Here is a 114,892-nt window from a genome sequence, read left to right on the forward strand (position 1 = left end):
CGCGAACGCCGCCGACACCCCGTTGATCTTCCTGCAGAACACCACCGGCTACATGGTCGGCACCGAGTACGAGCAACGCGGCATCATCAAACACGGCGCACTGATGATCAACGCGGTGTCCAACTCGACGGTGCCGCACCTGACGGTGAACCTGGGTGCCTCGTACGGGGCCGGCAACTACGGCATGTGTGGTCGGGCGTACGAGCCGAGGTTCCTGTTCACCTGGCCGAACGCGAAGTCGGCGGTGATGGGCCCGGCACAGCTCGCCGGAGTGCTCTCCATCGTCGCCCGGCAGGCCGCTGCCGCTCGGGGGCGCGACTACGACGAGGAGTCCGATGCGGCGATGCGAATGATGGTCGAGCAGCAGATCGAGTCGCAGTCGGGCGCGCTCTTCCTGTCCGGCCGGCTCTACGACGACGGGGTGATCGACCCCCGGGACACGCGTACGGTCCTCGGGCTCTGCCTCTCGGCGATCCACAACGGACCCGTGAAGGGCGCCGATGGTTTCGGCGTCTTCCGGATGTAGGGGGCTGGTCTCTTGATTACTCGACTTCTCGTCGCCAACCGGGGGGAGATCGCCCGCCGGGTCTTCGCCACCTGCCGCGCGATGGGTGTGGAGACCGTCGCCGTGCACTCGGACGAGGACGCCGACGCGCCGTTCGTCGCCGAGGCCGACCAGGCGGTCCGGCTGCCGGGGGCCACGCCGGCCGAGACGTACCTGCGGGTCGATCTGATCCTGGACGCGGCCCGGCGCAGCGGCGCGGACGCCGTCCACCCGGGGTACGGGTTCCTCGCCGAGAACGCCGAGTTCGCGGCGGCGGTGACCGACGCCGGGCTGACCTGGGTCGGGCCACCGGCCAAGGTGATCGCCGCGATGGGCGACAAGCTCGCCGCGAAGGCGCTGCTCGCCGAGGCGGGTGTGCCGATGCTGCCGAGCTGGTCCGACACCGACGAGATCACCGACTTTCCGGTGCTGGTGAAGGCGTCCGCCGGGGGCGGCGGGCGCGGCATCCGCATCGTCCGGGACGCCTCCGCGCTGGCCGAGGCCGTCGCCTCCGCGCGCCGCGAGGCGGCCGCCGCGTTCGGCGACGGCACGGTCTTCATCGAGCGGTACGTCGAGCGCGGCCGGCACGTCGAGGTGCAGATCTTCGGCGACGCCCACGGCCGGGTGGTGGCCCTCGGTGACCGGGAGTGTTCGATCCAGCGCCGGCACCAGAAGATCGTCGAGGAGGCGCCGGCGGTCGTGCCGGAGCGGGTGCGGACGGCGTTGCACGAGGCGGCGGTGGCCGCCGGGCGCGCGGTCGACTACCTGGGCGCGGGCACTGTGGAGTTCCTGCTCGCCCCGACCGGCGAGTTCTTCTTCCTGGAGATGAACACCCGGCTCCAGGTGGAGCACCCGGTCACCGAGCTGTGCACCGGGCTGGACCTGGTGGGGTTGCAACTGCTCGTCGCCGAGGGTGAGCCACTGCCGGCGACCCTCCCGGTCAGCTCCGGGCATGCGATCGAGGTACGCCTCTGCGCCGAGGACGCCGGGGCGGGTTGGCGGCCGGACACCGGCACCCTGCACCGGTTCACGGTCTCCGGAGTGGCGGCCGAGTTCGCCGGGCTGGCCGGGCCGGGCCTGCGGCTCGACTCGGGCGTGGTGGCCGGCTCGGTGGTCGGGGTGCACTACGACTCGATGCTGGCGAAGCTGGTCGCCTGGGGTCGCACCCGTGCGGAGGCGACCCGGCTGCTGTCCACCGCGCTGGCCCGGGCCGAGCTGCACGGGGTGACCACCAACCGGGACCTGCTGGTCCGGGTGCTGCGCAGCCCCGCGTTCGCCGCCGTGGAGATCGACACCGGTTTCCTGGACCGGCATGCGGAGGTCTTCGCCCCGCTGCTTCCCGCCGACCGGCTCCCGCTGGCCGCTCTCGCGGCGGCACTCGCCTCGGCCGCCGGCCGCCGCGCCGACGCGCGGGTGCTGGCCGGGCTGCCGTCCGGCTGGCGCAACGTGTCGGCCGTCCCGCAGGTCACCCGATTCAGCGGGCCGGACGGCGAGATCGAGGTCCGCTACCGGCTGGACCGCACGGGCGGGCTCGCCGAGTGGTCCGCCGACCTCACCGCCGCCGACCTCACCGCCGCCGATCTCACCGTGGCGCTGGTCGAGGCCTCCCCGGATCGGGTGGTGCTCGACGTCGACGGGGTGCGGCGCGCGTACCGCGTACACCGGGTGGGGTCTGCGGTCTTCGTGGACGGGCTGGACGGGGCGGCGAGCCTGGCCGAGCTGCCACGTCTCCCGCTGCCCACCGCGGAGGTGGCCGCCGGGTCGCTGCTCGCGCCACTGCCCGGCGCGGTGACCCGGGTGCATGTCCAGGTCGGCCAACGGGTCGCGGCCGGCGACCTGCTGCTCACCCTGGAAGCGATGAAGCTGGAACATCCCGTGCTCGCCCCGACCGACGGCGTGGTCGCCGAGCTGCCGGTGCCGGCCGGCGGTCAGGTGCGCACCGGCGCCGTGCTGGCCGTCATCGACAACTGAAGAGGAGAACACCGATGACCTTCGACCTCACCCCCGAGCAGGACCAGCTACGCGACGCCGTACGGGCGTTGGGACGTCGCTACGGCCACGGCTACTTCGTCGAGAAGGCGAAGGCCGGCGAACACACCACCGAACTCTGGGCCGAGGCCGGACGGCTCGGCTACCTGGGGGTCAACATCCCCACCGAGTACGGCGGCGGAGGCGGCGGCATCACCGATCTGGCCATCGTCTGTGAGGAGTTGGCGGCGGCCGGTTGCCCCCTGCTGCTCCTGGTGGTCTCCCCCGCGATCGCGGCCACCGTGCTGAGCCGGCACGGCACCGAGGAGCAGCGCAAGCGACACCTGCCCGGTCTCGCCGACGGCTCCCAGAAGATCGTGTTCGCGATCACCGAGCCGGAGGCCGGCTCCAACTTCCATCGGCTCGGCACGGTGGCCAGCCGTGACGGCGACGGCTGGCTGCTCAACGGCCGTAAGTGCTACATCTCCGGGGTCGACGAGGCCGATCACGTCCTGGTGGTGGCCCGAACCGAGGACTCCTCCACCGGAAAGCTCAAGCCCGCGCTGTTCCTCGTGCCGACCGACGCGGCGGGGCTGACCCGGTCCAAGCTGGACATGGAGATCGTGTCCCCGGAGAACCAGTTCCTGCTCTACCTGGACGACGTGCGGGTGCCCGCCGACGCGCTGGTCGGTGAGTCGCTGGACGCCGGGCTGCCGGCGCTCTTCGCCGGGCTCAACCCGGAGCGGATAACGGTGGCCGCGATGGGGGCCGGCACCGGCCGGTACGCCATCGAACGGGCCAGCGAGTACACCGCCACCCGCAAGGTCTGGGGCGGCCGGAGCATCGGCTCCCACCAGGGCGTGTCACACCCACTGGCACACGCGGCGGTGCAGGTGGAACTGGCCCGCCTCATGATTCAGAAGGCGGCGACCCTGTACGACGCCGGCCGCGACCTGGAGGCCGGAGTGGCCGGCAACATGGCCAAGTACGCGGCCGGGGAGGCAGCCGCGCTCGCCGTCGACACCGCCGTTCAGGTGCTCGGCGGGGCCGGCATGACCACCGAGTACGGGGTCGCGACCCTCCTCGGCGCGGTCCGGGCCGGGCGGATCGCCCCGGTCAGTCGAGAAATGATCCTCAACTTCGTGGCCCAACACCTCCTCGGCCAGGAGAAGTCGTACTGAGCCGCGTGATCGACTCGGTTTCCTTGATTCCGGGGTGTCCGAGCGTCAGCGATACCCCGACTGTCAGGAAACCGAGTCGATCGTGACGAACAGCGCGTAGCGACGGTCAGGCTGGGGTGCGGCAGGTGGCGTCGATGCGATGAACCGGGCGGACGCGCCGACCCATGCCCTCCAGCAGTGAGTCCTCGACGTGAAAGTCGTGGATGCGCAGTTGGTGGCGGGGCAACTCTTCCTCGCTCGGGCAGAGCACCTGTGCGCGGACCAGGTCGACCGGCACATACCGCACGCCGCCCTGCTCCTGCAGGATCACCATGTTGACGTCGTCCGTGGTCACCACGTGCCCGCGTACGTCCTCGGTGGGGCCGTTCTCCGCGCCCACCGTGGTGACGGTCAGCGGCAACACCGGTGTGCTGATCACCGGCACCGCCGCCCAGACCAGCGTGGCTAGCACCGCCACCTCGGTCACCGACGCCAGCGGCCGGATCACCACCCCCGGCAGCGGCCCCGCGATGAACAGGGCCAGCACCGGAGGCACCACGATGAGTGCCAGCACCAACAACTCGCCCTGCTTCTCGGCGTGGCGCAGCGTCGGCAGCATCAGCCAGCCGTACCCGGCGACCAGCACGACGATCATCAGCAGCCGGGGCACCACCCGCTCGTGCAGCCGCCCAGGGCGGAGCTGGAACGCGGCCACGAACGCCGGCAACAGCAGCGGAAGGTAGAGCAGCGGCCAGGTGATCAGGGCGAGGAGGAAGCTGGCGAGCACCACCCAGGCCGGGGTGATGTCGGCCCAGCGGGCGAAGAGCGGACGGCGACGGGTGCCCGGCGGGAGTCGGTCCGCGCTGACGGCCAGCACCGCGCCGAGCGCGAAGACGGCGACCATGCCGGTCGAGAGCAGCCGGGCCGCCGTGGTCAGGAAGCCGGCGAGCAGGTTGACCGGCCCGACGTTCGCCACCAGCAGCAACGTGGTCTGGAGTTCGCCGCCCGCCTCCACCCCGAGGCGGAGCACCGAGAAGATCGCTGGTACGCCCACCACGGCCGTCCAGAACGACTGGCTGGCGCGGGCGCGCCGCTCCGCCGGGTCCCATCGAACCCGCCCGGGCTCGACGTCGGCGACGACCGGCGCGGCGGGCTCGGCGACCGGCACGCCGGCCGGCCAATCGACGCCGTCCACCGCACCAGCGGCCGGCGGCGCGGCAGTCTGCGACGCTGCCCCCGTACCGTCGATTGTCGACGATTCGGCGATGTCACCCGGCACGGATGTGCGGGGCGGCGGGACCGGACCGTCGCCGCCCGTGGAGGTCGGCGCCGCGCTCACTTCGTGGGCACCTTGTCGTCGAAGTCGACCAGCTTCGGCACCTCCAGCGGTTGCGGCTGGCGTTTCTCGGCCTTCAGCCACGGGCCCAGGGTCCGGTTGTACGCGGTCTGCCACGGACTTCCCTGCTCGTCCCGCCCCTGCTGGTAGCTCTTCTGCAGGAAGAACGCGACCAGGTCGCGCAGTGCCGGGTCGCCGATCGGCACGCCGATGCCCAGCAACTCGCTGGTGCCGAACGGCAGGTCGACGATCTCGAACTCCTTGGGGTGCCGGGCCAGGAAGCCCGCGAGGATCGTCTCGTCCGAGCTGACCGCGTCGTAGCGGCCCGCCCGGATGCCGGCGACGCAGTCACCGACGGTCTTCACGACCAGAGCCTTGACCTGGTGACTTTCCAGCTCGGCCTCGCTGGTGGAGCCGCCGCTGGTGCAGATCTTGTAGTTCGGGTTACGGAGGTCCTCAATGGTGCTGATCTTGCCCCGCAGCCGGGTCGGCACCATCACCTCCTGGGTGGTGACGAAGTACGGCCCGGCGAAGCTCACCACCTCCTTGCGCTTCTCGGTGATGGAGAAGCTGGACACCACGAGGTCCACCGTGCCGCCCTGCAGCGCGGGGATCCGTTCCTCGGTGGCGACCGGAACGAACTCCAGCCGCTGGTCCCCCTCGTAGCCGAGGGAGGCGGCGACGTACCGGGCGATCTCGACGTCGAACCCGACGTGCTGGCCGTTCCGCAGCTCACCCATGAGCGGCTCGTTCGTGGCGACACCGATGCGCAGCTTCGACTGCCCGTAGATGTGCGTCTCGCGCATCTTCTCCTGCACCGACTGCAGGTCCGGTTCCTTCCTACTGTCGCAACCGGCGGCGGCGGCCAGCGCGAGAGTGAGGGCGACCGCCAGCGTCGATGCGACCGAGCGGAGTTTGGACTGCGAACTGCCTGAGTTCATGCGCACCTCGCTGCCGGAAGAGCCTGCGGGACACCGAGAGTAGCGGTTCGTGTCTATTTCGTGTGGACGCCGCCGAGCATGTCGAGCGACCGGGCAGCCTGGCGGGTTGACCAGCCGGTGGTAGGGGTTTCCCCACCACGAGATCATGGGCCGCCGTGTGTTCCGGAAACGCCGCCTCGACCAGGCTTTCCGCTATGCGAAACAGCGATATGACCCCCGCTCGAGGGCCGGTCGTCGAGGTGCTCGACGTGACAAAGACCTATGCCAGCGGGGGTGGCGTCCGGGCGTTGGATGGCGTGTCGGTCGCCTTCGAGGCCGGTTCGTTCTGCGCCGTGATGGGCCCGTCGGGCTCGGGCAAATCCACGCTTCTGCACTGCGCGGCGGGCCTGGATCGGCCGGACAGCGGACGGGTGCTCCTCGCCGGTCAGGACATCGGCGGGCTGCGTGAACCGCAGCTCACCCAGGCACGGCGGCAGCGGGTCGGCTTCGTCTTCCAGTCGTACAACCTGATGGATTCGCTGTCGGTCTGGCACAACATCCTGCTGCCGCAGCGGCTGGCCGGGGTACGACCGGACCGGAAGTGGGCGCAGGAGGTGATTCGCCGCGTCGGGCTCACCGGACGGGAGAACGCTCGACCCAGCCAACTGTCCGGCGGTCAGCGGCAGCGGGTCGCCCTCGCCCGCGCCCTGGCCAGCCGACCGGAGGTCATCTTCGCCGACGAGCCGACCGGGGCGCTGGACCTGTCGACCGGCCGCGAGGTGCTCCAGCTGCTGCGCGAAGCGGTGGATGGCGTCGGCACGACGATCGTCATGGTCACGCACGACCCGGCTGCGGCGGCGTGGGCCGACCGCGCGGTGTTCCTCGCCGACGGTCGGATCGTCACGGAGCTTGCCGACCCGACCGCCGAGAAGATCGCGGCACAGATGATGGCGGTGACCGTCCGATGATCCGGCTCGCTCTCAGCACCCTGCGCCAGCACCGCGGCGCCTACGCCGGCACGTTCTTCGCCGCGCTGCTCGCCGTGGCCCTGCTCGCCGGCGGCGGTCTGCTGCTCGCCTCCGTGCTCACCGCGAAGCCGCCAGCCGACCGGTTCGCGGCAGCGCCGATCGTCGTGTCGGGCGACCGCGACGTGACGCTCGAGAAGGTCACCACCAAACAGAAGAAGGACAAGGTCAAGCGCAAGGTCAAGGTCAAGTCCGAGCAGCTCACCGGCGCCGGCTCGCTTCCGGCGGACCTCGTCGGTCGGCTGGGCAACCTTCCGGGCGTCGCGTCCGCGATCGCGGACGTCGCCTTCCCGGTCCAGGCAGGCGCGCCGGACGGACTTCTCCTGCACGGCGCCGATGACGCTCCCGTCATCGGACACGGGTGGGGCTCCGCACGGCTGACCCCGTACTCGCTGCGCACCGGCGAGGCGCCCGGCCCAGGCCAGGTCGTCATCGACGCCGACCTTGCCAACCGCTCGGGCACCGCTGTTGGTGGACGTCTCGTCGTCACCACGAAGACCGGCGTCCGCACCATGGTCGTGTCCGGTGTCGCCGCACCGGCCGGGCTGGACGGATTGCCCGCCCAGGGCGCGCTGTTCGTCGCCGATTCCGAGGTGGCGTCGGTGTCCGGGCTGCCCGGGCCGACCGCGGTGGCCGTCCTGGCCAGGCCCGACACCGACTCGGTCGCGCTCCGCAAAGCCGTCGAAGGGGTCGCCGGGGATGCGCCCGTGCTCACCGGCGCCGATCGGGTCCGGGCCGACCTGCCCGGCGCCCTGCCCGACTACATCGGTCCCATCTCGATCTTCGGATTCGTCATCGGCATCACGGCGTTCGCGGCCGTCTTCGTCCTCACGGGCACGGTCACGCTCGGGGTACGTCAGCGCCTGCGCGAGCTGGCCCTGCTGCGCACCGTCGGCGCGACCCCCGGCCAGCTGCGCCGCCTCCTCGGTGTGGAAAGCCTCCTGCTCGCCGGGGTCGCCGCACTGCCGGGCATACCGTTGGGTGTGGTGTTCGCCCACGTGGTGGCTGCCCGGTTCCGGGAACTGGGCGCGGTGCCGGCCCAGTTCGTCGTACAGACCAACGTGATCGTGCTCATCGCCGCCACGGCGGCCGGGATGCTGGTGACCTTCATCGGCGCCCGGGTCGCCGGACGCCGGGCGGTGCGGATCGCACCGACGCAGGCACTCGCCGAGACCGCGAACGCGCCCACCGGTGGTCTCGTCCTGCGAACCGCCCTCGCGGCGGTGACCGCCGCCGGCGCAATCGCCCTGCTCATCTTCGTTCCGCTCGACGGACCGCTCGGAATGGGCATGAGCTTCGTGTCGTCCGCCCTGTTGCTGTGCACGGTCGCGGCGCTGGGCCCGCTGCTGGTCCGGGTGCTGACGACGCCGGTGTCCCGTCTCATCGGCATCGGCGGCGCGATCGGCTGGCTGGCCGGCCTGGTCACCCGGGCCGAGCGGCGAAGGGTCGCGGCGGTCGCGGTCCCGCTCGTGCTCATGTTCGCGATCAATGCCACCATGCTGCTCAACAGCGCCCTGCTGGACGAACTGACCGGGCGGGAGCAGGCGGCCCGGACGGCAGCCGCGACGGCGCAGGTGACCGCACCGGGCGGGCTGCCGCTCAGTACCGTCAGAGAGCTCCTTGCACTCAACGGGGTGACCGGGGCGGCAGCGACGTTGCCGACGCGGGCGATCGTCGAGCAGGGTGGCAAGCCCGAGGACTACGCGACGCAGGGTCTGCTGGTCGCCGGCACCGAGGCGGCGCTCGACCTCGATCTACGCACCGGGACGCTGCCGGGCGATGGCACGTTCGCCGCCAGCGAGTACGTGACCGAACAGTACGGCTGGCGGGTGGGCGACGACGTGCCTATCTGGCTCGCCGACGGCTACCAGGTCCAACTGCGCCTCGCCGGGGTGTACGCCCGAGCCCGGGGGTTCGGCGACCTGGCACTCCCCGCAGACCTGGTGGCGGCGCACGATCCACGCGGGCTGGTCAGCACGGTCGGGCTGCGTTACCGCGGCGACGTACCGGAGCGGATCGCTGCCTCGTGGCCCGGCCTGCGGCTGACCCCCACGCTCGGTGCGGCACCCGCCGGTGACGCGCAGAACCAGCAGGGCGCCTGGGAGCTCATGGTGGTCATCTCCCTCGGCTTCACGGCGATCGCGGTCGTCAACACCTTCGCCATCGCCACCGCCGCGCGCCGCCGCGAATTCGCCGACCTCCGACTGGCCGGGGCGACGACCACGCAGCTCCACCGGCTCGTCGGACGCGAGGCGATGATCACGGTCACCGTCGGACTGGCGCTGGGTGTCCTGGTCACCGGGATCGTGGTCGGCGCGTTCAGCACCGCCCAGGACGGCACGTTGCGGGTGTTCGTCGACGCTGCCACGTACGCGGGGATGCTCGGTGGTGTCGCGGCACTGGGACTGGTCGCGGGTGCCGTACCGGCCCGGGTCCTGCTGCGACGGCGCAGTCTACCGGCCCTGAGCGACGGACGCTGACGGTGCTCACGGCCGGAACGCCGTTCGGACCCGTCCTCCGGATCGTCGGGGGCCGGGTCCGGCCGGCGGCTGCGCTCCGGTATCGGCTCGCCGTCGGTAGGATCGCCGCGATGATACGCACAACGGCGTCGGCGCTGGCGTACCTGGTCAGCAGCATCGTCGCCGGCTTTATCGGCCTCGCCTGGAGTTTGGCGATCATCATCGGCGTCGGTCTACTGTCGATCACGCTGGTCGGTGGCCCGGCGTTCCTCGGTGCCGCCTGGGTGACCCGGCGCCTCGCGGCCCTGGAGCGGCATCGGGCCGGTTGGGTGCTCGGCACCGCGATCGCCGCGCCGTACCTGCCGATCGAGGGCGCAACCGTCCGGCAGCGGGTCAGCGCGGTCGCCACGCAACCAGCCACCTGGCGGGACCTGGCCTGGCTGGTCGCGCTGTTTCCGCTGGGCCTGGCGGGCGGGATCGCCGCCATCGTGGTCACCGTCGTCGATCTCGCCGCCGTCGTGGCGCCAGCCTGGGCGTGGGCGGTACCGAACCCGCGCGCACCGTTCCCGATGGATCCCCTCATGACGACGGTGCCGGGCCGGTTCGGCCTGACCATCCTCGGCGTGCTGCTGCTTCCGGTCGCCGCGTGGTTCCTGCGGACCGCCGGGCTGGCCCAGGCCCGGACGGCCCGGGTCCTCCTGGCACCCGGCGCGCACCGGTACCTGGTCGAGGAAACCACCCGTCTCGCACAGACCCGCCGTCGGGTCGTCGATGCCCAGGCGGCAGAGCTGCGTCGAATCGAGCGGGACCTGCACGACGGTGCCCAGGCCCGGATCGTGGCCGCCGGCATGACCCTGGCACTGGCTGCTCGCAAGCTGCGGACCGGTGCGGCCGCCGCAGCCGACGTCGACCTCGCCCGTCGGCAACTCGACGACGCCCTCACCGAGCTGCGCCGGCTGGTACGTGGCATCCATCCGCCGATCCTCACCGACCGGGGGCTGCACGCCGCTGTCGCCGCCCTCGCCGGCGACAGCCCACTGACCGTCGAGGTTCGGGGGGACCCGGACGACCGTTACCCGCCGGCGGTGGAGTCGGCGGCCTACTTCGTCATCGCCGAGGGTCTCGCCAATGCGGGCAAACACGCCGACGCCCGGGCCTGCGTCGTCACCCTCGCCCGCACCGCCGGCACCGTCACCGTCACGCTCGTCGACGACGGACAGGGCGGCGCCGACCCGTCCGGCTCCGGGCTCGACGGTCTGCGCCGCCGCGTCGAGGCACTCGACGGCCAACTCACCATCACCAGTCCACCCGGCGGTCCCACCGTCCTGTCCGCGGAGCTGCCCCACTGATGCGCATCGTGATCGCCGAGGACCTGCTGCTGCTCCGGGACGGCATGGTGCGGCTGCTGACCGACACCGGCCACACCGTCGTCGCCGCCGTCGACACCGCACCCGCCCTGCTGGCGGCCGTCACCGAACACCGACCTGACCTGTCCATCGTCGATGTTCGACTGCCACCCGGCTTCCGCGACGAGGGACTCCGCGCCGCGCTGACGCTGCGTGCCACGGACCCGGACACCAAGGTGCTCATCGTCTCCCAGTACGTCGAACGGGCCTACGCCGCGGAACTGCTCGCCGACGGCCGGGGCGGTGTCGGCTACCTCCTCAAGGACCGCGTGACGGCCCTCGACGATTTCCTCGACGCGGTGGAGCGGGTCGCCAACGGCGGCACCGCCCTGGACCCGGAAGTGGTACGGCAACTGTTCACCCGCAACAGCCACAACCACGGGGTCGACGGGCTCACCCCACGGGAACGGGAGGTGCTCGGCCTCATGGCCCAGGGCCTGTCCAACGCGGCCATCTGCGCCGCGCTCGTCCTGGCACCGGTGTCGGTGGAGAAGCACATCACCAACATCTTCGCCAAGCTCGACCTGCCGCCGGCCGACGACGCCAACCGGCGTGTTCGCGCAGTCCTCACCTACCTCAACCACTGAGATGGCCAACTGGCGGGGCGGGCCCCGCCGATCGCCGTCGATCGGCGCGGCGGTCGGCTCTGCGGTTGACAGCCGGCCTTGTCACGACATGCTGGACGGGTGAGTCGATTGTCCAGACCGGATGCGCGGACAGTGGCGGTGCTCGCGGCGCTGGGAGCCCTTGCGCTGCTGGTCATGCTGGTCGTCTGGCGCCGCCAGGACCTCCTCGGCGTGGCCCTCGCGCTACTGTGCGTGCTGCTGACCATGGTCGCCGGAGTCGCCGTCTCCGCCGCCCGTCAGGTCGACGACCCGGAGCCGGTGGACCGGTCGGCGATCGTCGGGCCGCCCGAGCTGATGCCGTACGGGATCGACGCGGACACCCTCGACGCCCTGGACAGCCGGGACGCCTTGCGTGCGGTGCGTGACCGACGGCGCGGGTCGAACGGGCTCAGCGGCCGGTGAGGGTGGGCGCGGTGAGCGCGTCCACGCCCCGCCCGGCCAGGCACCGGTACGCCCGGTCGATGCTGCCGTCGACCGGCGGTAGGACCTCCAGGTGCCAGCCGGTCGGCTCGGCGATCCCGGTGGTCAACCGGAACGTCGTGGCGCTGCACACCTGCCGCACCTGCTGGGCGGCGACCACGTCGTCGTAGTCGGCGCCGACCAGCGACACCGGCAGAATGCCCTCGGCGTACGTCTCCCAGGTATGCCGACCAGCGCAGGACAGCCGAGCCGCCTCGGCGCGGCTGCCGCGGATCCGCATCGGGCCGAAGCATTCCAGCTCGGGCAGGCACCGGGCACCCTCGGGCATGGCGGTGGGCGCGCCGGTGCCGGTTGCGCAACCGGGCAGCGGTCCGGTCGCCGGTGCGGCGACCTGGGTGACCGACGGGTTCGGGGCGGGCGGTGGCGCCCTGTCGGCGACCCAGGCCCCGGCGGTGGCGGAGGCGGCGAGCGCGAGCACCGCCGCACCGCCGAGGAACCAGCGCCGCCAACGCCGGACACCGGAGACCGTTGGCTGGGTGTCCTCGATGGGCGGGCGGGGCGCCGGCTGGCTGGGCGCGTACGGGCCGGAGAGGCCAGCGCCACCGCTGACCGGGGCACCGCTGACCGGCGTCGACGGCGAGCCGAATGGCAGGTTGGAGAGCAGGTCGTGCAGTTCGAGGGCGGAGGGACGCTCGGCCGGGTCGTTGGCCATGCCGGCGCGCAGCACGTCGATCATCTCGTCCGGTACGCCGGGCAGGGCGGGGAGCGGCTGGTTGAACATCTCCAGCACCGTGACCAGGCTGGGGTTGCGCTCGGACTGCCAGCGGGGCGGCCGGCCGTGCATCACCGCATAGAGGGTGGCGCAGAGCGCGTACACGTCGACGGCCGGCGACGGCGGGCTGTGGCTGAACATCTCCGGCGGCGCGTACGCCGGGGTGAGCACCTCCAGGGTGACCGAGGCGTCCCGGTGCTCCGCGAGCACGGCCAGGCCGAAGTCGGCGAGCACCGCCGAGTTGAAGGGCGAGTGGAGGATGTTGGCTGGCTTCACGTCCCGGTGCAGCACCCCGGCCGCGTGCGAGTGGGCCAGCGCGTCAGCGATCTTGATGCCGAGGTCGCGGGCCTCCACGGGGCCCAGCGGTGAGGTGCGCATCCGCTCGGCGTACGAGCCGTCGCAGAGCTCCATGATCAGGTAGGGGTGCTGGTCGACGGTGACCCCGACGTCGAAGAGGTCCACCACGTGCGGATGCGACGACATCCGGCCGGCCGCCCGCGCCTCGCGCAGGAAACGGGCCTGATCCCGCTCGCTGTCCAGCGTCCGGTTCTCTACCTTGACGGCGACCTCACGACCCACGGAGATCTGGGTGGCCTGGTAGACAGTCGCGTAGCCGCCTCGGGCAAAGACCCGCAAATCAGTCAGACCGGGCACGATCGGCACTGGCAGGCCGCCGGACGGGGTGTCGGTCACCGCTCGAAAATACCCAACCCGGCCGGCGGCTCAGCGCACCGCGTCCGCCGGAGCGGCACCGGGCGGACCGGTACCCTCCTCAGCGACCGCCGCCGTCCCGGCACCTTCGGACGTCGCCACTTCGCCGGCCGTCGCGCCCCTGCGGGCGTCCAGGCGCAGGCCGACTGCGGTGGCCACGGCCCCCAGCCCTTCCCAGGCCGCCACCCCGAAGAACCGGTCGGGCGCGATGTCGGCCAGCACCGCGATGGTGAACACGCTGAACGTGACCAGCCGGAAGACCACTGTGAACCGGTAGAACGCCCGCCACTCGGTGACCGTGGCGAGCAGGTAGTAGACGCCCATGTTGAACGCCGCCATCGAGGACGCCAGCAGGAACGTGCCGGTGTGATCACCGACGGCACGGGTCGCCGGCACCTCGAACCCGAGCATGCGCAGCTGCGCCTCCGGCCAGAGCAGCCCGACCGCGCCCATCACCAGCGCCAACACGCCGAAGACCGCGATGGTCCAGCCCGCGATGGATCGCGGCAGCTTCATGAAGGGCCTCCCCAGGCACGGCGTGGGTCACCACTGTGGCCAGCACGCGGTGGTGACACGCTAGCCGCTCACCCCGACCACCACATCCCCAGAACCGACAAAACCTGCGCACCCCACCGCACCCCACCCCCTGGGCCACGTTGATCAAGAGGTTTCGGTCACCCCAGGCCCGTTTTTTGACGCAAACCTCTTGATCAACCGCGGGGAGGGGGGTGGGGGTGGGGGTGGGGGTTAGGGGGTTAGGCGGGCGCGTAGGGCGTCGGCTGCGGCGCGTTCGCTGCGCTGCTCGGTCGCGTACGCCAGGCGGACCGCCTCATCCGCGCTGGACAGGGCCTCCTCCGGGCGACCGCAGGCGGCCAGTGCCTCGGCCAGCACGCTGGCCGCGATCACCTGGCTGCGCACGTCCTCGGCCGGCGCGGTGACGGCCCTCCGGGCCCAGTCCAACGCCTGCTCCCGCTGGCCGTGGGCGAGCAGAGCCGACGCGTACTGCGCCATCGTCTGGCGGCGGGAGAAGAGCAGCGAGGGTGCGTTCGCGGCGGCCGTGGCCACCGGGGCGAGCAGACCGACCGCGGTCGCCGAGTCGCCGGCGGCGAGGCGGGCCGTCGCCAGCAGCACCCGGGGCGCCACCTGCGCCGGGGCCTGCGGGTTGTGCGGCTCCACGGCGGTCAGCACCGCGCGGGCGACCCGCTCGGCCGTCTCGCAGTCGCCCATGTCCAACGCGACGAAGCCGCGCAGGGTGCCGGCCATCCCGGTGAGCAGCGGGTGCGAGGTGCGCTCGGCGTACGCCAGGGCGTCGGTGAGCAGGTCCGCCGCGTGCTCCGGCTCGCCCAGTCCCCGTGCCACCACGGCCCGGACCACGAGCGCGAACCCGCGCCCCCAGTCGTCGGAGGCGGCGGCGAACTCCCGGTACGCCCGCCGGGCCTCCCGGTCCGCCTCGGCCAGGTCACCCAGCTCGGCGGTCGCGAACGCCGCCACCGCACGCAGCGTGCCCACCGCCCACGCCTCACCGACCCGCTCGCCGAACGGCAGGAACACCTGCGCCATCCGACACGCCTCACGCAGTCGGCCGGCGAGCAGCCGGGCGAACGCCGTGGTGCCGCGCAGCCAGGCCCGCCCGTACGGGTCCTTCAGCTCGGCGAAGAGCCGGGCGGCCCGTCCGAGCACCGCGTCGGTGCCGGCGAAGTCACCCCGGGTGGTGGTCACCCAGGCCAGGTTCTGCAGGGACCAGGCCTGCCCGCGCCGGTCCTGCGCGCCGAGGCTGACCTGGTACGCGGCAGCCAACCGACTGCTCGCCTGACTCAGCCGCCCGGCCACGAAGTCGGCCATGCCGAGCCGGCGCATCGCGGTGGCGCGCTGCGTGGGCAACTGGCCCGCCGTGGCCACCTGCAACGCCTCCTGCCAGGCGATCATTGCCCGGCCCTGGTCGCCGAGGGTCTCCTGGGCCTGGCCCGCGAGCAGCAGGGCGCTGACCCGGGTGGCCTCGTCCCCCGCGTTCGCGGCGATCTTCTCGGCGTACGCCAGCGCGTCGCCGACGCGGCCGACCTGGAGCAGCGCCCGTGCGTGCACCACCCGATCGGCCGCCGGCACCCCGTCGCGGGCCAACTCGGTGGCACGCTCGGCGTACTCGACGGCCAGCACCGGCTCACCGGCGGACAGTGACCGGCGGGCGGCCCGACCCAGCGCGGCGACGCCGAGCGGGACCACGGCCCGGGCGGGCGCGTCCGGGCGCAGCTTCACCGCGTCGGCGAGCGTGGCAGCCCGCTCGACATGCGTCGCCACGAAGTCGTCCCGGGCTTCGTCGGTGAACCCGCCCGGCAACTTGGTCACGGCCTCGTCCACCGGCGCGGCCCAGCGGGCCAGCGCGGCGTGCCGCTCGGCCAACTCCGCCTTGCTCACCCCGGCGTACGCGGCCTCCCGCATGAGCGGGGTCGCGAACGAGTAGCCGGCGCGGGAGCGGTGCAGCATTCGACGTTGCAGCAGCTCCTCGACAGCCCGGTCGAGCTCCACGGCGACCACGGCCGACGGCCGGCCATCGCGGCCAGCGCGCTGCTCACGCATCGCCTCCAGCGCACCGGTCGGCACGGCGTCACCGATCACCGCGGCGTCGCGCAGCACCGAACGGGCATCCGGCGGCAGCGCGTCGATCCGGGCGGCGAGTACGGCGGCGAGGTCCCGGGAGAGCAGCCGGCTGCCCAGCGAACCGGGCACCAGCCGCCAGCCGGCCGACGTGCCGTGGTCCCGCTCGCCGGAGCCGGGCCGTTCCACTGTTGCGCGGACACCGCGTGCTGACTCCGTGGTGAGCGCTCCGCGCTCGATCAGCAGGGTGACCAGCTCGGCCAGGTAGAAGGGGTTGCCCTGAGCGGTGGCGAGTAGCCGGTCCGCGTCGGCCTGCGGCAACTTGCCGCCGCCGAGATAGCTCGTGAGCAGCCGCGCCGCGTCGGCGCCGCGCAGCGGCGGCAGGGAGTGCACTTCGGCGTCCGAGAGCCGGGTCAGCGCGCCGGCGGTACGCACCAACTCGGGGCGGCCGAGCAGCAGCACCAGCACCGGGCCGGTGAGCCTGGACAAGGTCAACCCGAGGGCGCTGATCGTCTCGGCGGTGGCGTCGTGCAGGTCGTCCACCACGATCACCAGCGGCGCCTCCGAGGCGAGCCCGCTGAGCAGGTCGGCGACCGCGTTCGGCACCGCCTCGGCGTCCGCGGTCGGGGTGCCCGACCCGCCCCACTCGCCGGTGTCGGTGCCACCGTGCACCGGGAGTTCGGCGTAGCCGAGTAGGGCGAGCAGTTGCTCGGTGGCGATCGGCGCGGTCTCACCGGCGGAGCGGGCGAGCCGCTGCTCGAGTCGCCGCAGCCGCTCCTCCACCGCCGGTCGGGTCAGCGCGGTGGCGGCGTCACTGGGAAGGCCGACGGCGGCACGCACCAGGTCGGCCAGGGGCGCGAGCCGGCGCCGCTCACCGAACGCGGCGCAGCGCACCGAGAGCACACGGGCGCCCGTGTGCGCCGCGTACCGGCCGGCGCCCACGTCGTACCCGGCGGCGAGGCGCTCCACCTCGGCGGCGTACCGGGACTTGCCGATCCCGGCCTCGGCGGTCATCAGCAGCACCCGTGGGTCACCCTGGTCGATCACCTCGGCGAGCCGGCCGGCGACCCGGCCGATCTCCGTCTCCCGGCCCACGTACGGCGCCTCGTCGCCGAGCCCCGAGCGGGTTCCCGGCGCGTCCAGCAGACCCAGCAGCTCGTACGCCTCGACCGGCTCACGCTTGCCCTTGAGCCGCAGTGGGCGCAGTGCCCGCCAGGAGGACACGTGCCGAGTGGCGGCGGCGGTGCGCCCGCCGGCGTAGACCGCGCCGACTGCGGCGGCGTCGGCCAGCCGGGCGGCGGTGTTCACCGTGTCGCCGATGACCGTGTATTCGATAGCGGCCTGGATGCCCGCGATGACGTCGCCGGTGTTCAGGCCGACCCGCAGCCCGAGTGGTGCCCCGCCGCCCCGCTCGTCGTCGAGCACCCGGCGGACGGCCCGCTGCATGGACAGAGCGGCCCGGACGGCGCGTTCGGCGTCGTCCTCGTGCGCCACCGGCGCACCGAAGACCGCCATGATCCCGTCACCGGTCAGCTTGTCGACGTGCCCGCCGAAGGTCTTCACCGCGCCGGCGAGCGCGGCGAGCACCCGGTCGGTGACCGCACCGACCCGTTCCGGGTCGAGATCCTCGGACCAGGAGGTGAACTCGGAGAGGTCACCGAAGAGCACGGTGACCACGCGGCGCTCGGCCGCCGGCAACGTGGCGGCGGCCGGCAGCGCGGCACCGCAGTTGTGACAGAACCGCGCGCCGGGAACGGCGACGGTTCCACACACTGGGCAGGTCACATGTGCTCCAACCCACTGACCCCGGGCGCGGATTCCCCGGTGCCGACACCCAGATACTCCAACTGGGCACGGACCGACCATTCGGCTGCCCACCAGAGCGACCGGTCCACGTCCGCGTAGACCGCCGCCACCACGTCGGCGGGCGTCCGGGCGCCGGCCGCGACCGCCGCCCGGACCTGGTCGAGCCGGGCCCGGCGGTGGGCGAGGTAGAAGTCGGCGGCGGCAGCGCAGTCGGCCAGCGCCGGGCCGTGTCCGGGCAACGCTGGGATTCCCCGGTACGCGGACAGCAACTCCAGGCTGGTCAGGTAGTCACCGAGGTGCCCGTCCGGGTGGGCGACCACGGTGGTGCCCCGGCCGAGGATGGTGTCACCGGTGAGCACCACCCGCTCGTCGCCGTGCTCGACCAGGAAGCAGACCGAGTCGGCGGTGTGCCCGGGCGTGTCCAGCAGACGGATCTCCAGGCCGAAGCCGCCGAGTGCCTCGCCCGGCTCGGTCAACGGCTCACCGCCGATGGTGTGCGCCGGGTCGACGGCGAGGACGTGCACGCCGCCGAGCAGCTCACTCAGCCGGGCGGAGCCCTCGGTGTGGTCGGGGTGGCCGTGGGTGATCAGGATCAGCCCGATGGGGCCGTGCTCGGCGATCCGAGTCAGGTGCCCCTCGTCCGCCGGCCCGGGGTCCACCACGACGGCGTACTCGGCTGCCGGGGCGCGCAGCACCCAGGTGTTGGTGCCGTCGAGGGTCATCGGCCCCGGATTCGGCGCGCGCAGCAGTGAAACCCAGCGAGGCAACTCGTCGGCAAGCGCCGCCACCGCCCCCGTCACGTGCCCGCTCATGGCTGCGATCGTACGACCCCGCACGCCACCCCCCGCGATCTTGCACCTTCGGTCCCTGATTCGTCCCTGTTCAGGGCTTTTCTCCGGGCCGGAAGTGCAAGATCGCGGGGCGGTGGCGACGTGTCAGGCGACCTCGACGATCAGTTCGATCTCCACCGGGGCGTCGAGGGGCAGCTCGGCCACCCCAACGGCGCTACGGGCGTGGCGGCCGGCCTCACCGAAGACGGTGCCGAAAAGGTCGGAGGCGCCGTTGATCACTGCGGGCTGACCGGTGAAGCCGGGCGCGGAGGCCACGAAACCGGTCACCTTGACCACCTTGACCACGTTCTCCAAGCCGACCAGCGAGTCGACCGCGGCCAGCGCGTTGAGCGCGCACCGCTGGGCCAGATCCTTCGCCTGATCGGCGGAGATCCCTGCGCCGACCTTGCCGGTCGCGAGCAACTTGCCCTCGGCGATCGGCAGCTGGCCGGAGACGTACACGTGCTGCCCGGACTGCACGGCCGGCACGTAGCTGGCCACCGGCGGCACGACCTCGGGCAGTTCGAGGCCCAGCTCGGCGAGCTTCGCGTGCGGACCGTTGCTCACGCCTTCGGCCGCTTCAGGTAGGCGACCAGCTGGTCCGGGTTCGGTCCGGGGACCACGGCGACGAGCTCCCACCCGTCCTCGCCCCAGTTGTCGAGGATCTGCTTGGTCGCGTGGACCAGCAGCGGGACCGTGGAGTATTCCCACTTCTGCATCGCTGAAGGGCTCCCTCTCGGTGCGGAATTGTTCGAGGGACAGCCTACGGTCCGCTGGCTGGGCGAGGCGCGGGACGCTGCTCCGGCGCGGCCGGCAGCTCCCCGCAGAGCCCGTCGTGCTCGTACCCCTGGGGGCAGCGGGACCGGTCGGGCAGCAGCAGGTCGCAGAAGACCCGGTGCCGGTTGTTCTGATCGTCGGCGTTGGACACGGTGGTCTCGCCCGCATCCAGCTCGGGCAGGAAGCCCAGGGACACCGCGACCCGGCCGGCCAGCACGGTCGCCGCCGCCAGATTCGGCACCCGGATCGGCAGGTGGATCACGAAGCCGGCTTCGTCGTCGTCGCGGGTCCGCTCGGCGGGGCGGCCCGGCCCCCGAGCCACCTCCGTCTGCTCCGGCATCCGGCGGTACGACCGTTCGTTGATCGACTGACCGCCGACCTGCCCGCCGGCCTCGACCAGCGACCCGGGCCGGCGCGGCCGGTCGTTGGTCGGGAACTGGGTGCGGGGGATGTTGTCCGCGTCGCGCATGCACTGCCTCCGGTCGTACCTCTCGGATCATGCTTCCGGTCCGAACCCATTCGTCCGTTCCGGCCCCCGCACGGGGACGAAGGTAGGTGCGTGGTCGCCGTCCCGCCAACAGGACGCGCACAACCGGTCATCAACAGTCACATATGCGACACATCGCAGGTAGGAGATCCGACATCGGGTCGAACGGAGGTACCGCTGACCGAACCGACGGACCGCGCGGCACGGCAGGGGCGACACCGAACCAGTCATTCACCGCTACCCTTCCGGTCGGACGGTCGCTCCGCGCCCGGCCGCCCGCTCGATCACGCTCGGCGCCAGGGGTGGCGGCGGGCGCCGCACCCCCGGGGGAAAGACGATGACCCAACCGCCCAGCGGCGACCAGGCCGGCAGATCCGCCCACCCGCCGGCTCACCCGGATTCCGCCGGTCAGCCCGGCGCTCAGGCCATCCCCGGCCAGACCGCCCCCGCCGCGCCGACCGGGCAGCTCGCTCTCCCCGCATCCCCCGCCCAACTGGCGCTCCCCGCTCAGCCGGAGGGTCCCGCTCAACCAGCCGGTCCCACCCAGCAGGCCTTCCCCGGACAGCAGCCCTTCCCCGGACAGCCCGCCGGTCTCGGACAGCAGGCCTTCCCCGGACAGCCTGGCGGCGGCGCTGGCGGTGCCGGGCAGCCGGAAGGGCCGGGCGGCTCCTTGTCCGCCGGGGCACCGGCGCAGCCGGGCACCCCGGACCCTGCGGCGATCCCGCCAGCCCCACCCGGATACCCGCCCTACCAGGGCACGGCCGAGCCGAAGAAGAAGCGCGGCCTGCTGATCGCGGCCATCGCCCTGGTCGTGATCATGGTGCTCTGCGTGGGGGGCGGTGTGGTGGCGTTCCTGACCCTGCGCAATGCCGAGACCGGTGAGGGCGCCAAGGAGCCTGCGGTCGCCGTCGACGAGTTCCTCACCGCGGTCTACAAGGATCGCGACGTCACCAAGGCGGCCAGTCGCGTCTGCGCCGCCTCCCGCGACGACGAGAAGATTGCCGCAAAGGTGGCCGAGGTGCAGAAGTACGCCTCCACGTACCAGAACCCGCGCTTCCGGTGGACCACCCCGAAGGTGGACAACCAGACCGGGGACCGGGCCACCGTCTCCACCCGGCTCACCATGACCACCTCGGACGAGAAGGTGGCCGACCAGGACCTGCGCTTCACGGTGGTGCAGAAGACGGGTTGGTGGGTCTGCGAGGTCGCGTGACCGCCGGGCCTGGATAGGCTCGACGGGTGTGTGCAGCTGAGCGGCCGATCGAGCCGGCCGGTACCGGATGGTCCGCCCGCCTTCACGTGGTGACCGGCAAGGGCGGCACCGGCAAGACGAGCGTGGCGGCGGCCCTGGCCCTCGCGCTCGCCGCCGGTGGTCGGCGCACCCTGCTGGTCGAGGTCGAGGGGCGGCAGGGCATCGCCCAGCTCTTCGGCATCGACCCGCTGCCCTACGAGGAGCGACACCTCGCCGACGCACCGGACGGCGGTGAGGTGCGCGCCCTCGCGGTGGACGCCGAGGAAGCGCTGCTCGAATACCTCGACATGTTCTACAAGCTGGGCGCGGCGGGCCGGGCACTACGCAAGCTCGGTGCCATCGACTTCGCCACCACCATCGCGCCAGGTCTGCGGGACGTGCTGCTCACCGGCAAGGTGAAGGAGGCCACCACCCGCACCTCCGGGCAGCGGCGCGCGTACGACGCGGTGGTGTTGGACGCCCCACCGACAGGGCGGATCGGTCGGTTCCTCAACGTGACGGCGGAGACGGCCCGGCTGGCCAAGGTCGGCCCGATCAAGACCCAGAGCGATGGGGTCGCCGCGCTGTTGCGCTCCCCGATGACCGCGGTGCACGTGGTCACGCTGCTGGAGGAGATGCCGGTACAGGAGACGGTGGACGCGATCGCCGACCTGACCTCGCTCGGCTTCGGCATCGGAAAGGTAATCGTCAACGGCACCCGCCCTCCGCTGCCGGCTGGCCGGGCGGTCACCGCCGCGGAGCTGAAGCGTGGGCTGGTCGCCGCCGGGCTGCCGGCCGATCGGGACACCGTGGCCGGCTTGCACAACGAGGCGCGTGACCAGCTCATCCGGCGCGAACTGGAGGATTCGCTCCGCGCCGACCTGGTGGAGTTGGGGCTGCCGATGATCGAGCTTCCGTTGCTGCCCGACGGGGTGGACCGGGCGGGGCTCGCGACACTGGCCCAGGCCCTCCTCCGCGCCGATTGACTCACACCTGAGCTCAGCACGGGCGCATGGACCCACGCGGCCCGATACGCTCGATTGGTGCCTTCCGAAGACGCGGCGCCGCAGCTGGACGTCGACCAGATCATCGCCGACCCGGGCGTGCGGATCGTCGTGTGCTGCGGAGCCGGCGGGGTGGGAAAGACGACCACGGCCGCGGCGCTGGCGCTGCGGGCCGCCGAGCACCACGGCCGGCGCACGGTGGTGCTCACCATCGACCCGGCCCGCCGGCTGGCCCAGTCGCTGGGCCTGAACGAGCTGGACAACACCCCTCGCCAGGTCAAGGGGATCGACGTCGAGAACAGCGGCGGCGAGCTGCACGCCATGATGCTGGACATGAAGCGCACCTTCGACGACGTGGTGTTGCAGCACACCGATCCGACGAAGGCCGCAGAGATCTTTGCGAACCCGTTCTACCAGGCGATGAGCTCGACCTTCGCCGGCACGCAGGAATACATGGCGATGGAGAAGCTGGGTCAGCTGCACGCCCGGGGCGAATGGGACCTGATCGTGGTGGACACGCCACCGTCCCGCTCGGCACTGGATTTCCTGGACGCGCCCGCCCGGCTCTCCCGTTTCCTCGACGGCCGGATGCTGCGACTGCTGCTGGCCCCGGCGCGCAGCGGCGGTCGGAGCATGTTCAGCCTGGTCACGGCCTCGTTCGGGATGTTCTCGAAGGTGGTGCAGAAGGTGCTCGGCGCACAGCTGCTCACCGACCTGTCGGGCTTCGTGGCCGCACTGGATTCGATGTTCGGCGGTTTCCGGCAGCGGGCCGAGCAGACGTACCGGATCCTCCAGGCGCGGGAGACGGCCTTCCTGCTGGTCGCGGCACCGGAGCCGGACGCGGTCCGGGAGGCCGCCTACTTCGCTGGCCGTTTGCGGGACGAGCGGATGCCGCTGGCCGGCCTGGTGCTCAACCGGGTGCACCGACTGACGGTGCCGGAGTTGGACGCCGAGCAGAGCCGGGTCGCCGCCGAGCGGCTGACCGAGCTGGGTGGGCATGAGGCCACCGCCGATGTGCTGCGGGCGCACGCGGCGCTGGCACGTCAGGCGGTACGCGAGCAGCAGGTCGCCGCCCGGTTCACCGAGGCGTTCCCGACGGTGCCGGCGGTGTCGGTCGCGGCGCAGCCCGCCGACGTGCACGACGTCGACGGGCTACGAACGATCGGCGCGGCGATCAGCCGGGCATGACCGGCGTCAGTTGACCGCACTGACGAGGATCTTGTCCTTGCCGGCCTTGTCCTTGCTGTTCTTCTTCATCGCGGCCTCGAACATCTTGCGCCAGCTCGTCACCTGCGGGTGACGACGCAGCAGCGCCCGCCGTTCGCGTTCGGTCATGCCACCCCACACACCGAACTCGATCCGGTTGTCCAATGCGTCGGCCAGGCACTCGTACCGAACTGGGCAGCTCCGGCAGATCCGCTTCGCCACGTTCTGTTCGGCACCCTGTACGAACAACGCGTCCGGGTCCCCGTTCTGACATGCCGCCAGCGACGGCCAGTCAGTGATCATGCCCATGTGTCCACGTCCCCCCTTGCAGTACCTACCGACCTCGTCGATGCACGTCAGCCGGCAATTCCCCCCGATCGCCCGGCCCGCCTTCCCCAAGGCAGCGCGGACGACATGTGGCGCTGTCGCCGCCCCCATCATGCTCTGTAGTCGACTGATTACGCAACGTTGTCGGCGAAATCCATCATTCCGGACTTTCCCGGCTTCCCGGGCCTTCGGCCGCCGGTTACCCCGCCGAGGTCAGCGATAACGCTGCGCCGCCTCCTTGAATCGGAGGAGACTCACGCCAGGTCACACGCAACCAAGCACCGGGGGTCGTGCGTTTAGCACAACGAGGGCAGCGCACGCAGGAAATGGGGAAAGAACGCCCCAGCGCTCCTCGTTCCCTACTCGCGTACCCTGCTGAGGTGACCTGGATGCGGAAACGTGACCACAATGTGCTGACCAACGCCGCATCGCTGCTCGTATGTGGCCTGTTGGCCGGCGTGGTGGTCGCTGCGGCGGCCTTCCCCGCAGTGGCGATGTCCGGCTTGGCCGCAAAGGCCGGCGCCAAGACATTCGGCGCCCTACCCACGGAGCTGACGGTGGCCCGCGCGCCGCAGATCAGCTACCTGCTGGCCTCGGACGGCAAGACACCGCTGGCGACGATGTACGACGAGAACCGGCGCGACGCGAAGTTCGCCGACATCTCACCGTTCATGCAGAAGGCCATCATCGCGGCCGAGGACCATGACTTCTACAAGCACAACGGCGTCGACATCAACGGTGTCGCCCGCGCGTTCGTCAACAACCAGAACGATAGCGCCGGCCGGCAGGGCGCCTCGACGCTGACCATGCAGTACGTCCGGCTGGCCATCGCCTACTCGGCAACCCACCCGGCCGACGTGGTCGCGGCGACCGAGGACACCAGCGCCCGCAAGCTCCGCGAGATGCGGCTGGCCCTTCAGGTCGACAAGGAATTCTCCAAGGACGAGATCCTGACCCGCTACCTCAACCTCGCCTCGTTCGGCAACGGCGCGTACGGCATCTACGCCGCCAGCCAGGTCTACTTCGGTAAGCCGCCGAGCAAGCTCAAGATCGAGGAAGCGGCGCTGCTGGCCGGCATGGTCAAGGCACCGACGACGAACGACCCGACCACCAAGGCGGGCTACCCACTCGCTCTGGAACGGCGCGACTACGTCATCGACAACATGGTCGAGACCAAGGCCATCACCCAACAGGAGGCCGACGCGGCCAAGGCCGTCAAGCTGGTGGTGAAGGACAAGCGCACCCCGAACGGCTGCGTCGCCGCGAACGTCAACAGCTGGGGCTTCTTCTGCGACTACTTCTACCGCTGGTGGATGCAGCAGGAGACGTTCGGCTCGACCACGTACGACCGGGAGCGGCGGCTGAAGAGCGGCGGCTACACCGTCGTGACGTCGATCGACGTCCAGGCGCAGAGAGGCGCGGACGCGGCGGTCCGCAGGGCCAAGAAAGAAACCAGCAAGGAAGCCGCCATGGTCGCGGTGGTCGAGCCCGGCACCGGCCGGGTGCGGGCGCTCGCCGTCAACCGACAGTTCAAGCTCGACGACCCGAAGAGCCCGAGCAACAAGATCTCCAGTGATCCGGCGAAGAGCAGGAAGGGCATCCGGGGCAACTACCCGGCGACCGTCAACCCGCTGCTCACCGGCGGCGACGGCATCACCGGCTACCAGGCCGGCTCGACCTTCAAGATCTTCAGCATCGTGGCGGCGCTGGAGAAGGGCATTCCGCTCAGCTATCCGTTCAACGCGCCGCAGCAGTTCAAGTCGGAATACATCATCGACAGCAGCAGCCCGGCGGCCTGCAAGGGGACGCACTTCTACTGCCCGACCAACTCCGGCCTGAAGGCCGGCGGCGTGCAGAACATGTGGAGCGCGTTCGCCCAGTCGGTCAACACCTACTTCGTCCCGCTCCAGCAGCAGGTCGGGGCGGAGAACGTGGTCGATGCCGCCAGGCGGGCCGGCATCCAGTTCCGGGCCAGCAACGACGCCAAGTTCGCCGGCACCAAGGAGGCCGCCCACCAGTGGGGCGCCTTCACCCTGGGCGTCTCCTCGACCACGCCGCTGGACCTGGCCAACGCTTACGCCACCTTCGCGGCGGACGGCAAGTACTGCGAGCCGATCCCGGTGCAGGAGATCCGGGACCCGGAGGGCAAGAAGCTGGACATCGCCAACCCGCGCTGCGAGAAGCGGTTCAGCACCGACGTGGCGCGGGCCGCCGTGGACGCAGCCCGCTGCCCGGTCGGCGACAACTCCAGGACCAGCAAGTGCGGCGGCAGCCGCACGGCCGCCGTGGTGAAGGGCATCGTCGACGCGCCGGTGGCCGGCAAGTCCGGCACCACCGACTCGGAGAAGACCGCCGCCCTGGTCGCGATGACCAAGCAGTACGCGGTGGCCGGCATCATGGCCGACCCGGACTGGCCGCAGACCAACGTCAAGATGAAGCACAAGGAGAAGGACGGCATCAACCCGCCGGTGTACGAGACGCTGCGGGACGCGATGAAGGGCAAGCCCCGCGTCAACTTCGAACCGCCGGGCCAAAAGATCTCCGAAGGTGACCAGCGGAGCATCCCCGATGTGAAGTGCCAGCCGGTGGACACTGCGAAGTCCCGACTCAAGGGCGCGGGCTTCGAGCCGGTCGTCTCCGACACGAAGGTGGCGTCCACCTGCCCGGCTGGCACCGCCGCCGGCACCAGCCCGGACGGGCGCACCATCAAGGGCGGCCTGGTCACCATCGAGGTCAGCAACGGTCCGGCCGGCAACACGCCGAGCACCCCCAACGGGCCGGGCCAGCCTGGCAACACGCCCGGCCGTCCCGGCCGCCCCGGCGGCTGAACCGACCAGTAGGACACAACGGGCGGGCACCCTCTCCGGGTGCCCGCCCGTTCGTTCATCCGGACTAACAGCTGACCACGGCTGGCGCCGCTGATCGAGGTGCCGATGGGTCAGAGGCCGAGCTGTCGGCGTACCTCGGCGGCCACCCGGCCACCCTCGGCCTGGCCCGCCACCGCGGCCTGGGCCGCCTTCATCGCCGGGCCCATCTGGGTCTTGCCGGTGAAGCCGCCCGCGGCGAGCGCCCCCGACACCAGCTCGGTCAGGTCGGCGTCCGAGAGCTGCTTGGGCAGGTAGCGGTCCAACACCTCACCCTCAGCGGTCTCCTTCGCGGCCTGCTCGGCGCGGCCCGCGTCGCCGAAGGCGGTGGCCGCCTCCCGGCGCTTCTTGGCCTCCTTGGTCAGCACCGCGAGCACCTCGTCATCGGTGAGCTCGCGCTTGGCCTTGCCAGCGACCTCGGCGGTGCCGACGGCGGCCAGGGCCATCCGCAGCGTGGAGGTGGTCAGCTCGTCGCGCGCCTTGAGCGCGGAACGCATGTCGGCAGTGAGGCGGTCCTTCAGCGTGCTCATGGACGGTCAAACTACCCTGAACGCCATGCGAAAGCGCACACTATTCCGGCTCGCCGCCGGAACCGCCACGATCGGCGCGGCCACCCTCGCGTACGCGTCGCTCATCGAGCGCAACATGTTCACCCTGCGGCGGTACGACGTGCCGGTGCTCCCGGCCGACGCGGAGCCGCTGCGCGTGCTGCACCTGTCGGACCTGCACATGATGCCCGACCAGGCGCGCAAGCAGCGCTGGGTGGCGTCGCTGGCCGCCCTCGACCCCGACCTGGTGGTGGTGACCGGCGACAACATGGCGCACCCGGGCGCGGTGCCCGGAGTGCTGCGGGCCCTGGAGCCGCTGCTGGACTACCCGGGAGCGTTCGTGTTCGGCTCCAACGACTACACGGGGCCGGTCCTCAAGAACCCGTTCACCTACTTCCTGCCCGACCGGGAGTACACCGAGGGCGTCGAGTTGCCCTACGAGGAGCTGCGCCAGGTCTTCACCGGCGCCGGCTGGGCGGATCTCAACAACGCCCGGACCACGCTGAAGGCCGGCGGGCGGCAGCTCGACCTGGTCGGCGTGGACGACCCCCACATCGACCGGGACGACTACCCCTCCGTGGCTGGTGCGGTCTCGTCCTCGGCCGACCTGTCCATCGCGCTGACGCACTCCCCTGAGCCACGGGTGCTCGACCAGATGGCCGCGGACGGCTTCGGGCTGCTGCTGGCCGGGCACACCCACGGCGGTCAGGTCTGCGTACCGGGCTTCGGGGCGCTGGTCACCAACTGTGGCCTGCCCCGCTCGATGGCGCGCGGTCTGCACCGGTGGCCGGGCTCGGACTCCTGGCTGCACGTCTCCGCGGGCCTCGGCACCCACCCGACCGCCCCGGTCCGCTTCGCCTGCCCCCCGGAGGCCAGCATCCTCACGCTCATCCCCCGCTGACCAAGGCGCCGAGCCCCCCGGCGCGCCTGCCGCCCAAGATCTGCGCAACATCAGGGATGTTGCTGCCTCGGCGTGTCGTGAGGCAGCAACATCCCGGAAGCTGTGCGGATCTTGGCCCCTCCGGGCGGGGTCAGGCCGGGGCCGGGCGGCGGGGGTACCGAGTTTGACCATCGGGGCGGGTGGGCTACTATTTGTCGGCACGCCTCGGGGTGTGGCGCAGCTTGGTAGCGCGCTTCGTTCGGGACGAAGAGGTCGTCGGTTCGAATCCGGCCACCCCGACCAGAGGTAACAGCAGGTCAAGGCCCCTCATCCGAGGGGCCTTGATTCGTTTCGGCGATGGCTGCTCACCCGGAGGCAACCGAAATGGCCCTTGACCAGCTTTCTGCTGATCAAGGGCCATTGCTGCACCTGGTGACGGACACAGGATCCGAAACCTCTGAAGCTTCCGCGACGGATCTACAGACCGCCCAGTGGCGGCGCACAGGCGACCACCCGACAGGGCCTCGAGATCAACCGGCCCGCTCCGATGGCTGCCGGGATGATCAGCGGATTCCGATGGCGAGCTGCGTGTTGACCTGACGGACCTGACTCGGCAGCGTGAACAGGTCGATCACGACGCCCACGCCCACGATGCCGCCGGTGAACAGGTAGAGCAGACCCCGTCCGGTCTTGCCGAGGTAGAACTGATGGCCGCCGAAGATGCCGAGCAGCAACCAGAACAGGTAGGCGATACCGGTCTGCTTCTGCCGAACGTGCACGAGCATCGGCTGAGACATTGATGTACTCCAGATCTATCAGGGTGGGTGTAAGCGGGCCGACGCATGGTTGCCATTTTTGCCGGCGGTTCTGCGCGCTTCTGGGAACAGTTTTCGCTGGCCAGATGGCCCACAGCGCAGCAGAGCCTAATTGGCAAGATCATCGCCGTGATATCGGCCGTAGGGGCTGTGGGACTTCGGAATCCGGTGAGCAAGATCAACTAGCGGGCGAAACTTGTGGACAGCCGGTCCGCCCGCGTTGACCGATCCGGCGACCAGCACAGGCGCACGTGGGACCTACGGAATGCTGCCGCCAGCCACGGCGTCGCAGGGCGGGCAGCCGGGAGCGACGCCAGTGGGGGAACCGCGGTGCTTGAGCCTTCCGCTGCGTCAGTCTTTACGGTCGACCGCATGGACGACATCGCACCCGAGGTAACGCGCGATATCTACGGCATGCCGGCGTTCGTCACGTTGACGGTTGCGGATATTGACCGCACCGTCGACTGGTACGTGAATGGGCTTGATTTCATCTCGCTGTTCACCATGCCCGGCCCCGACGGTGTCCCGGCGCTGGTTCATCTTCGCCGCTGGCGATACCAGGACATCCTGGTACGCAGAGGAGTCGCGCCGGTTGGCGGTGAATGGACCGTGAGCTTCATGGCAAACGCCGAGCAGTTGGATGCGGTTGGCGAGCGCGCCCGGATGCATGGCGGCGGCGTCGTTGACGGACCAACCGCAACGCCGTGGAACACCCGCGACCTGCGGCTGACTGACCCGGACGGGTACACGGTCGTCTACACCGCCCGCCGTCCCGAAGGAGAGCGTGATGAGCGCTTCAACGCGATGATGGAGCGGGAGTCCCGCCGGCAGCTCAGTAGCTAGAAGGCAGTTGGGGCCGTCGGCGTGCGAAGAGGAACGCCCCTCGCCTGCTGTCATCCGGGCTGTGCAGCATCCGGGCCTCGACAGCGAACCCGGCGTCGCTGAGCCAGGCTGCGACCCGGTCGGGCGGACGGCGGTGCACGTACACGTTCATCGGGTGACCGCCATAGCCCTCCGTCTTCAGCCGGTGCTCGTCGCCGACGTGGAAGGCGAGCAGCAGCGCGCCATCGGGACGCAGCACCCGGTGGAAATGCGCCAGGACGGCGGGCACCTCGTCGTCGGGGACGTGGATGAGTGAGAACCAGGCCAGAATGCCGGCGACCGACGAGTCGCTGAGGTCGAGGTCCGTCATGGAGCCCACCTCGAACCGCAGTTCGGGATGGTCGCGCCGGGCGATATCGATCATCGCGGGCGAGAGGTCGATGCCGAAGGCGTCGACACCGAGACCCTTGAGGTACGCGGTGATCCGTCCCGGTCCGCAACCGATGTCGGCGACTGGGCCCTCGCCGCTGGTCCGGGCCAGTTCGGCGAACAACGCCAGGACTGCCCGCTCGTATGGCGCGTCGGAGAGTGCGTCCCGCAGCAGGTCGGCGTAGCTTCCCGCCACCGTGTCGTAGGACGCCCGGGTGTCGGCGAGCCAACCGTCGGCACTCATCCCCGGCACAGTAATCCAGTGATCAGCAATGCGCTGCCCTCGACGGAGTCGTGCTGGGTACAGAGTGCACAGCGGACACCCGAGACCGACACCTGGAACCTGATCGCGAGGTGAACTGCCGGCACGGGTGACGTTGACGGGATGTCCCGCTGACTAGCATCGACTGCGATGGAGCTGCTGGAGCGCACGGATGCGCTCGCCACCCTGGATGGGCTGCTGGCCTCCCCCGGCGGCGCGATCGCCCTCGTCGCGGGCGAGGCCGGTGCCGGCAAGTCCGCCCTGGTCGGGGCGTTCGCCGCGACGACCAGGGCCAGGGTGCTCTGGGGCAGCTGCGACCCGTTGCTGACGCCGCGAGCGCTCGGCCCACTGCACGATGTCGCCCGCCAGGTGGGCGGGATGCTCGCGGACCGGCTGGCCGCGCTGCACGCGGTGGCGGAGGCGGAACGCCGGGGTGCCGTGTTCGACGCGCTCCTCGACGAGCTGACGGATCCCCGGCCCGGCCGCCGGACGGTGATGGTGGTGGAGGACGCGCACTGGGCGGACGGGGCCACCCTGGACCTGATCGCGTACCTGGGGAGGCGGCTGACCCGACACCCGGCGCTGCTCGTGCTGACCCTGCGCGACGACGAGGTCGGGGCGGAGCATCCACTGCACGCGGTGCTCGCGGGCCTGCCCCGTCCGCAGGTTCGACGGGTGCCGCTGCCGGCGCTGTCGACCGACGCCGTCGCGGCGTTGGCCCGCGCCGCCGGCCGCGCCCCGGCCGGGTTGTACCAGGCCACCGGCGGCAACCCGCTGCTGGTCACCGAGGTGCTGGCCGCAGCCGGCCCGGGGGTGCCGCCGACCGTACGCGATCTGGTGTTGGCCCGGCTGGCCGTGCTGCCGGCACCGGCCCGGGAGGTCGCTGCCCTGGTTTCGGTGGTCCCGTCCCGGGCCGAGCCGTACCTGCTCGACGATCACCCGCCGGACGCCGTGCAGGAATGCCTGGACCGGGGGGTGCTGGTGTCGGTGGGCAACGCGGTGGCGTTCCGGCACGAGCTGCTGGGTCGGGCGGTACGCGAGTCGCTGTCCCCGGTCCGGCGGGTGGCGCTGCACGCCGCCGTGCTGGCCCGCCTCACCGCACGCGCCGACGTGGACGTCGCCCGGCTGGTGCACCACGCGCACCACGCCGACGATCCGGCGGCCGTGCTGCGCTGGGCGCCCGTGGCGGCCGAGCGGGCCAGCCGGGCGGGCGCCCACCGGCAGGCGGCGGACCACTACGCCGTCGCGCTTCCGCACGCCGCGGGCCTGCCCCCACCGCGCCGGGCGGAGCTGCTGGAGGCGTACGCGACGGCGGCGTACCTGGCCGGGTTTGCCGCCCGGGCGCTGGACGCCTGCCGGGACGCGCTGGCCCTGCGGGAGGCCGACGGCGACCCGCTGCGGATCGGCGAGAACCTGCGCTGGGTGTCCCGCCTGTGTTGGTGGACCGGGGACAGCCCGGCGGCCCGTGCGGCGGGCACCCGTGCGGTCCAGGTGCTGGAATCGGCTCCTGCCGGTAGGCAGCTGGCGATGGCCTACAGCAACATGTCGCAGCTGCTCATGCTCGCCGACGACAATCGCCGAGCCATCGACTGGGGTGACCGGGCCCGGGAGTTGGCCCGCCGGCTCGGCGACGTCGAGACCGAGGCGCACGCCCTGGTCAACGTCGGCTCGGCGAGTCTTCAGGGCGGGGACGTCGCCGGCCTCGTCGAGCTGGAACGTGGGTACGCCCTGGCCGTCGCACACCACCTCGATGACCACGCGGCACGCGCGTTGGTCAACATGGCCACCATGGCCGTGGAGTGGCACCGGCTCACCCCGGCCGCCGAGGCCCTGGACCGGGCGTTGCGGTTCACCACCAGCCGGGACCTCGACGGGTACGCCCGGCACCTGCTGGGCTACCGGGCCCGGTTGCGATTGACGACCGGTGACTGGGCCGGCGCGCGCTCCGACGCCGAGCGGGCGCTGGCCGGTGACACGCAGCCCGGCGGGAGCCTCGTCCCGGCCCTGGTCGCGCTGGGCCGGCTCGGTGCCCGCCGCGACGAGCCGACCACGCACCTGGACACGGCGGCACGTTGGGCGGTGCAGAGCCAGGAACTCCAGTTCGTGGTGCCGGTCGCGGCGGCGCTGGCGGAACAGCAGTGGCTGGCCGGTGAGCCGGGGCTGGCGGTCGCCGAGCTACGGCGTGCGTACCAGCTCGCGATCGAGGCGGGCCAACCCTGGTTCGCCGGGGAGTTGGCGTACTGGCTGTGGCGGGTCGGCGAGCCGGTCGAGGACACCGGGGCGCTGGCGTCGCCGTACCAGCGGCTGATCGAGGGCGACTGGGCAGGTGCCGCCGAGGAGTGGCGGCAACTCGGCTGCGCGTACTCCCGGGTCGAGGCGCTGGCCTGCGGCGACGGCCCGGCGGCCGGCGAAGCGCTGCGGATCCTGGACGGTCTGGGTGCGGTGGCCGTGGCCCGACGGGTCCGGGCCGACCTGCGCGGACGTGGCATGGCCCGGGTGCCGAGGGGGCCGCGACCGGCCACGGCCGCGCACCCGACAGGTCTGACCGCGCGGCAACGGGAGGTGCTCGCGCTGCTCGCCGACGGGCTCAGCAACGCGGAGATCGCCGCCCGACTGTCGCTCTCCACCCGGACCGTCGACCACCACGTGTCGGCGGTGCTGGTCAAGCTCGCGGTGCCCAGCCGGGGCCAGGCGGCCGCGACGGCCCGCCGGCAGGGCCTGGTGCCGCCAACATAGGTGTTTCTGCCGATCCCCGAGGGTGCCACGACACCTAGCGTCGATGGCACAACGAACCATCCAAGGGGGACCACCGATGACCACCGCACTCGATCTCAACGCCGTGAAGGCACGCCAGCAGGTGACCTGGGCCAGCGGCGACTACGGCGCGGTCGCCGCGCTCATCCACCCGATCTCCGAGTTGCTGGTGACCGCGGCCGACCTGTCGGCCGGCGCCCGGGTGCTGGACGTGGCGACCGGCTCCGGCAACGCCGCCATCGCCGCCGCCCGCTGCGGCTGCGTCGTGACCGGCGTCGACTACGTACCCGAACTGTTGGAACGGGGCCACGCGCGGGCCGCGGCGGAACGGCTCCCGGTCACGTTCGTGACCGGGGACGCGGAGCGCCTGGCGTACGCCGATGGCTCCTTCGACGCGGTGCTCTCCGTCGTCGGCGTGATGTTCGCGCCGGACCAGGAGCGGGCGGCGGCCGAGCTGGTCCGGGTCTGCCGTCCCGGCGGCACGGTGGCCCTGGCGTCGTGGACGCCGCAGGGGTTCATCGGCGACCTGTTCCGCACGGTGGGGCGGCATGTGCCGCCGCCGGCAGGGCTGCGCCCGCCGGTGCAGTGGGGCGACGAGGGCCGGGTCCGCGAGCTGCTCGGCGGGGCCGTGGGCGACCTGCGGACGGTACGCCGGGAGTTCGTCTTCCGCTTCGGCACACCGGAGGAGTTCGCGGACTTCTTCCAGGCCAACTACGGGCCGACGTTGAAGGCGTTCGAGGCGCTACCGGAGGAACGCCGGCCGGAGCTGCACGCCGACCTGGTGGAGCTGGCGCGAAGCCACAACCGGGCCACCGACGCCACGGTGCGGATCCCGGCGGAATACCTGGAGGTCGTGGCGCAGCGGACCGCCGACCCGGCCTGACGCGCGTCAGTCCTGTCGTTCGGTGCGTTCGATCTCGGTGAACGCGGCGGCCAGGTAGTCGTCCAGCGGGACGCTGGTCGCCGCCAACAGATCGGCCACGAGCAGCGGGGCGTGCCGGGCCAGGGCCGACGCGTCCGGACGCGACTCGTCGCCCTCGGGGTCGTACACCCCCAGCGCGCCGGCCAGCAGGACGAGCACCACGTGCGGGTCCACGTCCGAACGCCACCGCGTCGCGGCCTGCACGCAGCGGGTCAACACCTGGCGAATGTCGTCGCCGGTCAGCCCCTCGGGATGGCCCTCCTCCAGCAGCAACCGGACCACCGCTCCGAGCACCAGGCCGGACCGCTCGTCCGCGGCGAGCCCGCCGACCGCCTCGTCGTACGCCTGACCGTCACGTGCCTGGGCGGCGGCGACGGCCGCGGTGGCGGTCACCGCGATGGCGCGGGCGGTAGCGGGCAGGTGTCGCCAGGTGCCGGTCATCGGGAGAGCATCGCAGACCCGGCGGACACCGACTGATCCCGATCGAGTCGAGTGGATCATCGTGGGATTGGTCACCCCACGGCCCCCGGCAACGGCGGGGCGCGGTCAAAACGGTTCGCGCGACGTCACACCCGACGAACAGAATGCGGGACATGCTGCGTCGTGCCCTGCCCCGCCGTTCGGAAGCTCGCCGGATCCTCCTCGGCACCCTGCTGTCGGCCATCGGGCGCGGCCTGACCCTGCCGTTCCTGTTCATCTACCTCACCGACGTACGCGGGCTCACCGACACCCGTGCCGGGCTCGTGATCGGCTGGTACGGCGCGGTCACCCTGGCTCTGTCGCCGCTGGGCGGGACGCTGATCGACCGGATCGGCGCCCGCCGGGTGGTGGTGCCCTGCCTGCTGATCGAGGCGGTCGGCACCGGCTCTCTCGCGCTGGTCAACTCGACCGGGTCGGCTCTGCTCGTGATGACGGTCATCGCCATCGGCAGCTCGGCGATCTGGTCCGGGCAGAACACGATCCTCGCGTCCCTGACCGACGACGATGAGCGGCAACGCGTCTTCGGGCTGAACTTCGCCCTGCTCAACCTTGGTATCGGCATCGGTGGCATGACCTCCGGCGCGATCGTCGACACCGCCCGGCCCGGCACGTTCCAGACGATCTACCTGCTGGACGCGGTGACCTATCTGCTGCCGGCGCTGATCCTGCTCACCCTGCCCACCGTGGGCCACCGACTCGGCAACCGCCGAGGCGTCGACGAGCCGTCGCACGGCGGCTACCTGACCGTGCTCCGGGACCGCCCGTTCCGGCGACTGGTGATCTTCGGACTGGTCCTCACCACCTGCGGGTACGCGCAGATCGAGGTGGGCTTCGCCGCGTACGCGGTGCGGGTGGTCGAGGTGAACCCCCGAGTGGTGGCCTGGGCGCTTGCGGCCAACACCGTGATGATCGTGCTCGCGCAACTGCTGGTGATCGGTCGGATCGAGGGGCGCAGCCGTACCCGGGCGTTGGCCGTGGTGGGTGCGGTGTTCGCCGCCGCCTGGTTGGTCCTCGGCGCGGCCGGCCTGGTCAGCGGTGAAAGCGCCCTGATGGCCGCCCTGTGCGTGGTGGCCTGCTCGGCGATCTTCGGCTTCGGCGAGACGATGCTGTCGCCGGTGATGCCCGCGCTGACCAACGCGCTGGCCACGGACGAGCTACGCGGCCGGTACAACGCGATGAGTTCGATGATCTTCGGGATCAGCGGTGTGATCGGCCCGGTGACCGCCGGCCCGCTCATCGGCGCCGCCGACGGCAAGGTCTGGGTGGCGACGGTGGTCGGCGGCTGCCTGGTCGCCTCGCTGGTCGCGCTCTCCCTGCGCCGACTGCTCAGCGCGGAACAGGACGGCCGCGCAACGCCCGCCCTGGCGTCCCCCGCCCCGGCCCCCACCCCCGCCTGACCCCGGCCACAGCACCGCGCGCCCCGCACCACCCCGCACCGCGCCGTCCCGCTGCACAGCGCAAGATCGCGCTCGATCCTGGATCTAGTGGCCTCGGCCGAGCTGGATACCACTACTTCCGGGTTCGAGCGCGATCTTGCCCGCAGCCGCCCAGGCCAGCCGGAGGCGGCGCGGCGGGAGGCGGGGCGGCGGGAGGCGGGGCGGCGGCGCGGGCGGAGGCGGTTCGCGGGCGGAGGGCGCGGAGCGGTGGCGGAATCGCAGGGGCCGTGGGACGGGTCGGGCCCCGGAGCAGGTGCTCCGGGGCCCGACGTCGCGGGGTCGGCCGTCAGGCGGCGGGGACCTCGGCGGTGGTGCGGATCCGGTCCAGCGTCGGCGCGGAGACCGGCGACTGGGCGGTCAGGTAGTCCACGAAGGCGTCCAGGTCGATCTGAGCGGTGACCAGGTTCGTCCCGCCGGTGAGGGCGCTGAAGCCGTCACCACCGCCGGCCAGGAAGTTGTTCACCGTCACCCGGTAGGTGGCGGCGGTGTCGACCGCGGTGCCGCCGAAGGTGAGGCTGCCCCGGACCACACGGGTGCCGGCGCACGGGTCGGCCACCGTGCCGGTGGTGCCGTTCGGGTCGACCACGTAGCCCACCGTGGCCGACGGGTACAGCGTCCGGTTGGTGACGAACTGCTGCTCGAGGACGCAGTAGAGCTGCGCCCCGGTCAGGTCCAGCGTCACCAGGTTGTTGGCGAACGGCTGCACCGTGAACGCCTCCTCGTAGGTGACCGGGCCTGCGTCGAGGTCGGCCCGTACACCGCCCGGGTTCATGAAGGCGGCGACCGCGCCCTGCTCGTCGTCGGTGGCGGCGAGCTGCGCGTCGGCGATCAGGTTGCCCAGTGGCGACTCACCCAGACTCGTACCGAAGAGGGTTTCCTGGCTCCGGGTGATCGCTTGGCTGGTCACACCGACCTGGCGGCCGGCGACCGGGCCGAGCACGGTCTTGTACCGGCTGATCAGCGCGGTCTGCTTCGGGTCCTTGGCCACGTCCCGGGTAACCACGACGTTCTCCGCCGCTGCGGAGATGACGTCGCCGGACCGACGGTCGATCTTGAGGTCGATGTTGGTGATCAGGCGACCGAACGAGCTGGCACTGGTGACCAGTTTGCCGTTGATATCGCAGTTGTACGCCTGGTGGGTGTGCCCGCTGACCACCACGTCGATCGACGGGTCCATCCGGTTGGTGATGTCCACGATGGGCCCGGTCATGCCGACGCAGTCGTTGATCCCGCCGGTCGCCGCCTGGGTGCCACCCTCGTGCAGCAGAACGACGATCGCCTGCACGCCCTTGCGGCGCAGCTCGCGAGCGTACCGGTTGGCGGTGTCCGCCTCGTCGGCGAAGGTGAGGCCGGCGACGCCCTGCTGGCTGACGATCTGCGGGGTGCCCTCCAGGGTCATCCCGATGAAACCGACCTTGACGCCCTGCACCTTGTGGATCGCGTACGGCGCCATCAGCGGCTTGCCGGTCGCGGTCTTGAAGGCGTTCGCGGACAGGTACTGGAAGCCGGCGCCCCGGTACGGGGTGCCGTCGGCACAGCCGTCGACCGGGTGGCAGCCGCCGTTCTGGATTCGCAGCAGCTCGGCGGCACCCTCGTCGAACTCGTGGTTGCCGACGCTGGCGTAGTCCAGCCCGGCCATGCTCAGCGCCTCGATGGTCGGCTCGTCGTGGAACGCCGCGGAGAGCAGCGGGGACGCGCCGATCAGGTCACCGGCGGCGACCGTGATGGTGTTCTTCTTCTTGGCGGCGGCGCGCAGCTCGGCCAGGTGGGTGGCCAGGAACTCGACGCCGCCCGCGGTCTGCCCGGCGATGGTGCCGCTGGATCCGCTCGGCGGTTCGAGGTTGCCATGGAAGTCGTTGAGGGCCAGCAGGCTGACGTCGACCGGCTTCGGTCGCGCGTCGGCTTGCTCAGGGCTGGTGGCGACAGCACCGAACGCGGTCACCGCGAGCGCGGTCAGACCGACAGCGGCCCGCCGCATCCCGGATATGGACATAGATCTCCTCGTGAGATTCGGCGTGTGCGGTGCCCGGCCTGTGGGTCGACCGGGCCGCCGACCGACGCCGTCGGAAGGGTCACGGTTGGCGGCGGTTGGGGACGGCCGCCTGCACCAGACAGCCTCTCATCTGGATGCCGGCCGGGCGACTCAGGCAGCACATCAGAGCTGCGGGTACGCATGGACCGAAATCGACCACCGTTTGGTGTGATCTACCGGACATGGTCGGACCCAGGGGTCTAGAAAGGACGAGACAGTCGGCGCGGACGGAGGCGGCATCGTGAGCGAAACGACACCGACGATGGAGCAGGTGCGATCGACGGACGGCACACCCATCGCGTTCGAGCGATCCGGCACCGGGCCAGCGATCATCCGGGCCGCCGCTCGTGGCCGCCCGCCGGCGGGCCGCCGCTCGCGGCCGACGCGACGCGACGCAGACGGTCAGTTGTCGAGCAGCACCTCGGTGACGAGGGCCGCGACGGCGTCCGGCGACCAGGCCCCCGCCACGCCGGGCCGTGCCGCCAGATAGCTGACGATCCGCTCGGCCGGCCAGCCGTGCGACTCACGCAGACCGCGGGCGATCATGCTGAGGTAGATGGGAGCGGGTGGCCGGCACCGCTCGGCTGACGCCCCCTCGGGAGCGGTGAAGGTGAGCATCGGGACACCGCTGCGGCTGCCCGGGCAGACCAGCGTCTCGTACCGCCCCGGGCCGAGCGTGGCCCGTCCGTTGGCGACGGCCGCGTCGATGGCCGCGCCGGTCGCCAAAATCAGGTCGGCGGCGTCACCCGCTGGGCGGTACATCTCCTGGGCCGCGATGTCGGCGAACTGCTCCATGGTGACCAGGTAGGCGCGGGCCGCGGCCTCGCCCGGCAGGTGCGGGTCGTAGAAAGCCATCCCCCCGGTCCAGGCGCCGGATTCGCCCGCGAAGTAGATGCCACCGGGCAGCGACACCGGCACCGACCGGCTCGGCGGACGCCGATCCCGGCAGCCCGGGTACGTCCGCCTACCGCCGGGCGGGCAGCCGCCACCGATGTACCACCCCAGCCGGGCGGCGTGCATGTTCGAGCCGTACGCGACATACCAGACCACCACGACGGGTGCCCTCAGAAGCCGCAGGTCTGGCCAGCGGAATGGCTCACCTGCACGGTGTGTGTCACGCAGCCGCCCGCCTCGACGGCGTGCAGCAGGAAGGCGGTCGGCTCGTCGACCCAACCGACCTGCTCGTCGGCGCTCATGGTGAGCGTGCTCTGCTTCCACGTGCTGGGGGCCACGGTGAGCACCGTGCCCGCGTACGCCGTGGTGACCGGGCGGTGCAGGTGGCCGGCGGCGACCCGTACGACGTGCCGGTGTCGGCCGATCACCTCGGCGAGCGCGTCACCGTCGGCGAGCCGGAGGGAGTCGGCCGCGGGGATGCCGACCGCGACCGGCGGATGGTGCAGGCAGACCACGGCCGGCACTTCGGGCCGCCCGGCCAGCACCCCGTCGAGCCAGCCGAGTTGCTCTTCGCCGACCTGACCGCTGCTGCTGCCGGGGACGAGCGAGTCGAGCACCACGACGGTCGCCGTCTCATGGTCGACGTGGTAGTAGGCGGAGAAGCCGCCCCCGAGCCACGGCGTGCCTCCGAACGCGTCGAGCAGCGACTCCCGGTCGTCATGGTTGCCGGGGACCAGGTGCACCGGTAGCGGGAACCGGCCGATCAGCTCGCGCAGCGCAGCGTACTCATCGGGCCGCCCGTGGTCGACCAGGTCGCCGGTGATCACCACGCAGTCCGGTCGGGGTCGCAACGCCAGCACCCGGCCGAGCGCACGGTGCAGCCCGGCGGCCGGCGCGGCGGCGAGTAGGCCGGTGGTCAGGTGCGGGTCACTGAGCTGGGCGATGAGCATGGGCTCGCCTCCTCGGCGCCGGGAGCTCCACGCTATCGCCGGGCGCCGCGCCCCGGGGGGCACGCGCCCACAGGCTGTGTCCACAGGCTGTGGATAGTACGTGTGTACGAAGCCCGGCCGACCCGCGCCGCCGTGAGTACGCTTGATCGCGCGGCTCGGCGCCGGCCGGCCCCTCCCCTACCTGGAACGACGTGCGAGTGGATCATCAGCGAGTCATCCGTGACGTCACCGTCCGCCTGCCGATGGCGTCGAGCGCACCAGAGGCCTGTCGGTCGATGGTCACTGCGCTGTCCCGCCACACCTCCGCGACCATCTCCGTCCTGCTCGCGGTCCACGACCGCCTGCGCTGCGTCGCGGCGACCGGGGCCTGGCAGGTCTTCGCCACCGTGCCGGCCCGGACCGGCATCGTCGGCCGGGTGTACGCCACCGGCGCCCCCGCCGCCGTACCGGACGTCACCGTCGACCCGGACTACCTGCCGATACGCCCGGACGTGACCGCCGAACTGTGCGTGCCGGTGCTGGACCCGGCGGGCCGGCCGATCGGCGTGCTCGACCTGCAGTGGAGTGAGCCGACCGACCTGGAGCCGTGGCGGGAGACCGCGCAGCGGCTGGCCAACCGGCTCGGCGAGCGGATCGCCGCCCTCGGTGGCCCACCGGCGGAGAGCCGCAGCGAGAAGCTGCTCCGGCACGCCGCCGCGCTCTCCTCCGCACCGACCGAGGGGGACGTGTTGAGCGCGGCGGCCTGCGCCGCCCGGGAGGTCTCCACCCTCTCCACCGCAGTGCTCCTGATCGCCGGCCAGCTCAGCCCCGCCCCGGTGGCGCCAAGCGAGCTGGAGACCCGGATCCGCACCGAGCTGACCGAGGCTGGTCCGGCCGCCCTGGACCGGATGGTCGACCGGGCACACCGGTACGGCGCCGGGTACACGCTGGGCGAGGCGGGGCACCCACCGACCGAGGACTATCGACCGCTGACCCGGGCGGGGGTGCGCACCCTCGTCGCCGTTCCGGTCGGGCCGCCGGACGCCGGCGGGGTGCTGCTGGTCGCCGACGAACACGCACTGCGACCGGACCCGACCACGGTCAGCCTGATGGAACTGCTCGCCGGGCAGGCCTGGACGTGCCTGGACCGGCTGCGCACACTGACCCGGCTGCGCGAGCAGGCCAGCTCCGACCCGCTGACCGGGTTGCGGCACACCGGCCCGTTCGGGCAGCGGATCGCTGCGGCCACCCCGGGGCGTACGGCCCTGCTGGCGATCGACGTGGACGGCTTCAAGACCGTCAACGACACGTACGGCCACCAGGCCGGCGACCGGGTGCTGGTCGGGTTGGCCCGGGCGTTGGAGGGGGCGCTACGGCACGGCGACGAGCTGTACCGGATCGGCGGCGACGAGTTCGTCGCGGTGATCGAGGTGAGCCGCCCCGAGGAGGCGGTCCGGATCGCCGAACGGCTGACCGAGGCGGCCCGACGCATCGGCCGCACGATCAGCGTGGGCGTCGCGCTGCCCCGCCCCGGCGAGTCCCCCGATCGCACCCTCCGAAGGGCCGACCAGGCCCTCTACGCGGTAAAACGCCAAGGCCGAGACGGCGTACACCTCTCCGCCGCCTAACCCCCGCCCCCTCCCGACCCCCAGCCCTCGCCGATCTAGGGCATACCGTCGCGAGTTGATCTCCCTGGACAGCGATATGCCCTAGATCGACGAGGTCCGAGGGGCGGGGGCGGGGGGGGGGCGGGGGCGGGGGCGGGGGCGGGGTGGGGGTTAGGGGTTCTTTAGCTCTTTGGCTAGGAGTTCGGCTATCTGGGCGGTGTTGAGGGCTGCGCCCTTGCGGAGGTTGTCGCCGGTGACGAAGAAGTCGAGGGCGCGGGGGTCGTCCAGGGCGCGGCGGATCCGGCCGACCCAGGACGGGTCGGTGCCGACCGCGTCGATCGGCATCGGGAACTCCCCGGCCGCAGGATCGTCGACCAGGATCACCCCGGGGGCGTTGCGGAGCGCCTCGCGGGCGCCCTCGGCGTCGACCTCGGTGGCGAAGACCGCATGTACGGCCACCGAGTGGGCGGTGACCACCGGCACTCGGACGCAGGTGGCGGACACCTTGAGGTCGGGCAGGCCGAGGATCTTCCGCGACTCGTTGCGGATCTTCATCTCCTCCGATGACCAGCCCGCATCCGCCAGGGTGCCGGCCCAGGGCACCACGTTGAGCGCCAGCGGAGCCGGGAACGGGCCCAGGTCGTCGCCGACCGCCTGCCGTACGTCGCCGGTCCGCGAGCCGAGCGCCCGATCGCCGGCGACCTTGGCGAGTTGGTCGTGCAGGATGTCGACGCCGGACTTGCCCGCGCCGGAAACCGCCTGGTAGGAGGCGAGCACCAACTCCCGCAGGCCGTACTCACGGTGCAGCGGCGCGACCGCGACGATCATCGCGAGGGTGGTGCAGTTGGCGTTGGCGATGATGCCCCGGGGCCGGTTGCGGACCTGCTCGGGGTTGATCTCCGGAACGACCAGCGGGACGTCCCGGTCCATCCGGAACGCGCCGGAGTTGTCGACCGCGATCGCGCCCCGCGCGACGGCGATCGGGGCCCACTCGGCGGAGACCTCGTCGGGCACGTCGAACATCGCCACGTCGACCCCGTCGAACGCCTCGGGAGTCAACGCCTGGACGACGAGTTCCTCGCCCCGGCAGCGCACCCGGCGCCCTACCGAGCGCTCGGAGGCGATCAGCCGGATCTCACCCCAGACGTTGCGGCGCCCGGTGAGCAGCTCACACATCACGGTGCCGACGGCACCGGTTGCTCCGACCACAGCGAGGGTGGGCAGCGCCGTCATCGGCGCTACCTACCCGTCCCCGCGTAGACCACGGCTTCGGTGTCGCCACCCAGCTCGAACGCGTCATGGATGGCGCGGACGGCGGCGTCGAGGTCGGTGTCCCGGCAGACCACGGAGACCCGGATCTCGGAGGTGGAGATCATCTCGATGTTGACCCCGGCCGCTCCGAGCGCGGCGAAGAAGCTGGCGGCCACACCGGGGTGCGAGCGCATGCCGGCACCGATCAACGAGACCTTGCCGACGTGGTCGTCGTAGAGCAGGCCCTTGAACTTGACCGGCTCCTGGATCTTGCTGAGCGCGGTCATGGCGGTCGGGCCGTCGGCCTTGGGCAGCGTGAACGAGATGTCCGTGCGGCCGGTGCCCTCGGTGGAGACGTTCTGCACGATCATGTCGAGGTTGATCTCGGCGCCGGCGACCGTGTCGAAGATCCGCGCGGCGGCACCCGGCTCGTCGGGCACCCCGACGATCGTGATCTTGGCCTCGCTGCGGTCGTGCGCGACTCCGGTGATCAGTGCCTGCTCCACGGAAAGGTCCTCCATCGATCCGGTGACCATCGTGCCGGTGTTGGTCGAGTATGACGAACGGACGTGGATCGGCAACCCCGCCCGCCGGGCGTACTCCACGCTACGCAGGTGCAGCACCTTCGCGCCGCACGCGGCCAGCTCCAGCATCTCCTCGTAGGTGATGTACTTGATGTGCCGGGCGTTGGGCACGATCCGCGGGTCGGCGGTGAAGACGCCGTCCACGTCGGTGTAGATCTCACAGACGTCGGCGTGCAGGGCGGCGGCGAGCGCCACGGCGGTGGTGTCCGAACCGCCCCGGCCCAGCGTGGTGACGTCCTTGGTGTCCTGCGAGACGCCCTGGAAGCCGGCCACGATGACCACCGCCCCCTCGTCGAGCGCGCCCTTGAGCCGCCCGGGGGTGACGTCGATGATCCGTGCGCGGCCGTGCACGGAGGTGGTGATCACGCCGGCCTGCGAGCCGGTGAACGAGCGGGCTTCGTACCCCAGGTTGTGGATGGCCATGGCGAGCAACGCCATGGAGATCCGCTCCCCGGCGGTGAGCAGCATGTCCAGCTCGCGGCCCGGCGGCAGCGGGCTGACCTGGTTGGCCAGGTCGAGCAGCTCGTCGGTGGTGTCCCCCATCGCGGAGACCACCACCACCACGTCGTCGCCGGCCTTGCGGGCGGCGACGATGCGATCGGCCACCCGCTTGATCCGCTCGGCGTTGGCGACGGAGGACCCGCCGTACTTCTGCACCACGAGTGCCACGACGGTGCACTCCCTCCCAGCGACCCTGAGCGTGCCGACGCCGCCGGAACCGGGGCCGGCGGCGCGTGTCAGACCCCATGAGGGTATCCGGCAGGTAACGACGCCGGGTCAGGTGATCCCACCATCCGGCCCGAGCGGGGCCGGCAGGGTCGGTCCCACCAGGTCGGGCGGTACGCGGGGACAGCCCCGTCCGACACGCCGGACGAGCCTGGCACGGGTCGGCCCCCACCAACCGCCCGCACCCACCAGAATGGGCCGGTGCCCGTCCTCATCCGCTCTGCCGGCCGCGTGCTCGGGCCGCTCGTGTTCGCCCTGCCGGCGCTCCTGGTCGCCTGCACGAGCGAGCAGCCACCGGCCCCGCCGCCCGCCGATCCGGGGTCGGTCGAGGTGGACGCCGCGCGCGACGAGCTGGCGGCCCTGGCCGCGGCTGCCCAGGACCGCCACGTGGTGGCGCAGTACGTGTACAGCCGGTCGGGTCAACCGGACCGCACCATCGTGTTCACCAGCGCGAACGACGGCAGTTGGCGGGTCGACGTGCCGGGGGGCGCGTTGGGTGGCGCGGCCGATGTCTCGCTGGCTGCCACGACCGACGGGCTGTTCCAGTGCGCCCTGCCATCGGCTGGCCGTCCGGAGTCGTCGAGTTGCGTACGCCTCGGTGAGCGCGACGACGCGATCCCGCGCCGGTCGGACCCGAGGGTCCAGCATCCGCTCACCGACTGGTTGGACGTGCTCACCGACCGGCGCGCACCGTTGGCGGTGGCCCCGGCCAGCACACCCGAGGGCCTGACCGGCACCTGCTACTCGGTGGACTCCACCTCGGCGTCGCTCAACGCCCCGCTGGATGTGGGCATCTACTGCTACGACCGGGACGGCACGCCGACCGGCGTCCGGACCGGGATCGGGACTCTGCGGCTGGCCGCACCACCCGGCCCGGCACCGGCCACCGTGCAGCTGGCCGGGCCGGTGGTGGTCGACCGGGACCCGCTCGACACGGCGGCGCCACCGACCCCTGACCCGTCGGACAGCCCGAGCGCGGGAACGCCCTGATCTTCGTCCCGTTACGGGTGCGTTTGACCACATTTTGCCAGGCCGCCCTGAGTGGCGAATCACCCATACAGGACGATTCATGCCATGGCTGACCTGACCCCGCTGCTCGCCTTCCGCTGGAGCCCCCGGGCCTTCGATCCGAGCGCCGAGCTGACCCCGGACGAGGCAGCCTCGCTGCTGGAGGCCGCACGCTGGGCACCGTCGGCAGACAACGGGCAGCCCTGGCGGTTCGCCCTCGGCCACCGGGACGACGACAACTGGAAGCGGATCCTGATCAACCTCCCGGACAGCGACCAGTGCTGGGCCCGGCGGGCCGCGACCCTGGTGGTCGGCGCACACACCGGCGGCGACGCCGAGCGGGCCGCGTACGACCTCGGTCAGGCGATGGCCCACCTGACCATGCAGGCCACCGCGCTCGGCCTGCACGTGCGCCAGCTCACCCGCTTCGACCAGGCCGGCCTCGCCACCGAACTCGACCTGCCCGGCGGCGTCCGCCCACTGGTGGTCGCCGCCGTGGGCCGGCTCGGGGACCCGTTCGCGCTCCCGCCCGACCTGCGCGCCCGGGAGATCGGCCTGCGCCGCCGTCGCCCGGTCGCCGACCTGCTGCTCGCCTGATCACCCCGGCGGGTCACCCTCCCCGGCTGGCCCGGAGCAGGACCCTCGCGGCGTCGGTGTTGCGGTAGAGGACGTGCCGACCCTGTCGAGACCGGTGGACCAGCCCGGCGGCGTGCAGCGCCCCCAGGTGCTGGGAGACGTTTCCGGCGGACATCCCGGCGAGTCGGGCCAGGTCGGTGGTGGTAGCCGCAGTGTCGAGCAGGTGCAGCAGCACGGCCCGGCCAGGGCCGACCACCCGTGCCAGCGGGTCGCCGGGCGGCGTGCCGGTCGCCTCCCAGAGCGTCCCGACCCCCCGGACCGGGTACGCGCCGGCCGGCAGCGAGTCCTCCAGCAGGTTCCAACACACCCCCCGGTTGGAAAACACGCTCGGATTCAGCGCCAGCCCGCGACCGCGGAGGTCGAAGTCCCGCTCGAACGGGTCGTCGGTGACCACCCGGTCGCCGAGCCAGCGCAGGCTCGGGTGGAGCTGCTCGAACATCCGACCGGCTCCGCCCTCGGCGAGCTGAGCGGCGCGGTACGCCACATCGGCGTCGAGAAGCGCGCGCATCCGCGGCCAGTCCGGGGCGATCGCCTCGTCGTACCAGACCCGTACCGCGTCGACGAGCTGAGGCAGCAGCTCGCGGGGCTCGGCGAGCAGCGCCCGCCCGTACGCGCTCAACGGCCGACGCGGGGTGGTCGCCAGCAGATCCTGGACCACCACGTCCGGTGGCGTTGCCGCGATCTGGTCGAGCTGCTGGGCCAACTCCACGTTCGGACGGGCCGCCGGGGTGAGGAAGTCGGGCAGCCAGCAACGTGGCCGGGCCAGCTCCACCAGCGGTCGGACCCGGTCGGCCACCTCCGGACGACGCAGAGTCGCCCGGGCGCGGTCGATCCAGGGCAGATGCACCGCGTAGTGAACCGGGCTGGCCAGGGCCCACATGCTCATGACCGTCTCGTTGGCTGGCGACACGGCGAGCCGCACCCCCGCCACGTCGGCCAGGCTGAACCGCAACTCGGACACACGCACCCCCGCACGATTCGGTCCAGCCTAAAAGGTTCGACCGGGGCCATGGGGGCACGGTTCACTCAGCGGCCATGGGGGCCAGAGAAATCATCCGCACCGCCGTCCGAAACGTCGTACCACCCGCCGGGTTGACCCGCGCGCTGGCCGTGCAGGCCATGGTCTACGCCGTCGGCAGCGGCCTGTTCCACGCCGGCAGCGCCGTCTTCTTCACCCGGGCGCTCGGGCTCAGCGCCGCACAGGTCGGGCTGGGGCTGTCCATCGCGGCGGGGGTGTCGCTGCTGGGTACGGTGCCGCTCGGCGGCCTCACCGACCGGTACGGACCGCAGCGGGTCTGGGTGGTCGGGCTGGTGCTGAACGCCGCGCTCTTCGCGACCTACCCGTTCGTGGGCAGCTTCGCCGGTTTCCTCGCCGTGGTGGTGGCGCTGGCCGCCGTCGACGCCGCGAGCGGCGTGGCCGTGCAGGTCTACTCGATCAACGCACTCCCGCCGGCCGAACGGGTCACGGCGATGGCGTACCAGCGCTCGTCGCTGAACGTCGGCTTCGGGCTGGGTGCGGTGATCAGCGGCCTGGTGCTGGCGGTGGACACGATCGAGGCGTACCGGGGAATGGTCTGGTTCATCTCGACGGTCTTCCTGGTGACGGCTCTCTTCGTGCGGCGACTGCCCCGGCTGCCCCACGTGGCCCGGCCGGTGGAGCCGATGAGCCGGCTCGCCGTGCTCCGGGACCGCCCGTTCATGGCGGTGTCCCTGCTCTCCGGGCTGCTCACCGCGCACCAGACGCTCTACCTGACGGTGATGCCGCTCTGGATCCTCACCCACACCGACGCCCCGAAGACGGTGATCGCCGCCCTGGTGCTGCTCAACACGATCCTGATCGTGCTGCTCCAGGTACGCGCCAGCCGGGGCGCCGACACCGCTGCGGGCGCGGCCCGAGCCTCTCGCCGGGGTGCCCTGCTGATCGCCCTGTTCTGTCTGGTCCTGCCGATCTCCGGGTCCACCCGGGGCACGCTCACCCTGGTGGTGCTGGTTGCCGCCGCGACGCTACTGATCGTGGCCGAGCTGATCGAGTCGGCGGGCGCCTGGGGGCTCACCGCCACCCTGCCGCCGGCCGCCCAGCGCGGGGCGTACGTGGGGGCGTTCCGGCTCGGCACGCAGGTGCAGTACCTGATCGCCCCGGCGGGGCTGACCGCGCTGGGGGTGACCACCGGCGGCTGGGGCTGGTACCCGACGGCAGCGATCTTCGTCCTGGTCGGGCTGGCGATCGTACCCGTGGTGGCCTGGGCCGGACGGTCGCCGCGGCTGGGTGCCGAGGCCGCAGAGCAGTCCATGACGCCGGTCCCATAGTCCGGACCTGCCTTCCCACCCTCCGTTCCATCACGTAGGGTTACCTGGTCATGTGGCGGGCGCTTCTTCTCCTTAGCTGCCGCGACGAGGCCTGACCGGCCGGCACCTCGTCGCGGAGTTGCATCGCGCCGTCCAGCACATCCGAACTTCTTCTCGGCACCGCCGCGCACCGTCGCCCGGCATCTCGCCGACACCTTCCGATCTGCTGACGCCACATGTTCCAGGGAGCACTCTGAGATGGCTCAACCTGTCACCGACGCTGAGACCGATCCGATCGCCCGGCAGCGCCCCAGCCGGATGCCTTACCACCGCTACGAGCCGTACCGGGAGCAGTTCCGAGTCGAGCTGCCGGAGCGCACCTGGCCCACCCGGCACGTCGAGGCCGCCCCACGCTGGTGCGCGGTGGATCTCCGCGACGGCAACCAGGCGCTGATCGACCCGATGTCGCCCGAGCGCAAACGCCGGATGTTCCAGCTGCTGGTCCAGATGGGCTACAAGGAGATCGAGGTCGGCTTCCCGTCGGCCAGCCAGACCGACTTCGACTTCGTCCGGCAGCTCATCGAGCAGGACATGATCCCGGACGACGTCACCATCCAGGTGCTCACGCAGTGCCGGGAGCACCTGATCGACCGGACGTTCGAGTCGCTGCGCGGCGCCAAGCGGGCCATCGTGCACTTCTACAACTCGACCTCCACCCTCCAGCGCCGGGTGGTCTTCGGCCTGGACAAGGACGGCATCGCCGACATCGCCACCACCGGGGCGCGGCTCTGCCAGAAGTACGCCGAGATCCACACCCCGGACACGGACATCTTCTACGAGTACTCGCCGGAGTCGTACACGGGCACCGAGCTGGAGTACGCGCTGGAGGTCTGCTCCCGGGTGATCGACGTGATCGACCCGACGCCCGACCGGCCGCTGATCATCAACCTGCCGGCCACCGTCGAGATGGCCACGCCCAACGTGTACGCCGACTCGATCGAGTGGATGCACCGGCACCTGCCGCGCCGGGACAGCGTGATCCTGAGCCTGCACCCGCACAACGACCGGGGCACCGGCGTGGCCGCCGCCGAGCTGGGCCTGCTCGCCGGCGCGGACCGCATCGAGGGCTGCCTGTTCGGCAACGGCGAGCGCACCGGCAACGTGGACCTGGTGACGCTGGGGCTCAACATCTTCTCCCAGGGCATCGACCCGATGATCGACTTCTCGAACATCGACGAGGTGCGGCGGGCCGTCGAATACTGCAACCAACTGCCGGTGCACGAGCGCCACCCGTACGCGGGCGACCTGGTCTACACCGCTTTCTCCGGCTCCCACCAGGACGCCATCAAGAAGGGCTTCGACGCCCTCACCGCCGACGCGAAGGCGGCCGGCGTACCCGTGGACGAGCACACCTGGGCCGTGCCCTACCTGCCGATCGACCCGAAGGACCTGGGCCGCACCTACGAGGCGGTCATCCGGGTCAACTCGCAGTCCGGCAAGGGCGGCGTCGCGTACATCATGAAGAGCGAGCACCAACTCGACCTGCCCCGCCGCCTCCAGATCGAGTTCTCCGGGGTCGTGCAGCAGGTCACCGATCACGACGGCGGCGAGGTCGACCCGGGCGCCATGTGGGAGATCTTCGCGACGCACTACCTGCTCGACCACCAGCCCGACCCGGCGGTCCGGTTCGCCGGCTACACGATCGGCACCACCGACGGCAAGGTCGAGATCGAGGCCCAGGTCGTCGTGGGCGCCGAGCAGCGCTCACTCACCGCGGTCGGCAACGGCCCGATCGACGCGTACGTCAACGCGCTCCAGTCGGTGGGGGTGGGCGTGCGGGTGCTCGACTACCACGAGCACGCGCTCTCCTCGGGCGGGGACGCGCAGGCCGCCGCGTACGTGGAGTGCGAGGTCGACGGTCGGACGGTCTGGGGTGTCGGCACCGACGCCAACATCGTCACCGCCTCGATCAAGGCGGTCACCAGCGCCGTCAACCGCGCCCGCCGCTGACCTACGCGCGACACCCCCGGGGCAGCTACTTCGGGGGTGTCGCGGCGGGCATCGAGTGGCAGGGCTGTGACGGCGGGGCCTCCCGGGGCGGACGGTGGACCAGCACGAGGGCCAGCACCGCGCCGGCCACGAGCAGCCCGGCACACCACTCCATCGCGCCCCGGAACGCGTTGGTCAGCTCGGCCTTCTGCTCGTACCCGCCGCCGGAGAGGCCGACCAGCAGCGGCAGCGCCGCCACCGCGAGCAGACCACCGGCCCGGGACGCGGCGTTGTTGAAGCCACTGGCCACTCCGGAGAATCGGTCCTGCACGGCGGCCAGCACCGACGCGGTCAGCGGTGCCACGACCAGGGTCAGCCCGATGCCGAAGAGCAGCACCCCGGGCAGCACGTCCGTCCAGTACGACGCGCCCGGTCCGACGCCGCGCAGCAGCAACAGACCAACCGCGGCGATCACCGGCCCGATGGTCAACGGCAGCCGCGGGCCGATCCGCGCCGACAACGCTCCCGCTCGGGCCGATCCGACCAACAGCAGCAGCGTCATCGGCAGCAACGCGATGCCGGTGCGGAAGGCCGACCACTCGACCACGTTCTGCAGGTAGACGGCGAAGAAGAAGGTGAAGCCGCTGAGCGCCGCGTAGACGACCACGGTGAAGATGTTCAGGACCGAGAAGAGCCGGCTGGTGAACAGCCCCGTGGGCAGCATCGCCGCGTCGCCACGCCGCCGTTCCAGCAGGACAAAGGACACTGCGGAGAGCACCCCGACCAGCACCGCGATCAGCACCGGAGCGGAGTCGTAGCCGCGTGTCGAGGCATCGATCAGGGCGTACGTGACGCCGGCGAGCGCCAGCGCGCCGAGCAGGGCTCCTCCGACGTCGAACCGCCGTCGGGTCCGTCCCGGCCCTTCGGTCCGAGAGGCGCTCTCGTCCCGGCTCTCCGGCACCCAGCGCATCGTGGCCAACACCACCAGCACGGCGATCGGCAGGTTGAGGAAGAAGATCCAGCGCCAGGACAGCGCGTCGATCAGCCAGCCCCCGATGAACGGGCCCAGCGCGGTGGACACCCCGGACAGCCCGGCCCAGGCGCCGATCGCCCGACCCCGGTCGTCCGGGTGGAAGCTGGCCTGGAGCACCGACAGCGACCCGGGCGTGAGCAGCGCGCCACCGGCGCCCTGGAGGAACCGGGCCGCGATCAGCCAACCGGTGCCCTGGGCCAGCCCGCACAACACGGAGGCGGCGGTGAACCAGACCACACCGATGAGGAAGATGCGTCGCCGACCGAAGCGGTCCCCGAGTGCGCCGCCGAGCAGCACGAACGCCGCCAGCATCAGCAGGTAGCCGTTGATGGTCCACTGAAGATCGGCCACGTTCGCGCCGAGGTCCTGCCCGAGTTTCGGCAGCGCCACGTTGACGACCGTGCTGTCGAGGAAGACCATGCCAGAGGCGAGTACGGCGGCGAGCAGCGTTCCCCGGCCTGCGGCGGTGCCCATCCGGAGGGCGGGCGCCGGTACGGGAGCGGTCATCCCACCAATCTGCCCTGCATCATGTGGGAGACGCCACGAATTGCCAAAACCATCCCCGGGTACTGTGCGCAATCGCCGGGAGACCGCAAGCTGGAGAGGTGTCGTCTGTGCGTACCGAATCAGGACCGCGAGTGGCGGTAGCCGCGCTCGCCGCGGCGCTGACGCTCGGCGTTGCCGGTTGCGTCCCGCAGGATGAGCCGGAGGCGTCGCCGCCGAGTGGCGGCGGCAACGCCGCAGAGCAGCTCGGTCAGCTCACCGTCGCCACCGCCGGCTCGATGAAGGGCTACAGCCGGAACCACTTCCCGCACTGGAGGGACACCGGCAAGAACTGCGACGTGCGGGACAGCATCCTCCAGCGCGACGGCAAGGACGTGAAGCTCTCCGGCTGCAACGTGGTCGGCGGGCGCTGGGAGAGCGTGTACGACGGCCGCAGCGCCGCCGATCCCTCCGAGGTGGACATCGACCACATGGTGCCGTTGGCCAACGCGTGGCGCTCGGGTGCCGACGAGTGGGACGACGCGAAGCGCGGCGACTTCGCCAACGACACCACCCGTCCGCAGCTCCTCGCGGTTTCGGCGTCCTCCAACCGGTCAAAGGGTGACCAGGACCCGTCGCAGTGGAAGCCGGCGAACCGGTCGTACTGGTGCAAGTACGCTGAAAGCTGGGTGACGGTCAAGCACTACTGGCGGCTGACGGTGACCACCGCCGAGAAGGCCGCCCTGACCGACATGTTGGATGGCTGCAGAGTGGGGAGCGAATCGTGACGGCTGCCGAGGAGAGCGCTGACACCGGCCCGGCCGCCGCCGGCATGACCGCGGACGGCACCGCCGAGGCACCCGCCGCTGTGCCGGGTGCCGGCATGGTCGCGGACTCGGGCGGGGCGGCTGGCCCGCAGAGCCGCACCGCCGACATCGTGCCCGGCCCCGGCGGGGTGATGACCGACGAGGTCGGCGTCGTCACCGGAGACCTGACCCTGCGCACCGAGTACGCGGACGGCAAGGTCACCCTCCGGGTGCAGTACAAGGACGCGGACGAGTGGTACGCGGTGACCGGTGGGTCGGTCGCGCTGGCCGACCCGGCAGGGCTGGACGCGGTGCACGGCGTCGCGGTGGGCCTGCTGCACCGCCCCGAGGGCTGACGACCTCCGACGCCGCCGGCACCGCGTCCAGTCTCAGACGTACGAACCGGGCTCGGTGGGTGCGGAGACCACGGCCGGCGCGTCCCCCTCGTCCTCGGGGCGGACGATCTGCGCGCTGACCTGGTGCGGTCGCAGCTCGCCGCTGGCGATCCGCTCGGCGAAGTGGCAGGCCACCCGACTGGCACCGATCTCGCGCAGCACCGGCCGCTCGTCGGCGCAGCGGGTGGGCTGCGCCCACGGGCAGCGCGTGTGGAAACGGCAGCCGGACGGCGGGTTGGCCGGCGACGGCAGGTCACCGGCGAGCAGGATCCGCTCCCGGCGGTCCTCCACGTCCGGGTCCGGCACCGGCACGGCGGACATCAACGCCCGGGTGTACGGGTGCATCGGCTCGGTGTAGAGCCGGTCGCTCGGCGCCTCCTCGACCAGCGCGCCCAGATACATGACGCCGACCACGTCGGAGATGTGCCGGACCACCGCGAGGTCGTGCGCGATCACCAGGTAGGTCAGCCCCAGACTGTCCTGGAGCTCGTCCAGCAGGTTGACAACCTGGGCCTGGATCGAGACGTCGAGCGCCGAGACCGGCTCGTCGGCGACGATCAGCTCCGGTCCGAGCACCAGCGCGCGGGCGATGCCGATGCGCTGCCGCTGCCCACCGGAGAACTCGTGCGGGTAGCGGGACAGCGCCCAGCGGGGCAACCCCACCGCGTCCAGGGTCTCGCCGATGATCCGCCGACGATCGGTGCGGTCGGTGCCGATCCCGTGGGTGTGCAGGCCCTCGGTCAGGATCGACTCGACGTTCTGCCGGGGGTCGAGACTGGACATCGGGTCCTGGAAAATCATCTGCATCCGGCGACGCATGCCGCGCAGCTTCTCCGACTGCAGCGTCGTCAGCTCGACGCCGTCGAAGCTGACCTCACCGGAGGTCGGCGGGGTGAGCTGGAGCAACGCCCGACCGAGCGTGGACTTGCCGCAGCCGGACTCGCCGACCAGGCCGTACGTCTTGCCACGCGGGATGCTCAGGTCGACTCCGTCGACGGCCTTCACGTGGCCGACCACCCGGTCGAAGAGCACTCCCCTCTTGATCGGGAAGTGCACCTTCAGGTCGCGCACCTCGACGAGGATGTCGTTCTCGCTCACGCTGATTCCTCCTCGCGCGGGGCGGGTACGGTGCCGGGCACCGGCTCCGGGTTGACGCACCGGTAGCTACGTCCGTCGTACGCGTGCACCAACTCTGGCGGCTCACCCACGCACTCGTCGGTCCGTCGGGCGCAGCGCGGGGCGAAGGCGCAGCCGTCCGTCCAGGGCAGCAGATCGCGGACCGAGCCGGGAATCGGGTTGAGCTTCTCGCCCCGCCCGGCGTCCAGGCGCGGCACCGAGCCGAGCAGACCCACGGTGTACGGGTGACGCGGCTGGCGGAACAGCGGACGACGGCGGGCCGTCTCCACCACCCGGCCGCCGTAGAGCACGTTGACCGTGTCGACCATGCCAGCAACCACACCGAGATCGTGCGTGATCATCAGGAGCGCGGTGCCGGAGTCCCGGACCAGTTCCTTGAGCAGCTCCAGGATCTGGGCCTGGATGGTGACGTCCAGCGCGGTGGTCGGCTCGTCGGCGATCAGCAGCCGAGGCTGGCAGGCCACCGCCATCGCGATGAGCGCGCGCTGGCGCATTCCACCGGAGAGCTGGTGCGGGTACTCCTTCAGCCGCCGCTTCGGGTCGGGGATGCCGACCCGGTCCAGCAGCGCCGCCGCCTCCTTCGCCGCGGCCGCACCCTTCATCCCCCGGTGCCGGGTGAGCACCTCGGTCACCTGCAAGCCGATCGGGATCACCGGGTTCAGCGAGGAGAGCGGGTCCTGGAAGATCATCGCGATGTCCCGGCCGCGGATGTCCCGCCGCGACCGGTCGTCCAGCTGCAGCAGGTCGGTGCCATCGAAGACAGCCTTGCCACCGACCCGGAGGCCGGGCTGCTTCGGCAGCAGACCCATGATCGCGAGCGAGGTGACGCTCTTGCCGCAGCCGGACTCGCCGACCAGGCCGACCACCTCACCGGCGTCGACCGAGAAGGACACCCCGTCGACCGCGTGCACGGCCCGCTGACCTCGGCGGGCGAACGTGACGGACAGATCATCAACTTCGAGCAGTGCCATCACTGGCCTTCCATTCGCGACTGCGGGGCTCGCAAGCTCACTCCTCGCGCTTCACACATGAGGGCCTACTTCCGCAGCTTCGGGTCGAGGGCCTCGCGCATCGCCTCACCGAGCAGGGTGAAGCCGAGCGCGGTGATGATGATCGCGACGGCCGGGTAGATCGCCAGCGACGGCCGGATACCGAGGTACTGCTGCGCGTCGGCGAGCATGACGCCCCACTCCGGTACGGCCGTGTCCGGGTTGCCCAGGCCGAGGAAGGAGAGCGCCGCGGCCTCGATGATCGCGGTAGCCAGGGTCAGGGTGGCCTGCACGATCACCGGAGCGAGCGAGTTCGGCACCACGTGGGTCAGCGCGATCTTCGACTTCTTGACGCCGAGCGAGGTGGCCGCCAGCACGTAGTCGCTGTTGGCCTGGGAGATCATCGAACCGCGCAGCAGCCGGGCGAACACCGGCACCGACACCACGCCGACCGCGATCATCACCGTGGTCAGGCTGGCCCCGAGCAGAGCGGCGATGCTCACCGCCAGCAGCAGGCTCGGCATCGCCAGCAGCATGTCGATGAACCGCATCAGGGTGGTGTCGATCCACCGCCCCCAGCGGCCACCGAGACCGGCCGCCGCACCGGAGACGCCACCGATGAGCGCACCGATGGCCAGACCGATCAGGGTGGAGACCACGCCGACCAGCAGGGTCTGGCGGGCACCCACGATCATCCGGCTGAACTCGTCACGGCCCTGATGGTCGTAACCGAACCAGTGATCGCCGGTGGGACCGGGGATGACACCCGGCCTGATCAGCCCCTCCCGGATGCCGATCGTGTCGGTCGCCGCGTACGGCACGAGGAACGGCCCGATCACCGCGACCAGCACGAAGAGCGCCAGGATGACCGCGCCGACGATCGCGGCCGGGTTGCCGCGCAGCCGGCGGAACGCCTCCTGCCAGAGGCTCACCCCCCGCTCGTCGTCACGGGCGGCCAACTCCGCGAGCCGGTCGATCTTTTCGCGCTTCTTACCCGGACTGAGGGTCATCGCACCCTCACCCTCGGGTCGATGAAGCTGTAGGAGAGGTCGACCAGGAGGTTCACCAGCACGTACACCACCGCGATGATCAGAATGAAGCCCATCAGCACCGGATAGTCGCGCTGGCCGATGGCCTCGGCGACGAAGGCTCCGATGCCACTGAAGGCGAAGACGGTCTCGGTCAGCACGGCGCCGGAGAGCAGGCCGCCCGCGAGCAGACCGATCGAGGTGGCCACCGGCAGCATCGCGTTGCGCAGGACGTGCCGGCGACGGACCGTCTGCTCGGTCAGGCCCTTCGCCTCGGCGGTCCGGACGAAGTCCTCGTTCAGCACCTCCAGCACGCTCGCCCGGGTGATCCGGACGATGATCGCCAGCGGGATGCTGGCCAGCGCGATGCTGGGTAGCACCAGATGCCAGATGGCGTCGGCAGCGGCGTCCCACTCGCGGGTCATCAGCCCGTCGAGGACGAAGAAGTTGGTGACCCGGGTCGCCTCGAGCGTCGGGTCCTGGCGGCCGCTGGACGGGAACCAGTGCAGGTTCTCCGAGAAGATCGCCTTGAGCACGTAGCCCAGGAAGAAGACCGGGATGCAGATGCCGATCAGCGAGCCACCCACCGAGGCGTGGTCCAGGAAGCGGCCGCGACGGCGGGCAGCCAGATAGCCCAGCGGAATGCCGACACCGATCGCGATCACCATCGCGGTGATGGTCAGCTCGACGGTGCCGGGGAAACGCTCGATGAACTCCGTCGTGACCGCCCGCTTGGTGGAGGTCGAGGTGCCGAGGTCGAGCTTGATCAGCCGCCGGACGAACCGGCCGTACTGCACCAGGATGGGCTCGTCGAGCCCCATGTTGCGGCGGATGGCGGCACGCATCTCGGGCGTGCCGCGCTCGCCGAGGATGGCGGTCTCGGGGCCGCCGGGTAACCGGCGGAGCCAGATGAAGAGCAGGAGGGAGAGCCCGAACAGCGTGGGTATCAGCTGAAGCAGGCGCCTGACGATAAACCGGAACACGGCGGCCTCGAAGGGGTGCGGAGGGTTGCGGGCGGGCGCTGTGCGACAGCGCCCGCCCGCGTTCCTTGCGTCAGATCAGGACTTACTTGAACTCGGCGGTCGCGAAGCGCTCGTCGGTGAGCGGGCTCGCCTTGACGCCGGTCACGTCCTTGCCGAACACGATCGCCGGCGGCGAGTGCGAGATCGGCACACCGGGCAGGAACTCCATCACGGACTTGTTCAGGGCCTTGTACTTCTCGGTGCGGGCCGCGATGTCGGCGGTGGTGTCCGCGTCCTTGAACTGGTCGAACAGGGCCTTGTTGTTGAAGCCCCACTCGTCCTTCGGCCGGTCGAAGAAGGTGCCGATGAAGTTGTAGGCGTCGCCGTAGTCACCGGTCCAGCCCAGGAAGTGGATGTCGTGCTTGCTGCCCGAGGTGGTGGCGTTGAGGTAGTCCGGGCTCCACTTGAGCGGGATCGCCTCGACGGTGATGCCAACCGCCTTCAGGTCCGCCGACAGCAGCTCGAAGATGTCCTTCGGGTTCGGCATGTACGGCCGGGTGACCTCGGTCGGGTAGTGGAACTTCAGCGTCAGGTTCGACGCGCCGGCCTCGGCCAGCAGAGCCTTCGCCTTGGCCGGGTCGTAGGTGTACTTCGGAACGTCGCCGTTCCAGCCCTCGACGGTGTCCGGCATGAAGTTGTCGGCGACCTTGGCGCCCGGGGGCAGCTTCGAGTCGACCAGCTGCTGACGGTTCAGGGCGTACGCGATGGCCTGCCGGACGCGGAGGTCGGCGAGCTTCGGGTTGCCCTTCTGGTTGATCGCCAGGTAGAGCACGTTGAACGCCGGGCGGGTGAGCATGTTGAAGCCCTCGCCCTTCAGCGGCTCGACGTCGGCCGGGCCAACCAGGTCGTACCCCTGGATGTCACCGGAGCGCAGCGCCTGCTTGCGGGCGTTCTCGTCGGAGATCGTCTTGAAGATCAGGGTCTTCAGCTTGGCCTTGGCGCCCGAGTAGTCCTCGTTGCGCTCCAGGGTCAGCGTCTTGTTGGCGACGTCCCAGGCCTTGAACTTGAACGGGCCGGTGCCGGTCGGGTGCGCCGTCGCGTACGCCGGGTACTTGATGTCCTCGGCGGTGCCCGCGACGTTGCTCGCGTCGAACTCCTGCAGCGCCTTCGGGCTGTGGATGGAGAACGAGGGGAGCATCAGCGCGGCCGGGATCTTGCTGGAGACCCGGGTGAACGCCAGGTCCACAGTGGTCGCGTCCTTGGCGGCGCAGGACTTGAAGAGGCTCGGCGGCAGCTCCGCGTCCTCGTTCTTGGCGAAGCCACCCATGACGTCCTGCCAGTACGCGGTCACGTCCGGGCTCTGCATGAGGCCCTTGGCGTTGTACCAGCGGTCGAAGTTGGCGCAGACGGCCTCGGCGTTGAATTCGGTGCCATCGTGGAACTTCACGCCCGAGCGGAGCTTGAAGGTCCAGGTGGTGCCGGCGGCGTCCGGGGTCCACGACTCGGCCAGACCGGGGGTGACCTTGGTGCCACCCTCCTCCGGTCGGACCAGGGTCTCGAAGACCTGACGCGCCACACGCAGCGACTCACCGTCGCTGGCGAAGCTCGGGTCGAGCACCTTCGGGTCTCCGGCAACGCCGAAGACGAGGGTGTCCTTCTTACTACTACCGGAATTGTCATCGCGGTTGCTCTCGGCGCAGCCTGCTACCGCGAGGGCCGCGACCGCGACGGCCGCGATCGCGACCTTCGGCCTGGGTGCACGCATGGTGCTTCACCTCGTCCTTGGGGGTACGGACAACGTGGTGACAGGGGTCACCGATGGCGGTGACCATAGCTCTCGTTGCGTCCACCCGGAAACCGCCGGGTGGACGGTTGGTATCGGATCGTGCCTTAACCGTCGCTTGACATTCGATTCGAAGGTAAACGGCGTCAAAAACCGATCAATCCGCACCCGCGATGCCAAACTGTTACGTCGAACAGGCCCGATGAGGGAGCAGGTGTCAGATCATTTCCGGGCAGGGACGCGAGCCGACACGGCGATGGTCGGCACCCGGACCGGGTGCCGACCATCGGTCGTACTGGACGTGCTCAGACCGCCCGGCGGCCCTCGAAGGCGCGACCGAGGGTGATCTCGTCGGCGTACTCCAGGTCGCCGCCGACCGGCAGCCCACTGGCCAGCCGGGTCACCGAGATGCCCATCGGCTTCACCATCAGCGCCAGGTAGGTGGCGGTCGCCTCGCCCTCGGTGTTCGGATCGGTGGCCAGGATCAACTCCCGTACCGCGCCGCCGCTGAGCCGGATCAGCAACTCCCGGATGCGCAGATTGTCGGGGCCGATCCCCTCCAGCGGATTGATCGCGCCGCCGAGCACGTGGTAGCGACCGCGGAACTCACCGGTCCGCTCGACGGCCACCACGTCCTTGGGCTCCTCCACCACGCACAGCACCTCGTCGGTGCGGCGCGGGTCGCGGCAGATCCGGCACTGCTCGGACTCGGCCACGTTGTAACAGGTCGTGCAGAACCGCACCAGCTCCTTGACCTTGCGCAGCGCGCCGGCCAGCCGGTTGACGTCGGCCGGATCAGCCGACAGGACGTGGAACGCGATCCGCTGGGCGCTCTTCGGGCCCACGCCCGGCAGCCGACCCAGCTCGTCGATCAGATCCTGGATGGCACCTTCGTACATCTGCCGGCTCAGAAACCGGGCAGGCCGAGGCCGCCCATGCCGCCGGCAACCGGGCCCATCTTGCGCTCGGTCAGCTCCCGAGCCGCCTCGGCGGCGTTGTGCACGGCCGCGACGACCAGGTCCTCCAGCGTCTCCACGTCATCCGCGTCGACGGCCTTCGGGTCGATCTTGATGGCCTTGAGCTCACCGGAGCCGGAGACGGTCGCGGTGACCAGCCCACCGCCGGCGGTGCCCGTCAGCTCGGCCTCGGCCAGCTCGGCCTGGGCGGCGGCGATCTGCTGCTGCATCTTCTGCGCCTGCTTCAGCATCTGCTGCATGTTCGGCTGTCCACCTGGGCGCACGGATGGCTCCTTCTCGCACTCGTCTGCTCGGCCGCCGCCCAGCCTATCCGCTGGGACCGACCCCGCCCCGTTCCGGTGCGTCCGCCCACGCCGGGGCGCGTGCTCGGCGCGGGCAGGCGTTTCAGAGCCGGACGTACTGCTCCCGGACCAGGGCCTCGACGGCGGGCACGGTGTTCGACGGGCCGCCGACCGCGCTGACGATCACGACGACCTCGTCCCGGCCCGCGACGGCCCACACGCCGGCCGGCTCGGCACCCACGAAGACCGCCGCCCCCGCCACGTCGGCGAGTGGGGTCAACTCGCCGGGAGTTGCCCGCAGCAGGTCGGCGTAGGAGCGCTGGAACTGGTTGGCCGACCCCACCGAGCTGAACTGGAGCAGGGTGATCGACACGGAGGTGTCGTCCGGGCGGGTCCAGGCTGATCCCGCCGTATGGAGAACGTCGTCGCGCACCTGCACGCCGAGCAGGAACGCCTGCACAGGGGCGATCGGCAGAATCAGACCCAGGTCGACCTGATCGTCGACTGCGGCCGGCGCAGCGGGCGCCGAGCCGGCCGGAGCCACGACCACCAGCGCGCCGAGATCGTCGCCGACCGAGTGGATCGCGTACCAGGTGACCGTGCCGAGGAGGGCCACCACGGCGAGAGCCGCCAGCACGCCCGCGATCGGCGCCGGACGCCGCCACCAGGGTGCCGCCGGTCGGGCCTTTCGGCGCGAACCCTGCCAGACGAACGGGGCCGAGTCCTCCGCAGCCGCCGGGTCCGCCGCGGCGGGTTCATCCAGGGGTACGGCGGACGCGGCCTCCGGCACAGCGGGCGCGGCCTGTTGCACAGCGGGTGCGGCGGGCGCGGCATCGCGGGCGGCTTCCGGCACAGCGGGCGCGGCCTCGCGGGCAGCCGCTGTGGAGGGCACCGGCAGGGCCGAGACGGCGCGTACGAGCAGCGCCACCCCGAAGAAGGCGAGCCACACGCCGCCAAGGAGGTCTGCGCTGGGCGGGTCCTTCGAGGGGAAGCCGCTGACGTCGATGGCGGCCGTGCCGGGCAGGAGAGTGCCGACTCCCAGCACCACGCCGAGCAGCATCGCGCCCAGCCGCACACCGAACCGCCACGGCGGGTGCACCCAGGCCAGCACCAACAACACCACCAGCGACGCCCACCCGACGTACAGCGGTTGCCAGTAACCCGCCAGATCGGTCAACACGTACGTGCGTACCTCGGTCGAGGGGGGTTGACCGAGCAGCCGAGCAAGGCTGTCTCGACCGGGACGCACCGCCACCCACGGCATCGACCGCGCCTGGAACAGCACAGCCAGGCCCACGACCGTCAGCACCGCCGCCTTCGCGTGCTGACGGCCGAACCGGCTGATGCCGGCGGCGCCCTCCGGAGTCGCGGTGATCATCACGGCGCACATCCTGACAGCGCTCGGGAACACCGTCCACCCCGCTCGAACCGCCTGCCAGGTACGGCTACCACTACCCGGAACCGGCCATCTGCGGGTAGTGCGCCGGAAGTCACCGCCTTGGTCTGCTTGACGGCATGGAACTCAATCGCACCGGGCGGGTCGGTGCCCTGTGCTGGGTCGCGGCCGTACCGATCTTCCTCATCGCCAGCCTGATCACCGGCCTGCGGTGGCGCGAGCCGACCTACAGCTGGGCCACCCACAACATCAGCGACCTCGGCAACGCCCACTGCGGCGTCTGGGACACCACCCGACCCCGCTACGTCTGCTCACCCTGGCACCCGCTGATGAACGCCGCGTTTCTGACCACCGCCGTGCTACTCGCCGCCGGGCTGCTGCTGACCTGGCGGCTCCTCGGTCACGGCGGTGTGGTGCGGTCCGCCCAGACGCTGCTGCTGCTGGCCACCGGCGGGTACGCCCTGGCCGGCATCTACCCGGCCGACGTCGACGAGAACCTGCACGTCCTCGGCGCATTCCTGATCATGGGACTGGGCAACGTCGGCCTGCTCCTCGCCAGCTTCGCACCGAGCACCACGACGCTCGGCCGGTGGCGACGGCTCACCCTCGCCGCCGGGCTCATCGCGCTGGTCGGGACGGTGCTGTTCTTCGCCCAGCAGGGCGTCGGGATCGGCGTGGGCGGCATGGAACGGGTCGCCGTACTGCCCTTCCCACTCTGGGCCTGCTGCCTAGGCGTCCTGCTCGCCGAAGCACCCCTCCCGCACGATCTTGCACTTTCTGCCTCGACATAAGGGGCATTCCACGCAAGACGGCGACCGAAACTGCAAGATCGCCGGGGTGGGGCGGGGGGCGGGGGTGGGGTGGGGGCTAGCGGGCGTCGACCTCGTCGATCTTTTCGGCCCCGAAGGTCTCGCGGAGCAGCCGTACCGCCTGCTCCTCGCTGGATTCCCTGGCGGCCTTCTCGTCGATGACCTCGTCCAACGGCTCGTCGCCCGGGTCGAACCCCTCGTAGGCCGGGGCCGCCGCTGGCGCCGCGCCACCCGGCCGGCCACCGCGTGATGGGCCATCGAACTCCGGGTCGTAGGGCGGTTCGCCGGCCCATTCGGCGTCCGCGACGGGCCGGGTTGCCGCTCCGGTACGCACACCGCGCCCCGCCGCCGCCGCGCGAGCTGCGGCGATGGCGCTGCTCACCGGGGCACCACCGGCTGCCGCCGGCTGCCGGGCCGCCGATGTCGGGTTGCCCCGCACGCCCGGCTTACCGCCACCGGCCGCTGCGCCGGGGCCACCGGAACCGCCTGGGTTGCCGGGTCCGCCGCCATTCGCGCCGGTGCCGTTCGTGCTACCGCCGTTCGCGCCGGTCGGTGCGGGTGCCGAGCCGGAGCTGCCCGATGCGGCGCCGGAGTCTGGGTCGTTCCCGGCCGACGCGCCACCCGGGCGGGCGGCCTCCGGCCAGTCCTCGTCATCCGTCGCCTCGGCAACGGGGGCGCCACCGCCGGGGCGGGCCGCCTCCGGCCAGTCGTCCTCGTCGTCCGCGGCCGCAGCGGGCTGCGCTGCGCCCTGCCGACCTGCACCGTGACCATCCGCCGGCGCGCTGGGCTGCGCTGTGCCCTGCCGACCTGCACTGTGACCACCGGATCCGTCCCCGCCCATGCCGGCACCGCCACGCGCACCCGGGCCGGCAGCGCCGGTCGGATTCGCTGCGGTGGGCGGCGTGGTGGTCGGGCCGGCAGCGGCGATCGGGGCCGACGCACTGGGCGGCGCACTCCCCGACCCGGCAGCGGCGCTCGGCGCGGCGTTCGAGTTCGCCGCTGTGGGCGGCGCGCTCGTCGGGCCGGCAGCGGCGGTCGGCGTCGACGCACTGGGCGGCGCACTCCCCGACCCGGCAGCGTTCGCCACCGCGTTCGAGTTCGCCGCCGTGGGCGGCGCGCTCGTCGGGCCGGCAGCGGCCGTCGGCTGCGGCGTATTCGTCGGGGCGGGCGGCACGTCTGGCGCGGGGGCGGGGTGGCGGGTCGGGCCGGAGCGGCGGATTGCGAGCGCGGCGTGCCGGACAGCGACACGCCACCTCGCTCGCCGGCCACGTCGCAGCGGATCTGCCAGCGCCCGCCCAACTCCTCGTAGAGCGCGTCGGTGAGCACCGCCGCGTGATCGGCCATCATCTTGGCCAGCACGGTGGACTTCACCGTCAGCACCAGCGTGTCGCCGTCGAGTTCGCGGACCACCGCGTCGCGCATCAAGGCCGCGATCCGCTTGTTGGTCCGGTTGACCTTGCCGACCACGTCGGGCCAGACCCGGCGTACCGCAACGGCGTCCAGTGCCGCAGCCGGCGCACCGGGTCGTGGCGGCGCTGGCGTCGCCGGGTCCGGGAGCACGGCCGATGGCGGCACTACGCGGCGTGGTGCGGGCGAGACGGGTGCGGCCCGATCAGCGGGTGCCGACCCGGCGGTGGTCGACGCACCGGGCGACGCCGGGATCGGCGAGTCGGCGGCCGAGGCCTGCGAGGCCGGTGCGCCCGAAGTCGGGGCGTTCGAGACCCGAGCAGCCGAGGTCGGGGCGCCGGCCAGCGCAGCGGAGGCGGGAGAGCCTGGGGCCGCAGCGTGCTGGGTCGGGGACGCTGCCGGGTCGACCTCCCACGGCGGTGCCGAGGTCGGGGCGTTGACGGGTGCCGGGCTGGCGGCAGCCGGGACCGGGGTGGCGTGCTGTGGGCGTACCCCCGGGTGTGCAGCCGGTGCGGAGCCGGCGGCGGCCGACGGCGCGTCGGTGCCGCTCAGGGTGAGCCGACGTTCCATCCGCTCAAGGCGCTGGAGCAGGCCACCGGTGGAGTCGTCCGCGCCGGGCAGCAGCATCCGGGCGCAGATCAGCTCCAGCAGCAGGCGGGGCGCGGTGGTGCCACGCATCTCCACCAGGCCGTCGTGCACGATGTCGGCGCAGCGGGAGAGCGTGCCCGGGCCGAGTTGCGAGGCCTGGGCGGCCATCCGCTCGATCTGGTCGGCGGGGCCGTCGATCAGGCCCTTCGCGGCGGCGTCCGGCACCTGCTGGAGCACGATCAGGTCGCGCAGCCGTTCCAACAGATCCGACGCGAACCGGCGCGGGTCGTGCCCGGCCTCAGCCACCCGGTCGACGGTGGCGTACGCGGCGGCGCCGTCCCCGGCGGCCAGCGCGTCGCACATCTCGTCGATCAACGCGGCGTCGGTGACGCCGAGCAGCGCGGCGGCCCGCGCGTAGGTGACGCCCTCCGGGCCGGCGCCGGCCATGAGCTGGTCGAGCACCGAGAGGCTGTCCCGGGCGCTACCGCCACCGGCGCGGACCACCAGCGGGAAGACCGCCGGCTCGACGCTGACGCCCTCGGCCTGGGTGAGCTGCTCCAGGTACGGGCGGAGCACCTTCGGCGGGATCAGTCGGAACGGGTAGTGGTGGGTCCGCGAACGGATCGTGCCGAGGACCTTCTCCGGCTCGGTGGTGGCGAAGATGAACTTGACGTACTCCGGAGGCTCCTCGACCAGCTTGAGCAGGGCGTTGAAGCCCTGGGTCGAGACCATGTGCGCCTCGTCGATGACGTAGATCTTGAACCGGCTGCTGGCCGGTGCGAAGAAGGCGCGTTCGCGCAGCTCGCGGGCGTCGTCGACACCGCCGTGGCTGGCGGCGTCGATCTCGATCACGTCGATGGAGCCAGCGCCGTCGGTGGCCAGCGTGCGGCAGGACTCACACTTGCCGCACGGCTCGGGCGTGGGGCCCTGCTCACAGTTGAGCGAGCGGGCCAGAATCCGGGCGCTGGAGGTCTTGCCGCAGCCGCGTGGGCCGGAGAAGAGGTAGGCGTGGTTGAGCCGCCCGCTGCGCAGCGCCTGCGACAGCGGCTCGGTCACGTGCTCCTGACCGATGACCTCAGCGAAGGTACGCGGCCGGTACTTGCGGTAGAGCGCCAGCGTCACTCGTCCCGCCTCCTCTCGACCGAGCCATTCTGCGCCGGTCGGGCGCGGGTGACCACCCACCACCCCGGGGCGCCTGGGTTGTCGCGCGTTGATCGACTCGACTTCTCGGAAGTCGCGGTGTCCGCAGCCCCGGGATACCGCGACATCATGGATGTCGAGTGGATCAACCGGCCCACAGACAAAAAGGCCTCCCGTGCACCCGGCAGAGCTCGCTTATCCTTGCTGCCTTCCGGCCCTGGGGAGGTTCACGAGATACCGCCGCACGGGAGGTGACGCCCAGCCTACCCGACCGCCCGTCGATCTTCAGGGGGTGGTGGGGTGGCCCCGCCGACGCGGGCCTGTATCCTGGCTCGCGGAGGATTCGCCTAGAGGCCTAGGGCGCACGCTTGGAAAGCGTGTTGGGTTTACACCCTCACGAGTTCGAATCTCGTATCCTCCGCTCGTCTGAGCAGCACGAACGACAGGGCCGGCCCCACTGGGGACCGGCCCTGAGTCGTCTGCACGATCGGTCAGCCCACCACCTGGATGTTCTCCGCGCCCTGCGCCGAGAACCACGCCTCGAGCTCGCCGCCGCCGAGGGACCGGGTCGCTCCCTCGTCGACGAAGACCGGACCGACGACGGCCCCCTTCGCACCTTCGAACTGGCAGCCGAACATCCTCGCGCCACTCAGCACCGCGGGCATGCTCGTGCCACCGAGCGTGCACCAGCGCAGGCTGGCGTATTCAAGGTTGGCGTCACGCAGATCGGTTTTGTAGAACTTGGCGGAATTGAGGATCGCGTAGCTGAGATCCGCACCCGTCAGAACCGCATCGTCGAGTTGCACCGAGAACAGCCGAGCCGAGCGGAACCGCGCCTTATCGGCTGAGCAGCCGACCATTTCCGCTTTGGCCAGGTCAGCGAAGGAGAAATCCGCGCCCTGCAACTCGGCGTTGGCCAGGTTGGCGTCGCCGAGATTGGCCTCCTCGAATCGGACGCCCACCAGGTCGGAATTGGCAAGGTAGGCGCCGGTCAGGTCGAGACGGCTGAGATCCGCGCCGCGAAAATCAAGAAAATCACCCGACAGGTACGAGGTGGACGGAGGTGCGGCGAACCACTCCTCAAGCGCTTCCCGAGCGTCGGGGCTGTCCGGCCAGCGGATCACATCGGCGCCGCTCCGCTTATATTTGCTCATTTGTCGAACACCACCTTGCCGTCCCACTCCGGTCGTTCAGCGACCCGCGCCCTGAGATCGGCCAACGCAGTCGGCGATAGGCTACGGGTGTTGAGAATGACGTTCTGTCCACCAGCGACCTCGTCGGCGAGTTTCTGCTCGAACTCCTCGCCATCGTACCGCCCCCTCATACCCTCGGGCATCGGCTCGCCAGCCCGCCGACCAGCGGGGAACAAATCATTGGGCGACTTGACGTCCCAGTTCTCCCCGTTGGAATCGAAGAACTCACCCTGATCCTTCTGGAATGCGGGATCGGAGTTGTCGAGTTCGGCCCGCCGAATCGGCCCAGGGATCTTCCCCTCGGCCTCCGCCGCGAGCCCGACCTCGGCCTCGATCCGGGACTTCGCGCTGATGTTGCCGTTGTGGGCCGGGTCGGCGGCGAGTTCCTCCAACCGCCGGTCGTACTCGGGGGTGCCGGGCTTGGGAGGCTGGTATTCGTCGTCCCCTCCGGAGGGGCGGCCAGGCGAGTCGTCGGAGTCGCCGCCCGGCCGACCGAGCCGCGCCTCCTCGGCGGTGACCTCCTGCGCCCTGGTGACGTTGTCGGGCACCTCGTTGGAGCTGCGGCGCCGCTGTCCGGGGACCCCGCTCTCACCGTCACCGTCACCCGGGCGCGACGGGGTTTCACCGTCACCGTGCCCACCGGGGGGCGTCTTGGGCTTCGCCATCGTCTCGGCCCTAGCCGTTCAACAGCTTGGAAAGGTTGGTCAGGCTGGAGATCAGCGCGGCGACGTACGTGAGGATGCGACCGGCCCACTTGACGACAGCCGCCACGATCTGCGCCGCGATCACTGGAATCGTGATGACGAAGATCGCCTCGATGGCCCACACGATCACGCGCGCCACCAGGTCGGCGATGAGATCGCGGACGATGTCACGGGTGAACGCCACCAGGTTCCCGGCGGCCTGGGTCGCGGCGGCCATCGCGGCGGAGATGCCGCTCAGCCCATCCATCGCCGTGATGTTGTGTGCCATCAGACCGTGGTACGCCGTGGCGGCCTGCCCCTGCCAACCCGGCACGTCCACCCCGAGGTGTGACTTCAGGTCGGCGGCCATGCTCTCCAGCTCGGCGGCCATGTTGTTCCAGGTGGAGGCGTGTGAGGCCACCACGTCAGGCATGCCCGTGAGCTCGTCGAGCATCTCGCGCAGCGGCTCGAAGTATTCCATCGCCCAGCCCAGCCCGTTGGCGAGCAGTGCGCTGAAGGGATCCAGCACCGTCGCGACGGCCTCGACGCCGAACGCCGCACCGGCCAGGAGATCGTCGACCCAGCCCTCGCTGTGGATTGCGTCGACCAGACCTTGGAAGCTGTCCGCGGCGGCCGCGCCGGTCCAGGGCTTGCGGGTCGACTGGACGCCGGCGATCAGCGACGCGTCGGTCATGACGCTCTGTCCAGTTGGCTGCCGACCTTGCGGATCGTGCTGTCGGAGTCCACGTCCGCGTTGTCGTAGTTGTCGGCGGTCGTGCCCAGCCCCTTCACCACCAGGGACAGGTTCTCCTCGACGTAGGCGATCAGCTCGTCCTGCCGAGTGTGCCGACCCTCCAGGATCCCGGAGATCCACCCACACAACATCCCGTACGCCGCGTCGTCCTGCGTGATGTGGGCGCTGGCGGCCTTGACCGCGCCGAACCGGGTGCGCAGCGCCTCGATGTTGCGCGCGTGCTGGCGGATCTGCTCGGCGTCGACCTCGAACCCGCCGCTCACCAACTCACCACCGGCCGTGCTGCTCGTCCGGGCCGTCCAGCGGGGGGTTGGCCTCGCGCAGCTGCTGCCCGACGCGTTCGGCGATCGCCCGAGCCGCAGGCGAATCGGTGCCCAGCGTGTCGCCGATGATCTCCTGAGCACGGTCGGCCAACTGCCGCTTGGCCACACCGATCGTGTTCATGATCGTCCTGGCGACGACATCGGGTGCGACCCGTTGAATTCGCTGGCCCAGTTGCAGATCGACGAGCGCCCCCACGGAGTCGACCGTGACCTCCACCAGCCCGTTGCCGTCGGCGACCGTCACCCGTAGATCCTGGATGCGGTCGCTCATCGCGTCGGTGGCGGTCGCCAACTGGTCCAGGCGCCCCTTCCACTCCGCCAACCGATCCATGGCGCCGTCCGGGTCCAGTAGCCCACCCGCGTGTGGAACCTCGGCCGTCATGTGTCCCCTCGGTCGCTCAAGGTGATCATGCTGAGCTGAGCGAGATTAACATGAGCGGGCCTCCACGACTGTCCACGTCAGACGTCATGACCGATCCCGCGCGCGCCCTGTGGTCTCATCGACGTTGTGAATGACGCGACGTGGCAGTGGGACGAGACCTTGTACGCGGGCAGCGCCAGTCACTACAGCATCGGTCGTCTGCCCTATCCGCCCAGCCTCGCCGAGGCCATCGGCACCGCGCTCGACCTGGACGGCACCGGCCGACTCCTGGACGTCGGCTGCGGGCCCGGATCGGTGACGCTGCTGCTCGCGCCCCTGTTCGAGGCGGCGGTCGGCGTCGACGCCGACCAGGACATGCTCGTCGAGGCCCGGCGCAGAGCCGACGAGGTCGGGGCCACAAACGTCGCGTGGCGGCACCTGCGCGCCGAGGCGCTGCCGGCCGACCTGGGTACGTTCCGGGTGGTCACGTTCGCCCAGTCGTTCCACTGGATGGACCGGCCGCTCGTGGTTGGTCGCGTCCGCGACATGCTCACGCCCGACGGGGCCTGGGTCCACGTCGGCGCCAACACGCACCAGGGCGTGACCGGGGACGACCCGCTGCCGTACCCCCGACCGCCCTGGCGGCAGATTGACGAGCTGGTGGCGAGCTACCTGGGACCGGTCCGCCGGGCCGGACAGGGGTTGTTGCCGACCGGCACCCCCTCCGGTGAGGGGGAGATCATGCGCGCGGCGGGCTTCACCGACCCCACCCGAATCACCGTCGAACAGGGGATGGTCGTGGAGCGCGGTGTCGACGAGGTCGCCTCTGCGGTGTTCTCGCTGTCCAGCTCGGCACCGCACCTGTTCGCCGATCGACTCCCCGCCTTCGAGGCGGACCTGCGTCGGCTCCTGTCGGACGCGGCGCGAGATGGGCGCTTCGCGGAGCGGCGACGAGGGATCGACGTCGTCATCTGGCGCCCCTGACCACCGAGGCGTACGCCCGTGCGGTACTGGGCGGCGCGGGCCTGATCCCCCGGGGTGAGATCGAGCGGCATCTGACGGTCCGACTCGGCCGGCAGGGTGTCCTCAAGCGGGACGCCTCGCCGCAGTTCACGGCGGTCATCAACGAGGCGATTCTCCGCCGCCCGGTCGGCGGCCGGTCGACCATGCGCGAGCAACTGCTGGCCGTGGCGACGGCGTGCGATGAGCCGCACATCCGGGTGCACGTTGTGCCCAGCACGGTCGGCGCCTACGCCGGTCTCAACGGGCCGTTCGTGATCGCGCACAGCCACGACCACCGGGTCGCCGGCTACCTCGACAACCAACTCCAGGGACAAGTCGCTAGCGATCCCGAGGACATCGCCGCCATGATGGCGGCGTGGGAGAACGTGCGCGGGGAGGCGTTGTCCCACCGGCAGTCGGTCGAACTCATTCAGGAAGTGGCGGAGTCATGGAGCTGAACGGCGCCCGGTGGCGCAAGAGCAGCCGCAGCAGCGGCAACGGCGGCGCCTGCGTCGAGGTCGCCGACAACCTGTCCGGCGTCATCGGCGTACGGGATTCAAAGGACCCGACCGGCCCGGCGCTCGCCTTCGCGCCCGCGGCCTGGCGCGCGTTCGTCACCGAATTCGCCCGGCGAGCCTGAACGGCCCTGACGACCTCGTCGCCCCTCCGGCCGGTACTCGCGCAAACGCCCGGCCGGCCCATGACAGACCGGCCGGGCGTTGCTGGCACAACTCAGAACAGCGGACCGCCGCTCTGCGGCCCGGCAATCCGGAGACCGTAGTTCAGCGGCCAGACGATTTCGGTGCGCTCGGACAGACCGCTCCACGTCTTGTTCTGCGGTACGAGCCCGCCGGCGGCACCGTAGAACGGGTTGATGACCCCGGACGGGTAACCGGCCAGGTCACCGCTCACCTCTTCCCCGGGCGACGAAACGACGGCGTCGAGCCCGCCGGTGCGGTCGAGGTTCAGCAGGGCGATGGAGGAGCCGAACTTGTCGCCACTCTCGGAACCGTCCGGAACGGCCGAGTGGTTCTGGTCGAACGCCTGCGCGCCAGCCCCCGTCAGCCCGCCGGCGGCGCCCTTGAGCAGGGTGATGCTGCCGGCCCCGACCTTCGCGCCGATCTGGTCGCCAGGGGCACCGACCAGCACGTCCGCCCTGCCGTCGCCGGTCACGTCGCCAACAGCCAGCACACCGCCGAAGCGCTCGTCACTCGCCGGGTCGCCCGGTACGCCGGCCGTACGCTGCGTGATGACCTGCACCGCGCTGCTGGACAGTCCGGCGGCACGGCCGGTGAAGGCCGCAATGAGGCCGCCGTTGATGTCCGGGATCTGGGCGCCGGAGGCGCCGACAACCACCTCACCCAGCCCATCGCCGTTCACGTCGCCAACCGCGACCGCATCACCCAGGTACCACGCGATGGTGCCGGTCCCATCGTTGGGTTCAATGGCCGCACCGGTGACCGAGGTGGCACCGGTGGACGACACCCCACTCGGCGAACCCCACATCAGGGTGACCATGCCACTGCCGTCCCAGCTCACGCCGTCGTTCTCCCGAGGAGCGCCGATGACCAGGTCGTGGTAACCGTTGTTGTCGACCTTCCCGATGGCGAGCGTGTAGCCGAACTGGTCGTTGGCCTCGGCCGCGCCGGGCACCGCGGCCAGGTCCTGCTGAAGGTGCTGAGCGCCGGTGGCGGTGAGGCCGGCCGACCCACCGAAGAGAACGGTGACCGCGCCGGCCATCGCCTTGCTACCGATCGCCTCTCCCCAGGCACCGATGGCGAGGTCCTCGCGGCCATCCCCGTTGATGTCGCCGGCCGCGAGGGCACCACCGAACTGGTCGAAGCTCTCCGGGCTGTCCGGAACACCCGGCGAATCCTGGTTGAAGTGGATTGCCGAGTCGACCACTAGGCCAGTGCCGCTGCCAGGGATGACCCAGACCCCGCCGGCGTGGGTCTTGTTCTTGGGATCCGGCTCGTCGGGGTTGCCGATTGCCAGGTCGTCGTAACGGTCGCCGTTGAAGTCCCCCGCCACGAGAGCCATCCCGAACGCGACCGAGCCGGCGTCGCCCGGCACGACGCCCATGAGGTAGTCGACCTTCGGGGCCGAGGAGTAGCGCACGCTGACCACACCGGCCGGGACCAATGGCAAGGTGTATTCGAACGGGTAACTAGTTACCGCAATGTCGTCGACGCCGTCGCCGTCGAAGTCGGAGCGGCCGACACTCGTGCCCCGAAACCGGGCCGCCGCCTTCATCCAGGACACCTTGTGGTGCTGAAGAGCGACGCCGTCCCGGGTAATGGTCCGAACGCCTTCCGCAGCCTTCGCCGGAGCACTGAGTACCAGGCTGGCTAAAACAGTCGGAAGGACGAGAAAAGCTGCGCTTCGCTGCATAGAGACCCCGTTTCGGTAGGTGCCTGGACACCATAGGCGGACGATTAGGCTGCCGAAATGAGACGAACGGGTAGTGGGCTGGAGGGGCGGGGCGCGGACGGCGGGTACCGTCCGGGAGCCGGCGGGCCTGGAACCGTCGTACACATGTTCTATCCACAGGCTGTGGACGGCGGAGGGCGTGATGGGTTACCAGCTCAGCGCGGTGGTCGCGGACGCCGAACTGCTCCGCGAGCAGACCGCCGAGCTGGATCACGCCGTCCTCGGCGAACTGCGCCAGGATTTCGGGCTGCTGCCGGTCACCGAGACACGGAGCTGAACGACGCCCGATGGCGCAAGAGCAGCCGCAGCAGCGGCAACTGCGGCAACTGTGTCGAAGCCGCCGACAACCTGTCCGGCGCGGTCGGCGTCCGCGACTCGAAGGACCCGACAGGGCCGGCACTCACCTTCACGCCGGCGGCCTGGCGCGCGTTCGTCACCCAACTCGCCCACCACGGCTGACCGCGAGCAGTTCAACACGAGATCTTGGACAATTGGCGTTCCTCAGGAACGGAAACTGTCCAAGATTCGCGTTGGTTCACCGTCCTTGTGGCGACGGCGGAGGGTTCGATGCGTAGCCAGCTCAGCGCGCGCGGAGATCGACCTGCGTCAGGAGCCGTCGCGGAGATCGGCGAGGCGCTCGGGCCGGAAGTGGATCTCGTCGAAGGTCGCGCTGCACCCGTCGCCGATCGGTGCCTGGCCCGCGAAGCCGATCCGGTCGCGTGACGTCTCGCCGTCGAAACTGAACACGCGGATCAACTGCCAGGTCGTGCCGTCAAGCGAGGCGTGGTACGCGTAGACCCGGCCGATTCGCGAGACCCGCAGCCACACCGACCGGTCGGCCACGACGAAGGCGTTCGCGTCATCGGCGACGCCCCGGCAGATGACCGACACGATCATGGGCTCACCCTCGGGTGAGAACTCGAAGCACAACTTGCCCCAGCACCGCTCGTCGCGCCAGAGCAGGAGCACCCCGGCGTCGAAGGTCGAGGCGAAGGCCACGGTGACCCGGGCGCTGAACTGGAAGTCGCCCTCTGGCGGCAGGTCACCGAGCAGCGTCGCCGCGTTGAGGACGGGCGCGGCGTTCTCGCCTGCGTTGACGAAGTCACCGCTCGGATCGATGAAGATGTCCGTGCGCGGCTGCGCCGACACCGTTACGGAGCCGGTCGCCTCGTCGACCCGCCAGAGCCCCACGGACGAGGGCACGAGCGGAGAGGGCATACCGGGGACGGTCAGTCGATCAGCCATGACCAGGACCGTACAGCGGTCTGAGCAGGGCTGGGCAGTCCCGTCGACGCTCGACGGGTACGGTCCGGGGATCGACGCCGGGCGGCCCGGATTCCGTCGTACACATGTTCTATCCACAGGCTGTGGACGGCGGAGGGCGTGATGGGTTACCAGCTCAGCGCGGTGGTCGCGGATGCCGAACTGCTCCGCGAGCAGACCGCCGAGCTGGATCACGCCGTCCTCGGCGAACTGCGCCAGGATTTCGGGCTGCTGCCGGTCACCCCGCAACTGGTGGTGGAGCTGACCGGGTCGCTGCCGGATTACGCGACGGACGACCGGAGTGCCGAGCACCCGTTCGGCCTGGTGTTGTCGACGGCGCTGGTCGAGGTGCTGGCCCGCTGGTCGCAGGTGGGGCCGGTGGCGTATCTGGAGGCGGAGTTCGGTGGTGGCGCCGGCTACCAGTCGGCGGCGGTGTGGCTGGGTGGGGCACTGTCCTGGGGGCCACGCTTCGACGACGAGTTGGATTCGCCGCGCGAACAGTGGCCGATCAACGGGGCGCTGACCCAGCTCGGTGTCGAGCCAGGCACGTGGATCGACCCGTTCGCCGAGCTGGGGCTGCACCTGGAGCGGAACACCGACGGCTGGCTGGCGCACGGGCGTCGTCGGCTGAGCGCCGACTACTGGGATGAGCTGGTCGAGCAGTGGGAAAACCACTGATTCGCCGAGCCAGGCCGGACGGCCTGCACTCGCGCAAACGCCCGGCCGGTCGGATCGTTCGGTAGCGCCGCCCCACCGGTGACCGAGGTTTCGTAGGCGCCTGGACACGGTAGGCGGAAGATCGGGTAAGCGAAATGAGGCGAACAGACAGTGCAGGTGACGGGACCGCCCGGCAGTCGGTCGAGCGGCGAAAACCAGTAATCCGGCCACCGGCAGCAACCTGAACGCTCCCGTTCCGTTGGGGACTGGGGGATTCCATGAAATTGCGACAATTTGCGTTTATTGCCACGCTGATGACGGCTGCCTCGATTGCTGGCAGCGGCGTACCGCCAACCGGGTCGATCCCGGACGGCCGGCCCGCCGGCAGCGTGGAGATCATCGACCTGAACGGCCTGCGCAACATCGAGTTCGGTGCCACCGAGGATGAGCTGACCCGACGCGGCATCCTGCGTACCAACCTGGATGCCTGCGGGCCAATGCTCGTCGGCCATGAAGCGGTCAGCCCGGTCTTCGTAGAGGACAAACTGGTGCTGCTCTGGGTCGGCGATCCGATGCGGACACCGGAGGGCATAACGGCAGGCTCACCCGTCGACCAGGTCTGGGACCGCTATCCGCTGGTCACTCGGCTTGCCGCTCCACAGGGGACGCACCGCCTCGATGGGCTGCTCGCCCGCAGCGGCGACCGCGCGTACCTCTTCCTGCACGACGGGCGCACGGTCCGAAAAACCATCGCCGGGTACGCGGACTGGGCCCGCCGCCTCTTCGACGAGGGCGCGGGCCCGTGCTGACCGGCGCAGGCTGATCAGGGCAATCCGGTGATGGCATCAGCTGCGGAGCGACCGCCAGAAGTCGTACGAGTGGGATGCCGCGAAATCAGTCGTACCCGATCCCCCGCCACCGGCGAACACCCGCACGTAGGGGGCAGCACTGCGCAGTCGGGGCCAGTCCGCCCGACCCGTCCGGGCGAAGTCGCTCCAGGTCCGGACCATGTCGTCGGAGAGCCGCCGCTGGGCCGGCGTCAGCGCCTCGGCGTAGTCGACCGTGAACAGGTACGGCAGTTCGGCGCAGTGGTACGCGCCGCTGCGGAACGTCGGCTCGGGTCCCTCGGTGAAGAACGGCGCATCCTCGTCGGCGAACTCGTACACGAACGTCGGCACCCGCCGGGCGAACGCCAACGCGGCGGAGTAGACCGGCTCGGCGTAGTCGTGATCGGTCAGCACGGCAGCCAACGTCTCGCTGGCGGGACGCGCGTCGTCGCGCGGGTAGCGGGTCAGCACCTCCTGCGCCCGGTCACCGAACATGGCCCGTACCTGGTCGCGGTACTGGTCATCGGTGAGCGGGCACGACTCGGGCTCCTGCCCCGGCTCCGGCGGCTCAGGGCAGTTGAGCCCACCGCGTTCCATGCCCCAGACCACGAGCCGGGACTCGTCCCGGTTCATCCCGGTCAACACCGGCACCGGGTGCAGCCTCCCGGTAGCCAGCGCGTCTGCCGGGTTCACCGGCAACGTACGGCCGTCGACAGCCGGGCCGAGGTCGACACCAGCGCCTGGATAGCCGGCCGTTTCGATGAGCCGGGCGGGATCACGCCCGCGCAGGCAGGAGGCGACCACAGCCGGGTCGGTGCAGCCAACCCTCCGGGCGAACTCGCCGGCCGCCTCGACCGCCTCAGCCCGTGTCTGGACCGGGTTCGCGCACGAGTTGCTCTGCATGATCGCGCGGTGGAACAGGCCGACAGAGCCTGGCGCGGCGAGCTGCGCGCAGACGCTTGTCGCCCCGGCGGACTGGCCGAACAGGGTGACGTTGCCCGGGTCGCCGCCGAAGGCCGCCGCGTTGCGCCGCACCCAACGCAGCGCGGCCTGCTGATCCTGCAGCCCGAAATTGCCGGTGGATTCGCCGGAACGTGACAGCGCCGGATGTGCCAGGAAGCCGAGTGCGCCGAGCCGGTAGTTCACCGTGACGACGATGACGTCACCGCCGGCCGCCAACCGCTGCCCGCCGTACACGTCCCCGCTACCGAAGCGGAAGTCCCCGCCGTGCAGCCACACCAGCACCGGTCGCGGCGTCCGTGCGGAGGTGCGCGGCGTGGTGACGTTGAGATAGAGGCAGTTCTCGGACTCCGAGGGGCGGTCCATTGGCAGCCCCTGAAGCTGGGCGCAGGCGTCGCCCGGTCGGGTTGCGTCGCGGATGTCGGTCCAGATCGGACCGGGTTGCGGTGGGGCCCAGCGCAGCGCGCCCAACGGCGGACGCGCGTACGGAATGCCGTGAAAGGACCGGTGGTCCGCTGCGACGCTGCCGCGCAACGCGCCCTGGTCGGTCCGGACGACGGCCGCGCTCCGGCGGTCGTCGGCCGCCGCGGCCGGGCCGATGGCCATTGCCGGCGCGAGGAGCGCGACGGCGCCCAGAGCAACAACCCACCGGGGGTACGGGATGCTGGTCATGACTCTCCCCATTCGTTGAAGCCGGTACGGCGTACGCGCCGTGCTGGGGCGAGCATGCCGACCTGGCAACCACCCGGCCAGGGAGCTCTAGTACGCCGAGCCCCGAGACATCCGAGCATCGACGTTGCGACTGTCGGTGCTCTAGTGCGCTAGGGTCATCTCCCGACCGGCGGGAGGCCCCGTGACGGAGATCGACGAGTTCACTCCCCCCTATCTGCGCATCGTCGGGGAGTTACGGCGGCGCATCACGGCAGGCGAGTTGAGCCCTGGCGACCGGGTGCCGTCCACCCGGCAGATCGTCCGTGAGTGGGGGGTCGCCATGGCGACCGCCAGCCGGGCGCTCACCGTGCTCCGGCAGGACAACCTGGTCCGGGCGGTGCCAGGTGTGGGCATGGTGGTCACCGGCTCGGAGCCGACCACGCCCGGTCGGGGCGCACGAGCCGACGTCCGGCGTGGACCGACCCGAGGGGTGACCCGCGACCAGGTGGTGCGGGCGGCCATGGAGATCGCCGACGCCGAGGGGTTACCGGCGCTGAGCATGAGGCGGATCGCCACCGAGCTGGACGTCCCCACCATGTCGCTGTACCGGCAGGTTCGCGGCAAGGAGCAACTCCTGCTGCTGATGGCGGACGCGGCCTTCGCGGCGCATCGACTGCCGCACACGTTTCCGCCCGGGTGGCGGGCCCACCTGGAGTTGCTTTGCCGACTTCAGTGGTCGATCTATCGGCGGCATCCCTGGCTGGCCCAGGTCATCTCGCTGACCCGCCCACTGATGGCGCCGCACGCCGTCGCGCACACGGAATGGGCCCTGCGCGCCCTCGCCGGGCATGGCCTGGACCCGCACACCCAACTGCACCTGGTGGCCGCACTGGCGAACCACGTCCGCGGCACGGCGGTGAATCTGGAGCGGGAGGCCGAGGCGGAACAGGACACCGGCCTGACCGACGACGAGTGGATGGTGGCCCAAGCCGACGTGTTGAACGGGCTGCTCGCGGCGGGCGAGTTTCCGCACCTGTCCCGGCTCACCCGGTCTGCGGTCGACCTCAACGTCGAGAGCCTCTTCGAATTCGGCCTGCAACGCCTGCTCGACGGGATGGCACAACTACTCGGGCAATGACGGCGGTCAACGCTCAGGTCGGGTTGGTGGCGTGCTCAGGCAGCCGCGCCCCGGACGCGGCGGCGAAACCGGCAAGCGCGATCTCCGCCGCCTGTCGCAGGTCTCCCCTGCTGACCCCGGCGGCCGCGTGCACCGACTGCCCTTCGGTGACGATCATGACGAAGCGGGCGAGCGCGGCCGGGTCGGCGTGCGCGGGTAGGTCGCCTTCGGCGACGGCGCGAGCGAACCGGTCGGCAAGGGCGCCTTCGCCGGCCAGGCGGCTGGCGGCGAGGAACCCGGCGATCGGCGCGTTCTCGGTGGAGCAGGCCGTGCCGCCCTGGATCGACAGGCAACCGGCCGGCCGGTCGGACCGGGTCACGGCGAGCACGTTCTCGCGCAACAGGGTGGCGACGACCTCGTACGCGGTCGGTTGGGCGAATGCGTCTCGCGCGTACCCCATGTCCTGTTCGGCGTAGCGGGCCACGACCTTGCGGAACAACTCCTCCTTGCCGCCGAACGCGGCGTAAAGGCTCGGTTTGTTGATGCCCATCGCGGCGGTGAGGTCGCTCACCGATGCGCCCTCGTACCCCTGACGCCAGAACACCTCCACCGCGCGCTCCAGCGCCTCGTCGGCGTCGAAACCCCGTGGTCGCCCTCGCTGCGGCACTGCCCACCACCTCCCACGATCCATGCTACCCGTGGCGCAACCGATCGGTACAGAAATTTGTGGGCCAGGTCAGGGGTTGCTACGGTCATATCAGTACCGCTCGGTACAGAATTTGGAGGACGGCGTGACGACTCGACTGAACACCCCGCTGCCCGCGGTCGGGCTCTGGAGCATGGAGCTGCGCGGCGCCGCCAACCCGACCGTTCGGGAAGCGGCGACCGAACTCGACGAGCTGGGCTTCCGGGCACTGTGGGTGCCCGGCCTGGACGGCGGCGGGGCCGTCGACGACGTCGGGCACCTGCTCGAGGCCGCACCGCAGGCCACGGTCACGCTGGGAGTACTGGCGATCTGGGGCCAGGACCCGGCTGCCCTGGGTGACCGGCTGGCCGCGCTGGACGCCGCGCACGGGCCCCGGGCGATTATGGGATTCGGGGTGAGCAACGCCCACTCCGCCTCCCAGGCAGGCCAGGACTACGGCCGGCCGGTGGAGTCGATGGGCCGCTGGCTGGACGCCCTCGACAGCGCGCCCCGGCCGGTTCCTGTCGAGCGGCGCATCCTCGGCGCGCTCGGGCCGAAGATGTCGGACCTGGCAGCCAACCGAACAGCCGGCTGGCATCCGTTCCTCGTGACCCCGGACTACACGGCGATCCAACGGAAGCGCGTCGGGGCGCAGCCGCTGGTCGCGCCGCACCTGGCTGTCGTCCTCGACAAGGACCCGGACCGGGCGCGCGCCGCCGCCCGCGCGGGAATCGGGATGTTCATCGGCTTCCCCACGTACCGGGCCAACCTCGCACGCCTCGGTTTCACCGACGACGACCTGATCCCCGGCGGCAGCGACCGCCTGATCGACGCCCTGGTCGCCTGGGGCGACCTGGACGCGGTGGCCACGCGCATCCGGGAGCACCTGGACGCGGGCGCGGACCACGTCGCCCTCCACGTGCTGCGACCCGACGACCCAGATCGACCGGCACTGCCCCTGCCGCAGTGGCGCGAGCTGGCGACTCTCCTGCCGGGCTTTGCCTCTACCAATTGACCACCGGCCAACACGACGGCCGGCCGGACCAACCGCACCGCAACATGAGGAGATCCATCGTGGGACAGCTTGACGGCAAGACCGCCCTCGTCACCGGGGGCACCACGGGCATCGGCCTGGCCGCCGCCCGCCGCTTCGCCGCCGAAGGCGCGTACGTCTTCATCACGGGCCGGCGCAAGGGCCCGCTGGACGAGGCCGTGGCCAGCATCGGCGCCAACGCCACCGGCGTCGCCAGCGACGTCAGCAACCTCGACGACCTGGACCGGGTGATGCGGGCGATCGAGGCCCGGGGCGCGGGGCTGGACGTGGTGTTCGCCAACGCCGGCGGTGGGGAGTTCCTTCCGCTCGGCTCGATCACGGTCGAGCACTACGCGAACACCTTCGACACCAACGTCCGCGGCACCCTCTTCACCGTGCAGAAGGCCCTGCCCCTGCTCAACGAGGGAGCCTCGGTCGTGCTGGCCGGCTCGACAGCCGCGGTCAACGGCACCCCGGCGTTCAGCGTCTACTCCGCCTCCAAGGCGGCCATCCGCTCGTTCGGCCGCGCCTGGGCCGCCGAACTGATCGGCCGGAACATCCGGGTCAACACCCTGATCCCCGGCCCGACCGAGACGCCCGGGGTCGCGGGCCTGGCACCCAGCCCGGAGGAAGCCCCCGGGTTGCTGCAGGCCATCGCCTCGGGCGTGCCCATGCGCCGGATGGCCCATCCGGACGAGATCGCCAACGCCGCGCTCTTCCTCGCCTCGAACCAGAGCAGCTTCATGACCGGCGGCGAACTCTTCGTCGACGGCGGCCAGCAGCAGCTCTAACTATTCAGACTGGGCTGGCTTCCCAAGCCCGAGCGCCGCCCCCAGGACGCGGCCACCGGCAATGCCGAACAACAGGCCGATCCAGATCGCGAACGGCGCAACGAAGGGAGCTGCGACGGCAACCGCCAGTCCAAGAGCGATAAGTAGACCGCCGAGAACAATCCCCGCCCGACGCTTGGTCATGGGGGCGAGTTGAGCACAGCCGTCAGCTCTACAGCAACGGGCCACCCGTCCCAGCAATGACCCAACGTCAACGTTTGCGGCGCCAGGAGCAGCACATAGGTAGAAACGCCCGGTCGATCCTCGAGGATCGACCGGGCGTTTCTGCATTTCATGAGCGGTGGCGGAGGGATTTGAACCCTCGGAGGGCGTTAACCCTCACACGCTTTCGAGGCGTGCTCCTTAGGCCGCTCGGACACGCCACCGCCGACGAGGGTACAGGACCACCGGTTCCGACGCCGAACCGGTATCGCCCGAGCCGGCCTGGCAGGATCTTTGCCATGAGTACGCACATCGGCGCGAAGCCGGGCGAGATCGCCGAGCGGGTCCTGATGCCGGGCGACCCGCTGCGGGCCAAGTGGATCGCAGAGACCTACCTCGAGGGCGCCACCTGCTACTCGACGGTCCGGGGCATGCTGGGCTTCACCGGCCGCTGGAACGGCGTCGAGGTTTCCGTCCAGGGCTCCGGCATGGGCATGCCGTCGGCCTCCATCTACGCCCACGAACTGATCAACGAGTACGGCGTGAAGACGCTGATCCGGGTCGGCTCCTGCGGCGCCCTCAGCACCGACCTGCAACTGCGCGACGTGGTGGCCGCGATCGGGTCATCCACGGACTCGAACATGAACCGGATGCGTTTCGATGGTCTGATCGACTACGCCCCGGTGGCCGACTTCGGGCTGCTGCGTACGTCGGTCGAGGTGGCTGAGCGGCGCGGCATCACCATGCACGTCGGGCCGATCCTGGCGGCAGACGCCTTCTACACCGACCGTCCGGACCTCTACGACACGCTCGCCGACTACGGCGTGTTGGCGGTGGAGATGGAGTCGGCGGCGCTCTACACGATCGCCGCGCGGTTCAAGGCCCGCGCGCTGACCGTGCTGACCGTCAGCGACCACATCAAGACCGGCGAGAAGACCACCTCCGAGGAACGGGAGCAGACCTTCAGCCAGATGGTCGAAATCGCCCTCGACACAATCATCGCCTAACCCCTCCCCCCGTCCCCCGTCCCCCGTCCCCTTCCCCTCCCCCTCGCCCCTCGCCCCCGCCTCGTTGATCTAGGGCATATCGTTGCTAGTGGATCTCGGATCACGACCATATGCCCTAGATCAACGGGGACGTTTGGGCGCGGGGAGGGCGGGGAGGGCGGGGGGAGGGTACGAGCGCTGTTAGGGGGCGGGTGGGCCGTTAGCACGTGGGCGGGGCTCGTGGGGGTTGTCCACAGGGCGGATGGTTGTCCACAGGGTGCGGCCGTGGGCGAGCGCGGCGGCGGTGGGCGCGGGCAGGTTTCCCCTCGTGGACCTCTACTCGCAGGCGGCTGGGCTGCCCTGGTGGATACCGATCGATCTGCAGCCGACCCGCTACCGTCAGCTCGTGAGTGCCGGGTTGTCGGCAGGGACGATCAAATGGCGCTTGAACAGGGGACAACTGCATCGGCCGTACCACGGCAGGTACATCTCCGGTCCCGACTTGCCGGGACAGTTAGGCCGGGCGAGGGCCGCACTGATGGACAACCCGGACGCGATGCTGGGCTTCCACACCGCTGCCGAACTTCAAGGCTTCGGGGTTGCACCGACCGACAGCGTTCACCTGCTCACGCACGCAGGGTGCCCCTTCCCGCAGCGGCGAGGGATCACCACACACCAGACGGTCCTGTCCGCCATTCCCCCCGTCTACATCCTTGGCCTTCCCTGCGCGAGGGCAGCCCGCGCCGCCGTTGATCTCGCCCGTACGCTCCCTCGGTTCGACGCCCTGCCGGTCCTCGACGCCGCGCTCTTCGCCGGTGCGGTGACACCGGAAGAACTGCTCGTTGAAGTTGGTCGGCACGATGGTCTACGCGGTGTACGGCAGGCTCGCGAGTTGGTGGCGATCGCGGACGGGCGAGCGGAGTGCAGACAGGAGACCCAGCTTCGGCTGCTCCTGGTTGACGCAGGTGTCAGGGACTTCGTACCCCAGTTGCCGGTGCTCGACGGCAAAGGGCGTATTCGTTACCGCCTTGACCTGGGCGATCCACAGCGCAAGATTGCCGCCGAGTACGACGGCTCATCCCACCTCAACCCGCAAAGGTTGCAACAGGATCGGATCCGCCACAACTGGTTGGAGCAACAGGGCTGGGCAATGCGCTACTTCACCGCGCCCGACCTGTACAACTCCCCGGAAAACATCCTCGCCACCGTCACCGCCACCCGTCGATCTAGGGAGAATCGTCGCCCATAGAGATCAACTAACGCTGATATGCCCTAGATCGACGCACGGGGGGCGGGGGCACGGGGGGCGCGGGGGGCGGGGGGCACGGGGGCACGGGGGCACGGGGGCGGCGGGGTGGGGGGATTGTTAGCGGAAGAAGGCGCGTAGGAGGGCTGCGGTCTCGGCCTCCAGCACTCCGCCGTAGACCTCGGGGCGATGGTTGAGCCGGCGGTCACGCAGCACGTCCCAGAGCGATCCGGCCGCGCCGGTCTTGGGCTCCCAGGCGCCGAAGACGACGGTGGAGACCCGGGCGAGCACCAGCGCTCCCGCGCACATGGTGCAGGGTTCGAGGGTGACCACCAGGGTGCAGCCGTCCAGCCGCCACTGGCCGGTCCGCTCGGCACCGCGGCGCAGGGCCAGCACCTCGGCGTGGGCGGTGGGGTCGCCGGTCAGCTCCCGCTCGTTGCGTCCGGTGGCCAGCTCGGTCCCATCCGGCCCGTAGAGCACCGCCCCCACCGGCACGTCGTCCACGTCGGTAGCTCCTGCGGCAGCGCTGGCAGGGCCTGTGACGGCGACCTCCAGAGCGCGGCGCATCCACGTCTCGTGTCGCTGCCGCCGGCCGACTGCGCCCAGGTCGGCCAGGCCCTCGTGGGCACCTGGCCCGGCGCGACCCACCGCACCGGGGGTCGGTTGCCCCGGCCGGATCGTTTCCAGCGACGGATCGGTGGCGTCGGCTGGCTCAGACCTCACGCAGCTCCTCGACCTCGTCCACGCAGCCGAGCACCTGGCAGATCTCGGCGGTGACGTCGGCCGGCAGCATCCCCTCGTGGGTGCACAGGGCCAGCAGCTTCTGCGCGGAGATGCCCAGGTTGGCCAGCAGGTCGGCCTCACCCACCGGGTCGGCCTCCGGGTCGACGACGGGTTGCTCGCTCTCCTCGTCACCGCTGGTTGCCGGCCGCGGTTCCTCATCGCCGTCGAGCCCGGTGACCGAGGTCTTCAGGTCACCGACCAGCAGCGAACCCAGCGGGGACTCCTCGGCGTACGCGGAGTCCGAACCGAACACCCGCAGGTCCTCGCCCTCGTCGAGACGCAGGATCACCAGGTACGCGTCGTCGGCCTCGACGAAGAGCAGCGACACGTCGGCCTCTTGATCGACGTCACGCAGCCGGTCTGCGACCTCGTCGATGTCTGTGGCGCCACGCAGGCTGACCTCGGCGGCGGTCCAGCCACTGTCGTCGCGCACAACGGCCGCAGCGAAGTACGACACGGTCCCCCCAATAGCCCTCGACACAGCGTCGACTCGTTACGCGTGCACGTTAGCCGGTCGGGTCGGCAGGCGACCCGTCAACGCCCCGACGGGCCGGTCATTCCTGACAAAGTCGGCTCAGCCGACGACTCGGCGGCGGGTGGCGATGAGCTCGCGTAGACGCTCGGTGCGCTGCCGCTGCGGTCGACTGCGCTGACGGACGGCCCGGGCGCCCGCCAACTCGGCCAGCAACTGCAGGCGGCGGCGGCTGCGATCGGGGTCCTGTCGCGGAGTGGTCCAGGCCATGGTGCCGAGCGTGCCGAGTCTCGGCCGCCACGTCAAGACGGCGTTCGCTACGCAGCCAACCGGGCACACCGCGCAGTCATCGGCAGTCGTTTCGGGGCTGTTTCGCCCCGCTCACCAGAGCGGCCAGTCACCACTGGTGGCCCAGCGGACCGCCACCACGGCTGCGGCGATGCTCCAGCCACCCGCGGTGACGATGGCGACGCCGGTGGCAACGCCACGGTCGCCGTAGCGAACCAGCACCAGCGCGGTCAGCCACGCCAGCAGGCCGGCCACCACCGTCCACCACGCGTAGGTGGTCACATCGGTGCCGAGCAGGCCGAACAGCACCAACCAGCCGGCCGCCGCGCCGCCGCCAGCGGCGACACCGCCGCCGGTGATCGGGTGCGGCTCGCGGTAGGTGGGGCGGGGTGGTGGGCCGGTCGGAAAGAGACCCGAGGGGGTACGCACCACCGGGCGTACGGCGGCACCGGGATCCGGGCCAGGCTCGGGTCGGGCGATGGTCACCGTCACTGCCCCCTCACGCGTGCCGCTCGTTCCCACGGTACCGGCTCTGCCAGGATGACCGGATGTCCTCGCCGACGATCAGCCGCCGCGCGCGTCCGGCGTACCCGATTCTGCTGCTGCTCGCCCCGGTGCTGGCCGCCGGCTGCGCCACCACCCGGCCGGGGGTGCCGGCCGACGGAGCCGCGCCGACGCCGCCGGCGGTCTGGTCGACCGCCGAGCAGCCGGCGGTCCCGTCGGCCACGCCGACGACGACCGACCCGACCCTGGCACCGTCGTCGGCCGGGCCGTCGGCGACGGCACCCCGCACCGGGCTGCGGCATGTCTTCCCGGTACGCGCCGACAACGTGGACTATCACCCGACGCATGGGGCGTACCCGGCCACGGATCTCTTTGCCGACTGCGGTGAGTCATTCGTCGCGGTGACCGACGGGACGGTGCTGGAGGTGAGCCGCGTCGACCGGTACACCAAGCGTGGGCCGCAAGGTCCGCAGAACGGCGGCCTGTCGGTCTCCCTGCTCGGCGACGACGGGGTGCGCTACTACGGATCGCACCTGAGCGTGGTGTCCAGCGGCGTCGACGCCGGGGTACGCGTCCGCGCCGGGCAGCAGCTCGGCAAGGTGGGGCGCACCGGCAACGCGAACAACGTCTGCCATGTGCACTTCGGCATCTCGCCGCCGTGTGCGGGCAAGGACGGCTGGTGGATCCGGCGCGGAGTGCTCTGGCCGGCGCGCTACCTGGATTCCTGGCGGCGTGGTGGCAACCGGGAACCGGCCGCCGAGGTCACCACCTGGCAACGCAAACACGGCTGCCCGAAGGCTCCCTGACCGGCCCGGCACCGACTAGGTTCGGTGGGATGAAGGCTCGGGACCCCATCGCCGACCTGCGCCGGATCGCGTTCCTGCTGGAGCGGGCGAACGAGGCCACCTACCGGGTGCGGGCGTTCCGGTCGGCGTCGAAGGCACTGGCGGGCCTGCCTGCGGCCGAGGTGGCCGAGCGGGCCGGCGACGGCACGCTCACCAAGCTGGCCGGGGTCGGGGATGTCACGGCTCGCTGCGTGGCCGAGTCGCTGGCCGGTGAGGAGCCGGTTTACCTGCGCCGGCTGGTGGCGACCGAGGGCAGCGATCTGGATGCCGAGGCGGCGGCGCTACGCGCCGCTCTGCGGGGCGACTGTCACACCCACTCGGACTGGTCCGACGGCGGCTCACCGATCGAGGAGATGGCCCTGGCCGCGGTGGAGTTGGGCCACGAGTACATGGTGTTGACCGACCACTCGCCGCGACTGAAGGTGGCCCGGGGGCTGACCGCGGACCGGCTGCGCCGGCAGCTCGACCACGTGGCGCAGGTCAATGCGGCGCTGCCCGAGGGTTTCCGGATCCTCACCGGGATCGAGGTGGACATCCTCGCCGACGGCTCGCTGGACCAGGACGACGAGCTGCTGGCCCGGCTGGACGTGGTGGTCGGTTCGGTGCACAGCGGCCTGAGCGACGAGCGGTCGAAGATGACCCGGCGGATGCTGACCGCGGTCGCCAACCCGCATTTGGACATCCTCGGCCACGTCACCGGCCGGATGGTGTCGTCCCGTCCGGCCGGGGTGACCGGTCCGGGCGACCGGGGGCACCGCGCCCGGACTCGGGCGGAGAGCGACTTCGACGCGGACGCGGTCTTCGCCGCCTGCGCCGAGCACGACACCGCCGTCGAGATCAACTCCCGGCCGGAGCGGCAGGATCCGCCGAAGCGCCTGATCCGCCGCGCGTTGGAGGCTGGCTGCCGGTTCGCCATCGACACCGACGCGCACGCGCCCGGCCAACTCGACTGGCAGCGGTTCGGCTGCGAGCGGGCCGCCCGGTGTGGCGTCCCAGCCGACCGGGTCGTCAACACCTGGTCGGCGAAGCAGTTGGTGGCCTGGACGCACGATCGACCCTGATCGGCGTCGCTCGCGGGTCAGCGTTGGATGGCCGGCTCGGCTGCCGGCACGGCGGGAACGCCGACGACGGGGCGGGGACGCCGCCGGCCGATCACACCTTGTGAGACCGCGACCCCGAGCAGCACGATGAGCGCGCCGACCGGTTGGTGCCAGTTGAGTCGCTCGTCGAGCGCCACGGCACCGATCAGCACCGCGAAGATCGGGATCACGTACGTGACGGTGGACGCGGTGCTCGCGCCGGCCACCCGGATGTTGCGCATGTTGATCACGAACGCGAGCCCCGTGCCGAGCGCGCCGAGGGTCAGCACGCTTGCCAGCACCCCCGTCGACAGCTCGGTGGGCAGCGGTGGCATCCCGGCGACGAACGGGGTGACGATGGCCAGTTGCCCGGCGGCGAGCAGCAGCTGCGCGGCGGAGAGCGACAGGCCGGAATGCGCGCTGCCAGCGACGAACCGCTTCTGGTACGGGATGCTGACGCCGTAGCAGGCGGCCGCGCCGAAGCACATCAGCTGCCCGGTGAAGTGCGCCCCGCCGATGCCCTCCCAGACCCCGAGCACCACCAGCACACCAAGGAAACCCATCCCGAGCCCGACCGCCCGACGTACGGTCAGCCGTTCGGTGCGGAAGACCAGCACCGCCAGCGGCAGCACGATCAGTGGTGTGGTGGCGTTCCAGATGCCGGCCAGCATCGACTCGACCCGCTGCTCACCGTAGCCAAAGAGCGTGAACGGCACCGCCACACCGAACGCGGCGACGACAGCCAGATGCGCCCAGACCCGCGGCTCGCGGGGCAGCCGGTCGCGCAGCATGGCGAGGACCACCAGCAGGGTCAACGCTCCGGCGACGACCCGGTAGAGGGTGAGCTGGACCGGGTGCAGCTCGGCCACGCCGACCTTGATGAAGAGGAAGCTGGAACCCCAGATCGCGGCGAGGGCGACGAAGCCCGGCAGCCAGGCGCGGATCGGTGCCTTGTCAGGAGTGGTATCGGTGGTCACCCCTGACACTCTGCCGTAGCCGTCCGACAAAGTCGCGCGCCTTTCGGACGTTGCACCCTGTCGCAACCTGTGGCTTGAACACGACAAACGTCGTCGACACGGGGGCGGGGTGGTCACGTAGGGTCGCAGCGTGGGACGAATTGATGAACTCGCCAACCGATACGTGGCCGAGTGGGCGCCCTTGAGCCCCACCGGCGCGACCTTCGTCGGCATCGCCGGCCATGACGACCAACTCGACGACCTCTCGCCCGAGGGTTACCGAGCGCGCGCGGACCTGACCCGCCGGACACTCGCCGAGCTGGAGGTGACCGAGCCGGATACCGAGTCGGAACAGACCGCCAAGGAGGCCATGCAGGAACGGCTCGGCCTGGACCTGGCCCGGTACGACGCCGGCGAGGTGACCAGCGAGGTCAGCGTGATCACCAGCGGCCTGCACGAGATCCGCATGGTGTTCGACCTGATGCCGACCGCGACCAGCGATGAGCAGGCCAACATCGCCGCTCGGCTCAACGGCTTCGCCGGCGCGCTGGAGGGTTACAAGACCACGCTGCGCGAGGCGCTCGCCGCCGGCGAGGTCAGCTCGAAGGTGCAACTGGTCGAGGTGGCCAAGCAGTGTGACATCTGGACCGACCCGACCGGGGACAACTTCTTCCACGGGCTGGTCGAGCGGTTGGGCGCGGACGGCACGCTCGGCGCCGAGTTGCGACGGGGTGCGGCGGCGGCCACCGCGGCCACCGCAGAGTTCGGCCAGTTCCTGCGTACCGAGATGGCTCCGCACGGGCGGGACAAGCAGGCCGCCGGCCGTGAGCGCTACGAGCTCGCCTCGCAGTACTTCCTCGGCGCCAAGGTCGACCTGGACGAGACGTACGCCTGGGGCTTCGCGGAACTGGCCCGCCTGGAGGCGGAGATGCGGGTCGTCGCCGGGCGCATCGCCGGCTCCGGTGCCACCGTCGACGAGGCCGTGGCCAAGCTGGACGCCGACCCGGCCCGGACCATCCAGGGCAAGGAGGCGTTCCGGGACTGGATGCAGGCGCTCGCCGACAAGGCGATCTCCGAGCTGCACGGCACCCACTTCGACATTCCGGAGCAGGTACGCCGGATCGAGTGCTGCCTCGCCCCGACCAGCGACGGTGCCATCTACTACACCGGCCCGAGTGAGGACTTCTCCCGCCCGGGGCGGATGTGGTGGGCGGTGCCGCAGGGCATCAGCGACTTCTCCACCTGGCGGGAGGTGACCACGGTCTACCACGAGGGCGTGCCAGGTCACCACCTCCAGGTGGCGCAGACCGCCGTCCGGGCCGACCTGCTCAACCGCTGGCAGCGGCTGCTCTGCTGGGTCTCCGGGCACGGCGAGGGCTGGGCGCTCTACTCGGAGCGGCTGATGGACGAGCTGGGCTACCTGGAGGACCCGGGCGACAAGCTGGGCATGCTCGACGGCCAGGCGATGCGCGCAGCACGGGTGATCGTCGACATCGGCATGCACCTGGAGCTGGAGATCCCGAAGGACAATCCCTTCGGCTTCCACCCGGGTGAGCGGTGGACGCCCGAACTGGGCTGGGAGTTCATGCGGGCGCACTGCCGGGTGCCGGACGAGAACCTGCGCTTCGAGCTGAACCGCTACCTGGGCTGGCCCGGGCAGGCACCGTCGTACAAGGTCGGTGAGCGGATCTGGCTTCAGGCCCGCGAGGACGCCAAGGCCCGCAAGGGCGCAGATTTCGACCTGCGGGAGTTCCACCGGCAGGCGTTGGACCTGGGTGCGCTGGGTCTCGACCCGCTGCGTCGGGCGCTGGCCCGGCTCTGACCCGGCCACGGCTGCGCGCGACGGCGGTACGACGAGTCCGCCGTCGCGCGCAGCTGTGCGTTCAGCCGAGGGTCAGCTCCAACGCCGGTCGGGCGGTCAGCTTGTCACTGGTGACGTACGCCAGGTCGATGACCGGGTCGGTGAACGTAACCGGAATGGGCAGGGTGACCGGGAGGCCGTCCGGGAACGGCAGTTCCGGGGTCAGCGTGATCTTGATGCCGGCCAATTTCCCGACGAACCGGGTGCAGTAGAAGGCCACGTTTCCGCTGACGGTCAGGTTGTCGGTCGCGTACCGCTGGGTGCGCCCCTGGGGACCGTCCGCGCTCAGCAGGAAGTCGGCGGTCACGGCCTCCTTCATGGAGAACTTCAGAACCTTGACGGTGCCCTTCTCGGTCTGCAGGTCGGTGATCCCCTCGAACCGCAGCCCGGTCATCCGCACCGACGATCCGGTGAGCTTGGACGGTGTCTGAGCCACCGTCGGCAGGTCCGGATCGGCGGCGATTCGCGGCAGCGGCTTGCCCGGCTCCACCGTGCCCGGCTTCTCGGGTCCCGGCCTGCCCGGCATGCCCGGCTTACCCGGGGTCGGCGACGGGCAGCTGCCGGGGCGGGTCGTCGGCGTGCCGGTCGGCGGCGTCGAGGGCGTGGCGGTCGGGCTGGTTGACGGCGTCGCGGTCTCGCTGCGACGTCCGCCCGTGAGCAGATCGCCGATCCCGTCCAGAATGTCGGTGATCACGTTGCCGCCCCGCGTCGGGCTGGGGCTCGGGCTCGGCGTTGGCGCGGCGGCGCTGCGGCTGGGCGATGGAGTGACGGCCCGGGACGGGGTGGGACAGGGGGTCGCTGCGGGTCGTCCCGGGGCTGCCTGCACCGCCCGGGGTTGGATGGCCAGGCCGGCGGCGGCCAGGCCGAGCACCACGAGCGCGATGCCGAAGACACGTGGATCGGCGGAACGCCCCGGCAACTCGGGCGGGGCACTCTCGTCGGACGCCTGGACCGTCGGGTGGCCCACCCGCTCGACGTCAGCCTGCTCGACGTCAGCCTGCTCGACGTCAGCCTGCTCGACGTCAGCCTGCTCGACGTCAGCCTGCTCGACGTCGGCCTGCTCGACGTCGGCCTGTTGCGTGGTGGGGGGTGCGGGGCGAGTCGGCGTCCAGGCGAAGGAAAGCGCGCTGCCGACCATGCCGAGTAGCAGTCCGACGAAGAAGCCGCCGAGGTTGAGCCCGATCAGCGAGTAGATCGCGGTGAACGCCGCGATGACCGAATAGAACGGCCGCTGCGCCGGGCTGAGCCAGAGCAGCACCCCGCAGGTCACCAGGATGACCGGGATCAGCAGCGACACCAGACCGGTGGCCCCGCTGTGGAAGCTCAGGCCGTTGAGCGTCAACCGAGTGGAGGCGAACATCTCCACCCCGGCCAGGATGATGAACAGGCCACCCCAGAACGGCCGGCTCCGCTGCCAGCGACGGAAGCTGTGCCATGCCTGGGTCGTCCCGCCGGGCCGGGTGTGGGACGGGTTCGCGGTTGTCACGTACTCCTCCTGGCGGAGCGGGAACGGGGACACGGACGGGGCCCGCGGTGGTCGCCCACCGCGGGCCACGACTCACCTCAGAAGCACTCCTTGCCCTTGGCGTCGTCGCCCACGTTGACCTTCAGCCGAAGGCCGACCAGGTTGAAGGTGGCCGCCGTGGTGTAGCGGGACACCTGCTGCAGGTTGGTGATGGTGACGTGGTCGGAGTTCTGGCCGAACGAGCCGGCCTGCGCCGTCGGGTTCAGGTCGGTGGCGTCTCGGCCGATCTTGATGTTGGTGAAGGTCGCGTTGCCGTCGAGCGAGTCCATCGCGATCAACAGGTCCTTGGCGCGGGCGGGCTCCTTGCCCTCACCGGCGTTGATGGTGAGCACCACCGGCAGGCCCGGCAGGTCCGAGCGGACGGACTGGCAGAGGTTGTACAGCTCGGCGCTGCTGATCTCGGCGACGGCCATCGGGTGGACCTTGCCGCCCTCGCCCTTCTCGCGGACGACGCCGCCGTACTGCTTGAAACCGTCGCCCTCCAGGCGATCGGCGCCGATCTTGAACGTCTGGCCGGAGACCGTGATGTCGGACGCGATCGCGCCGGTCGACATTCCAAACAGGATGGCACCGGCGGCTGCCGTCGCGGGCACCATCATGGCGGCGAACCGCCACCACCGGGTACGACCCTGACTGTCAAACCGATCCTGCACGGGTTCCTCCTCAGGTGGCCGGTCCCGAACTGGCGGCCCCCGCACCGGGCCCGTCCTGTGTTACCGGCGGGTAACGATCGAGCCTGATCGTGCACCCGTTGCGGCGTGGCTCACAACCCCCTGATTACGCGGCGGTAACACCAGGCCGACCCACGAGCAGGCTGACGTCACGAAACGTGGAACTCGCCGTATGTACATAACCCCTAGGGGGCTACAAAAGCGGCAAAGATGTGCGCCGGAACAGCGGAGCGTGGCAACGTATTGACCAATTACAATTAGGTAACGGATGTAAAGTACGCAGCTCACGGAGAGCCGTTCGGATCGCTCGCCCGAACATCCAAGGGATCCCGGGAACCAGCCGGGCAACGGTGAACGCCCCGGGTGCCCTACGGTTTCGGCGTGAATCTGGACGACGTACGGCGCGACTGGACCAAGCTCGGGGCTGAAGATCCACTCTGGGCCGTGCTCGTGCAGCCCGGCAAGCGCGGCGGACGGTGGGACGTCGAGGAGTTCCTGGCCACCGGCCGCGCCGACGTCGAGGAGACGACTGGCTGGCTTCGCCAGCTCGGCCTGCCCACCCGCTGGGGGCGAGTGCTCGACTTCGGCTGCGGAGCCGGGCGGCTGTCGCAGGCGCTCGCTCCGCACGCGGACGAGGTCGTCGGTGTGGACATCGCTCCGCCCATGCTGGAGACCGCCCGACGACTGAACCGGAGCGCAGGGAACATCCGGTTCGTCCTCAACGACGCGCCGGACCTGAGCCAGTTCCCCGACGGCCACTTCGACCTGGTCTACAGCGCCCTGGTGTTGCAGCACCTGCCGCGCCCCGCCATCGACCACTATCTGGCCGAGTTCCTGCGGGTGTTGCGGCCAGGCGGCATCGCTGTCGTGGGGTTGCCGACCGAGCCGGCGCGTACGGCCAAGGGCATCGTCTGGCAGGTAGCGCCCTTCCGCCTGATCAGCTGGGCACAGCGCCACCTGCTCAACTATCCGGCGGCGATGAACATGACGGCCATCTCGCAGGCCGACGTGGTGCGGCTGATGGCCGCATACGGCGGGGACATCGTCGGGCAGTGGCGCGATCTGCGGTACAGCGAAGACTGGGTCTCCACGCGGTACGCGGTACGCCGCGCCTAGCTGACCCGCCTCTGGCGACCCGGCACATGACCGGGCCGCTGCACGACGAAGGGGTGGACCGCGTCGCGGTCCACCCCTTCGTCGTGCTTCCTGTCGTACCCGTTAGCGCTGCTCCACCTCGCCGGGCGCCGGACGCTGGGTCGGCACCGTCGGGTCCTCGGACTTCCAGTTCGTCGACGCCGGCGGGATCTCGTCGGTCAGTGGACCGCCCACAGGCTGGGACTTGGGCTGCTCGACGGTGTCCGTGTCGCGTACCGGCTCCTGGTCCACTCGGGTTGGAGTCGGGTCGGCAACCGGAGCGACGGCCGGCGGATCGGCGCGGTGCCGGGCGGCACCGCCCTGGGGTCGGGTCACCAGCCACACGCCGACGACGAGGGCGATCAGACCGAGGACACCGGCGGCGATCGGGCCCCAGAAACTGATCAGGCCGATCTTGAAGCGGTTGTCCTTGACCGTCTGGACACTACGACTGACCGTGTCGTCGGTGTAGTTGAAGTCCGCGTCCAGCAGCACCGTGGGGGAGCCGGTGTTCGGGCGCAACTCCTTGTGCTGCTGTTCCCGTACGTTCACGTAGGAGCCGGTCACCGGGTCGACCCAGACCGTCCGGGTGTTGCTGTAGACGATCTCACCGCTGGTGGCGCCCGGTGCGAACTTGGCGACAAGCGTCTGGAGGCTGCTCTCCGGGGTGGCCAGCACCTCGTTCTCGATCCGCTGCTCGAAGCGGTACGCCTCGACGCCCTTGATCTTCTCGGTGCCGACGAACTTCGCCGCGGTGGCCCGCTTCAGGTCACGGTCGAAGATCTGGTAGTCCCGCTTGGCAGTGCCGAACGGGAACTTGTAGATCTGGCCGGAGTAACTCACGTTGCCGACCGGGGTCTTGTCCGCCCCGGTCTCGTTGAGCCACTGCTCCTTCCACGGAGCGGCGGCACCGGAGATCCGGTAGAGAGCCAGCTCAGTGCTGTACTGGCTGACCACATCCTGGTTGTCGGTACGCCTGACCGTCTGGTAGACGTCCCAGATCACCGCGTCGCCCTTGAGCTCCTTGGGCAGCCGGTCCTTCGTGTCGTCGGGCTGCGGAATGACCTCGACGTTGGACACCAGATCGCCCTGCGGAACCTCGATGCTCACTGAACTTCCGCTTGCGGTGATCTTCAGGAACTTCGCGTTCTTCGCCTCGGCGACGGACGTCGTTGGTTCAAGATCATAGGGGAGCTTGGTCACGGCAGGGGCCACGTAGAACGGCAGCCCGGCCGCGAAGACCAGCAATAAGACGCCGAGCCCAAAGAGCGCGGCGCCCACGCGAAGCTTCACTCATCCTCCTGTAACCTGCCGCCCTACGACCTGTTGTCCGGGGCACCCGATCCTTAACATGGCGGGAGGTTACTCCCCGGTCACCTTCAAAGCGACCCCCTGGATGTCCAGATGTCCACAGCCGCCGCGCCAACAGTTCCGGAGCATTCGGTAACTGGCCGACTCCCCGCCCTCGATGCGCTGCGAGCGATCGGCGCCGTGGCGGTCGTCGGTCACCACGTCGGGTTCCAGACCGCCGTCACCATGAACACCACATGGGGCGGCTGGCTGGCTCGACTGGATGTCGGCGTCGCCATCTTCTTCGTACTCTCCGGGTTCCTGCTGTTCCGGCCGTGGGCCCTCAGTGCTGCGACGGGACGGGCCCGACCGCGCGCCCGGCGATACCTCTGGCGGCGGGCCCTACGGATCCTGCCCGCCTACTGGCTGGCGGTGCTGGTGTGCCTGATCGTCCTGCCAGACAATCGGCCAGCGTCCGCCGGTGACTGGGTTCGCCACCTGACCTTCACCCAGATCTACCAGCCCGGCCAGTTGCGCTATGGGCTCAGCCAGACCTGGAGTCTCGCCACCGAGGTCGCGTTCTATCTGATCCTGCCGCTGATCGCCGTGCTCGCCGTGGGCCGGTCGTGGCGTCCCATCCGCACCGTGGTGATCGTCAGCGGGGGTGTGCTGCTGACCGCGGGGTGGCTCACCCTGATGGGATTCGGCTGGCTCGACAGAGGTCTGCACACCATGTGGCTCCCGTCGTACGCGGCCTGGTTCAGCGCCGGAATGGCACTGGCGGCGGCGCACGTCGCCCTGCGCACCGGGACCGCGCCCGCCGCCTTCCGCGTACTGGACGACCTCGCCTCGGCGCCGGTCGCCTGCTGGGCGGCGGCAGTCGGCCTGATGGCGATCGCGACGACTCCCATCGCCGGCCCCCGCGACCTCACCGGTCCCACGGCCGTCGAGTTCGGCACCAAGCTGGCCCTCTACCTCGCGATCGCGACGCTGATCCTGATCCCGGTGGCCTTCGGTGGGCCGACCCGGATCAAGGAGGTCTTCGGCAGCGCTTCCGCCCGCTGGCTCGGTGCCGTCTCGTACGGGCTGTTCCTGTGGCACCCGCTGGTCATCGAACTCATCTACCTGCTCGACGACCGACCGCTCTTCACCGGCGGGCTGCTCAACACCTTCGCCCTCACCATGGTCTTCGGTCTGGCGTACGCCGCGGCCAGCTACTACGGCGTCGAGCGGCCCCTGCAACTACTCGGCTCGCAGTGGGGCCGTCGGCCGGCCGGGCGCGGACCGGCCTCGGGATCGTCCACCGTCCACGGGGCCACCCCGGGCGCTTCGCCCGTCACGGTGGGGCCGGGCACCACGCCGGCACCAACCGTGGGCACCTCGCCCTGAGGCGGCGAGCGCTGGACCAACGGGGCATTGCCGGCCGGCAGCCCAGCCCCTAGTGTGACGCGCGTCCCTAAATTACTTGAGAGTAGGGTTCGCGTGGAGCGTAGCTTCGGCATGCCCGGACACGTGCTGTTCCTCAACTGGCGAGACACCCGTAACCCCGAGGGTGGCGGTTCCGAGGTGTACGTGGAACGGATCGCCGCCGAGCTGGTGGCGCGCGGTTTCCGCGCCACCCTCTTCTGCGCCGCCCACAGCCAGGCTCCCGCCGACGAGGTCAACGAGGCGGGCGTACGGCTGGTCCGGCGCGGCGGCCGACACACCGTCTACCTCTGGGCGGCGCTCTGCTACGTGGCCGGCGCGCTGGGCGTTGGCCCGCTGTCGACCCGCCGGGGCGGCCGGCCCGACATCCTGGTCGACGTCTGCAACGGGCTGCCGTTCCTCGCCCCGCTGTGGGCGCGGCGCCCGGTGGTCAAGCTGATCCACCACGTGCATCGCGAGCAGTGGCCGGTGGTCCTGCCACAGTGGGCCGCCCGGTTCGGCTGGTGGGTCGAGTCGTCGCTGGCCGTACGCGTCTACCAGCGATGCCGGTACGTCACCGTCTCCGAGGCCACCCGCCGAGAGCTGGCCGTGCTCGGCGTACCGCCGGAGCAGGTCGCCGTGGTGCACAACGGCACCCCGGAACTGCCCCGCACCGACGCCGAACGGTCGACGTTCCCCCTGCTCGTGACGTTGAACCGGCTGGTGCCCCACAAGCGGGTGGAGGTGGCGCTGCGGGCGGTCGCAGCCCTCGCCGACGAGCTGCCTCAACTGCGGCTGGTCGTCGCCGGCCAGGGCTGGTGGGAGTCGCACCTGCGCGAGCTCGCTGCGGAGCTGAACATCTCCGAGCGGGTGGATTTCCGGGGCTTCGTGACGGAGGAGGAGAAGGCCGCCCTGCTCGCCTCGGCCTGGGTCGCCCTCACCCCGTCACTGAAGGAAGGTTGGGGTCTGACGATTGTGGAGGCAGGTTCGGCGGGCACGCCAACGGTGGCGTTCCGTCAGGCAGGCGGTGTTGCCGAAGCGGTCGTCGACGGGCGCACCGGCCTACTGGCCGACGACATCGACGATTACCTGGCGAAGGTGCGCACGCTTCTGCACGACGATGAGCTGCGGCGCGAGATGGGCGCGCAGGCCCGGGAGCATGCGGCGAGCTTCACCTGGAAGGTTGCGGGTGGGCGCTTCGCGGCCCTGCTGGAGGGTGCGGAGTCGCCCCGCCCAGTGCAGCAGCGGGGCGAACCGTCCTACCTGACGCCGTAAACCTCGGGGGCGTACGGGTCTTTCTTTCCGGCCCGCTTGGCCGCTTCCGAAACGATCTTGGCCTCACTGGCCGCCTCTTCGTCGGTGGCGGTTGCGGCGGCCGACAGCCCGCCGAGGGCCAGGATCCCCAGCAACGCCGCCACCAGGCCGGACACGACCAGGGTCAGAGCTCTACGCATGCCAATCCTCCAATGGCGAGACGTGCGAGCGGACGTTACCACGCGGTAGGGCGCCGGTGTAGTGCCGAAACGGCGGCAGCGAGGACCACCAGAAGGGCAGCACCAAGCGCCATCACGGCGGCCCACGAGCGGTGTCCCGGCGGGGCCGGTGGGGGCAGCACAGCCTGATTACGGTAGAGCGTGAGGAACGGCCCCTCGTGGACGACCTGGAGGTCGCGGAGGATGGCCGGATCCACCTCGCTGGGCAGTTGGTGCTGCACCACCACCCAGCGCACGCCGGTGGCCGAGACAGGGCGCCCCTCGGCCAACACCCGGCGCACCTCGCGGAGCCGTGGATTCTCCCCGGCCACCGCGACGTCGCCAACCAGGAGCGTGTCGTCGGTCAGCACCGTCCCCGGCAGGTAGCGGGGCGCCGGGTCCAGGACGACCCGTCCGGGGTTCCACGAATAGGCCCGGTAGGCGGACAGGGGCAGCGCAAGGATCTCCCCCGGCTCACCGGCCACCCACTCGGCCACCGCCTGCCAGTCCGCCGGATAGCTCACCGGACGCAGACGGCCGGCACCGCCGAAGGCGAGGTCCGGCATGACGGCCACCGGCAGGAGCAGCAGGCCGACCAGAACCACCCCCGCCACCTCCCGGTCAACCCGGGCCACCAGTCGCTCGGCACCCAGCGCCGCGCACACCACCAGTAACAGCGCGTACGGGGCCAGGAACTTCTGACCATCTCGGAGCAGCCCCGCACCCGGCAGGTGCACCACCGCCCACCGCAACGCGGCGTCCCCGCCCGGGAGCACCCCGAAGGCAGCGAGGAGACAGCCGATCCCGGCGAGCGCTCCCAGCCGCACCGCCGCGCCCGGGGGCAGCCGACGCCGCAGCAGACCCACGCCGACACCGGCCAGGATCAGCAGCACCAGGGTCGCCAGCGGCACCAGCGGTGCGGCGCGGCTCGCGGGCGTGGCCTGCGCGCTCCAGATGCCGCCGGTGCCCGCGAGCGCCACCAGCGGGCCGGCCCAGTTCTCCGAACGCGCCACGAACGCCGCCACCCCCGCCGGGTCGGAGGAACCGCCGGCACCGGTGACCAGGGCCGCAATCACCCAGGGGGCGTTCAGCATCCCGACACCGGCCAACGCCAGCGCCGACCGACGCGGATGCGCCCGGTCCGACACCAGCAGCAGCACGGTCCCGAAAGCGATCAACCCGCCGGTCGGTGTGATCGCGGCGGGAGCGGCGGCGAGCACCACCCGGGCGAGCGCGCCGTCCCGCCCCGCCCGCAGATCCAGCGCCGCCCGCACCAACCAGGGCAGCGCGGCGTACGCGAGCAACAGCCCCCACTGCCCGATCAGCAGGCGCTCGGCGAGGTAGGGCGTCCACGCGTACGCCACCGCGGCGAGCAGCCGGACCGCGCGCCGGTCGGTCGGCACGAGCCTGCCGGCGCCGACGGCCGCCAGGAGAACCGCCCCGCCGAGCACCAGCCGCTGCACCAACCAACCCGGCACCAACTGGGTGACCAGAGAAACCAGTGCGTCCATCGGCACCGCCCGGGGCAGACTCTGCGCCGGGGCGACGAGATCCCACGTCAGCGGCTGCCGGGGTACGAACACCATGTCGTACAGCAGCACGTAGCCGGGCGCCGCCAGCGGGGCCAACACCAGCACCGTGACAACCGCCGCAACGGCGTACAGGGGCAGCGTGTCCCGCCCTCGCCGGGCCGGTGGGGGCTCGACGCCGGCGGTCCGCTCAACCATTCACGGTGCCGGCACCGCCTTGCCGACGGTGATCAGTTGGGTGCACACCCTGACCCCCGAAGTGCTCACGGTGACCTCGACGGCGTCCCCGGCACCCTCCAGCAGGAAGAACACGTCGTTCAGCCCGCGTTTCAGAGTGATTACCCGGACGGCGTCCCCGAGACGGACGAGTGCCGTCGAGTCGCCCGAACTGACGTAGCCGAAATGGACCGCGTACGGCCACTCCTCCAGGTACCCGTCCAACGGGATCCGCGCGGGCCGACCGCCCTCCGCCAGGTGCCCGCAGTCGGGCACCGTGCCGGGCACGATCTTCCGCCCCTGAACCACGACCGGACGGATCCGGCCGAAGTCGTCGAACATGAACGGGCGCTCGGCCTCCGCCACGAAGGTGGGCCGACGCTCGGCGGGGCGGAAGAAGTGCGACTGGAGATTGTCCGGCCAGAAGTAGCCGGCGACGACGCGGTCCGGGACGGTGGCGTCCAGGAAGACGGTGCCCGGCGCAGCGGCGGCAAGCTCGATCTGCGTCGTCGCGAGGTAGTCCCGGCCGGACTTCGTGCTCCAGTTGTCCCCGAAACGGGCCGTGCTCCACAGCGTGCCCACCCCGATGGTCACCAGGACGACGATTATCGAGACCAGGCCGACCGCGAAGGCACCCGGCTCCCGTAGGACCGTCGGGACCGGCCACGCGGACACCTCGTCCTCGTCGGTGTCCTTCGTCCCCAGCAGGGCTGCACCGACACAGATCGCGGCGACCAGCACCACGTCGGCGACGTACCGGGGGACGATGCCGACCAGTGGGCCGAGCGGGCCACCGAGCCGGGTGACGCCGAAGAGCACGGCGACCAGCCCAAGGTAGGAGACGAGCAGCAGCCAGGCCCGTCCGGCCGAGGGGCGCCGCCGGACGGTGATCACGACGAGCGTCGCCAGCACCGCCCAGGACAACCACTTGGCGATGTCGTACGGGTTCACGAGCGGGGGACCGTCACCGGCGTAGGTCCAGCGCCAGGGGCCACCGAGCAGACCCGGCACCATGGTTTCACCGACCAGGTCACCGAGGAAGGTGAGGACCTGACTGACGGACGTGGGTTCGTCCAACTCGCGGGCGGGTCGGGTGAGGTAGAACGCCAGATATCCGCCCGAGAGCGCGGCGAGCAGCAGCCACGCGGGCCAGTACCGGCGGATCGCCGTCACCAGGCTGCGCCACGCGCCACCGGACGTGAAGAGAAAGACGGTCAGCAGGAACAGCAGCGGCACGATCAGCAGGGACTTGGTGTCGAAGAGCAGACCGAACACCAGCCAGAGCGCGACCGCCACGAGGTGCCGCAGGCGGCGGGTCCGCACGTACCGCACCTGGGACGTCACCGCCATGACCAGGGCCAACTGCATGGGCAGCACGAGCAACCCGACCAGCCACAGCGAGGAGACCTCAAGCGTCAGCGGGCTGAACAGGTACAGGCACAGCGGGATGAGCAGCCCCCAGCCTGGCCGGAGCAGATCACGCAGCAGCCGGTAGACGGCGATCCCGGTCGCCGCCTGGCCGACCGCCAGCAGCAGCACCCACGGCCAGGTGACGAAGCCCGCCGCCCGCACCATCGCCCACGCCACCAGCAGGCCGCCGGGCATGAGGTGGTTGTTGAAGGTACGCAGGAGATAGTCCGCGTCCAGCCGGGTGTCGAGGACCTGGGCGGCGATGACGAACTCGTCCTGCGAGAACCAGCCACGGGTGGCGAGCCCGGCGCGCCAGGCGACAGACACGACGATGAGGGCGACAGCTACGGCGCGGACGCGGTCGGCACGGAGCCACCGGCCGACAGGCCCCGGTCGGTCGCCATCGGAAGCGACGCCTTCCGGATGCGTCTCGGCCTCAGCTTCTGGCATTGACATGGTCGGCAGCCTGCCACACGCTTACACGCCGTGGGGACGGCCGTTCTCCCGATGACGCCCTCGCAGCGCCCCCTGGTCGCCCGTCCGTGCCCGGTCCGGATAACGTCGCGCGACAGTCGTCGGTTGCAGGTGCGCGTCCGGCCAGCGGAGACAGGAGCCGAAATGCGTGCAGAGGTGGCCAGTGGCACCGCTCCGGGGTCCAGCCGTACCCGGCACACGGCCCGGCGGTTCCGGCACCTGGTCATCTGCATCGTTCTCACCGCCCTCGCCTTCCAGCAGGCCCCGGGTCAGATCGTCCCCGACACCAAGGTCGACCTGAACGTCAACCCGGCCGGGTGGCTGCTCCGCTCGCTGCACCTGTGGGACCCCACCGGCACGTTCGGTCAGCTACAGAACCAGGCGTACGGATACCTCTGGCCGATGGGCCCGTTCTTCCTGCTCGGCTCCGAAGTCGGTCTCGCGCCGTGGGTGGTCCAGCGGTTGTGGTGGGCACTGATCTTCTGTGTCGCCTACCTGGGCACGGTGCGGCTGGCGGGCAGGCTCGGCATCGGCACCCCCGCCGGACGCATGATCGCCGGTGTCGCCTTCGCGCTGTCACCCCGCATCCTCACCCAACTCGGCTGGTCCTCGGTGGAGTCCTGGCCCAGCGCCATCGCCCCCTGGGTGCTCATCCCGCTGATCGGCCTCGCCCGCGGCACCCCGCTGCGGCGCGCCGTCGCCGGGTCGGCCGTCGCCGTCGCCTGCGCCGGTGGAGTCAACGCCACAGCCGTGGCCGCGGTGGTGCCACTCGCCCTGCTCTGGCTCGCCACCCTCCAGCCCGCACGCCGCCGCGTCACCGCCATCGCCGCCTGGTGCGGCGCGGTGGCCCTCGCCACGGCGTGGTGGTTGGTTCCTCTGCTGGTCCTCGGGCGGTACAGCCCACCCTTCCTGGACTACATCGAGACCGCCCGGAACACCACAAGCGTCACCGACGCGGTGACCACGCTCCGGGGCGCCTCCTACTGGGTCGCCTACCTGGCCTCCCCGTTCGGACCGACGATCCCGGCCGGTGCACGACTGGCCAACGACGCACTGCTGGTCGCTGCCACCCTGGCGGTCGCCGCGCTCGGTGTCCTCGGGCTGTCCCGACGCGGGATGCCGCACCGCCGGTTCCTCATCACCGGTCTGGTGCTCGGGGCCGCGCTCGTCGGCCTCGGGCACGTCGGTGACCTGCCGAACATCCTCGCCGGGCCACAGCGGGAGTTCCTCGACGGCGTCGGTGCCCCCCTGCGCAACGTGCACAAGTTCGACGTCCTGCTCCGTCTGCCCCTGGCCCTGGGCATGGCGCACCTGATCGGCCTTGCCGTTCGCGCGGCACGCACCGCACCCGCGCCGCACCGCCCACGAGCCGTCGCACGCGCCTGGCTCACGGCCGGCGCGGCCATGGTCGCCGTCACGGCGGTCGCCACCCCCGCGCTCGCCGGTGGTCTCGCCACGTCCAACGCCGTCAAGGAGGTGCCCGGCTACTGGCACGAGGCCACCGACTGGCTCGACGCGAACACCGGGCGCGGGCGGGTGCTCGTCGTACCCGGGGCGCGCTTCCCGTCGTACGACTGGGGCAGCACCACCGACGAGATCACCCAGCCGCTGCTCAACAGTCGGTGGGCGGTACGCAACGCCATCCCGTTCACCCCGCCGACCACGATCCGGCTGCTGGACGCGATCGAGTCGACGCTCGCCACCGGCTCCGGGTCGACCGGCCTGGCCGACCTGCTCGCCCGGTCCGGGATCAGCCACGTCCTGTTCCGCGCCGACCTCGACCACGGTCGCTCCGACACGGCCCGCCCGGCAGTGGTCCGCCAGGCGCTCGACCGCTCACCCGGATTGACCCGTGTCACCTCCTTCGGCCCCCTGCGTGGTGGGCCCTCGTCGCCGGACGAGTTCCGCGACCAGGGGCTCGACGTGCCCGTCCGGGCGCTGGAGGTCTACCGGGTCGACCGGCCCGTCGAGCCGGTGGTCGCGTACGACCGTGACGACGTGACGACCGTGGTGGGCGGCCCCGAATCGCTCCTCGACCTCGCCGCGGCTGGACAGCTCGGCTCGGCGCCCACGGTCCTGGCGGGCGACGCGCCGGCCGCCGGAGTCGCCGGACCGGTCACGATGACCGACGGGCTACGCAGGCGGGACGTGTCATTCGGCCGACTGCGCGACAACGCCTCCCAGACCCTCACCGCCGACGACACCTTCCAGGTGACGGCACCCGCGCACGACTACCTGCCCGAGTGGGGGGCGCAGCAGTCCACCGTCGCCCGTTTCGAGGGCATCAGCGCGATCCGCGCGTCGACCGCCCGCTCGCAGGTGGACTCCCCCGGCGGTGCCCGCCCCGAGCACCAGCCGTACGCGGCGATGGACGGCGATCCGGCAACCTCCTGGCAGTCCGCGCCGTACTCGCCCAGCGACCGTCAGTGGGTCGAGGTGGATCTCGCCAACCCGACCCGGGTCACCCGAGTCGAGGTGTGGTTCGACCTGAAGGCCGACGCCCTGCCCACGACGGTGACCGTCACCGCCGGGTACGAGAGCCGCACCGTCGAACAGTTCAGCGACCACATGATCTTCGAACTGCCCGGCGTCCACGCCACTCGCCAGGTGCAGATCTCGGTCGACGGCGCGTACGACCTCCGCCCGCTCGGCAACGGGTCCGTCGGCATCGCCGAGATCAAGATTCCCGGCATCAAGACCAGCCGGACCCTCCTCCTTCCCGCCGCACCGGCCACCGACCGACCGGCGACCGTCGTCGTGTCGGCGGCACCCACCACACCGGCCTGTTTCTCCGTCGACGGGCACCCTCGCTGCTCCACCGACGCCGCCCGCGGTTCCGAGGACGCTTCCACCATCGACCGGACCCTGACCCTGCCAGCCGCCGGGACGTACGACGCCAAGCTGTGGGCGCGACCGACGGCCGGCCCGGAGCTGGACAAGGCACTCGACAAGCTGGTGGCCGACGCACAGCCGCTGCGTCTCGCAGCGCAGGTCAACGCCTCCTCGACGGCCGTACCCGACCCGACCGGCCGGGCCGGCGCGGTGCTCGACGGGGACCCGACCACCAGTTGGTCACCGGCGGTCAACGACGAGGCACCGATCCTGCGCCTCAAGTGGCTCAAGCCGCAGACCATCACCGGGCTCCGCTTCTCCGTCGACGACGAGGCCGCCGCCACCCGCCTCGGCAGTGTGCGGGTGGTCGGCGACGACGGTTTCAGAAGCAGCCTGCTCGGCGACGACGGGCTCCTCCGCCTGGACCCGCCGATGCGGACCGACGAGATCACCATCCAGTTCCTCGACAAGCCGTCCGCCACCAGCACCGACCCGTACAAGCTGCGGTTGCCGGAGCAGTTGCCGGTCGCGGTCGGCGAGGTGACGGTGCTGCCCGGAGCGTCCACCGTCGGACCGCGCCTCGACACACCCGTGACGCTGGCCTGCGGATCGGGCCCGACGCTGCAGATCGGCGCGGACCGGGTGACGACCACGCTGCGCGGCACGCTGCGGGATCTCCTGGAACTGCGCGAGATGCCGGTGACGACGTGCGGCCGGGACACGCCCCGACAGCTTGACCTGGGCCGCGGGGAGCACCGCATCGTCACCACAGCGAGCACGCTGGCCTCGCCCACCCTGGTCGCCCTGGTGCCACAGACTCCCAAGCCGGCCGCCCCGGCGGCGGTCGCCAGCGCCATCGAGGTCGACTCGTGGGCGGCCACCGAACGACGGATACGGGTGACCAACCACCCCGTCGACCGGGTGCTCGCGGTGCGGGAGAACACCAACACCGGCTGGCAGGCGACGGTCGACGGGCGGACGTTGAAGCCGCTGGTGGTGGACGGGTGGCAGCAGGGCTGGATTCTCCCCGCTGGCACCTCCGGCGAGGTGCTCCTGCGCTTCGCCCCGGACACGACGTACCGGGCGGGCCTTCTGCTCGGCGGCCTTCTGCTGGCGGTGGTCGTCCTCCTCGCGGTGCTGCCCGCCCGACAGCGCACCTCGTCGATCGCCGTAGCGCACGTCCGCCGCCGAGCCACCCGATCCCTGCCGTTGCTGGCCGTCGGCGCCGCCGCGCTGGTGCTGTCGAGCGGCCTCATTGGCGGCCTGCTGGTCGCGGCGGGGTTCATGCTGGCGGTACCCGGCCCTCGCCGCCTGCCCTGGACAGCCGACCCACGCCGGGCCAGGACGATCAGACGGGCCGTCGAGACGTGGCTCCCCGGCGCGCTCGTTCTGCTCGCCGGGTGGGCCTACCTCGAGTCGACGCAACGGAACACCAACGCCCTGCTGCAACTCGCGATCGTCGTCGCCCTGGGCGCTCTCTGGCTCTCCACCGCCGCCCGACGACGACCCGTACGCCGAGCCACGCCGACTCCGGCGGCCCCAGCCGTTCCGGCGGAACCGGATCCGGCGGTCGCGGAGGCACCGATGCCGAACACACCCGACGGGCACCGCCCCACCATGTACGAGATCACGTGAGCGCCCGGCGACCCGGCCATCCGGAGGAGACCGCGGAGGCGGAGCCGACCGGCGGACGGAACAAGGGACTGGGCGCGGCGGGAGTCGGTGTCACCCTGGCCGGCGTCCTCGTCAACGGCCTGGCCTACCTGGTTCCGGTGCTGGCCGCCCGGCGGCTCGACCCGGCCGACTTCAGCGCACTTGCCACCGCCCTCGGCCTGGTGGCCATCGTCAGCGTGCCAGGGCTCGGTCTGCAACTGGCCGTCGCCGTGCACCATGCCCGGCACGGAACCTCCGACACCCGGCGGCTCACCGCGGTCACCGCCGCCGTGTGCGCCGGGACCCTCATCGTGGCGACGCCACTGCTGGTCGCCGCTCTGGACCTCCCGGTCGAGGTGCCCGCACTGCTGGCGGTCACCACGGCGGCGATCGTGCTCTCCTCCCGCTCCCTGGGGGAGTTGCAGGGCGGCCAGCGCTTCCTGCGACTCGCCACGGGGATGGCCCTGCTCGCCGTGGGCCGCTACGGCGGCGTGATCGCCGGACTGCTGCTCGGCGCGGGACTGACCGGCGCGCTGGCAGTCGGCGCGCTGACCGCCGCGCTCGCCCCGGCGGTGCTGGCCCGACTCGCCCGCGCACCCGGACGACCGTCCACCGCACCACGGCTGACCACCGCTCAGGTGATCGCCGGCTGCGGCGCCACCCTGGCGATGCTCGTCGTCTCCTACGCCGATCTGCTCCTGGCCCGGCAACTACTTCCCCCGTCGGGGTCCGCGGCGTACTCGGTCGGCACGGTCCTGAGCAAGGGCGCGCTCTGGGCACCCCAGGTGGCCGCCGTCCTCGCCCTGCCGCGTCTCGCACGCGGTGACCGCCGTAGCCGCACGGTGGCGCTCACGGTGACGGGTGCCTGCGGCCTGGTGCTGGTGCTCGCGTCGACCCTCGCCGGAGGGCTGGCCTTCCGCCTCGCCGGCGGACCCGCCTACGCCCACCTCGGCCGGTACGCGCCGCTCTTCGCTGCGATCGGCGCGCTCTACGCGGTGGCGTTCGTGTTACTCAACGACCGCCTCGCAGCTGGTGTGCGGTGGGCGGCGGCACCGCTGTGGGTGGGCACGGCCGGCTTGGTGATCGTCGCGGCGACGATACGGCCCCGCACCGTCGCCGATCTGCTCCTCGCGGCTCTGGGCACCGCCATCGTCACCACTCTGATCATGGCGGTGACCACCCGTCGACCACCCGGAGCACCAGCGATCGGGCCGGGCTAGCCCTCCACGAGCCAGTCACTCAGGAGACGGTGGTCGATCGCGTCCACCCGACCGAGCGTACGGCCGGAAGCCACCCGGTCCCGCAGCTCCGCCCTGGTGAACCAGCGCGCCTCCAGCAACTCCTCGCCGTCGACACGTACCTCGTCGGACGTGGCGGTGGCCCGGAAGCCAACCATCAGGCCGGCGGGAAACGGCCATGCCTGCGACCCCTGGTAGGTCACGTCGGTGACGGTCACGCCCGCCTCCTCGGCCATCTCCCGACGGACCGCGTCCTCCAGGCTCTCGCCGACCTCGACGAAGCCGGCCAGTGTCGAGTACGCGTCCTCGGGCGCACCCGCGTGCCGGGCCAGCAGGCAGCGTCCCGGTGCGCCGGGTGCCTCGACCAACACGATGATCGCCGGTTCGATCCGGGGGAACAGGACGCGTCCGCACTCCCCGCCGGTGCAGGTCCGCAGGTGCCCACCGCCGCCAGCGACGGCCGGCGCACCGCACGTCCCGCAGAATCCCTGCTGCCGGTGCCAGTGCAGCAACCCCCTGGCGTACGCCCGGACGGCCGCGTCGCCCGGCGCGAGCCGCCCGACCAGTGCCCGTACGTCGACGGACCGCGTCGCACCGGCCATCTCGGCGGCCGACCGTTCGGTGAGTGCGGACAGGTCCACGGCGAACACGGCGACGTCCCCGTCGAGCCCCAGGAAGACGGTCTCACTGGCAGCGGACCGAACGAGAGAAGCACGCTCCGCGGTGAGCCGGACCGGCCCGTCCCCGTCGACGAGACAGCGGTCCCGCCACATCGGCAGCACCACGGTGGTCGGCTCGGTGAGCAGCGCGCTCAACCGGGTCGGGTCGGTACGCAACGGGCCCGCCCGGTCCAGCCAACCGCCGCCGTACGCCAACACCCGCTCCGCAGTGTCCACCCGGCCACCGTGCCACGTCTGTGGTCCGCCACCGACACCGGCCCCGGGCTCCTGCGACACGCCGGGCGACGCGCCGTAGCAGGGACTGGCGGGCGCAGCCCGCAAGGACGGCCGGACATTCGTTACCGTAGGTGCCTCCGGGAGGGAAGACCTCCCGTGGCACCCTGGCGATCGAGGTTGCAGTGACGCTGTACGGCGACAAGAGTCCACCCGCCGACGACCGGCCCACCGTGCAGGTCACCGCGGTCACCTGGCCGGACGACGGGTCGGAGCCGGTGACGGCACCCGCGCCCGTCGAGCCGGAGGTCGGCACGGGCCGCCGCCGGGTCCGGATACTGCTCGCCGCCGGCGTCACCGGTGGCGTACTCGCCGCCGTGGCGGGCGCCGGCGCCTGGGCGTACGCCGGGGATGTTCCCGCGGCACCAGCGTGCTCGGCACCGAACTGGGCGGCCGGAGCCGCGCGGACGCCGACCGGGAGTTGCGGGCGGAGCTGGACCGGCGGGCGGCGACGCTCGCCACGCCGCTCAAGGTCACCGTGGACGGGCGTACCGCCGAGATCAACCCGGCCGACGTGGGGCTTGCCGTCGACGTGCCGGCGACCGTCGCGGCTGCGGCCGCGGCCGACGCGCACCCCGTCAGCCGGCTGGTCGGCTCCCGCACGGTCGACCCGGTGGTCAGCGTCGATGTGGACCGGTTGGACGACGCGCTCCGTAAGGTGCTCGGCGACCAGGCCCAGGGAATGACGATGCCGGCAATCACCTATCAGGGCACCACGCCGAAGGTGGTGCAGCCCAAGCCGGGGCTGGCCTTGGCGCCGCAGCGCTCCGCCGAGGTGGTCCGCGCCGGCTGGCTGGCCGGCACCCCGGTCACCGTGCCACTGGTGGAGAGCCACCCAGCGACCACCCCGGAGGAGTTGGACCGGCTCGTCACCGAGTTGGCGAAGCCGGCGGTCGCCGCACCGGTCACCCTGCGTACCGACAAGGGCTCGGTGCAGGTCCCGCCCGCCGCCATCGCGAAGAGCCTACGATTCACCGCCGACAAGACCGGCAAACTGACCCCGTCGGTGGACGTGAAGCGGCTGCGGGCGGCCCTCGGCGACAACCTGGCCGCCATCGAGGTGCCGCCGAAGGACGCCACGATGACCATCTCCGGTGGTCGGCCCACCGCCACCGACGGACGGCCCGGGCAGCAGCTGGACACGGCAACCCTGGGTCGGGACCTGCTGGCGGTGCTACCGAAGTCGGACGGCCGCGAGGTGACCGGCGAGCTGAAGCCGACGCCGCCGGAGCTGACCGGGGAAAAGCTCGCCGGCCTGGGCATCAAGGAACGGGTGTCCACCTTCACCACCCGTTTCACCGGCGGCATGGCCTCGTCGCGCAGCCAGAACATCGCCACCATCGCGAAGAAGGTGGACGGCACGATCGTCCTGCCCGGAAAGACGTTCTCGCTGAACGGTCACACCGGCGAACGCGGGTACGCCCAGGGCTACCGGGACGCACCGGTCATCCTCGACGGGAAGCTGGTGCCGGGCGTCGGCGGCGGCACCTCACAGTTCACCACCACGCTGTTCAACGCGACCTACTACGCCGGGCTGGAGGACGTCGAGCACAAGCCGCACTCGTACTGGTTCGACCGGTACCCGGCGGTCATCGAGTCGACCATCTTCTGGCCGAGCCTGGACTTCAAGTTCCGCAACAACACGGAACACGGCGTCCTCATCGACACGTCGTACACGTCGAGCACGATCACCGTGTCGATCTGGAGCACGAAGATCTACGACAGCGTGAAGACGGAGTACGGGCCGCGCCGCAACATCACGACGCCGAAGCTGATCCACCTGGCTCCGGGGCCGTCGTGTATCGAGACCAACGGCATCAACGGCTTCACCCAGGACGCCTTCCGGGTCATCAAGAAGGGCGGCGTGGTGGTCAAGCGGGAGAAGTTCACCTGGCGCTATGACGCGGAGCCTCGTTACGTCTGCGGTCCCAAGCCCTCCTGAGAGGTCTCACCCCGCTCTGAGGCAGTGCAGCGTGACCGGCCTGCCCGCTGCGCCTGCCGCCGCGCGGCGGACCTGCGGGGCCGCTGCGGCGGGCCGCTGAGCCCGGCCGCGGGCGCCAGGTCCGATCAGCGACCGCCGCGGGCGGTGCGCTTTTCGGGACGCGGCGCTTGTCGGGATACGGTGCCACCCTCCGGCGATGATCGACTCGGTATCACCGATAACGGGGTGTCCGCGACCACGGATACCGCGTTATCAGTGATACCGAGTCGATCAACCAACGCCTGACGCGGATACGCAGAAAGGGCCACCCTCACGGGTGACCCTTTCTGGAAAGATTGTCCGGCGGCGTCCTACTCTCCCACACCCTCACGAGTGCAGTACCATCGGCGCTGGAGGGCTTAGCTTCCGGGTTCGGAATGTGACCGGGCGTTTCCCCTCCGCCATGACCGCCGTAACTCTATCGACATATCAAACAACACCACACACACAGTGGGTCTGTTGTTCGTTTATCGAGAGTTGCACAGTGGACGCGTAGCAGCTTAGTAGTCAAGTCCTCGGCCTATTAGTACCGGTCAACTGAACCCGTTACCGGGCTTACATTTCCGGCCTATCAACCCAGTCGTCTAGCTGGGGGCCTTACCCCACAAAGTGGGTGGGATACCTCATCTTGAAGCAGGCTTCCCGCTTAGATGCTTTCAGCGGTTATCCCTTCCGAACGTAGCTAACCAGCCGTGCCCTTGGCAGGACAACTGGCACACCAGAGGTTCGTCCGTCCCGGTCCTCTCGTACTAGGGACAGCCCTTCTCAAGTATCCTACGCGCACGGCGGATAGGGACCGAACTGTCTCACGACGTTCTAAACCCAGCTCGCGTACCGCTTTAATGGGCGAACAGCCCAACCCTTGGGACCTGCTACAGCCCCAGGATGCGACGAGCCGACATCGAGGTGCCAAACCATCCCGTCGATATGGACTCTTGGGGAAGATCAGCCTGTTATCCCCGGGGTACCTTTTATCCGTTGAGCGACACCGCTTCCACTCGCAAGTGCCGGATCACTAGTCCCGACTTTCGTCCCTGCTCGACCTGTCAGTCTCACAGTCAAGCTCCCTTGTGTACTTGCACTCAACACCTGATTGCCAACCAGGCTGAGGGAACCTTTGGGCGCCTCCGTTACCTTTTAGGAGGCAACCGCCCCAGTTAAACTACCCACCAGACACTGTCCCTGAACCGGATAACGGTCCGAAGTTAGATACCCAAATCAACCAGAGTGGTATTTCAAGATTGCCTCCACCCATACTGGCGTATGGACTTCACCGGCTCCCACCTATCCTACACAAGCTAATTCGAGTACCAATGTCAAGCTATAGTAAAGGTCCCGGGGTCTTTCCGTCCTGCCGCGCGTAACGAGCATCTTTACTCGTACTGCAATTTCGCCGGGCCTGTGGTTGAGACAGTGGGGAAGTCGTTACGCCATTCGTGCAGGTCGGAACTTACCCGACAAGGAATTTCGCTACCTTAGGATGGTTATAGTTACCACCGCCGTTTACTGGCGCTTAAGTTCTCCGCTTCGCCCCCGAAAGAGCTAACAGGTCCCCTTAACGTTCCAGCACCGGGCAGGCGTCAGTCCATATACATCGAATTACTTCTTCGCATGGACCTGTGTTTTTAGTAAACAGTCGCTTCCCCCTGCTCTCTGCGGCCATACAACGCTCCACCCGCGCGGGGCTTCACGTCTCCGGCCCCCCTTCTCCCTAAGTTACGGGGGCAATTTGCCGAGTTCCTTAACCACAGTTCGCCCGATCGCCTCGGTATTCTCTACCTGACCACCTGTGTCGGTTTGGGGTACGGGCCGCTAAGAACTCGCTAGAGGCTTTTCTCGGCAGCATAGGATCACTGACTTCACCTGAATCGGCTCGGCATCACGTCTCAGCCTATATGTGTTGCGGATTTGCCTACAACACGGCCTACACGCTTACCCCGGCACAACCACCGGCCGGGCTCAGCTACCTTCCTGCGTCACCCCATCGCTTGACTACTACCCATCAGGTTCCCACGCTCCCCACCATCCGTCCGAAGACATCAGGCAGCTCGGGTGGTTAGCACAACGAGGTTCATCAGGGACGCTCTTTCGCGGGTACGGGAATATCAACCCGTTGTCCATCGACTACGCCTCTCGGCCTCGCCTTAGGTCCCGACTCACCCAGGGCGGATTAGCCTGGCCCTGGAACCCTTGGTCATCCGGCGGAAGGGTTTCTCACCCTTCTTTCGCTACTCATGCCTGCATTCTCACTCGTGCCGCGTCCACAACTGGGTCACCCCGCTGCTTCACTCGCGGCACGACGCTCCCCTACCCATCCACACACCTGCACAAGGAATCAAGTCCAAGCGAGGTTAAAATGTGAATGCCACAGCTTCGGCGGTGTGCTTGAGCCCCGCTACATTGTCGGCGCGGAACCACTTGACCAGTGAGCTATTACGCACTCTTTAAAGGGTGGCTGCTTCTAAGCCAACCTCCTGGTTGTCTGTGCGACCCCACATCCTTTTCCACTTAGCACACGCTTAGGGGCCTTAGCTGGTGATCTGGGCTGTTTCCCTCTCGACTACGAAGCTTATCCCCCGCAGTCTCACTGCCGCGCTCTCACTTACCGGCATTCGGAGTTTGGCTGATTTCGGTAAGCTTGTGGGCCCCCTAGACCATCCAGTGCTCTACCTCCGGCAAGAAACACGCGACGCTGCACCTAAATGCATTTCGGGGAGAACCAGCTATCACGGAGTTTGATTGGCCTTTCACCCCTAACCACAGGTCATCCCCCAATTTTTCAACATTGGTGGGTTCGGCCCTCCACGCGGTCTTACCCGCGCTTCAGCCTGCCCATGGCTAGATCACTCCGCTTCGGGTCTAGGACACGCGACTGAATCGCCCTATTCAGACTCGCTTTCGCTACGGCTCCCCCACACGGGTTAACCTCGCCACATGCCACTAACTCGCAGGCTCATTCTTCAAAAGGCACGCCGTCACCCCGCAAGGCTCCGACGGATTGTAGGCGAACGGTTTCAGGTACTATTTCACTCCCCTCCCGGGGTACTTTTCACCATTCCCTCACGGTACTTGTCCGCTATCGGTCACCAGGAAGTATTTAGGCTTACCAGGTGGTCCTGGCAGATTCACGGCAGATTTCAGGGGTCCGCCGCTACTCGGGAACACCCACAGAAGGTCAGCAACTTTCACCTACCGGACTTTCACCGTCTACGGTCAGCCATTCCAGACTGTTCGACTAGCCACTAACTTTGTAACTTCTCGAACAAGTGTCAGCTTGTTCAGCAGGGTCCCACAACCCCGACCACGCAACCCCTGACAGGTATCACACGCAGCCGGTTTAGCCTCGATCCGCTTTCGCTCGCCACTACTCACGGAATCACTAAATTGTTTTCTCTTCCTACGGGTACTGAGATGTTTCACTTCCCCGCGTTCCCTCCACACACCCTATGTGTTCAGGTGTGGGTGACACCACATGACTGGTGCCAGGTTTCCCCATTCGGACACCCTGGGATCACAGCTTGGTTGACAGCTCCCCCAGGCCTATCGCGGCCTCCCACGTCCTTCATCGGCTCCTGGTGCCAAGGCATTCACCGTTCGCCCTTGACAACTTGACCACAAAGATGCTCGCGTCCACTGTGCAATTCTCAACAAACGACCAACCCACAACCCGATCCGCCCCACACCAAACCCGACAACCGCCGGCGGTATATGAGGCCAGGCCATGCCTGGCAGACTCCCGAACCCACAGGGCTCGAACCAGTCTCTGAAACAACAACACAATGGTTGTTCCTTCAGGACCCAACAGGGTGCTTAGCGCCTCCACCCAGCCGCACCAGGACCCACCCGTTCCCACCACCCCAAAAGGGTGGCTGTACTAGGAAGTCCCGGCCGTTGCCGAGGAAAAACTTGCCAGTGTCTCCGCCATCTGAGCACCCCGACCCACATTCGCAGGCCGCGGGCTCCATACCGGCTTTCACCGGATGGTGCTCCTTAGAAAGGAGGTGATCCAGCCGCACCTTCCGGTACGGCTACCTTGTTACGACTTCGTCCCAATCGCCAGCCCCACCTTCGACGGCTCCCTCCACAAGGGTTGGGCCACCGGCTTCGGGTGTTGCCGACTTTCGTGACGTGACGGGCGGTGTGTACAAGGCCCGGGAACGTATTCACCGCAGCGTTGCTGATCTGCGATTACTAGCGACTCCGACTTCACGGGGTCGAGTTGCAGACCCCGATCCGAACTGAGACCGGCTTTTTGGGATTCGCTCCACCTCGCGGTATCGCAGCCCATTGTACCGGCCATTGTAGCATGCGTGAAGCCCTGGACATAAGGGGCATGATGACTTGACGTCATCCCCACCTTCCTCCGAGTTGACCCCGGCAGTCTTCGATGAGTCCCCGCCATAACGCGCTGGCAACATCGAACGAGGGTTGCGCTCGTTGCGGGACTTAACCCAACATCTCACGACACGAGCTGACGACAGCCATGCACCACCTGTGACCGCCCCCGAAGGACCTCACATCTCTGTGAGTTTTGCGGCCATGTCAAACCCAGGTAAGGTTCTTCGCGTTGCATCGAATTAATCCGCATGCTCCGCCGCTTGTGCGGGCCCCCGTCAATTCCTTTGAGTTTTAGCCTTGCGGCCGTACTCCCCAGGCGGGGCGCTTAATGCGTTAGCTGCGGCACAGGAAACCGGAGAGGTCCCCCACACCTAGCGCCCAACGTTTACAGCGTGGACTACCAGGGTATCTAATCCTGTTCGCTCCCCACGCTTTCGCTCCTCAGCGTCAGTATCGGCCCAGAGACCCGCCTTCGCCACCGGTGTTCCTCCTGATATCTGCGCATTTCACCGCTACACCAGGAATTCCAGTCTCCCCTACCGAACTCTAGCCTGCCCGTATCGACCGCAGGCTTGGGGTTGAGCCCCAAGTTTTCACGGTCGACGCGACAAGCCGCCTACGAGCTCTTTACGCCCAATAAATCCGGACAACGCTCGCACCCTACGTCTTACCGCGGCTGCTGGCACGTAGTTGGCCGGTGCTTCTTCTGCAGGTACCGTCACTCTCGCTTCGTCCCTGCTGAAAGAGGTTTACAACCCGAAGGCCGTCATCCCTCACGCGGCGTCGCTGCATCAGGCTTCCGCCCATTGTGCAATATTCCCCACTGCTGCCTCCCGTAGGAGTCTGGGCCGTGTCTCAGTCCCAGTGTGGCCGGTCGCCCTCTCAGGCCGGCTACCCGTCGTCGCCTTGGTAGGCCATTACCCCACCAACAAGCTGATAGGCCGCGAGCCCATCCTAGGCCGAAAAACTTTCCACCCAACCTCATGCGAGACCAAGTAATATTCGGTATTAGCCCCCGTTTCCGAGGGTTATCCCAAAGCCTAGGGCAGGTTGCTCACGTGTTACTCACCCGTTCGCCGCTCGAGTACCCCGAAGGGCCTTTCCGCTCGACTTGCATGTGTTAAGCACGCCGCCAGCGTTCGTCCTGAGCCAGGATCAAACTCTCCAACAAAAAATTAGTTGAACAGCATCCTGACAACAAACAAATGTTGCCAAAGGAATCCCAACCAGCCAGACAAAAGCCTGACCAGTCCGGGGTATAAATCATAATTGGCACTGGCTTTTAAAGCACCCTGTTGAGTTCTCAAAGAACAACCACACACCGATCAACAAGCCCCACTCCGTGGGGCCCCATCCCGGGGCTTTCCGCGCTGTGTCCCGCCGCTCTCGCGCCGGGCACTTTTACTACGTTACCTCACCGTCTCCGCCGTGTCAAACCGTGTGTCCCGGTCTGTCGTGCTTCGTACGGGTTAGCGCCGGCGCTCTCACGCAGCAGCGAACCGCTGCGTCATGTCGTCGGATTTGGCAGGCCGGCCGCTGCGGTGTCCCGCAGTCTCGCCCGGTTCCCTGCCGGTCGTGAACCTTACCCGGTCGGCTTCGCTGCACCAAATCCGCCTCGCGGCTGATCCGGCGGGCCCCGCCCGGACCGCGTCCCGCAGGAGTGAACCCCTGCTCGACCCGGCTGCCCGCCCGTTCCGGTGCTTCAGGACCTTCGTCCCGTTTGCCCCGTTCCGCGCTGGCAGAGAGAAAGTTACGCGTCTGCGGGTTTGATCGTCAAATCCGCAGGGAGCGTCCCGCGTCACACTCCCCGGCCGGTGTGCGGTTCGGCGCGGTCGCCGACCCACCG

At 70.4% G+C, this 114,892-nt stretch carries 97 protein-coding genes, 3 tRNA genes, 3 rRNA genes, 1 other RNA gene and 2 pseudogenes (1 of these 106 cut by a window edge); 48 read left to right on the forward strand and 58 right to left on the reverse strand.

Annotated features, from left to right (window positions below; all coding sequences use genetic code 11):
* The 3 genes in view from PCA76_RS31150 to PCA76_RS31160 are tightly spaced (at most 14 nt apart) and all read left to right on the forward strand, a layout consistent with a single transcriptional unit that may run on beyond the window.
* Positions 1-526, forward strand: the final stretch of a protein-coding gene (locus tag PCA76_RS31150) for an acyl-CoA carboxylase subunit beta (protein WP_272614041.1). Its footprint begins 1,076 nt before the window's first position; 526 of the gene's 1,602 nt are visible here — the last part of the coding sequence; its start codon lies off the left edge, out of view; it ends in the stop codon at positions 524-526.
* 12 nt (positions 527-538) lie between these two features.
* Positions 539-2,515 (forward strand): acetyl/propionyl/methylcrotonyl-CoA carboxylase subunit alpha, encoded by a 1,977-nt coding sequence (locus PCA76_RS31155; RefSeq protein WP_272614042.1) that lies wholly within the window; start codon positions 539-541, stop codon positions 2,513-2,515.
* 14 nt (positions 2,516-2,529) lie between these two features.
* Positions 2,530-3,693: an acyl-CoA dehydrogenase family protein gene (locus tag PCA76_RS31160; protein ID WP_272614043.1), complete on the forward strand. Its 1,164-nt coding sequence runs from the start codon at positions 2,530-2,532 to the stop codon at positions 3,691-3,693.
* A 106-nt stretch (positions 3,694-3,799) separates the two neighbouring features.
* On the opposite strand, the gene PCA76_RS31165 is transcribed toward PCA76_RS31160, so the two are convergent.
* On the reverse strand, positions 3,800-5,011 hold the full coding sequence (locus tag PCA76_RS31165) for a hypothetical protein (protein WP_272614045.1): 1,212 nt from the start codon (positions 5,009-5,011) through the stop codon (positions 3,800-3,802).
* Positions 5,008-5,949 (reverse strand): transporter substrate-binding domain-containing protein, encoded by a 942-nt coding sequence (locus PCA76_RS31170; protein WP_272614046.1) that lies wholly within the window; start codon positions 5,947-5,949, stop codon positions 5,008-5,010. The genes PCA76_RS31165 and PCA76_RS31170 overlap by 4 nt, the downstream gene beginning before the upstream one ends.
* 194 nt (positions 5,950-6,143) lie before the next feature.
* Between PCA76_RS31170 and PCA76_RS31175 the strand changes: the two genes are divergently transcribed.
* The 5 genes from PCA76_RS31175 to PCA76_RS31195 all read left to right on the forward strand — a co-directional run bounded on the left by PCA76_RS31175 (position 6,144) and on the right by PCA76_RS31195 (position 11,846).
* Positions 6,144-6,896: an ABC transporter ATP-binding protein gene (locus PCA76_RS31175; protein ID WP_442930178.1), complete on the forward strand. Its 753-nt coding sequence runs from the start codon at positions 6,144-6,146 to the stop codon at positions 6,894-6,896.
* Entirely contained in the window at positions 6,893-9,433 is a 2,541-nt protein-coding gene (locus tag PCA76_RS31180; protein ID WP_272614047.1) for an ABC transporter permease, read from the forward strand. The genes PCA76_RS31175 and PCA76_RS31180 overlap by 4 nt, the downstream gene beginning before the upstream one ends.
* A gap of 110 nt (positions 9,434-9,543) precedes the next feature.
* On the forward strand, positions 9,544-10,761 hold the full coding sequence (locus PCA76_RS31185) for a sensor histidine kinase (protein ID WP_272614049.1): 1,218 nt from the start codon (positions 9,544-9,546) through the stop codon (positions 10,759-10,761).
* Positions 10,761-11,405, forward strand: a complete 645-nt coding sequence (locus tag PCA76_RS31190; RefSeq protein WP_272614051.1) for a response regulator transcription factor — start codon at positions 10,761-10,763, stop codon at positions 11,403-11,405. The genes PCA76_RS31185 and PCA76_RS31190 overlap by 1 nt, the downstream gene beginning before the upstream one ends.
* Positions 11,406-11,513: 108 nt before the next feature.
* Positions 11,514-11,846 (forward strand): hypothetical protein, encoded by a 333-nt coding sequence (locus PCA76_RS31195; protein ID WP_272614052.1) that lies wholly within the window; start codon positions 11,514-11,516, stop codon positions 11,844-11,846.
* Here PCA76_RS31195 and PCA76_RS31200 read toward each other — a convergent pair.
* From PCA76_RS31200 to PCA76_RS31230, 7 genes are all read right to left on the reverse strand, one after another.
* On the reverse strand, positions 11,833-13,329 hold the full coding sequence (locus PCA76_RS31200; RefSeq protein ID WP_272614054.1) for a serine/threonine-protein kinase: 1,497 nt from the start codon (positions 13,327-13,329) through the stop codon (positions 11,833-11,835). The genes PCA76_RS31195 and PCA76_RS31200 overlap by 14 nt on opposite strands.
* Before the next feature lie 30 nt (positions 13,330-13,359).
* A complete protein-coding gene (locus PCA76_RS31205) occupies positions 13,360-13,863 on the reverse strand; it encodes a hypothetical protein (protein WP_272614055.1) in 504 nt (167 codons plus the stop codon).
* A gap of 231 nt (positions 13,864-14,094) precedes the next feature.
* Positions 14,095-17,724: an adenylate/guanylate cyclase domain-containing protein gene (locus tag PCA76_RS31210; RefSeq protein WP_272614056.1), complete on the reverse strand. Its 3,630-nt coding sequence runs from the start codon at positions 17,722-17,724 to the stop codon at positions 14,095-14,097.
* Complete coding sequence (locus tag PCA76_RS31215; RefSeq protein ID WP_272614058.1) at positions 17,721-18,557, reverse strand: MBL fold metallo-hydrolase; 837 nt, start codon at positions 18,555-18,557, stop codon at positions 17,721-17,723. Before PCA76_RS31215 ends, PCA76_RS31210 begins: the two co-directional genes overlap by 4 nt.
* A 123-nt stretch (positions 18,558-18,680) precedes the next feature.
* Positions 18,681-19,142: a RidA family protein gene (locus PCA76_RS31220; protein WP_124815393.1), complete on the reverse strand. Its 462-nt coding sequence runs from the start codon at positions 19,140-19,142 to the stop codon at positions 18,681-18,683.
* On the reverse strand, positions 19,139-19,294 hold the full coding sequence (locus tag PCA76_RS31225) for a DUF4177 domain-containing protein (RefSeq protein WP_007466198.1): 156 nt from the start codon (positions 19,292-19,294) through the stop codon (positions 19,139-19,141). Before PCA76_RS31225 ends, PCA76_RS31220 begins: the two co-directional genes overlap by 4 nt.
* Positions 19,295-19,338: 44 nt before the next feature.
* Positions 19,339-19,821 carry a hypothetical protein gene (locus PCA76_RS31230; RefSeq protein WP_272614060.1) on the reverse strand — a complete coding sequence of 161 codons (483 nt, stop codon included), beginning with the start codon at positions 19,819-19,821 and terminating at the stop codon, positions 19,339-19,341.
* Positions 19,822-20,509: 688 nt separating this feature from the next.
* Between PCA76_RS31230 and PCA76_RS31235 the strand changes: the two genes are divergently transcribed.
* The 3 genes from PCA76_RS31235 to PCA76_RS31245 are packed head-to-tail and all read left to right on the forward strand — an operon-like array spanning position 20,510 to position 23,262.
* A complete protein-coding gene (locus PCA76_RS31235) occupies positions 20,510-21,052 on the forward strand; it encodes an Rv0361 family membrane protein (protein ID WP_272619765.1) in 543 nt (180 codons plus the stop codon).
* Positions 21,053-21,078: 26 nt separating this feature from the next.
* Positions 21,079-22,056, forward strand: a complete 978-nt coding sequence (locus tag PCA76_RS31240) for an ArsA-related P-loop ATPase (protein WP_272614062.1) — start codon at positions 21,079-21,081, stop codon at positions 22,054-22,056.
* A gap of 54 nt (positions 22,057-22,110) precedes the next feature.
* Complete coding sequence (locus PCA76_RS31245; RefSeq protein ID WP_272614064.1) at positions 22,111-23,262, forward strand: ArsA family ATPase; 1,152 nt, start codon at positions 22,111-22,113, stop codon at positions 23,260-23,262.
* Between the two features lie 6 nt (positions 23,263-23,268).
* Here PCA76_RS31245 and PCA76_RS31250 read toward each other — a convergent pair whose 3' ends face one another.
* Positions 23,269-23,589: a WhiB family transcriptional regulator gene (locus PCA76_RS31250; RefSeq protein WP_272614066.1), complete on the reverse strand. Its 321-nt coding sequence runs from the start codon at positions 23,587-23,589 to the stop codon at positions 23,269-23,271.
* A gap of 407 nt (positions 23,590-23,996) precedes the next feature.
* Between PCA76_RS31250 and PCA76_RS31255 the strand changes: the two genes are divergently transcribed.
* Complete coding sequence (locus PCA76_RS31255) at positions 23,997-26,435, forward strand: penicillin-binding protein (RefSeq protein ID WP_272614067.1); 2,439 nt, start codon at positions 23,997-23,999, stop codon at positions 26,433-26,435.
* 110 nt (positions 26,436-26,545) lie between these two features.
* Here PCA76_RS31255 and PCA76_RS31260 read toward each other — a convergent pair whose 3' ends face one another.
* Positions 26,546-27,001 (reverse strand): GatB/YqeY domain-containing protein, encoded by a 456-nt coding sequence (locus PCA76_RS31260; RefSeq protein WP_272614069.1) that lies wholly within the window; start codon positions 26,999-27,001, stop codon positions 26,546-26,548.
* Between the two features lie 25 nt (positions 27,002-27,026).
* On the opposite strand from PCA76_RS31260, the gene PCA76_RS31265 reads away from it, so the two are divergent.
* On the forward strand, positions 27,027-27,920 hold the full coding sequence (locus PCA76_RS31265) for a metallophosphoesterase (RefSeq protein WP_272614070.1): 894 nt from the start codon (positions 27,027-27,029) through the stop codon (positions 27,918-27,920).
* A 205-nt stretch (positions 27,921-28,125) separates the two neighbouring features.
* Positions 28,126-28,202 (forward strand) — tRNA-Pro (locus tag PCA76_RS31270).
* A 260-nt stretch (positions 28,203-28,462) separates the two neighbouring features.
* Here PCA76_RS31270 and PCA76_RS31275 read toward each other — a convergent pair.
* The gene (locus PCA76_RS31275; RefSeq protein WP_272614071.1) at positions 28,463-28,684 is read right to left on the reverse strand and encodes a TM2 domain-containing protein; all 222 of its coding nucleotides are present in this window, start codon (positions 28,682-28,684) and stop codon (positions 28,463-28,465) included.
* Positions 28,685-29,086: 402 nt separating this feature from the next.
* On the opposite strand from PCA76_RS31275, the gene PCA76_RS31280 reads away from it, so the two are divergent.
* A complete protein-coding gene (locus PCA76_RS31280; protein WP_272614072.1) occupies positions 29,087-29,557 on the forward strand; it encodes a VOC family protein in 471 nt (156 codons plus the stop codon).
* Here PCA76_RS31280 and PCA76_RS31285 read toward each other — a convergent pair.
* The gene (locus PCA76_RS31285; protein WP_272614073.1) at positions 29,547-30,209 is read right to left on the reverse strand and encodes a class I SAM-dependent DNA methyltransferase; all 663 of its coding nucleotides are present in this window, start codon (positions 30,207-30,209) and stop codon (positions 29,547-29,549) included. The genes PCA76_RS31280 and PCA76_RS31285 overlap by 11 nt on opposite strands.
* A 168-nt stretch (positions 30,210-30,377) precedes the next feature.
* Here PCA76_RS31285 and PCA76_RS31290 point away from each other — a divergent pair, with 168 nt between their 5' ends.
* Both PCA76_RS31290 and PCA76_RS31295 read left to right on the forward strand, forming a co-directional pair.
* Positions 30,378-32,963 (forward strand): ATP-binding protein, encoded by a 2,586-nt coding sequence (locus tag PCA76_RS31290; RefSeq protein WP_272614074.1) that lies wholly within the window; start codon positions 30,378-30,380, stop codon positions 32,961-32,963.
* A gap of 76 nt (positions 32,964-33,039) precedes the next feature.
* Positions 33,040-33,864: a class I SAM-dependent methyltransferase gene (locus PCA76_RS31295; protein WP_272614075.1), complete on the forward strand. Its 825-nt coding sequence runs from the start codon at positions 33,040-33,042 to the stop codon at positions 33,862-33,864.
* A gap of 6 nt (positions 33,865-33,870) precedes the next feature.
* On the opposite strand, the gene PCA76_RS31300 is transcribed toward PCA76_RS31295, so the two are convergent.
* On the reverse strand, positions 33,871-34,344 hold the full coding sequence (locus PCA76_RS31300; protein WP_272614076.1) for a hypothetical protein: 474 nt from the start codon (positions 34,342-34,344) through the stop codon (positions 33,871-33,873).
* A gap of 152 nt (positions 34,345-34,496) precedes the next feature.
* Here PCA76_RS31300 and PCA76_RS31305 point away from each other — a divergent pair, with 152 nt between their 5' ends.
* The gene (locus PCA76_RS31305) at positions 34,497-35,780 is read left to right on the forward strand and encodes an MFS transporter (RefSeq protein ID WP_272614077.1); all 1,284 of its coding nucleotides are present in this window, start codon (positions 34,497-34,499) and stop codon (positions 35,778-35,780) included.
* Positions 35,781-36,105: 325 nt separating this feature from the next.
* Here PCA76_RS31305 and PCA76_RS31310 read toward each other — a convergent pair whose 3' ends face one another.
* The 3 genes from PCA76_RS31310 to PCA76_RS31320 form a co-directional block, all read right to left on the reverse strand.
* Complete coding sequence (locus PCA76_RS31310; protein WP_272614078.1) at positions 36,106-37,812, reverse strand: bifunctional metallophosphatase/5'-nucleotidase; 1,707 nt, start codon at positions 37,810-37,812, stop codon at positions 36,106-36,108.
* Between the two features lie 441 nt (positions 37,813-38,253).
* Complete coding sequence (locus PCA76_RS31315) at positions 38,254-38,904, reverse strand: histone deacetylase (protein ID WP_272614079.1); 651 nt, start codon at positions 38,902-38,904, stop codon at positions 38,254-38,256.
* Positions 38,905-38,915: 11 nt separating this feature from the next.
* Positions 38,916-39,695 (reverse strand): phosphodiesterase, encoded by a 780-nt coding sequence (locus tag PCA76_RS31320; protein WP_272614080.1) that lies wholly within the window; start codon positions 39,693-39,695, stop codon positions 38,916-38,918.
* 197 nt (positions 39,696-39,892) lie between these two features.
* Here PCA76_RS31320 and PCA76_RS31325 point away from each other — a divergent pair, with 197 nt between their 5' ends.
* Positions 39,893-41,302, forward strand: coding sequence for a sensor domain-containing diguanylate cyclase (locus PCA76_RS31325; RefSeq protein WP_272614081.1), 1,410 nt, complete (start codon positions 39,893-39,895; stop codon positions 41,300-41,302).
* A gap of 150 nt (positions 41,303-41,452) precedes the next feature.
* Here the strand turns inward: PCA76_RS31325 and PCA76_RS31330 are convergent, their stop codons facing one another.
* Together PCA76_RS31330 and PCA76_RS31335 are read right to left on the reverse strand one after the other, a co-directional pair.
* Positions 41,453-42,514, reverse strand: a complete 1,062-nt coding sequence (locus PCA76_RS31330) for an aspartate-semialdehyde dehydrogenase (RefSeq protein ID WP_272614082.1) — start codon at positions 42,512-42,514, stop codon at positions 41,453-41,455.
* 5 nt (positions 42,515-42,519) lie between these two features.
* Complete coding sequence (locus PCA76_RS31335) at positions 42,520-43,785, reverse strand: aspartate kinase (protein WP_272614083.1); 1,266 nt, start codon at positions 43,783-43,785, stop codon at positions 42,520-42,522.
* A 258-nt stretch (positions 43,786-44,043) separates the two neighbouring features.
* Here PCA76_RS31335 and PCA76_RS31340 point away from each other — a divergent pair, with 258 nt between their 5' ends.
* Complete coding sequence (locus tag PCA76_RS31340) at positions 44,044-44,832, forward strand: hypothetical protein (protein ID WP_272614084.1); 789 nt, start codon at positions 44,044-44,046, stop codon at positions 44,830-44,832.
* An 84-nt stretch (positions 44,833-44,916) separates the two neighbouring features.
* Positions 44,917-45,447 (forward strand): nitroreductase family protein, encoded by a 531-nt coding sequence (locus tag PCA76_RS31345; protein WP_272614085.1) that lies wholly within the window; start codon positions 44,917-44,919, stop codon positions 45,445-45,447.
* 13 nt (positions 45,448-45,460) lie between these two features.
* Here the strand turns inward: PCA76_RS31345 and PCA76_RS31350 are convergent, their stop codons facing one another.
* Positions 45,461-46,453 carry an ArsR/SmtB family transcription factor gene (locus PCA76_RS31350; RefSeq protein ID WP_272614087.1) on the reverse strand — a complete coding sequence of 331 codons (993 nt, stop codon included), beginning with the start codon at positions 46,451-46,453 and terminating at the stop codon, positions 45,461-45,463.
* A gap of 68 nt (positions 46,454-46,521) precedes the next feature.
* Here PCA76_RS31350 and PCA76_RS31355 point away from each other — a divergent pair, with 68 nt between their 5' ends.
* Both PCA76_RS31355 and leuA read left to right on the forward strand, forming a co-directional pair.
* Positions 46,522-47,793 carry an MFS transporter gene (locus PCA76_RS31355; protein WP_272614088.1) on the forward strand — a complete coding sequence of 424 codons (1,272 nt, stop codon included), beginning with the start codon at positions 46,522-46,524 and terminating at the stop codon, positions 47,791-47,793.
* 237 nt (positions 47,794-48,030) lie between these two features.
* Positions 48,031-49,782 carry a 2-isopropylmalate synthase gene (gene leuA, locus PCA76_RS31360; RefSeq protein ID WP_272614089.1) on the forward strand — a complete coding sequence of 584 codons (1,752 nt, stop codon included), beginning with the start codon at positions 48,031-48,033 and terminating at the stop codon, positions 49,780-49,782.
* A 25-nt stretch (positions 49,783-49,807) separates the two neighbouring features.
* Here the strand turns inward: leuA and PCA76_RS31365 are convergent, their stop codons facing one another.
* Positions 49,808-51,301, reverse strand: coding sequence for an MFS transporter (locus PCA76_RS31365; RefSeq protein ID WP_272614090.1), 1,494 nt, complete (start codon positions 51,299-51,301; stop codon positions 49,808-49,810).
* A gap of 107 nt (positions 51,302-51,408) precedes the next feature.
* On the opposite strand from PCA76_RS31365, the gene PCA76_RS31370 reads away from it, so the two are divergent.
* Positions 51,409-52,065 carry an HNH endonuclease family protein gene (locus tag PCA76_RS31370; RefSeq protein ID WP_272614092.1) on the forward strand — a complete coding sequence of 219 codons (657 nt, stop codon included), beginning with the start codon at positions 51,409-51,411 and terminating at the stop codon, positions 52,063-52,065.
* Positions 52,059-52,439: a hypothetical protein gene (locus PCA76_RS31375; RefSeq protein ID WP_442930288.1), complete on the forward strand. Its 381-nt coding sequence runs from the start codon at positions 52,059-52,061 to the stop codon at positions 52,437-52,439. Before PCA76_RS31370 ends, PCA76_RS31375 begins: the two co-directional genes overlap by 7 nt.
* Positions 52,440-52,472: 33 nt before the next feature.
* Here the strand turns inward: PCA76_RS31375 and PCA76_RS31380 are convergent, their stop codons facing one another.
* The 8 genes from PCA76_RS31380 to PCA76_RS31415 form a co-directional block, all read right to left on the reverse strand.
* The gene (locus tag PCA76_RS31380; RefSeq protein ID WP_272614096.1) at positions 52,473-53,576 is read right to left on the reverse strand and encodes an ABC transporter ATP-binding protein; all 1,104 of its coding nucleotides are present in this window, start codon (positions 53,574-53,576) and stop codon (positions 52,473-52,475) included.
* On the reverse strand, positions 53,573-54,586 hold the full coding sequence (locus PCA76_RS31385; RefSeq protein WP_272614098.1) for an ABC transporter ATP-binding protein: 1,014 nt from the start codon (positions 54,584-54,586) through the stop codon (positions 53,573-53,575). Before PCA76_RS31385 ends, PCA76_RS31380 begins: the two co-directional genes overlap by 4 nt.
* A 65-nt stretch (positions 54,587-54,651) precedes the next feature.
* Positions 54,652-55,614: an ABC transporter permease gene (locus PCA76_RS31390; RefSeq protein ID WP_272614100.1), complete on the reverse strand. Its 963-nt coding sequence runs from the start codon at positions 55,612-55,614 to the stop codon at positions 54,652-54,654.
* A complete protein-coding gene (locus tag PCA76_RS31395) occupies positions 55,611-56,615 on the reverse strand; it encodes an ABC transporter permease (protein WP_272614101.1) in 1,005 nt (334 codons plus the stop codon). Before PCA76_RS31395 ends, PCA76_RS31390 begins: the two co-directional genes overlap by 4 nt.
* 82 nt (positions 56,616-56,697) lie before the next feature.
* Positions 56,698-58,359 (reverse strand): ABC transporter substrate-binding protein, encoded by a 1,662-nt coding sequence (locus PCA76_RS31400; protein WP_272614103.1) that lies wholly within the window; start codon positions 58,357-58,359, stop codon positions 56,698-56,700.
* Between the two features lie 323 nt (positions 58,360-58,682).
* Positions 58,683-59,276, reverse strand: a complete 594-nt coding sequence (gene recR, locus PCA76_RS31405) for a recombination mediator RecR (protein ID WP_272614105.1) — start codon at positions 59,274-59,276, stop codon at positions 58,683-58,685.
* A gap of 8 nt (positions 59,277-59,284) precedes the next feature.
* Complete coding sequence (locus PCA76_RS31410) at positions 59,285-59,593, reverse strand: YbaB/EbfC family nucleoid-associated protein (RefSeq protein WP_030489880.1); 309 nt, start codon at positions 59,591-59,593, stop codon at positions 59,285-59,287.
* 145 nt (positions 59,594-59,738) lie between these two features.
* Positions 59,739-61,016 carry a hypothetical protein gene (locus tag PCA76_RS31415; protein ID WP_272614106.1) on the reverse strand — a complete coding sequence of 426 codons (1,278 nt, stop codon included), beginning with the start codon at positions 61,014-61,016 and terminating at the stop codon, positions 59,739-59,741.
* Positions 61,017-61,150: 134 nt separating this feature from the next.
* Here PCA76_RS31415 and PCA76_RS31420 point away from each other — a divergent pair, with 134 nt between their 5' ends.
* Positions 61,151-61,822 (forward strand): DUF998 domain-containing protein, encoded by a 672-nt coding sequence (locus tag PCA76_RS31420; protein ID WP_272614108.1) that lies wholly within the window; start codon positions 61,151-61,153, stop codon positions 61,820-61,822.
* Positions 61,823-61,898: 76 nt separating this feature from the next.
* Here PCA76_RS31420 and PCA76_RS31425 read toward each other — a convergent pair whose 3' ends face one another.
* From PCA76_RS31425 to ffs, 3 genes are all read right to left on the reverse strand, one after another.
* A complete protein-coding gene (locus PCA76_RS31425; RefSeq protein ID WP_272614110.1) occupies positions 61,899-62,222 on the reverse strand; it encodes a hypothetical protein in 324 nt (107 codons plus the stop codon).
* Complete coding sequence (locus PCA76_RS31430) at positions 62,219-64,957, reverse strand: DNA polymerase III subunit gamma and tau (RefSeq protein WP_272614112.1); 2,739 nt, start codon at positions 64,955-64,957, stop codon at positions 62,219-62,221. The genes PCA76_RS31425 and PCA76_RS31430 overlap by 4 nt, the downstream gene beginning before the upstream one ends.
* 182 nt (positions 64,958-65,139) lie before the next feature.
* Positions 65,140-65,229, reverse strand: an RNA gene (gene ffs, locus PCA76_RS31435) — signal recognition particle sRNA small type.
* A gap of 82 nt (positions 65,230-65,311) precedes the next feature.
* Here ffs and PCA76_RS31440 point away from each other — a divergent pair.
* Positions 65,312-65,396: transfer RNA gene (locus PCA76_RS31440), tRNA-Ser, on the forward strand.
* Positions 65,397-65,466: 70 nt separating this feature from the next.
* Here PCA76_RS31440 and PCA76_RS31445 read toward each other — a convergent pair.
* From PCA76_RS31445 to PCA76_RS31465, 5 genes are read right to left on the reverse strand one after another with little or no spacing between them, the layout of a single operon-like run.
* The gene (locus tag PCA76_RS31445) at positions 65,467-66,129 is read right to left on the reverse strand and encodes a pentapeptide repeat-containing protein (RefSeq protein ID WP_272614113.1); all 663 of its coding nucleotides are present in this window, start codon (positions 66,127-66,129) and stop codon (positions 65,467-65,469) included.
* Complete coding sequence (locus tag PCA76_RS31450; protein ID WP_272614114.1) at positions 66,126-66,833, reverse strand: hypothetical protein; 708 nt, start codon at positions 66,831-66,833, stop codon at positions 66,126-66,128. The genes PCA76_RS31445 and PCA76_RS31450 overlap by 4 nt, the downstream gene beginning before the upstream one ends.
* A 10-nt stretch (positions 66,834-66,843) precedes the next feature.
* Positions 66,844-67,545, reverse strand: a complete 702-nt coding sequence (locus PCA76_RS31455) for a WXG100 family type VII secretion target (RefSeq protein ID WP_272614115.1) — start codon at positions 67,543-67,545, stop codon at positions 66,844-66,846.
* Positions 67,542-67,868 (reverse strand): type VII secretion target, encoded by a 327-nt coding sequence (locus PCA76_RS31460; protein ID WP_272614117.1) that lies wholly within the window; start codon positions 67,866-67,868, stop codon positions 67,542-67,544. Before PCA76_RS31460 ends, PCA76_RS31455 begins: the two co-directional genes overlap by 4 nt.
* Positions 67,869-67,872: 4 nt before the next feature.
* Positions 67,873-68,310, reverse strand: coding sequence for a YbaB/EbfC family nucleoid-associated protein (locus PCA76_RS31465; RefSeq protein WP_272614118.1), 438 nt, complete (start codon positions 68,308-68,310; stop codon positions 67,873-67,875).
* A 126-nt stretch (positions 68,311-68,436) separates the two neighbouring features.
* Between PCA76_RS31465 and PCA76_RS31470 the strand changes: the two genes are divergently transcribed.
* The 3 genes and pseudogenes from PCA76_RS31470 (at position 68,437) to PCA76_RS31480 (ending at position 69,931) form a co-directional block, all read left to right on the forward strand.
* Positions 68,437-69,273 (forward strand): class I SAM-dependent methyltransferase, encoded by an 837-nt coding sequence (locus PCA76_RS31470; protein ID WP_272614119.1) that lies wholly within the window; start codon positions 68,437-68,439, stop codon positions 69,271-69,273.
* Positions 69,270-69,749, forward strand: a pseudogene (locus tag PCA76_RS31475) (DUF5753 domain-containing protein); the annotation flags it as partial. The gene PCA76_RS31470 and the pseudogene PCA76_RS31475, both read left to right, overlap by 4 nt.
* Positions 69,740-69,931, forward strand: a complete 192-nt coding sequence (locus tag PCA76_RS31480; protein WP_272614120.1) for a DUF397 domain-containing protein — start codon at positions 69,740-69,742, stop codon at positions 69,929-69,931. The pseudogene PCA76_RS31475 and the gene PCA76_RS31480, both read left to right, overlap by 10 nt.
* 92 nt (positions 69,932-70,023) lie before the next feature.
* On the opposite strand, the gene PCA76_RS31485 is transcribed toward PCA76_RS31480, so the two are convergent.
* Complete coding sequence (locus PCA76_RS31485) at positions 70,024-71,544, reverse strand: FG-GAP-like repeat-containing protein (protein ID WP_272614121.1); 1,521 nt, start codon at positions 71,542-71,544, stop codon at positions 70,024-70,026.
* Between the two features lie 319 nt (positions 71,545-71,863).
* Between PCA76_RS31485 and PCA76_RS31490 the strand changes: the two genes are divergently transcribed.
* Both PCA76_RS31490 and PCA76_RS31495 read left to right on the forward strand, forming a co-directional pair.
* A complete protein-coding gene (locus tag PCA76_RS31490) occupies positions 71,864-71,998 on the forward strand; it encodes a hypothetical protein (protein ID WP_272619826.1) in 135 nt (44 codons plus the stop codon).
* The gene (locus PCA76_RS31495) at positions 71,995-72,180 is read left to right on the forward strand and encodes a DUF397 domain-containing protein (protein WP_272619771.1); all 186 of its coding nucleotides are present in this window, start codon (positions 71,995-71,997) and stop codon (positions 72,178-72,180) included. Before PCA76_RS31490 ends, PCA76_RS31495 begins: the two co-directional genes overlap by 4 nt.
* Positions 72,181-72,327: 147 nt before the next feature.
* Here PCA76_RS31495 and PCA76_RS31500 read toward each other — a convergent pair whose 3' ends face one another.
* The gene (locus PCA76_RS31500) at positions 72,328-72,966 is read right to left on the reverse strand and encodes a DUF1349 domain-containing protein (RefSeq protein WP_272614122.1); all 639 of its coding nucleotides are present in this window, start codon (positions 72,964-72,966) and stop codon (positions 72,328-72,330) included.
* 141 nt (positions 72,967-73,107) lie between these two features.
* Between PCA76_RS31500 and PCA76_RS31505 the strand changes: the two genes are divergently transcribed.
* Both PCA76_RS31505 and PCA76_RS31510 read left to right on the forward strand, forming a co-directional pair.
* Complete coding sequence (locus tag PCA76_RS31505) at positions 73,108-73,662, forward strand: hypothetical protein (protein ID WP_272614123.1); 555 nt, start codon at positions 73,108-73,110, stop codon at positions 73,660-73,662.
* Between the two features lie 293 nt (positions 73,663-73,955).
* Positions 73,956-74,450: a hypothetical protein gene (locus PCA76_RS31510; RefSeq protein WP_272614124.1), complete on the forward strand. Its 495-nt coding sequence runs from the start codon at positions 73,956-73,958 to the stop codon at positions 74,448-74,450.
* 36 nt (positions 74,451-74,486) lie between these two features.
* Here the strand turns inward: PCA76_RS31510 and PCA76_RS31515 are convergent, their stop codons facing one another.
* Complete coding sequence (locus PCA76_RS31515) at positions 74,487-76,100, reverse strand: carboxylesterase/lipase family protein (protein WP_272614126.1); 1,614 nt, start codon at positions 76,098-76,100, stop codon at positions 74,487-74,489.
* A 181-nt stretch (positions 76,101-76,281) separates the two neighbouring features.
* On the opposite strand from PCA76_RS31515, the gene PCA76_RS31520 reads away from it, so the two are divergent.
* A complete protein-coding gene (locus tag PCA76_RS31520; RefSeq protein WP_272614127.1) occupies positions 76,282-77,217 on the forward strand; it encodes a TetR/AcrR family transcriptional regulator C-terminal domain-containing protein in 936 nt (311 codons plus the stop codon).
* Positions 77,218-77,230: 13 nt separating this feature from the next.
* Here the strand turns inward: PCA76_RS31520 and PCA76_RS31525 are convergent, their stop codons facing one another.
* The gene (locus PCA76_RS31525; RefSeq protein WP_272614129.1) at positions 77,231-77,863 is read right to left on the reverse strand and encodes a TetR/AcrR family transcriptional regulator; all 633 of its coding nucleotides are present in this window, start codon (positions 77,861-77,863) and stop codon (positions 77,231-77,233) included.
* Positions 77,864-77,987: 124 nt separating this feature from the next.
* Here PCA76_RS31525 and PCA76_RS31530 point away from each other — a divergent pair, with 124 nt between their 5' ends.
* A complete protein-coding gene (locus tag PCA76_RS31530; protein WP_272614131.1) occupies positions 77,988-78,896 on the forward strand; it encodes a TIGR03620 family F420-dependent LLM class oxidoreductase in 909 nt (302 codons plus the stop codon).
* Between the two features lie 59 nt (positions 78,897-78,955).
* Entirely contained in the window at positions 78,956-79,705 is a 750-nt protein-coding gene (locus PCA76_RS31535) for an SDR family NAD(P)-dependent oxidoreductase (RefSeq protein ID WP_272614133.1), read from the forward strand.
* Here PCA76_RS31535 and PCA76_RS31540 read toward each other — a convergent pair whose 3' ends face one another.
* Positions 79,706-79,888 carry a hypothetical protein gene (locus PCA76_RS31540; protein ID WP_272614134.1) on the reverse strand — a complete coding sequence of 61 codons (183 nt, stop codon included), beginning with the start codon at positions 79,886-79,888 and terminating at the stop codon, positions 79,706-79,708. It abuts the gene before it with no gap.
* Positions 79,889-80,043: 155 nt separating this feature from the next.
* Positions 80,044-80,130 (reverse strand) — tRNA-Ser (locus tag PCA76_RS31545).
* Positions 80,131-80,205: 75 nt separating this feature from the next.
* Here PCA76_RS31545 and deoD point away from each other — a divergent pair.
* Together deoD and PCA76_RS31555 are read left to right on the forward strand one after the other, a co-directional pair.
* Positions 80,206-80,913 carry a purine-nucleoside phosphorylase gene (gene deoD / locus PCA76_RS31550; protein WP_074315244.1) on the forward strand — a complete coding sequence of 236 codons (708 nt, stop codon included), beginning with the start codon at positions 80,206-80,208 and terminating at the stop codon, positions 80,911-80,913.
* A 307-nt stretch (positions 80,914-81,220) separates the two neighbouring features.
* Positions 81,221-82,141, forward strand: a complete 921-nt coding sequence (locus PCA76_RS31555) for an endonuclease domain-containing protein (RefSeq protein WP_272614137.1) — start codon at positions 81,221-81,223, stop codon at positions 82,139-82,141.
* A gap of 117 nt (positions 82,142-82,258) precedes the next feature.
* Here the strand turns inward: PCA76_RS31555 and PCA76_RS31560 are convergent, their stop codons facing one another.
* The 4 genes from PCA76_RS31560 to PCA76_RS31575 all read right to left on the reverse strand — a co-directional run bounded on the left by PCA76_RS31560 (position 82,259) and on the right by PCA76_RS31575 (position 84,167).
* A complete protein-coding gene (locus tag PCA76_RS31560; protein WP_272619773.1) occupies positions 82,259-82,705 on the reverse strand; it encodes a nucleoside deaminase in 447 nt (148 codons plus the stop codon).
* 145 nt (positions 82,706-82,850) lie between these two features.
* Entirely contained in the window at positions 82,851-83,378 is a 528-nt protein-coding gene (locus PCA76_RS31565; RefSeq protein WP_272614139.1) for a tRNA adenosine deaminase-associated protein, read from the reverse strand.
* A 117-nt stretch (positions 83,379-83,495) separates the two neighbouring features.
* Positions 83,496-83,663 (reverse strand): hypothetical protein, encoded by a 168-nt coding sequence (locus tag PCA76_RS31570; RefSeq protein WP_272614140.1) that lies wholly within the window; start codon positions 83,661-83,663, stop codon positions 83,496-83,498.
* 111 nt (positions 83,664-83,774) lie between these two features.
* Positions 83,775-84,167, reverse strand: coding sequence for a hypothetical protein (locus PCA76_RS31575; protein ID WP_442930179.1), 393 nt, complete (start codon positions 84,165-84,167; stop codon positions 83,775-83,777).
* A gap of 62 nt (positions 84,168-84,229) precedes the next feature.
* Between PCA76_RS31575 and PCA76_RS31580 the strand changes: the two genes are divergently transcribed.
* Both PCA76_RS31580 and PCA76_RS31585 read left to right on the forward strand, forming a co-directional pair.
* Entirely contained in the window at positions 84,230-84,991 is a 762-nt protein-coding gene (locus PCA76_RS31580) for a M23 family metallopeptidase (RefSeq protein ID WP_272614141.1), read from the forward strand.
* A gap of 29 nt (positions 84,992-85,020) precedes the next feature.
* Complete coding sequence (locus tag PCA76_RS31585) at positions 85,021-86,091, forward strand: PHP domain-containing protein (protein WP_272614143.1); 1,071 nt, start codon at positions 85,021-85,023, stop codon at positions 86,089-86,091.
* A gap of 17 nt (positions 86,092-86,108) precedes the next feature.
* On the opposite strand, the gene PCA76_RS31590 is transcribed toward PCA76_RS31585, so the two are convergent.
* The gene (locus PCA76_RS31590; RefSeq protein WP_272614144.1) at positions 86,109-87,086 is read right to left on the reverse strand and encodes a DMT family transporter; all 978 of its coding nucleotides are present in this window, start codon (positions 87,084-87,086) and stop codon (positions 86,109-86,111) included.
* A 130-nt stretch (positions 87,087-87,216) separates the two neighbouring features.
* On the opposite strand from PCA76_RS31590, the gene PCA76_RS31595 reads away from it, so the two are divergent.
* Entirely contained in the window at positions 87,217-88,887 is a 1,671-nt protein-coding gene (locus PCA76_RS31595; protein WP_272614145.1) for a DUF885 domain-containing protein, read from the forward strand.
* Positions 88,888-88,948: 61 nt separating this feature from the next.
* Here PCA76_RS31595 and PCA76_RS31600 read toward each other — a convergent pair whose 3' ends face one another.
* Together PCA76_RS31600 and PCA76_RS31605 are read right to left on the reverse strand one after the other, a co-directional pair.
* A complete protein-coding gene (locus tag PCA76_RS31600; protein WP_272614146.1) occupies positions 88,949-90,412 on the reverse strand; it encodes a DUF6114 domain-containing protein in 1,464 nt (487 codons plus the stop codon).
* A gap of 77 nt (positions 90,413-90,489) precedes the next feature.
* Entirely contained in the window at positions 90,490-91,104 is a 615-nt protein-coding gene (locus tag PCA76_RS31605) for a DUF6230 family protein (protein WP_272614148.1), read from the reverse strand.
* 399 nt (positions 91,105-91,503) lie between these two features.
* Between PCA76_RS31605 and PCA76_RS31610 the strand changes: the two genes are divergently transcribed.
* Positions 91,504-92,238, forward strand: coding sequence for a class I SAM-dependent methyltransferase (locus PCA76_RS31610; protein WP_272614149.1), 735 nt, complete (start codon positions 91,504-91,506; stop codon positions 92,236-92,238).
* A 102-nt stretch (positions 92,239-92,340) separates the two neighbouring features.
* Here the strand turns inward: PCA76_RS31610 and PCA76_RS31615 are convergent, their stop codons facing one another.
* Positions 92,341-93,549: a porin PorA family protein gene (locus PCA76_RS31615; RefSeq protein WP_272614150.1), complete on the reverse strand. Its 1,209-nt coding sequence runs from the start codon at positions 93,547-93,549 to the stop codon at positions 92,341-92,343.
* Between the two features lie 111 nt (positions 93,550-93,660).
* Here PCA76_RS31615 and PCA76_RS31620 point away from each other — a divergent pair, with 111 nt between their 5' ends.
* Both PCA76_RS31620 and PCA76_RS31625 read left to right on the forward strand, forming a co-directional pair.
* Entirely contained in the window at positions 93,661-94,935 is a 1,275-nt protein-coding gene (locus PCA76_RS31620; RefSeq protein WP_272614151.1) for an acyltransferase family protein, read from the forward strand.
* Positions 94,936-95,046: 111 nt separating this feature from the next.
* A complete protein-coding gene (locus PCA76_RS31625; protein ID WP_272619777.1) occupies positions 95,047-96,225 on the forward strand; it encodes a glycosyltransferase family 4 protein in 1,179 nt (392 codons plus the stop codon).
* On the opposite strand, the gene PCA76_RS31630 is transcribed toward PCA76_RS31625, so the two are convergent.
* Genes PCA76_RS31630 through PCA76_RS31640 form a run of 3 tightly spaced genes read right to left on the reverse strand, consistent with a single transcriptional unit; the run spans position 96,210 to position 100,027 of the window.
* Positions 96,210-96,404: a hypothetical protein gene (locus PCA76_RS31630; RefSeq protein WP_272614153.1), complete on the reverse strand. Its 195-nt coding sequence runs from the start codon at positions 96,402-96,404 to the stop codon at positions 96,210-96,212. The two genes, PCA76_RS31625 and PCA76_RS31630, sit on opposite strands and share 16 nt — an antisense overlap.
* A gap of 35 nt (positions 96,405-96,439) precedes the next feature.
* On the reverse strand, positions 96,440-98,149 hold the full coding sequence (locus PCA76_RS31635; RefSeq protein ID WP_272614154.1) for a hypothetical protein: 1,710 nt from the start codon (positions 98,147-98,149) through the stop codon (positions 96,440-96,442).
* Positions 98,150-100,027: a hypothetical protein gene (locus PCA76_RS31640; protein ID WP_442930289.1), complete on the reverse strand. Its 1,878-nt coding sequence runs from the start codon at positions 100,025-100,027 to the stop codon at positions 98,150-98,152.
* A gap of 168 nt (positions 100,028-100,195) precedes the next feature.
* Here PCA76_RS31640 and PCA76_RS31645 point away from each other — a divergent pair, with 168 nt between their 5' ends.
* The gene (locus PCA76_RS31645) at positions 100,196-104,518 is read left to right on the forward strand and encodes an alpha-(1->3)-arabinofuranosyltransferase (protein WP_272614157.1); all 4,323 of its coding nucleotides are present in this window, start codon (positions 100,196-100,198) and stop codon (positions 104,516-104,518) included.
* The gene (locus PCA76_RS31650; RefSeq protein ID WP_442930180.1) at positions 104,515-105,756 is read left to right on the forward strand and encodes a polysaccharide biosynthesis protein; all 1,242 of its coding nucleotides are present in this window, start codon (positions 104,515-104,517) and stop codon (positions 105,754-105,756) included. Before PCA76_RS31645 ends, PCA76_RS31650 begins: the two co-directional genes overlap by 4 nt.
* Here the strand turns inward: PCA76_RS31650 and nudC are convergent.
* Positions 105,753-106,670 carry an NAD(+) diphosphatase gene (gene nudC, locus PCA76_RS31655; protein WP_272614158.1) on the reverse strand — a complete coding sequence of 306 codons (918 nt, stop codon included), beginning with the start codon at positions 106,668-106,670 and terminating at the stop codon, positions 105,753-105,755. The genes PCA76_RS31650 and nudC overlap by 4 nt on opposite strands.
* A 182-nt stretch (positions 106,671-106,852) precedes the next feature.
* On the opposite strand from nudC, the pseudogene PCA76_RS31660 reads away from it, so the two are divergent.
* Positions 106,853-108,669: pseudogene (locus PCA76_RS31660) on the forward strand (VanW family protein).
* 337 nt (positions 108,670-109,006) lie between these two features.
* On the opposite strand, the gene rrf reads toward PCA76_RS31660, so the two are convergent.
* From rrf to PCA76_RS31675, 3 genes are all read right to left on the reverse strand, one after another.
* Positions 109,007-109,123, reverse strand: a 5S ribosomal RNA gene (gene rrf / locus PCA76_RS31665).
* 88 nt (positions 109,124-109,211) lie between these two features.
* Positions 109,212-112,322, reverse strand: a 23S ribosomal RNA gene (locus PCA76_RS31670).
* Between the two features lie 380 nt (positions 112,323-112,702).
* Positions 112,703-114,217: ribosomal RNA gene (locus PCA76_RS31675) — 16S ribosomal RNA — on the reverse strand.
* The 16S, 23S and 5S rRNA genes sit together here, the layout of an rRNA operon.
* Positions 114,218-114,892 lie beyond the last annotated feature (675 nt).

The sequence above is a fragment of the Micromonospora sp. LH3U1 genome, from assembly GCF_028475105.1.
In the GTDB taxonomy this organism is placed as follows: Bacteria; Actinomycetota; Actinomycetes; order Mycobacteriales; family Micromonosporaceae; genus Micromonospora.

Bases quoted from the DNA above. Each gene is read 5' to 3' on its own strand.
- PCA76_RS31160 (WP_272614043.1), top strand. From the start codon at position 2,530: ATGACCTTCGACCTCACCCCCGAGCAGGACCAGCTACGCGACGCCGTA.
- PCA76_RS31170 (WP_272614046.1), bottom strand. From the start codon at position 5,949: ATGAACTCAGGCAGTTCGCAGTCCAAACTCCGCTCGGTCGCATCGACG.
- PCA76_RS31175 (WP_442930178.1), top strand. From the start codon at position 6,144: ATGCGAAACAGCGATATGACCCCCGCTCGAGGGCCGGTCGTCGAGGTG.
- PCA76_RS31180 (WP_272614047.1), top strand. From the start codon at position 6,893: ATGATCCGGCTCGCTCTCAGCACCCTGCGCCAGCACCGCGGCGCCTAC.
- PCA76_RS31185 (WP_272614049.1), top strand. From the start codon at position 9,544: ATGATACGCACAACGGCGTCGGCGCTGGCGTACCTGGTCAGCAGCATC.
- PCA76_RS31190 (WP_272614051.1), top strand. From the start codon at position 10,761: ATGCGCATCGTGATCGCCGAGGACCTGCTGCTGCTCCGGGACGGCATG.
- PCA76_RS31205 (WP_272614055.1), bottom strand. From the start codon at position 13,863: ATGAAGCTGCCGCGATCCATCGCGGGCTGGACCATCGCGGTCTTCGGC.
- PCA76_RS31215 (WP_272614058.1), bottom strand. From the start codon at position 18,557: ATGAGCGGGCACGTGACGGGGGCGGTGGCGGCGCTTGCCGACGAGTTG.
- PCA76_RS31225 (WP_007466198.1), bottom strand. From the start codon at position 19,294: ATGCAGAAGTGGGAATACTCCACGGTCCCGCTGCTGGTCCACGCGACC.
- PCA76_RS31230 (WP_272614060.1), bottom strand. From the start codon at position 19,821: ATGCGCGACGCGGACAACATCCCCCGCACCCAGTTCCCGACCAACGAC.
- PCA76_RS31250 (WP_272614066.1), bottom strand. From the start codon at position 23,589: ATGGGCATGATCACTGACTGGCCGTCGCTGGCGGCATGTCAGAACGGG.
- PCA76_RS31255 (WP_272614067.1), top strand. From the start codon at position 23,997: ATGCGGAAACGTGACCACAATGTGCTGACCAACGCCGCATCGCTGCTC.
- PCA76_RS31260 (WP_272614069.1), bottom strand. From the start codon at position 27,001: ATGAGCACGCTGAAGGACCGCCTCACTGCCGACATGCGTTCCGCGCTC.
- PCA76_RS31265 (WP_272614070.1), top strand. From the start codon at position 27,027: ATGCGAAAGCGCACACTATTCCGGCTCGCCGCCGGAACCGCCACGATC.
- PCA76_RS31275 (WP_272614071.1), bottom strand. From the start codon at position 28,684: ATGCTCGTGCACGTTCGGCAGAAGCAGACCGGTATCGCCTACCTGTTC.
- PCA76_RS31280 (WP_272614072.1), top strand. From the start codon at position 29,087: ATGGACGACATCGCACCCGAGGTAACGCGCGATATCTACGGCATGCCG.
- PCA76_RS31285 (WP_272614073.1), bottom strand. From the start codon at position 30,209: ATGAGTGCCGACGGTTGGCTCGCCGACACCCGGGCGTCCTACGACACG.
- PCA76_RS31290 (WP_272614074.1), top strand. From the start codon at position 30,378: ATGGAGCTGCTGGAGCGCACGGATGCGCTCGCCACCCTGGATGGGCTG.
- PCA76_RS31295 (WP_272614075.1), top strand. From the start codon at position 33,040: ATGACCACCGCACTCGATCTCAACGCCGTGAAGGCACGCCAGCAGGTG.
- PCA76_RS31300 (WP_272614076.1), bottom strand. From the start codon at position 34,344: ATGACCGGCACCTGGCGACACCTGCCCGCTACCGCCCGCGCCATCGCG.
- PCA76_RS31305 (WP_272614077.1), top strand. From the start codon at position 34,497: ATGCTGCGTCGTGCCCTGCCCCGCCGTTCGGAAGCTCGCCGGATCCTC.
- PCA76_RS31310 (WP_272614078.1), bottom strand. From the start codon at position 37,812: ATGTCCATATCCGGGATGCGGCGGGCCGCTGTCGGTCTGACCGCGCTC.
- PCA76_RS31320 (WP_272614080.1), bottom strand. From the start codon at position 39,695: ATGCTCATCGCCCAGCTCAGTGACCCGCACCTGACCACCGGCCTACTC.
- PCA76_RS31330 (WP_272614082.1), bottom strand. From the start codon at position 42,514: ATGACGGCGCTGCCCACCCTCGCTGTGGTCGGAGCAACCGGTGCCGTC.
- PCA76_RS31345 (WP_272614085.1), top strand. From the start codon at position 44,917: ATGGCTGACCTGACCCCGCTGCTCGCCTTCCGCTGGAGCCCCCGGGCC.
- PCA76_RS31355 (WP_272614088.1), top strand. From the start codon at position 46,522: ATGGGGGCCAGAGAAATCATCCGCACCGCCGTCCGAAACGTCGTACCA.
- leuA (WP_272614089.1), top strand. From the start codon at position 48,031: ATGGCTCAACCTGTCACCGACGCTGAGACCGATCCGATCGCCCGGCAG.
- PCA76_RS31365 (WP_272614090.1), bottom strand. From the start codon at position 51,301: ATGACCGCTCCCGTACCGGCGCCCGCCCTCCGGATGGGCACCGCCGCA.
- PCA76_RS31385 (WP_272614098.1), bottom strand. From the start codon at position 54,586: ATGGCACTGCTCGAAGTTGATGATCTGTCCGTCACGTTCGCCCGCCGA.
- PCA76_RS31390 (WP_272614100.1), bottom strand. From the start codon at position 55,614: ATGACCCTCAGTCCGGGTAAGAAGCGCGAAAAGATCGACCGGCTCGCG.
- PCA76_RS31400 (WP_272614103.1), bottom strand. From the start codon at position 58,359: ATGCGTGCACCCAGGCCGAAGGTCGCGATCGCGGCCGTCGCGGTCGCG.
- recR (WP_272614105.1), bottom strand. From the start codon at position 59,276: ATGTACGAAGGTGCCATCCAGGATCTGATCGACGAGCTGGGTCGGCTG.
- PCA76_RS31410 (WP_030489880.1), bottom strand. From the start codon at position 59,593: ATGCAGCAGATGCTGAAGCAGGCGCAGAAGATGCAGCAGCAGATCGCC.
- PCA76_RS31420 (WP_272614108.1), top strand. From the start codon at position 61,151: ATGGAACTCAATCGCACCGGGCGGGTCGGTGCCCTGTGCTGGGTCGCG.
- PCA76_RS31445 (WP_272614113.1), bottom strand. From the start codon at position 66,129: ATGAGCAAATATAAGCGGAGCGGCGCCGATGTGATCCGCTGGCCGGAC.
- PCA76_RS31450 (WP_272614114.1), bottom strand. From the start codon at position 66,833: ATGGCGAAGCCCAAGACGCCCCCCGGTGGGCACGGTGACGGTGAAACC.
- PCA76_RS31455 (WP_272614115.1), bottom strand. From the start codon at position 67,545: ATGACCGACGCGTCGCTGATCGCCGGCGTCCAGTCGACCCGCAAGCCC.
- PCA76_RS31465 (WP_272614118.1), bottom strand. From the start codon at position 68,310: ATGACGGCCGAGGTTCCACACGCGGGTGGGCTACTGGACCCGGACGGC.
- PCA76_RS31480 (WP_272614120.1), top strand. From the start codon at position 69,740: ATGGAGCTGAACGGCGCCCGGTGGCGCAAGAGCAGCCGCAGCAGCGGC.
- PCA76_RS31485 (WP_272614121.1), bottom strand. From the start codon at position 71,544: ATGAAGGCGGCGGCCCGGTTTCGGGGCACGAGTGTCGGCCGCTCCGAC.
- PCA76_RS31490 (WP_272619826.1), top strand. From the start codon at position 71,864: ATGGGTTACCAGCTCAGCGCGGTGGTCGCGGACGCCGAACTGCTCCGC.
- PCA76_RS31500 (WP_272614122.1), bottom strand. From the start codon at position 72,966: ATGGCTGATCGACTGACCGTCCCCGGTATGCCCTCTCCGCTCGTGCCC.
- PCA76_RS31505 (WP_272614123.1), top strand. From the start codon at position 73,108: ATGGGTTACCAGCTCAGCGCGGTGGTCGCGGATGCCGAACTGCTCCGC.
- PCA76_RS31510 (WP_272614124.1), top strand. From the start codon at position 73,956: ATGACGGCTGCCTCGATTGCTGGCAGCGGCGTACCGCCAACCGGGTCG.
- PCA76_RS31515 (WP_272614126.1), bottom strand. From the start codon at position 76,100: ATGACCAGCATCCCGTACCCCCGGTGGGTTGTTGCTCTGGGCGCCGTC.
- PCA76_RS31540 (WP_272614134.1), bottom strand. From the start codon at position 79,888: ATGACCAAGCGTCGGGCGGGGATTGTTCTCGGCGGTCTACTTATCGCT.
- deoD (WP_074315244.1), top strand. From the start codon at position 80,206: ATGAGTACGCACATCGGCGCGAAGCCGGGCGAGATCGCCGAGCGGGTC.
- PCA76_RS31560 (WP_272619773.1), bottom strand. From the start codon at position 82,705: ATGCGCCGCGCTCTGGAGGTCGCCGTCACAGGCCCTGCCAGCGCTGCC.
- PCA76_RS31570 (WP_272614140.1), bottom strand. From the start codon at position 83,663: ATGGCCTGGACCACTCCGCGACAGGACCCCGATCGCAGCCGCCGCCGC.
- PCA76_RS31580 (WP_272614141.1), top strand. From the start codon at position 84,230: ATGTCCTCGCCGACGATCAGCCGCCGCGCGCGTCCGGCGTACCCGATT.
- PCA76_RS31585 (WP_272614143.1), top strand. From the start codon at position 85,021: ATGAAGGCTCGGGACCCCATCGCCGACCTGCGCCGGATCGCGTTCCTG.
- PCA76_RS31620 (WP_272614151.1), top strand. From the start codon at position 93,661: ATGTCCACAGCCGCCGCGCCAACAGTTCCGGAGCATTCGGTAACTGGC.
- PCA76_RS31625 (WP_272619777.1), top strand. From the start codon at position 95,047: ATGCCCGGACACGTGCTGTTCCTCAACTGGCGAGACACCCGTAACCCC.
- PCA76_RS31630 (WP_272614153.1), bottom strand. From the start codon at position 96,404: ATGCGTAGAGCTCTGACCCTGGTCGTGTCCGGCCTGGTGGCGGCGTTG.
- PCA76_RS31635 (WP_272614154.1), bottom strand. From the start codon at position 98,149: ATGGTTGAGCGGACCGCCGGCGTCGAGCCCCCACCGGCCCGGCGAGGG.
- PCA76_RS31640 (WP_442930289.1), bottom strand. From the start codon at position 100,027: ATGCCAGAAGCTGAGGCCGAGACGCATCCGGAAGGCGTCGCTTCCGAT.
- PCA76_RS31645 (WP_272614157.1), top strand. From the start codon at position 100,196: ATGCGTGCAGAGGTGGCCAGTGGCACCGCTCCGGGGTCCAGCCGTACC.